Annotated in this window: 108 protein-coding genes (1 of these 108 running past the window's edge); 52 read left to right on the top strand and 56 right to left on the bottom strand. The window is 64.2% G+C overall.

Annotation, left to right across the window (positions count from 1 at the left end):
• Positions 1-113: 113 nt before the first annotated feature.
• The 10 genes from KZO25_RS11010 (at position 114) to KZO25_RS11055 (ending at position 8,971) form a co-directional block, all read left to right on the top strand.
• A complete protein-coding gene (locus tag KZO25_RS11010) occupies positions 114-632 on the top strand; it encodes an Hcp family type VI secretion system effector (RefSeq protein ID WP_066448323.1) in 519 nt (172 codons plus the stop codon).
• A 244-nt stretch (positions 633-876) separates the two neighbouring features.
• Complete coding sequence (locus KZO25_RS11015; protein WP_223137005.1) at positions 877-3,036, top strand: type VI secretion system Vgr family protein; 2,160 nt, start codon at positions 877-879, stop codon at positions 3,034-3,036.
• Positions 3,033-3,956 (top strand): DUF4123 domain-containing protein, encoded by a 924-nt coding sequence (locus tag KZO25_RS11020; RefSeq protein ID WP_223137006.1) that lies wholly within the window; start codon positions 3,033-3,035, stop codon positions 3,954-3,956. Before KZO25_RS11015 ends, KZO25_RS11020 begins: the two co-directional genes overlap by 4 nt.
• Positions 3,953-4,765: a hypothetical protein gene (locus tag KZO25_RS11025; protein WP_223137007.1), complete on the top strand. Its 813-nt coding sequence runs from the start codon at positions 3,953-3,955 to the stop codon at positions 4,763-4,765. Before KZO25_RS11020 ends, KZO25_RS11025 begins: the two co-directional genes overlap by 4 nt.
• A gap of 21 nt (positions 4,766-4,786) precedes the next feature.
• On the top strand, positions 4,787-5,761 hold the full coding sequence (locus tag KZO25_RS11030; RefSeq protein WP_223137008.1) for a type VI immunity family protein: 975 nt from the start codon (positions 4,787-4,789) through the stop codon (positions 5,759-5,761).
• The gene (locus tag KZO25_RS11035) at positions 5,758-6,165 is read left to right on the top strand and encodes a hypothetical protein (RefSeq protein ID WP_223137009.1); all 408 of its coding nucleotides are present in this window, start codon (positions 5,758-5,760) and stop codon (positions 6,163-6,165) included. Before KZO25_RS11030 ends, KZO25_RS11035 begins: the two co-directional genes overlap by 4 nt.
• Positions 6,166-6,180: 15 nt before the next feature.
• On the top strand, positions 6,181-7,158 hold the full coding sequence (locus tag KZO25_RS11040; protein WP_223137010.1) for a type VI immunity family protein: 978 nt from the start codon (positions 6,181-6,183) through the stop codon (positions 7,156-7,158).
• On the top strand, positions 7,155-7,562 hold the full coding sequence (locus KZO25_RS11045; RefSeq protein WP_223137011.1) for a hypothetical protein: 408 nt from the start codon (positions 7,155-7,157) through the stop codon (positions 7,560-7,562). The genes KZO25_RS11040 and KZO25_RS11045 overlap by 4 nt, the downstream gene beginning before the upstream one ends.
• A gap of 15 nt (positions 7,563-7,577) precedes the next feature.
• Entirely contained in the window at positions 7,578-8,567 is a 990-nt protein-coding gene (locus KZO25_RS11050) for a type VI immunity family protein (protein ID WP_223137012.1), read from the top strand.
• A complete protein-coding gene (locus tag KZO25_RS11055; RefSeq protein ID WP_223137013.1) occupies positions 8,564-8,971 on the top strand; it encodes a hypothetical protein in 408 nt (135 codons plus the stop codon). The genes KZO25_RS11050 and KZO25_RS11055 overlap by 4 nt, the downstream gene beginning before the upstream one ends.
• A gap of 266 nt (positions 8,972-9,237) precedes the next feature.
• Here KZO25_RS11055 and KZO25_RS11060 read toward each other — a convergent pair whose 3' ends face one another.
• The gene (locus KZO25_RS11060; protein WP_223137014.1) at positions 9,238-9,537 is read right to left on the bottom strand and encodes a hypothetical protein; all 300 of its coding nucleotides are present in this window, start codon (positions 9,535-9,537) and stop codon (positions 9,238-9,240) included.
• 154 nt (positions 9,538-9,691) lie between these two features.
• Here KZO25_RS11060 and KZO25_RS11065 point away from each other — a divergent pair, with 154 nt between their 5' ends.
• From KZO25_RS11065 to KZO25_RS11080, 4 genes are all read left to right on the top strand, one after another.
• On the top strand, positions 9,692-10,099 hold the full coding sequence (locus tag KZO25_RS11065; protein ID WP_223137015.1) for a regulatory protein GemA: 408 nt from the start codon (positions 9,692-9,694) through the stop codon (positions 10,097-10,099).
• Positions 10,100-10,782: 683 nt separating this feature from the next.
• Complete coding sequence (locus tag KZO25_RS11070) at positions 10,783-11,928, top strand: hypothetical protein (protein ID WP_223137016.1); 1,146 nt, start codon at positions 10,783-10,785, stop codon at positions 11,926-11,928.
• Between the two features lie 53 nt (positions 11,929-11,981).
• The gene (locus tag KZO25_RS11075; protein ID WP_223137017.1) at positions 11,982-12,329 is read left to right on the top strand and encodes a Mor transcription activator family protein; all 348 of its coding nucleotides are present in this window, start codon (positions 11,982-11,984) and stop codon (positions 12,327-12,329) included.
• A gap of 486 nt (positions 12,330-12,815) precedes the next feature.
• Positions 12,816-14,036, top strand: a complete 1,221-nt coding sequence (locus KZO25_RS11080) for a hypothetical protein (RefSeq protein ID WP_223137018.1) — start codon at positions 12,816-12,818, stop codon at positions 14,034-14,036.
• Between the two features lie 679 nt (positions 14,037-14,715).
• On the opposite strand, the gene KZO25_RS11085 is transcribed toward KZO25_RS11080, so the two are convergent.
• From KZO25_RS11085 to KZO25_RS11100, 4 genes are read right to left on the bottom strand one after another with little or no spacing between them, the layout of a single operon-like run.
• A complete protein-coding gene (locus KZO25_RS11085; protein WP_223137019.1) occupies positions 14,716-15,522 on the bottom strand; it encodes an ABC transporter ATP-binding protein in 807 nt (268 codons plus the stop codon).
• A complete protein-coding gene (locus KZO25_RS11090; protein WP_223137098.1) occupies positions 15,519-16,640 on the bottom strand; it encodes a FecCD family ABC transporter permease in 1,122 nt (373 codons plus the stop codon). Before KZO25_RS11090 ends, KZO25_RS11085 begins: the two co-directional genes overlap by 4 nt.
• Positions 16,641-16,682: 42 nt before the next feature.
• Complete coding sequence (locus tag KZO25_RS11095) at positions 16,683-17,651, bottom strand: FecCD family ABC transporter permease (protein ID WP_223137099.1); 969 nt, start codon at positions 17,649-17,651, stop codon at positions 16,683-16,685.
• Between the two features lie 53 nt (positions 17,652-17,704).
• A complete protein-coding gene (locus KZO25_RS11100) occupies positions 17,705-18,640 on the bottom strand; it encodes an ABC transporter substrate-binding protein (RefSeq protein WP_410505402.1) in 936 nt (311 codons plus the stop codon).
• 216 nt (positions 18,641-18,856) lie between these two features.
• Here KZO25_RS11100 and KZO25_RS11105 point away from each other — a divergent pair, with 216 nt between their 5' ends.
• Together KZO25_RS11105 and KZO25_RS11110 are read left to right on the top strand one after the other, a co-directional pair.
• On the top strand, positions 18,857-19,849 hold the full coding sequence (locus KZO25_RS11105; protein WP_223137020.1) for a LysR family transcriptional regulator: 993 nt from the start codon (positions 18,857-18,859) through the stop codon (positions 19,847-19,849).
• A 79-nt stretch (positions 19,850-19,928) separates the two neighbouring features.
• Positions 19,929-22,121 carry a TonB-dependent receptor domain-containing protein gene (locus KZO25_RS11110; RefSeq protein WP_223137021.1) on the top strand — a complete coding sequence of 731 codons (2,193 nt, stop codon included), beginning with the start codon at positions 19,929-19,931 and terminating at the stop codon, positions 22,119-22,121.
• A 101-nt stretch (positions 22,122-22,222) separates the two neighbouring features.
• Here KZO25_RS11110 and KZO25_RS11115 read toward each other — a convergent pair whose 3' ends face one another.
• The 6 genes from KZO25_RS11115 to KZO25_RS11140 all read right to left on the bottom strand — a co-directional run bounded on the left by KZO25_RS11115 (position 22,223) and on the right by KZO25_RS11140 (position 28,729).
• Positions 22,223-22,981 (bottom strand): sulfite exporter TauE/SafE family protein, encoded by a 759-nt coding sequence (locus tag KZO25_RS11115; protein WP_083517506.1) that lies wholly within the window; start codon positions 22,979-22,981, stop codon positions 22,223-22,225.
• Positions 22,982-22,994: 13 nt separating this feature from the next.
• Positions 22,995-24,044 carry an ABC transporter ATP-binding protein gene (locus KZO25_RS11120; protein WP_066447744.1) on the bottom strand — a complete coding sequence of 350 codons (1,050 nt, stop codon included), beginning with the start codon at positions 24,042-24,044 and terminating at the stop codon, positions 22,995-22,997.
• Complete coding sequence (locus tag KZO25_RS11125) at positions 24,034-25,164, bottom strand: ABC transporter ATP-binding protein (protein WP_316935692.1); 1,131 nt, start codon at positions 25,162-25,164, stop codon at positions 24,034-24,036. The genes KZO25_RS11120 and KZO25_RS11125 overlap by 11 nt, the downstream gene beginning before the upstream one ends.
• Positions 25,136-26,101, bottom strand: coding sequence for an ABC transporter permease (locus KZO25_RS11130; protein WP_223137022.1), 966 nt, complete (start codon positions 26,099-26,101; stop codon positions 25,136-25,138). The genes KZO25_RS11125 and KZO25_RS11130 overlap by 29 nt, the downstream gene beginning before the upstream one ends.
• Positions 26,098-27,078 carry an ABC transporter permease gene (locus tag KZO25_RS11135; protein WP_066447734.1) on the bottom strand — a complete coding sequence of 327 codons (981 nt, stop codon included), beginning with the start codon at positions 27,076-27,078 and terminating at the stop codon, positions 26,098-26,100. The genes KZO25_RS11130 and KZO25_RS11135 overlap by 4 nt, the downstream gene beginning before the upstream one ends.
• Positions 27,079-27,145: 67 nt before the next feature.
• Positions 27,146-28,729 carry an ABC transporter substrate-binding protein gene (locus KZO25_RS11140; protein ID WP_066447728.1) on the bottom strand — a complete coding sequence of 528 codons (1,584 nt, stop codon included), beginning with the start codon at positions 28,727-28,729 and terminating at the stop codon, positions 27,146-27,148.
• Positions 28,730-28,956: 227 nt separating this feature from the next.
• On the opposite strand from KZO25_RS11140, the gene KZO25_RS11145 reads away from it, so the two are divergent.
• The 3 genes from KZO25_RS11145 (at position 28,957) to KZO25_RS11155 (ending at position 32,313) form a co-directional block, all read left to right on the top strand.
• On the top strand, positions 28,957-29,415 hold the full coding sequence (locus KZO25_RS11145; protein ID WP_066447721.1) for a thioesterase family protein: 459 nt from the start codon (positions 28,957-28,959) through the stop codon (positions 29,413-29,415).
• A gap of 133 nt (positions 29,416-29,548) precedes the next feature.
• Complete coding sequence (locus KZO25_RS11150; RefSeq protein ID WP_223137023.1) at positions 29,549-31,600, top strand: NADH:flavin oxidoreductase; 2,052 nt, start codon at positions 29,549-29,551, stop codon at positions 31,598-31,600.
• Between the two features lie 71 nt (positions 31,601-31,671).
• Complete coding sequence (locus KZO25_RS11155; protein WP_223137024.1) at positions 31,672-32,313, top strand: TetR/AcrR family transcriptional regulator; 642 nt, start codon at positions 31,672-31,674, stop codon at positions 32,311-32,313.
• Here KZO25_RS11155 and KZO25_RS11160 read toward each other — a convergent pair.
• From KZO25_RS11160 to KZO25_RS11215, 12 genes are all read right to left on the bottom strand, one after another.
• Positions 32,310-34,373, bottom strand: a complete 2,064-nt coding sequence (locus KZO25_RS11160; RefSeq protein WP_223137025.1) for a prolyl oligopeptidase family serine peptidase — start codon at positions 34,371-34,373, stop codon at positions 32,310-32,312. The genes KZO25_RS11155 and KZO25_RS11160 overlap by 4 nt on opposite strands.
• A gap of 73 nt (positions 34,374-34,446) precedes the next feature.
• Positions 34,447-35,436, bottom strand: a complete 990-nt coding sequence (gene moaA, locus KZO25_RS11165) for a GTP 3',8-cyclase MoaA (protein WP_223137026.1) — start codon at positions 35,434-35,436, stop codon at positions 34,447-34,449.
• Complete coding sequence (locus KZO25_RS11170) at positions 35,433-35,864, bottom strand: putative zinc-binding protein (protein ID WP_066447705.1); 432 nt, start codon at positions 35,862-35,864, stop codon at positions 35,433-35,435. The genes moaA and KZO25_RS11170 overlap by 4 nt, the downstream gene beginning before the upstream one ends.
• 85 nt (positions 35,865-35,949) lie before the next feature.
• Positions 35,950-36,693, bottom strand: a complete 744-nt coding sequence (locus KZO25_RS11175; RefSeq protein ID WP_223137027.1) for a Crp/Fnr family transcriptional regulator — start codon at positions 36,691-36,693, stop codon at positions 35,950-35,952.
• The gene (gene glp / locus KZO25_RS11180) at positions 36,653-37,894 is read right to left on the bottom strand and encodes a gephyrin-like molybdotransferase Glp (RefSeq protein ID WP_223137028.1); all 1,242 of its coding nucleotides are present in this window, start codon (positions 37,892-37,894) and stop codon (positions 36,653-36,655) included. Before glp ends, KZO25_RS11175 begins: the two co-directional genes overlap by 41 nt.
• Positions 37,891-38,475 (bottom strand): molybdenum cofactor biosynthesis protein B, encoded by a 585-nt coding sequence (moaB, locus tag KZO25_RS11185; protein WP_223137029.1) that lies wholly within the window; start codon positions 38,473-38,475, stop codon positions 37,891-37,893. Before moaB ends, glp begins: the two co-directional genes overlap by 4 nt.
• A gap of 11 nt (positions 38,476-38,486) precedes the next feature.
• Complete coding sequence (locus tag KZO25_RS11190) at positions 38,487-39,308, bottom strand: peptidylprolyl isomerase (RefSeq protein ID WP_066447693.1); 822 nt, start codon at positions 39,306-39,308, stop codon at positions 38,487-38,489.
• 179 nt (positions 39,309-39,487) lie between these two features.
• Entirely contained in the window at positions 39,488-40,180 is a 693-nt protein-coding gene (gene narI / locus KZO25_RS11195) for a respiratory nitrate reductase subunit gamma (protein WP_223137030.1), read from the bottom strand.
• A gap of 13 nt (positions 40,181-40,193) precedes the next feature.
• Positions 40,194-40,976 carry a nitrate reductase molybdenum cofactor assembly chaperone gene (gene narJ, locus KZO25_RS11200; protein WP_223137031.1) on the bottom strand — a complete coding sequence of 261 codons (783 nt, stop codon included), beginning with the start codon at positions 40,974-40,976 and terminating at the stop codon, positions 40,194-40,196.
• Positions 40,969-42,546: a nitrate reductase subunit beta gene (gene narH, locus KZO25_RS11205; protein WP_223137032.1), complete on the bottom strand. Its 1,578-nt coding sequence runs from the start codon at positions 42,544-42,546 to the stop codon at positions 40,969-40,971. Before narH ends, narJ begins: the two co-directional genes overlap by 8 nt.
• On the bottom strand, positions 42,543-46,307 hold the full coding sequence (locus tag KZO25_RS11210) for a nitrate reductase subunit alpha (RefSeq protein WP_223137033.1): 3,765 nt from the start codon (positions 46,305-46,307) through the stop codon (positions 42,543-42,545). The genes narH and KZO25_RS11210 overlap by 4 nt, the downstream gene beginning before the upstream one ends.
• Positions 46,308-46,515: 208 nt before the next feature.
• Complete coding sequence (locus KZO25_RS11215; protein WP_223137034.1) at positions 46,516-47,799, bottom strand: MFS transporter; 1,284 nt, start codon at positions 47,797-47,799, stop codon at positions 46,516-46,518.
• A gap of 185 nt (positions 47,800-47,984) precedes the next feature.
• Between KZO25_RS11215 and KZO25_RS11220 the strand changes: the two genes are divergently transcribed.
• The 10 genes from KZO25_RS11220 (at position 47,985) to KZO25_RS11265 (ending at position 58,021) form a co-directional block, all read left to right on the top strand.
• Positions 47,985-49,871, top strand: coding sequence for a histidine kinase (locus KZO25_RS11220; RefSeq protein ID WP_223137035.1), 1,887 nt, complete (start codon positions 47,985-47,987; stop codon positions 49,869-49,871).
• A 6-nt stretch (positions 49,872-49,877) separates the two neighbouring features.
• The gene (gene narL / locus KZO25_RS11225) at positions 49,878-50,543 is read left to right on the top strand and encodes a two-component system response regulator NarL (RefSeq protein ID WP_066447669.1); all 666 of its coding nucleotides are present in this window, start codon (positions 49,878-49,880) and stop codon (positions 50,541-50,543) included.
• 280 nt (positions 50,544-50,823) lie between these two features.
• Positions 50,824-52,458, top strand: coding sequence for an antiporter (locus tag KZO25_RS11230; protein WP_223137036.1), 1,635 nt, complete (start codon positions 50,824-50,826; stop codon positions 52,456-52,458).
• 68 nt (positions 52,459-52,526) lie between these two features.
• On the top strand, positions 52,527-52,985 hold the full coding sequence (locus tag KZO25_RS11235) for a universal stress protein (RefSeq protein ID WP_066447665.1): 459 nt from the start codon (positions 52,527-52,529) through the stop codon (positions 52,983-52,985).
• A gap of 73 nt (positions 52,986-53,058) precedes the next feature.
• Positions 53,059-54,567: an MFS transporter gene (locus KZO25_RS11240; RefSeq protein ID WP_066447663.1), complete on the top strand. Its 1,509-nt coding sequence runs from the start codon at positions 53,059-53,061 to the stop codon at positions 54,565-54,567.
• 106 nt (positions 54,568-54,673) lie between these two features.
• Entirely contained in the window at positions 54,674-55,957 is a 1,284-nt protein-coding gene (locus KZO25_RS11245) for an MFS transporter (protein ID WP_066447661.1), read from the top strand.
• Between the two features lie 124 nt (positions 55,958-56,081).
• On the top strand, positions 56,082-56,531 hold the full coding sequence (locus KZO25_RS11250; protein WP_223137037.1) for a hypothetical protein: 450 nt from the start codon (positions 56,082-56,084) through the stop codon (positions 56,529-56,531).
• Between the two features lie 18 nt (positions 56,532-56,549).
• A complete protein-coding gene (locus KZO25_RS11255; RefSeq protein ID WP_066447656.1) occupies positions 56,550-57,116 on the top strand; it encodes a hypothetical protein in 567 nt (188 codons plus the stop codon).
• A complete protein-coding gene (locus KZO25_RS11260) occupies positions 57,117-57,707 on the top strand; it encodes a cytochrome c oxidase subunit 3 family protein (protein ID WP_066447653.1) in 591 nt (196 codons plus the stop codon).
• A gap of 2 nt (positions 57,708-57,709) precedes the next feature.
• Entirely contained in the window at positions 57,710-58,021 is a 312-nt protein-coding gene (locus tag KZO25_RS11265) for a cytochrome C oxidase subunit IV family protein (RefSeq protein WP_066447651.1), read from the top strand.
• A gap of 117 nt (positions 58,022-58,138) precedes the next feature.
• Here KZO25_RS11265 and KZO25_RS11270 read toward each other — a convergent pair whose 3' ends face one another.
• From KZO25_RS11270 to KZO25_RS11340, 15 genes are all read right to left on the bottom strand, one after another.
• Complete coding sequence (locus KZO25_RS11270; protein WP_235588977.1) at positions 58,139-58,354, bottom strand: hypothetical protein; 216 nt, start codon at positions 58,352-58,354, stop codon at positions 58,139-58,141.
• 13 nt (positions 58,355-58,367) lie between these two features.
• The gene (locus KZO25_RS11275) at positions 58,368-60,311 is read right to left on the bottom strand and encodes a nitric oxide reductase activation protein NorD (protein WP_066447647.1); all 1,944 of its coding nucleotides are present in this window, start codon (positions 60,309-60,311) and stop codon (positions 58,368-58,370) included.
• Between the two features lie 161 nt (positions 60,312-60,472).
• Positions 60,473-61,294 carry a CbbQ/NirQ/NorQ/GpvN family protein gene (locus tag KZO25_RS11280; protein ID WP_066447643.1) on the bottom strand — a complete coding sequence of 274 codons (822 nt, stop codon included), beginning with the start codon at positions 61,292-61,294 and terminating at the stop codon, positions 60,473-60,475.
• 58 nt (positions 61,295-61,352) lie between these two features.
• Positions 61,353-62,699, bottom strand: a complete 1,347-nt coding sequence (locus KZO25_RS11285) for a cbb3-type cytochrome c oxidase subunit I (RefSeq protein ID WP_066447641.1) — start codon at positions 62,697-62,699, stop codon at positions 61,353-61,355.
• Positions 62,700-62,732: 33 nt separating this feature from the next.
• Positions 62,733-63,179 (bottom strand): c-type cytochrome, encoded by a 447-nt coding sequence (locus KZO25_RS11290; protein WP_066447638.1) that lies wholly within the window; start codon positions 63,177-63,179, stop codon positions 62,733-62,735.
• A 358-nt stretch (positions 63,180-63,537) separates the two neighbouring features.
• The gene (locus KZO25_RS11295) at positions 63,538-63,861 is read right to left on the bottom strand and encodes a carboxymuconolactone decarboxylase family protein (protein ID WP_066447635.1); all 324 of its coding nucleotides are present in this window, start codon (positions 63,859-63,861) and stop codon (positions 63,538-63,540) included.
• Between the two features lie 61 nt (positions 63,862-63,922).
• Complete coding sequence (locus KZO25_RS11300) at positions 63,923-64,318, bottom strand: SirB2 family protein (protein WP_066452289.1); 396 nt, start codon at positions 64,316-64,318, stop codon at positions 63,923-63,925.
• Between the two features lie 15 nt (positions 64,319-64,333).
• Positions 64,334-65,548, bottom strand: a complete 1,215-nt coding sequence (locus KZO25_RS11305; protein WP_223137038.1) for an NnrS family protein — start codon at positions 65,546-65,548, stop codon at positions 64,334-64,336.
• A gap of 264 nt (positions 65,549-65,812) precedes the next feature.
• Positions 65,813-67,339, bottom strand: coding sequence for a cytochrome D1 domain-containing protein (locus tag KZO25_RS11310; protein ID WP_316935693.1), 1,527 nt, complete (start codon positions 67,337-67,339; stop codon positions 65,813-65,815).
• The gene (cobA, locus tag KZO25_RS11315) at positions 67,336-68,223 is read right to left on the bottom strand and encodes a uroporphyrinogen-III C-methyltransferase (protein WP_223137039.1); all 888 of its coding nucleotides are present in this window, start codon (positions 68,221-68,223) and stop codon (positions 67,336-67,338) included. Before cobA ends, KZO25_RS11310 begins: the two co-directional genes overlap by 4 nt.
• Positions 68,224-68,277: 54 nt before the next feature.
• Complete coding sequence (gene nirJ, locus KZO25_RS11320) at positions 68,278-69,477, bottom strand: heme d1 biosynthesis radical SAM protein NirJ (protein WP_223137040.1); 1,200 nt, start codon at positions 69,475-69,477, stop codon at positions 68,278-68,280.
• Between the two features lie 34 nt (positions 69,478-69,511).
• Positions 69,512-70,060, bottom strand: a complete 549-nt coding sequence (locus tag KZO25_RS11325; protein ID WP_223137041.1) for an Lrp/AsnC family transcriptional regulator — start codon at positions 70,058-70,060, stop codon at positions 69,512-69,514.
• Positions 70,035-70,517, bottom strand: coding sequence for an Lrp/AsnC family transcriptional regulator (locus KZO25_RS11330; RefSeq protein WP_066447624.1), 483 nt, complete (start codon positions 70,515-70,517; stop codon positions 70,035-70,037). Before KZO25_RS11330 ends, KZO25_RS11325 begins: the two co-directional genes overlap by 26 nt.
• Positions 70,489-71,031 (bottom strand): Lrp/AsnC family transcriptional regulator, encoded by a 543-nt coding sequence (locus KZO25_RS11335; protein ID WP_223137042.1) that lies wholly within the window; start codon positions 71,029-71,031, stop codon positions 70,489-70,491. The genes KZO25_RS11330 and KZO25_RS11335 overlap by 29 nt, the downstream gene beginning before the upstream one ends.
• Positions 71,028-71,501 carry an AsnC family transcriptional regulator gene (locus KZO25_RS11340; protein ID WP_066447619.1) on the bottom strand — a complete coding sequence of 158 codons (474 nt, stop codon included), beginning with the start codon at positions 71,499-71,501 and terminating at the stop codon, positions 71,028-71,030. The genes KZO25_RS11335 and KZO25_RS11340 overlap by 4 nt, the downstream gene beginning before the upstream one ends.
• Positions 71,502-71,733: 232 nt before the next feature.
• Here KZO25_RS11340 and KZO25_RS11345 point away from each other — a divergent pair, with 232 nt between their 5' ends.
• The 9 genes from KZO25_RS11345 (at position 71,734) to KZO25_RS11385 (ending at position 80,186) form a co-directional block, all read left to right on the top strand.
• On the top strand, positions 71,734-72,087 hold the full coding sequence (locus tag KZO25_RS11345; RefSeq protein ID WP_144439640.1) for a c-type cytochrome: 354 nt from the start codon (positions 71,734-71,736) through the stop codon (positions 72,085-72,087).
• A gap of 13 nt (positions 72,088-72,100) precedes the next feature.
• Positions 72,101-73,321 (top strand): cytochrome D1 domain-containing protein, encoded by a 1,221-nt coding sequence (locus KZO25_RS11350; protein WP_223137043.1) that lies wholly within the window; start codon positions 72,101-72,103, stop codon positions 73,319-73,321.
• A gap of 147 nt (positions 73,322-73,468) precedes the next feature.
• On the top strand, positions 73,469-74,641 hold the full coding sequence (gene hmpA / locus KZO25_RS11355) for an NO-inducible flavohemoprotein (RefSeq protein WP_223137044.1): 1,173 nt from the start codon (positions 73,469-73,471) through the stop codon (positions 74,639-74,641).
• 150 nt (positions 74,642-74,791) lie between these two features.
• Complete coding sequence (locus KZO25_RS11360; RefSeq protein WP_223137045.1) at positions 74,792-75,787, top strand: peptidase U32 family protein; 996 nt, start codon at positions 74,792-74,794, stop codon at positions 75,785-75,787.
• Positions 75,788-75,800: 13 nt separating this feature from the next.
• Positions 75,801-76,718 carry a U32 family peptidase gene (locus KZO25_RS11365; protein WP_223137046.1) on the top strand — a complete coding sequence of 306 codons (918 nt, stop codon included), beginning with the start codon at positions 75,801-75,803 and terminating at the stop codon, positions 76,716-76,718.
• Between the two features lie 383 nt (positions 76,719-77,101).
• The gene (locus tag KZO25_RS11370) at positions 77,102-78,832 is read left to right on the top strand and encodes a ribonucleoside triphosphate reductase (RefSeq protein WP_223137047.1); all 1,731 of its coding nucleotides are present in this window, start codon (positions 77,102-77,104) and stop codon (positions 78,830-78,832) included.
• Between the two features lie 48 nt (positions 78,833-78,880).
• Complete coding sequence (gene nrdD / locus KZO25_RS11375; protein WP_066447604.1) at positions 78,881-79,045, top strand: anaerobic ribonucleoside-triphosphate reductase; 165 nt, start codon at positions 78,881-78,883, stop codon at positions 79,043-79,045.
• Positions 79,046-79,123: 78 nt separating this feature from the next.
• A complete protein-coding gene (locus KZO25_RS11380; RefSeq protein ID WP_223137048.1) occupies positions 79,124-79,873 on the top strand; it encodes an anaerobic ribonucleoside-triphosphate reductase activating protein in 750 nt (249 codons plus the stop codon).
• A gap of 58 nt (positions 79,874-79,931) precedes the next feature.
• Positions 79,932-80,186 carry a hypothetical protein gene (locus tag KZO25_RS11385; RefSeq protein ID WP_066447597.1) on the top strand — a complete coding sequence of 85 codons (255 nt, stop codon included), beginning with the start codon at positions 79,932-79,934 and terminating at the stop codon, positions 80,184-80,186.
• Between the two features lie 58 nt (positions 80,187-80,244).
• Here KZO25_RS11385 and cdd read toward each other — a convergent pair whose 3' ends face one another.
• From cdd to KZO25_RS11415, 6 genes are all read right to left on the bottom strand, one after another.
• Entirely contained in the window at positions 80,245-80,661 is a 417-nt protein-coding gene (gene cdd / locus KZO25_RS11390; RefSeq protein WP_066447594.1) for a cytidine deaminase, read from the bottom strand.
• Complete coding sequence (gene deoD, locus KZO25_RS11395; RefSeq protein ID WP_223137049.1) at positions 80,658-81,386, bottom strand: purine-nucleoside phosphorylase; 729 nt, start codon at positions 81,384-81,386, stop codon at positions 80,658-80,660. Before deoD ends, cdd begins: the two co-directional genes overlap by 4 nt.
• Positions 81,387-81,396: 10 nt before the next feature.
• Positions 81,397-82,722 (bottom strand): phosphopentomutase, encoded by a 1,326-nt coding sequence (locus KZO25_RS11400; RefSeq protein WP_223137050.1) that lies wholly within the window; start codon positions 82,720-82,722, stop codon positions 81,397-81,399.
• A complete protein-coding gene (gene deoA, locus KZO25_RS11405; protein ID WP_223137051.1) occupies positions 82,719-84,104 on the bottom strand; it encodes a thymidine phosphorylase in 1,386 nt (461 codons plus the stop codon). Before deoA ends, KZO25_RS11400 begins: the two co-directional genes overlap by 4 nt.
• The gene (gene deoC / locus KZO25_RS11410; protein WP_223137052.1) at positions 84,104-84,877 is read right to left on the bottom strand and encodes a deoxyribose-phosphate aldolase; all 774 of its coding nucleotides are present in this window, start codon (positions 84,875-84,877) and stop codon (positions 84,104-84,106) included. Before deoC ends, deoA begins: the two co-directional genes overlap by 1 nt.
• 62 nt (positions 84,878-84,939) lie before the next feature.
• Entirely contained in the window at positions 84,940-86,214 is a 1,275-nt protein-coding gene (locus KZO25_RS11415; RefSeq protein WP_066447574.1) for a NupC/NupG family nucleoside CNT transporter, read from the bottom strand.
• A gap of 276 nt (positions 86,215-86,490) precedes the next feature.
• Between KZO25_RS11415 and KZO25_RS11420 the strand changes: the two genes are divergently transcribed.
• Positions 86,491-87,246, top strand: a complete 756-nt coding sequence (locus KZO25_RS11420) for a DeoR/GlpR family DNA-binding transcription regulator (protein ID WP_223137053.1) — start codon at positions 86,491-86,493, stop codon at positions 87,244-87,246.
• A gap of 302 nt (positions 87,247-87,548) precedes the next feature.
• Here KZO25_RS11420 and KZO25_RS11425 read toward each other — a convergent pair whose 3' ends face one another.
• From KZO25_RS11425 to norR, 4 genes are all read right to left on the bottom strand, one after another.
• Positions 87,549-88,304: a ribonucleoside-diphosphate reductase gene (locus tag KZO25_RS11425; protein ID WP_066447562.1), complete on the bottom strand. Its 756-nt coding sequence runs from the start codon at positions 88,302-88,304 to the stop codon at positions 87,549-87,551.
• Between the two features lie 189 nt (positions 88,305-88,493).
• Positions 88,494-90,605, bottom strand: coding sequence for an adenosylcobalamin-dependent ribonucleoside-diphosphate reductase (locus KZO25_RS11430; RefSeq protein WP_223137054.1), 2,112 nt, complete (start codon positions 90,603-90,605; stop codon positions 88,494-88,496).
• A 49-nt stretch (positions 90,606-90,654) separates the two neighbouring features.
• The gene (locus KZO25_RS11435; RefSeq protein WP_066447558.1) at positions 90,655-91,137 is read right to left on the bottom strand and encodes an SCP2 domain-containing protein; all 483 of its coding nucleotides are present in this window, start codon (positions 91,135-91,137) and stop codon (positions 90,655-90,657) included.
• Between the two features lie 236 nt (positions 91,138-91,373).
• On the bottom strand, positions 91,374-92,903 hold the full coding sequence (gene norR, locus KZO25_RS11440; RefSeq protein ID WP_223137055.1) for a nitric oxide reductase transcriptional regulator NorR: 1,530 nt from the start codon (positions 92,901-92,903) through the stop codon (positions 91,374-91,376).
• A 168-nt stretch (positions 92,904-93,071) separates the two neighbouring features.
• On the opposite strand from norR, the gene ytfE reads away from it, so the two are divergent.
• Positions 93,072-93,728, top strand: coding sequence for an iron-sulfur cluster repair protein YtfE (gene ytfE, locus KZO25_RS11445; RefSeq protein ID WP_223137056.1), 657 nt, complete (start codon positions 93,072-93,074; stop codon positions 93,726-93,728).
• A 62-nt stretch (positions 93,729-93,790) separates the two neighbouring features.
• Here ytfE and hemN read toward each other — a convergent pair whose 3' ends face one another.
• Both hemN and KZO25_RS11455 read right to left on the bottom strand, forming a co-directional pair.
• Positions 93,791-95,176, bottom strand: a complete 1,386-nt coding sequence (hemN, locus tag KZO25_RS11450) for an oxygen-independent coproporphyrinogen III oxidase (RefSeq protein WP_066447548.1) — start codon at positions 95,174-95,176, stop codon at positions 93,791-93,793.
• Positions 95,177-95,292: 116 nt separating this feature from the next.
• Positions 95,293-96,489, bottom strand: coding sequence for an NnrS family protein (locus KZO25_RS11455; RefSeq protein ID WP_223137057.1), 1,197 nt, complete (start codon positions 96,487-96,489; stop codon positions 95,293-95,295).
• A gap of 49 nt (positions 96,490-96,538) precedes the next feature.
• Here KZO25_RS11455 and KZO25_RS11460 point away from each other — a divergent pair, with 49 nt between their 5' ends.
• From KZO25_RS11460 to KZO25_RS11515, 12 genes are all read left to right on the top strand, one after another.
• Positions 96,539-96,955 carry a YbaN family protein gene (locus KZO25_RS11460; protein ID WP_223137058.1) on the top strand — a complete coding sequence of 139 codons (417 nt, stop codon included), beginning with the start codon at positions 96,539-96,541 and terminating at the stop codon, positions 96,953-96,955.
• Between the two features lie 52 nt (positions 96,956-97,007).
• A complete protein-coding gene (locus KZO25_RS11465; protein ID WP_223137059.1) occupies positions 97,008-97,454 on the top strand; it encodes an Rrf2 family transcriptional regulator in 447 nt (148 codons plus the stop codon).
• 137 nt (positions 97,455-97,591) lie between these two features.
• A complete protein-coding gene (locus tag KZO25_RS11470; RefSeq protein ID WP_066447540.1) occupies positions 97,592-97,903 on the top strand; it encodes a c-type cytochrome in 312 nt (103 codons plus the stop codon).
• Between the two features lie 371 nt (positions 97,904-98,274).
• On the top strand, positions 98,275-100,416 hold the full coding sequence (nosR, locus tag KZO25_RS11475; RefSeq protein ID WP_223137060.1) for a transcriptional regulator NosR: 2,142 nt from the start codon (positions 98,275-98,277) through the stop codon (positions 100,414-100,416).
• Between the two features lie 3 nt (positions 100,417-100,419).
• Entirely contained in the window at positions 100,420-102,309 is a 1,890-nt protein-coding gene (gene nosZ / locus KZO25_RS11480) for a TAT-dependent nitrous-oxide reductase (RefSeq protein WP_223137061.1), read from the top strand.
• 56 nt (positions 102,310-102,365) lie between these two features.
• Positions 102,366-103,673, top strand: coding sequence for a nitrous oxide reductase family maturation protein NosD (locus KZO25_RS11485; protein ID WP_223137062.1), 1,308 nt, complete (start codon positions 102,366-102,368; stop codon positions 103,671-103,673).
• Complete coding sequence (locus KZO25_RS11490) at positions 103,670-104,617, top strand: ABC transporter ATP-binding protein (protein ID WP_066447531.1); 948 nt, start codon at positions 103,670-103,672, stop codon at positions 104,615-104,617. The genes KZO25_RS11485 and KZO25_RS11490 overlap by 4 nt, the downstream gene beginning before the upstream one ends.
• Positions 104,614-105,438 (top strand): ABC transporter permease, encoded by an 825-nt coding sequence (locus tag KZO25_RS11495; RefSeq protein WP_066447529.1) that lies wholly within the window; start codon positions 104,614-104,616, stop codon positions 105,436-105,438. The genes KZO25_RS11490 and KZO25_RS11495 overlap by 4 nt, the downstream gene beginning before the upstream one ends.
• A gap of 25 nt (positions 105,439-105,463) precedes the next feature.
• A complete protein-coding gene (locus tag KZO25_RS11500) occupies positions 105,464-106,048 on the top strand; it encodes a nitrous oxide reductase accessory protein NosL (protein WP_066447526.1) in 585 nt (194 codons plus the stop codon).
• Positions 106,049-106,075: 27 nt separating this feature from the next.
• Entirely contained in the window at positions 106,076-106,447 is a 372-nt protein-coding gene (locus tag KZO25_RS11505; protein WP_223137063.1) for a c-type cytochrome, read from the top strand.
• 95 nt (positions 106,448-106,542) lie between these two features.
• Positions 106,543-107,109: a hypothetical protein gene (locus KZO25_RS11510; RefSeq protein WP_262488960.1), complete on the top strand. Its 567-nt coding sequence runs from the start codon at positions 106,543-106,545 to the stop codon at positions 107,107-107,109.
• Positions 107,109-107,471, top strand: a complete 363-nt coding sequence (locus KZO25_RS11515) for a DUF6164 family protein (protein WP_066452284.1) — start codon at positions 107,109-107,111, stop codon at positions 107,469-107,471. The genes KZO25_RS11510 and KZO25_RS11515 overlap by 1 nt, the downstream gene beginning before the upstream one ends.
• 17 nt (positions 107,472-107,488) lie before the next feature.
• On the opposite strand, the gene KZO25_RS11520 is transcribed toward KZO25_RS11515, so the two are convergent.
• The 6 genes from KZO25_RS11520 to KZO25_RS11545 all read right to left on the bottom strand — a co-directional run.
• Positions 107,489-107,890, bottom strand: a complete 402-nt coding sequence (locus KZO25_RS11520; RefSeq protein ID WP_223137064.1) for a copper-binding protein — start codon at positions 107,888-107,890, stop codon at positions 107,489-107,491.
• Between the two features lie 79 nt (positions 107,891-107,969).
• Positions 107,970-108,524, bottom strand: coding sequence for a hypothetical protein (locus KZO25_RS11525; RefSeq protein ID WP_066447511.1), 555 nt, complete (start codon positions 108,522-108,524; stop codon positions 107,970-107,972).
• A 72-nt stretch (positions 108,525-108,596) separates the two neighbouring features.
• Positions 108,597-108,983 carry a plastocyanin/azurin family copper-binding protein gene (locus tag KZO25_RS11530; protein ID WP_262488961.1) on the bottom strand — a complete coding sequence of 129 codons (387 nt, stop codon included), beginning with the start codon at positions 108,981-108,983 and terminating at the stop codon, positions 108,597-108,599.
• A 26-nt stretch (positions 108,984-109,009) separates the two neighbouring features.
• Positions 109,010-110,683, bottom strand: coding sequence for a NapC/NirT family cytochrome c (locus KZO25_RS11535; protein ID WP_235588974.1), 1,674 nt, complete (start codon positions 110,681-110,683; stop codon positions 109,010-109,012).
• Between the two features lie 171 nt (positions 110,684-110,854).
• Complete coding sequence (locus KZO25_RS11540) at positions 110,855-112,471, bottom strand: cytochrome D1 domain-containing protein (protein ID WP_223137065.1); 1,617 nt, start codon at positions 112,469-112,471, stop codon at positions 110,855-110,857.
• Positions 112,472-112,740: 269 nt separating this feature from the next.
• Positions 112,741-112,954, bottom strand: the final stretch of a protein-coding gene (locus KZO25_RS11545) for a Crp/Fnr family transcriptional regulator (RefSeq protein ID WP_223137066.1). It continues 554 nt past the right edge of the window; the window shows 214 of its 768 coding nt (coding positions 555-768); the start codon falls outside the window, past its right edge — the gene reads right to left on this strand; the stop codon is at positions 112,741-112,743.

Below are 112,954 nucleotides of genomic sequence, written 5' to 3' on the forward strand. Positions count from 1 at the left end.
GTCGGATTCATGGCAACATTTTGTTTTTATTCTATTTATCCAATATCGGCACGTTTTCTGCTCCTACAGTACCGTCCATCGGACATTCATTCACATCGTCAAGGAGCAGACTCATGCCGACACCTTGTTATATCAGCATCGAAGGCCAGACCCAGGGCAACATCACCGCTGGCGCCTTCACCCCGGATTCCGTGGGCAACATCTACGTGGAAGGCCACGAAGACGAAATGCTGGTTCAGGAATTCAAGCACGTCGTAACCGTGCCCACCGACCCGCAGTCCGGCCAGCCTTCCGGTCAGCGCGCGCACAAGCCGTTCATCTTCACCGTGGCCCTGAACAAGGCCGTGCCGCTGATGTACAACGCCCTGGCCTCCGGCGAAATGCTGCCCAACGTCGAGCTGAAGTGGTACCGCACCTCGGTGGAAGGCAAGCAGGAGCACTTCTTCACCACCAGCCTGACCGACGCCACCATCGTCGACATCAACCTGCGCATGCCGCACGCCCAGGACATGAACACAGCTGAATTCACTCAGCTGATGGACGTCTCCCTGGCCTATCGCAAGATCGATTGGGAACACACCGTTGCCGGCACCTCCGGTTCCGACGACTGGCGCGCCCCGATCGAAGGCTAAGTCCTTCGTCAGTGCTTCGCTAGCGCCAACGTCCCGCCCGCCTGGGCGGGCGTTGCGCCGCCGGCGTCGTGATGCCAGCGCTTGTTATCGAGCGCTGGCATCACGGCGTGTACGACATCGCTGACACGTCCTGTCAGCCATTGCCCTCAGCGACCGATTCGCCCTTGCCATACCAAGGGCCTCGCGTAATCTGCTGATGCAATGGATTACCGCGCATTCGTCTTCCAGGAGGGGAGCCATCACCATGGCCAATCAGACCGGCCTCCAGTACACACTTGCCCTCGCCGGGGCCGACGATCTCGACCTGGCCGTGGTCGACTTCACGCTGACCGAGGCGCTCTCCCAGCCCTTCCATCTGGCGATCAACCTCGCCAGCCGCGACCCGGTCCTCGCCCCCGAGGCCTTTCTCGACCGCGAGCTGAGCCTGACGGTCTGGCAGGACGGCGAGGTCCTGCGCCGGGTCCACGGCATCGCCACCGCCTTTGGCCGCGGCGACCGCGGGCATCGCCGCACCTTCTATTCGCTGACCATCCAGCCGGCCCTGTGGCGCCTCTCACTGCGCCACAACTCGCGCATCTTCCAGAACGTCTCGCCGCTGACCATCATCAACACCCTGTGCGACGAGCGCGGCATCACCGACGTGGCCTTCGCCGCCACCCGCGAGCCCGCGGAGCGCGAATACTGTGTGCAGTACCGCGAGACCGACCTGGCCTTTATCCAGCGCCTGGCCGCCGAGGAGGGGCTGTTTTACTTTCATGAATTCGAAGACAGTCCTGGCGGCGCCCACCGCCTGGTCTTCGCCGACGACCCCCAGGTGCTGGCCAGCCTGGGCGAGCGCACCTATCACGGCCGCGCCGGCGGCACGCCGCCGCTGCGCCACCTGCGCAAGCTCAAGCAGGTCTCCCGGGTCCGCCCCGCCTCGGTGATGCTCAAGGACTACTCCTTCAAGCAGCCGGCGTATGCCCAGCTGCATGAAGATATGGCTGAAGGGCTGGAGGAACATGCGCAACGAGACGACTATGAGCATTACGACTACCCCGGCCGCTACAAGGCCGACGCCTCCGGCGAGGCCTTCACCCGCATCCGCCTGGAACACCTGCGCCACGATGCGCTGACCGCTGAGGCCGAGAGCGACCTGCCCGAGCTCGCCCCCGGCCACCGCTTCACCCTCACCGACCACGATGCCGAGCGCCTCAACCGCGACTGGCAGGTGGTCTCAGTGGTGCATCACGGCAGGCAGCCCCAGGCGCTGCAGGAAGACGCCGTGGGCGTCACCGCCAGCGACCGCCAGGGCATCGGCGGCAACGACAGCACCCGCTACCACAACGAGCTGCTGCTCACCCCCGCCGACACCGCCTGGCGCCCCGAGCCCAACCCCAAGCCCAGGGTTGACGGCCCCCAGGTCGCCTTCGTGGTCGGCCCCGAGGGTGAGGAGATCCACTGCGACGAGCACGGCCGGGTCAAGGTGCAGTTCCCCTGGGATCGTTATGCCGAGCCTGATACCGCCGGGGCTGGCGGCGAAGCCGCTGTAAACGGAGCGAGTGCCTGGCTGAGAGTGTCCCAGGGCTGGGCCGGCGGCGGCTACGGCAGCATCGCCATTCCGCGGATCGGTCATGAGGTCGTCGTCTCCTTTCTCGAGGGCGACCCCGACCAGCCGCTGATCACCGGGCGCACCTACCACGCCGTCAACACCCCGCCCTACGCACTGCCGGCGCACAAGACGCGTACCGTGATCCGCACCCAGAGCCACAAGGGCGAAGGCTTCAACGAACTGCGCTTCGAAGACGAAGCCGGCGACGAGCAGATCTGGCTGCACGCCCAGAAGGACCTGGAGCTGCTCACCAACAACGACCGCACCGAGGAGATCGGCAACGACAGCTTCCTCACCGTGCATCACGACCGTATCGGTGAGATCGACGGCGACGAGCACCACACCGTGCGCGGCAACCGCCATGAGCAGAGCGTCGCCAACCAGCACCTCACGGTACAGGGCACGCTGCACATCAAGGCCGGCCAGGCCTGGCTCAGCGAATGCGGCCGCGAACTGCACATCAAGGCCGGCCACAAGGTGGTGCTGGAAGCCGGCAGCGAAATGACGCTGAACGCCGGCGGCAGCTTCCTCAAGCTCGACGGCGGCGGCGTCACCCTGGTCGGGCCCAAGGTGAAGATCAACGCCGGAGGCAGCCCCGGCTCGGGCAGTGGCCAGGCCGTCGAGACGCCGCTGCTGCCGGGCCGGGCAGTGCCGGAGGTGCATGAGGATGTAACCCTCAAGCCCAACCGACAGCCCACCGCGTTTGCCGAAACGGAAGGCCAGGTACTGGCGCTTCAGCGAGCTGCCAGCAGCGGCAAGGCGCTGTGCGTTATCTGCGCCGATACGCTCAAGTCCTCAGGGGGAAGCCAGTGAGTACGCTGCCTACCTGCACGCATATTCTGCTGGATACGGCACTTCCCGAGATGCGCCAGCAGTGGTACCGACGCTCGCCTCACAGCACCAACAGCGTACCGCTCTACCTGGGCACGCCCTTTGCCCACCTGCTGGAAGTTTCGCCCATCGTGGCCAGCACCTCGCCTCAAGATCCGTTCCTGCACTGGCTGATGACAGAACGGCCGAGCCTGAACTGGGGGCTGCTACTGGAAAGCCCGGCGACACCAGAGGAACTGGCAGCACACTACCGCCGCTGGCTGACGCTCCTGAACCCGCAAGGCGATGAAGTCCTGTTCCGCTTTTACGACCCGGACGTACTGCCCTACTTCCTCGACGCCTTCGACGGCCACGAATACCGCCAATGGTTCGGCCCCTCAAGGGCCGTTCATTACCGCTCCGCTGGTGGCTTCACCGTGCGACATGCTGCCGAACGCCCAGCGGAGGAGCGCGCTCAGGCCCCGTTACCGGCAGCGCCGTGGTGGAAAATCCAACCACGCCACCAACGGGCATTACGACCGCTTTACCGCCAGGAGCTGATTGGCGATACCCAGCAGCGGCTGCTGCTCGAGGCCGGTGCCTGGTTGATGCACCTGGACAGCCCCAGCATCAAGGCGCGAGTGGCCGATGCCGTGGATCGCCTGACGGCGCTCAACGCCGATACCCTGCCCAGCCGTGACGAAGCCGCGCATTTCTGTCTGCTGGCGGTGACCAGCTGTTCGCACCCGGAACGGCGTGACGACTTCCGGCAGGACCTGGCGCGGCACGGCCTGACGGCAACCCTCGCCAACTGGCAAGCCCATGCCTACGGCAAGCTGCCCGACCGCCACCACCATGATCCCGTTTGGCTGCCCGAAGGCCCCCAGATGGGCCCAGCATCACGAGAAGGAACGCATTCATGAGCGACACCGGCGCCCAGCAGTGCCCGCTGGACAACGACATCGAAAGCCGCCTGGGTATCGTCTGCAGTTTCGTCTGTACCTGCAACGTGGTGCCCAACAAGGGCCAGGGTGGCATCAACCTCAAGCAGAGCTGTGTCGATTTAGGCCTCATGAGCCTCAACGAGACCTGCGACACTGGCCTGCGCGTGCAGGTACCCTACTACATGGGGAGTTCGCCACCCTCACCGCTGCTGCTGAAAGATGCCGAGGGCCTGGAGACGATAGAGCCGATCCGCAACTTCGGCCATGCCATCAACCGCGTCAAAGGCTTGAATATCGCCGCGGGAGTCGCGGCAGGCATGGTGAAAGAGGAAGTCGAAAGCTATACCCGCGGCGATATGCGCATTCCCGATGCGGTGGCGCTACGCGACCCCAACGGCAAGCCCACCCAGGACAATCTGCTGGGGGTCATCGAGGTCAAGTTTCCGCCGGATGATTGGGGGGAAGGGCAAGAAGATGCTTATCGAGAGATAGCAGGAGAACAAGATAAGCTGAGATTGCTAACTCCAGAGCGTTGTGGTTGCGATGGCCCGCGTCAGACTGAGTATGCCCCAGAGACCCAGCCCGCCATGGAGGTCTATCAGGACCGGCTTGAACAGAGAGGTATTCCTTGGGGCAGGGTGGCCGCGGGAGTCGGATTGATAGCCGTGGGGGCCGCAGCGGCTTATTTTACCGGTGGCTTGGGGGCTGCCGCCGGGGGCCAGGCTGCGCGCCAGGGCGCACGCATGGTATGGGGGGGCGTGAGAGTTGGTGCTGCCACGGCTTGGTAAACACTTTAAGGGAAACATCCAATGCAAGAACCTCAAGACCTCGACCAGCTGCTTACCGTCGAAACGGATAACGGCGTGCTGTTCAAGATTTGCCTGGGCGTGGCGTTTTTCTTTACCGGCTCCCAGCAGGAAGAGAAGCGTCAGGCGGTGCTGGATATTCTGGCCGACTACCGCGATCTGGTCGGCGACCAGCTCACCTGGACCACCAACCCCACTACCGGCAAGTGGAAAAAACTCAAGGGCTTCGATAGCTATATCACCCCTTTCGACTGGTTGCCCACCTATGGACGTGGCGAATGGGAGTTCGTCTACCATGGTGGCAAGCGGCGTAGCGATGCTGATGAGCATAGCTTCGTTGTACTTGGAAAGCGGCCAAGTGCCGATGAAAATGGCCAACTTAGCCGTTTATATTGCCAGTTTCCTATCGATTTCTTTATCGAGAGGGAGGAAAAGCTACCCGCCTTGGTACAGCGCTGGTGTGACAGACTAAAGCCCGAGCATGGCTATGCCGGCTTTTGGCTAGGCCGCTCTTTTGGGTCTGAAAAAAGTGACGAGGCAGTGATTCTCGAATACAGATTTGGACAGCGTTTCCCAGGATTACAAATAAACCAGTTCAGTGAACACTCTTTTAACTTAGGTCGCGGCCTGAAAGGCGTCGACTGGCTGACCCTTCTCTCCGATTCCTGGTTGGAACGCCTGGGCGGCCTTGAGCAGGTCAAGGCCGAGATGGATGACCTGCCGGTGCTGGACTATGACGGCGGTGCCATCCTACGCGCCGGCCCCATGCCGCAGCTCGGCGATAACGACAACCCTGACCTCGATGCCGCCCTGGCCGACTACCGCCGCGTCGCCGCCATTATCGAGCCCATTCGTATCAAGGATCACCAAGGAATTCATCCAACTCTTTCTCCTAGTTATCGGCACGAAAAACGCTTCGATGCCCAGGAGTACCAGGCCTGGCTGGCGCGCTTTAGCCCTCAGGGAGGTCAGCCATGAGCGAGCCAACAGCGAGCGGTGCACCGTTTGCCCTGGAGTGGTTTCCCAAGCAGCTGTTCCCCGATATCGAGCTGGAGCGGGTGGAGATAGCGGACACGGCCATTCGGGTGATCTGCCGCGACGGCGACTGGTCGCTGCAATCGGATATCACGCCCTTCTGGGGCCCCGGTACCATGGTGTTTCATACCCAGGGCGAGGTCGAGGTGCGCATCCAGGAGGGAGAGAGCTGGCCACTGGTGGCGCGTGAGCTGGCCCAGGAGAAACTGCTGCCTCATTTCCACACGCTGGAACTGGTCGAACGCGGGGAGCCCTGGCGCCTACGCGGTCGGGCCGGCGAGCAGCATGCCGTAGTAGAGCTGCGCGCCGACATCACCGCCATCAGCTGGCATGCCGACGAGGCCTGACACATGGAGACTGCCATGGCAGGGATGCCTGACGTAATCAACGCACCTCGCGACCAGCTGCTCACCGTCGAAACGGATAACGGCGTGTTGTTCAAGATCTGCCTGGGTGTGGCACTGTTCTTCAAAGGCGACCAGCAGGAAGAGAAGCGCCAGGCGGTACTGGACATTCTGGCCGACTACCGCGATCTGGTCGGCAACCAGCTCACCTGGACCACCAACCCCAGCACCGGCAAGTGGAAAAAGCTCAAGGGCTTCGATAGCTATATCACCCCCTTCGGCTGGCTGCCCACCTATGGGCGCGGCGAGTGGGAGTTTGCCTACCATGGCGGCAAGCTGCGTAGTGATGCCGATAACCATAGTTTCGTCGTGCTGGGGACAGGTCATAACGACAACATCAGCTATCTATACTGCCAGTTCCCTATCGATTTCTTTATCGAGCGGGAGGAAAAGCTACCCGCCTTGGTGCAGCGCTGGTGCGAAAAGCTAAAGCCTGAGCATGGCTATGCCGGCTTTTGGCTTGGCCGTTCTTTTGGCTACGCAAAAAGCGATGAGGCGGTGATTCTCGAATACAGGTTTGGCCAGCGGTTTCCTGGGTTGCAAATTAATAAATTTACCACGCACTCGTTAAACCTTCATCGCGGCCCCAAGGGGGTCGACTGGCTGACCCTTCTCTCCGATTCGTGGCTGGAACGCCTGGGCGGCGTAGAAGACGTCAAGGAGACTATGGGGGACCTGCCGGTGTTGGAATACGATGGCGGCGCCATCCTGCGCGCCGGTCCCATGCCCCAGCTCGGCGATAACGAAAACCCTGACCTCGATGCCGCCCTGGCCGACTACCGCCGTGTCGCCGCCATTATCGAGCCCATACGTATCAAGGACCACCCGGCCATACACCCCCAACTCTTTGGAAGCGTACGGCACGAAAAGAACTTTGATGATGCGGAATACCAGGCCTGGCTGGCGCGCTTTAGCCCTCAGGGAGGTCAGCCATGAACGAGCCAACAGCAAGCGGCGAAACGTTTGCCCTGGAGTGGTTCCCCAAGCAGCTGTTCCCCGATATCGAACTCGAGCGGGTGGAGATCGCGGACACGGCCATTCGGGTGATCTGTCGCGACGGCGACTGGTCGCTGCAATCGGATATCACGCCCTTCTGGGGGCCGGGCACCATGGTGTTTCATACCCAGGGCGAGATCGAGGTGCGCATTCAGGAGGGAGAGAGCTGGCCACTGGTGGCGCGCGAGCTGGCCGAGGACAAGCTATTACCCCATTTCCACACCCTGGAACTGATCGAGCGCGGCGAGCCCTGGCGCCTGCGCGGTCGGGCCGGCGAGCAGCATGCCGTAGTAGAGCTGCGCGCCGACATCACCGCCATCAGCTGGCATGCCGACGAGGCCTGACACATGGAGACCGCCATGGCAGGGATGCCTGACGTAATCAACGCACCTCGCGACCAGCTACTCACCGTCGAAACGGATAACGGCGTGCTGTTCAAGATTTGCCTGGGCGTGGCGCTTTTCTTTACCGGCTCCCAGCAGGAAGAGAAGCGTCAGGCGGTGCTGGATATTCTGGCCGACTACCGCGATTTGGTCGGCGACCAGCTCACCTGGACCACCAACCCCACTACCGGCAAGTGGAAAAAGCTCAAGGGCTTCGACAGCTATATCACCCCTTTCGACTGGCTGCCCACCTATGGGCGCGGCGAATGGGAGTTCGTCTATCATGGCGGCAAGCGGCGTAGTGATGCTGACAACCATGCCTTTATTGTACTTGGCAAGCGGCCAAGTGCCGATGAACGAGGAGACGTCAGCTACTTATACTGCCAGTTCCCTATCGATTTCTTTATCGAGCGCGAACAGAAACTACCCGCCTTGGTGCAGCAGTGGTGCGACAAGCTAAAGCCCGAGCATGGCTATGCCGGCTTTTGGTTGGGCCAGTCCTATGGTTATAGAGATAGTGATGAAGCCGTCATTCTCGAACACAAGTTCGGTCAGCGCTTTCCCGGCCTTCAAATCAATGGATTCTCAACGCACTCGTTAAACCTGCATCGCGGCCCCAAGGGCGCCGACTGGCTGACCATTCTCTCCGATTCGTGGTTGGCACGACTGGGCGGCCTTGAGCAGGTCAAGGCCGAGATGGATGACCTGCCGGTGCTGGACTATGACGGCGGTGCCATCCTGCGCGCCGGCCCCATGCCGCAGCTTGGCGATAACGACAACCCTGACCTCGATGCCGCCTTGGCCGACTATCGCCGTGTCGCCGCCATTATCGAGCCCATTCGTATCAAGGATCATCAGGGTATTCATCCGCGCTTGTTCGGCGATGCTCGCCATGAGAAACGCTTCGATGCCCAGGAATACCAGGCCTGGCTGGCGCGCTTCAGCCCTCAAGGAGGTCAGCCATGAGCAAGCCAACAGCGAGCGGCGAAACGTTTGCCCTGGAGTGGTTTCCCGGCCAACTCTTCCCCGATATCGCGCTGGAGCGGGTGGAGATCGCTGACGCAGCCATTCGGGTGGTCTGCCGCGACGGCGACTGGTCGCTGCAATCGGATATCACGCCCTTCTGGGGGCCGGGCACCATGGTGTTTCATACCCAGGGCGAGGTCGAGGTGCGCATTCAGGAGGGAGAGAGCTGGCCGCTGGTGGCGCGCGAGCTGGCCGAGGACAAGCTACTGCCGCATTTTCATACGCTGGAAGTGATCGAGCACGGCGACCCCTGGCGCCTGCGCGGCCGAGCCGGCGAGCAGCATGCCGTAGTAGAGCTGCGCGCCGACATTACCACCATCAGCTGGCATGCCGACGAGGCCTGACGAATGGAGACTGCCATGGCAGGGATGCCTGCATCATTATCCACCGCTGCCCCACCCTCCCAACTTATTACGACAGCCGTTTGGAAAATGCTTCATAGAGACAAGAAAAGGTAAAAAATGTGTCCCCTCTTAAGATAATCACCAGCCCTTCCGTAAGATAAATGCGGGTCTACGTGGGTTTTCCCGTGCTGATGCGAATCCGAAAATGAAACGGCGAGTTCAATTCAGCAGGTGGGACGAGCGGTCGTGATGGGCTGATCAGGAGGTCAGCCCTCTCCATCTTTCCAGCGCCGCTTGAGCGCTTGCCACCTCACCGAGCACCAGGCTCGGACACAGCACCAACCTGCCCAAGCCGCCACCGCTGTGAAACCACAAAAAGCCAAGGCATCCAGGAAGTCGAGCGAAGTGCGGCTGCTAGTAGCCACTGCTGCCATGACAACAGCACCGGCAGCGATGATGCAGCCCGGGAAGCGCTGGAGGTTAGTATCGAGCGCGATGCGCAGCCATTGCCACCCCATGAGGTCAAGCAGCGTGTTGCCTACCTTATGGAACTGATTGACGAGCAAGTCGAGTCTTTTTGCCCAACAAAGTAACGTAGCCGTAAACGCCCACAGGAGGCCCTCAGTGCTGTTTGAAGCGTATGGGGGCCGACGATGCGGGCGAAAATAGTTGAACGATTCTGCGCGATTTTAAACGGGTTTTAATCAAGGGGTCGTGGCCATGCTCTACCCAGGCAAGCTGGGACTGCTCCATGTGGCCAAGAAACAGCTTGGTCTCGATGATGGAGACTGGCGTGACCTGCTCGAGGAAGTGGCGGGCTGTCGTAGCTCTAGCGAGCTGGATCTCGAAGGCTTCGAGGCAATGATGCGATGTTTGAAGCAGTTGGGTTTCGAGTCCACTTACGCCGCCGGCCCCTATGGTCGTCGTGAGGGGATGGCGACGCCCGACCAGGTGCGTCTGATCCACCGGCTGTGGCGTGAATACACCGGCGCCGATGACATAAAGGCGCTGGATCATTGGCTGGAGAACAGCTTCGGCATCACCAGCCTGCGTTTCGCCAACACCGATACCACCAGCAAGGCCATTACTGCGCTGAAAGCAATGGTGGCGCGCAAACAGACATCCTGAGGTGCCATAAGGGGCTGTGAGGCGTTCTAAGGATGGGGCGCCACCCTTGCCTAGAACAATACCGATCACGCCGCCTGCGTGATTTTGAAGGGTGTTTAAAGGGGGTATGGGCTTCCTGAGGTGCGTGCGGCTAAATCGCTATATCATGGTGTCGGATGACGTACCCATGAAGCCGGCCATCGTATCCGGCTGCGCCATATCGCCCTGATCTACAAAAAGCTGGCAAACTTGGGTGGTCCAAGGGCCGTGCCCGGAGCATTGCCGGTGCCGTGGCGATGCTGCGTGCACTGATCGATGGTGTTGTTTCCAAGCCGAGCGATTCGGCCCAGTGGCCCGTTCTCGCTGGCGACCGCCATCTTCCCTCCCGCCGTGCCTATCTCCTATACTGCCAGATGAAGCCTATCGCGCCGGCAGTCCCTGCCCGGACCACCACTCCCAGGCGCGAGGCGGCCACTGCAGGGCAGCGTAGTGGCTTTTTTATAGAACCCGCGTATCCGCTCCCCCCTGCCATATTGGTGCCCGTCGGGGGCCTCCCCGCTTGATCAACTGAAGCCTTCAACCTTTCGTAATCGGCTTTATATCTAAAGCCCTTTGCACATCTGCTGTAATGCGCTTTCAGAGATCTCGGCAATGCCCCTGATTGGGGCGCTGCTGCCACCTGAACTCGTGAGAGGACATCGGCCGTGCCCACCACCAACACCGCCACTCCCAAGCCGAAGCGAACCCTGGGCGAGACCCTCGCCGGCCTGGTGCCGACTTCTGGCAAAAAGAACCCCCAGCAGAAGAACCTGGGACTCCAAGATCGCCTGGCCGCCCGTGACAAGTTGCATAAACAGCTGGAGAGCGCCGAGCACGAGGCTGGGCGTCTGCGTGATCATGTAAACCGGCTTCGCATCAAACAACAGCAGGCCCGCGATGCCGTGGGCAGTTGGAAAGCGACTGTCACGCGGGGGAGCGGCGCCGATCGGGAGCCCCGGTCTGCCCACCGGCTGAAGGCGGCTGAAGCCGAGCTACAAGATATCAGTCAGCGATTGGCTGCCGACGAACACCAGTTGCTGGCCTTGCAGAACCAGGCCAAATCTATGCGTGAGCAAATCGACGCAATGAGCCAGGGGGCTACGCTCGACGAGGTCAAGCAGCACTTGGAGACGCTGAACAGCGCCGAAGCCGAGGTGGAGCGTTTCGAGGCGCTGATACGTACCGCCGAGGCAGAGGCAGAGCCTGCCACCGGTAATGATGAGGCGCTGGATGCCCTCCAGCAGGCCCGTGAAGACCTGCTAGCCGATATCGCCGCCGGCGATGCCAAGCCCAAGGAACTCGAAGCCCTGGATGCCGAAATCCGGGAGATCCTCGAGGACGGTGATGGTAGCCAGGCCAGCGCCCTCGGTCAGGAACGCGACAACGCCCAGACCCTGGCCGGCCTGAAGCGCCGACTGTCGGCAGCCCAGGCGCACCGCGATGCGCTGGCCGCGCAGACCCCCGAAGTGGTCGAGCAGATGCTGATCGCCCGTGCTGAGGCGATTTCCAAGGATTATGTGAAGCACGCCCAGGCGCTTCAACTGAGCTACCGACAGCTCCAGGGCGTCGTGGAATTGCTGACGTCGGCGGTTTCTGGCACGCAGGTGCGGCTGCTCTCCGACCAGTGGCCCAACCTGCTCATTCCCTCCCTGCCTCTTCGGGCCTTCGACACAGTTAGCCAGTGTGATGCTGGTCGCGGTGTCCTCTTCACCGGCCGGCAGGTGCGCGGAGCCGACGAGGTAGCACAGGCACGCACCGATGAGCTGCAACAGTTGGATGCTCTCGGCGTGGGTAGGCTGTTCCAGCGGTAACAGCCAGAAAGTTGAGCGAGCAGTTTGCCATACGTCAGAGGAGAGCCTGGGAAGTGACTGAACCGGATCGCAGGGTATGGCCCAAGGGGCTGGTGTTGCTGGCAGATGTCGTAGAGAACGCCTTCGCCAACAAGGGGTGCGGTGAGGGCGAGTCTCGCGAGCTGGCCGAAACGGCGGTTGAGGCGTTGGCATTCTATGCAGGTGGGCGTAGCTTCTACCTGCCGAAGGGAGCGGCCTTGAAGGTAGCCTTGAAGCACCGTCAGATCTACAAGGACTTCACCGGAGACAATGTCTCCGAGCTTGCCCAGCGGCATTGCCTGACCGTGCAGCAGGTCTATGCCGTGATCAAGCAGCAGCGAGAGGTTCACCGAGGTGATGATCACGCGACACCCCATCGGTAGCCAGAGTTATGGGGGCGCCGGCAGCGTGTTGGTAGCGATGCAAGGCAAGAAGGCCTCGAGCCGCGGTTCACGGGCCTTCATCGCCGGGGAGTGGGTGCCGGCATTGCCCCCCCACCTTTTTCATTGGAGTGACAGATGCTTTGCAGCGCCACCAAGCAGACAGCGGAAACGGAGAGATGCGGTGAGCAGGCGCGGTGCAAGGCTGGCTCGCCATCCCCAGATGCCCATCTGCTCATGCAGGGCACACCAGGCGAATGTTGGTCTCTTGCGCCGCTCGCCCAGTATAGGATGAAGTGGCATTTCTTCCCCATCGACTGATCCAAGTCTATGAAGCCGAGCGCCAGGCGACGCTACTTCACCGCCGAGCTTGCTGCCCACCCGGTGAGCCTCAATGGCAGTGCAGGCCATGGCCTGGTTTGCCACTCGCTGTTCAGCGCCCTTACATGCCGATAAGATCAAGCCACATACTCAGCGGGGTGAAGCGCTATGGGCTTGATCACTACGATTAAGAACTGGCTCGGGGCGGGCAACACCTCCCGATCCGGGCAGCTGGCACCAGGCGAGGCACTTGTTGCCACCATCAGCAATGGCGAGGAACAAACAAGACTTGCCATTCCTGATGACAATGAATTTCGTAAACGTGGCTGGATCATCGGTGACTGGTTCAACCAGCGCACCCTGGCGACGGCGTTAGCTGTCCAGCCCGGGGTGGATGCATCACGCGAGACGCTGCAGAAGGTTGCCTACGAAATCACCAGGCCCAGTCACCCTGAGGAGCAACAGCAGTGGTTCCGCGAGTGCATGACGCAGTTTGTCCGGCTGGACCCCATGTATCAGAAAACCATCGGACGCGTACGCGATATGGTTCGCCAGCGGCCCGGCGTGGTGCAGAGCGAAATCTACAAGGAGCGCACCGAGCCTGAGATGGAAGTCGCCCGCTACGTGCTCTACTTTGCCCATGAGCTAGGCGACATCCGTAGGGAGAAGGCCGGGCGCTCGTATAAGCTGTACCTGCCGGATGAAATGGAGAGGCATGATACAGCCCAGCAAGTGGGTGAAACTCGATACCTCGCCGGGGGAGCCGTTTCCGCCAAGGTGACAGTGAGGACGCCAACGGAGCAAGAGCAGCAGATCAATAGCCTGCACAAGCAGGCTACTGCCGCTGCTGGCGACAAGGACTTCGCCAGCGCCGTAACGCACCTTGAAGAAGCGCAACAGCTCATGGCAACGGCATCCGTTGACTACGAGGTGGAGCGCTACCTGCGTCTACCCAACTACCTTCAGCAGGCGGGTCGCATGGCCGATGCCGAAGCCATTTTCGAAGAGCTGTTGGCAACACGGCAGCAAGGCCATGAGCAAGCCGCTATTCACAACCAGATGCGTATCGCCTACAACCGTGAAAAGCGCTATGACCTCGCTTTTCTCCACGGCATGCAACACATCCTCTGGCGGTGCGTGGATTATGCTGAGCAGGATGGAGCCCCAGAGGGTTGGCAGTCCCGCGAGTATTGGGCTCCAGAGCTCGAAAAACTGCTGAAGCGTGCCAAGCGCCCAGACTTACGGGAGGCAGCGCTGGAGGCACTTACGCCGTTTCTGGTTGAGCCAGGTCGAGAGACATTGGCCAGCACTATGCGTGCCATGCAAGAGCTCTTCGATACCCAGCATGGTGCCAATGACATGCAAAGGCCCCAGAGGCAAGACACTTAGCGACCTAAGGAAAAGAAGCCTGCCACGCGGGAAGCGCCGCGCTAGCCCTCACCAACGCCAGGATCAGCGAAGGGGGCATCAGCCATGCCGAGGGCAGGCTTGACCAGAGTAATGCAGAGGTGATGAAGCCGAGGGGATTGGTGGCAGCGATCTACCCATCACTGCCTCCGCCATGCAGAGTGGGTCACCTGGGTAGAGGCCCCCTGCATGGTCGGAACCTTCAGTATAGGGTAGAGCGCATCCACTGGCATAAAGCGTGGGTGAGGCAAACTGCCTTCGGCAGTGTCTGGAATTGAAGTAGCCATCCCACTGAGTGGAAAATACCGATTCCCCATTATCGTGCGTCAGAGGCCGGAATTATCGCGCGCCCCTACAAAAATGAGCAAAGAAATTATCGATATCCTAGTAGAGATACGAGACAACCAGCGATATGCCATCCGCATGCAAGAAGAGGCAATTCATGCGAACAAAATCGGCTTGGAAGAACTCGAGAGGCAGTCGAAGGAAGCAACAGACTTACAAAAGAGAGCCGAGAAAAGGGGGAGATATTTTTTATTTTCTTTCGGCATGCTCCTTATGGTTTTAGGCGCCACTCTCATAGCACTAGAGTTGATATAACCGTTCTTACTCCGGCTCAGTAAACCTAAGTGTCTTTAGTGACAAGCAATACCCCATGAAGCTACCCCTTCGCCCCACACCGCCCCGCCCGCGTTACATTGGCCAGCAGCAGGCTGCCGGTGGCGGGATCGGGAATCAGCGTGCAGTCGATATCGTAGAGCCGGCGTACCAGGCCGGTAGTGACGACCTCGCTCGGTGGACCTGAGGCCACCAGTTGGCCGTTGTGCAGCGCCAGCAGGTGGTCGGCGTAGCGGCAGGCGCTGGCCAGGTCGTGGAGTACCATCACCACGGTACGCCCGCCGGCGGCGAGCCTTCGCACCAGTTCGAAGACTTCGATCTGGTGGCCCAGGTCTAGCGCCGAGGTCGGTTCGTCGAGCAGCAACAGTGGCGTTTGCTGGGCGATGGTCATGGCGATCCAGGCGCGCTGGCGCTGGCCGCCGGAGAGCGTGTCCAGGGTACGTTCTGATAGTTCCATCACGTCCGCCGCCACAAGGGCCTCGCGCACCACCTCCTGATCCTCGGCCGACCATTGCCGCAGCCAGCCCTGGTGAGGCTGGCGACCGAAGCGCACCAGTTCGGCGACGGTGGGCCCCTCCGGGGCGACCGCCTCCTGTGGCAGCAGGGCCAGGCGGCGCGCCAGTTCGCGTACCGGGAGCTGCTGGATGTCCTTGCCATCGAGCAGTATCGCCCCCTGGCTGGGGGCATGCAGCCTGGCCAGGCCGGCCAACAGGGTGGACTTGCCGCAGCCGTTGGGCCCGACGATGGCGGTGACCTGCCCCGCCGGTAGCGCCAGCGCCAGGTCGTCGATGATCGTCGCGCGGCCGTAACACAGCCGCAGGTTGCGGGTGGCGAGTTCGTGTCGGGTCATGCCAGGTTCCTCGAGGCCGGTCTCAGCAGTATCCACAGCAGCCATGGGCCTCCCACCACAGCGGTGACGATGCCCACCGGGATCTCGATGGGAGCGAGCAGCACTCTGCCTGCCAGGTCGGCCAGCACCATCACCAGCGCCCCGGCCAGCGCCGAGGCAACCACCGGCACGCCCCGCGGCGAGGAGAGCGAGCGGGCGATCTCGGGGCCGATCAGGCCGACCAGCCCCACCGGGCCGGCCACCGCGACCGCCAGGCCGGTGAGCAGTACCGAGACCACCAGCACCTGCCAGCGCCGCCGCGCGACATGGATGCCGAGCGTGATGGCCACGGCATCGGAAAAGCGCAGCAGCGAAAGCGAGCGGGTCAGCCCTAGCGCGGCGGCAAGGCCGAACGTCAGCCCCATGGCGAGCAGTGTGACGGCAACGGCCGGCCGGGCATTGAGCGAGCCGACGGTCCAGGGGTAGGCGGCATTGGCGGTGTCGATGGCGACCTTGGCCAGCAGCAGTTGGGTGATAGCGCCAAACACGGCGCCGACGCCTATGCCGGCGATGATGAAGCGATAGCCGCGGGTACCGCCGCCTGCCGCCAGGCCGAAGGTGATTGCCGCGGCGGTAGCCGCCCCCGCCAGGGCCATGGCGGGGGGCGCCAGGGAAACACCAAGGCCGACCACGGAAGCCACGGCAAAGGCGGTGGCGCCGTTGTCGATACCGATGATACCCGGCGTGGCCAGGCGGTTGCGTGCCAGGGTCTGCATCAAGCAGCCCGCCACACCAAAGGCGGCTCCGGTCAGGCAGGCGGCGGCAAGCCGCGGCAGGCGCAGCTCCTGCACCAGGAACACGGCCATCATCTCGCCGCGCCCGACGAGGGCCGGCAGCACCGCCCGAGGCGCCAGGCCGCTGCTACCCATGGCGAGATAGGCAAGTGACGCCGCTACCAGCGCTGCCAGCAGAAGCAGGCAGGCCGTGAAGGCGCGCCGGTCGATCAACAGGCTGCAGGGCACGGCATCGCCCGGGGACAGCCACGCCAGGCGCCAATGCCCCTCAGCCGCGGTTACGGTAGTGGCGTCGTCGCACTGCGTGTCAGCGGACCGCTGCCGGAACTCGCTCTCGACTGGCATATCACAGCCCATGGTGGCTCTTCCTTCTCTCATGGCTTCGTCCTAGAGGGTCGGCATACGGCGCGCCCGCACCACGGCGACCAGCACCGGCGCGCCGCACAGTGCAGTGAGAACGCCCAGCGGCAGCTCCGAGGGCGCGACCAGCAAACGCGAGATAATATCTGCCGTGATCACCATCAGCGGCCCCAGCGGCAGGCACAGCCATAGCGTACGGCGGATATCGGGGCCGGCCAGGGCGCGGGCCGCAAACGGCACCACCAAACCCACGAAGGCGATGGGGCCGGCCGTGGCGGTGGCGGCGCCCACCAGCAGTGCCACGACCACGATGACCAGCAGCCGAATCAAGCCGGGGCGATGCCCCAGGCCACTGGCGACCCGCTCGCCCAGCGACAGCGCGGCCAGCGGGCGCGCCACGGCAAGAATCAGCGCAACCGCCACCAGCAGGCTGGGCATGAGGGCGACAAGATGCTCGAGCCGACGCCCCGCCAGGCTGCCCACGATCCAGAAACGGATCTCGTCGGCGGCGCGCTGGTCGAACAGCAGCAGCAGCGAGGTGAGCGAAAGCAGCAGTCCCGTGAGGGCGGCACCGGCCAGCACCAGCCGGACCGGGTCGTTGCCGGCACCGCTTACCCGAGCCACACCGAGTACGCAGAGACAGCCCGCCATGGCGCCGAGCTGCGCCACACCGATCCGCATCGTCGTTGCCGTGGCGCCAAGCACCAGCGCCAGCGCCACGGCAAAGGCGGCGCCAGCGCTGACACCGAGCAGCCCCGGTTCGGCCAGGGGGTTGCGGGTCACCGCCTGCAGCAGGGCGCCAGCCACGCCAAGCGCCATGCCGACCACCAGGCCAACCAGGGTGCGCGGCAGGCGCAGCGATTCCAGCACGAACCTGGCTTCCGGGTCGCCCTGTCCCATGAGTACGGCCCTCGCCCTAGCCGGACCGACATCGCCGGCCCCCAGCAGCAGGCTCGCCAGGCAGACCAGCGCCAACAAGACCGACAGACTCGCCATCGCTCTATAGAGCCGGCGGTCCGGGAGCAGGCCCGAGTGCTGCATTGCCAACATCAGGGTGACAGCGCGGCGTCTAGCTGGTCGAGGATGGCCTGGGCCGCCAGCGGGCCGGTGGCGCTCGTCCAAAGCTGGCCGTCAACCGGCACGACCCGGTCGCGGGCGACCACATCGAGCCGCGCAAAGGCCGGCGACGCCTTGGCGGCCTCCAGCGCCTCGCGCCCCTCTTCATTGAGGGTTGCCAGGAACAGCCAGTCGGCATCGACGCGGGAAAGGTTCTCGAAGCTGAGCGGGTCACTGTGCGGCACGCCCTCACGCACCAGGCCGGCATCGTGAATCGCCACACCGGCGGCGCGCAGCAGCCCGGCGGTGAATAGCGCTTCGGACATGACCATGGGTCCTTGCGGCATCCAGCGCACCAGCACGGCGCTGGGCCGCTCGTCGGTCGCTATGCGCTCGGCAAGTTCTGCCGCGCGGGCGTCGACGTCATCCAGCGCCGCTTCGCCTTCCGCCTCGCGTCCCAGGGCCTGGGCAAACAGGCGCGTCTCGCTGCGCCAGGCTTCGGGATCAAGCCCTTCGTTCCGGGGTACGACGGTAGGCGCCATGCGCGAAAGCAGCCGATACTGCGCCTCTGCCAGCTGTGGCGGGGCCAGGATCAGGTCCGGCTCGAGGGCGAGCACGGCCTCGAGGTTGATCTCGCGCACTACCCCGACGATGGCGATATCGTCGAAGTGCGGCGCCAGGTAGCGCGCCACGTTGTCACCACCACGGGTGGTGACGGCACCCAGCGGCTTTACCCCGGTCGCCACCGCCACGTCCAGGGCTCCCTCATGGAGGGTGACCACACGCTGCGGGGCTTCCGGCACCGTCACCGCGCCATAGGCGGTTTCCACGCTGCGCTCGGCCCAGGCCGACAGCGGCATCAGCGCGAGCAGGGCCGCGGTCAGCAGGGTGCCAGCCATCGCCTTGTCGCAGAATCGCCCAGTTCCCATTCGAGCCTCCTCGTGACAGATTGATATTTAATAAGAATCATTATCACAAACTGCCCAACCACACCGCCATGCAACGATACGTTGCCGAAGATGCAACGCCCCACAAGGAGGAATAATGTTAACAAGAATCGTTTTCATTAGGCATGCCGCCGGATACACTGCTGCTCGTGCTGCAACTCTCACCTACTTTTCACGCGCACCTACGCGGGGATTGCCATGTACGCTCTCGACGAGCTGCTCGCCTTCGATCATGTCATGCGCTCCGGCAGCCTGACCCGCAGCGCTCGTACCCTTGACCTGGCCAAGTCGACGCTGAGCCGACGTATCTCCCAGCTCGAGCGCCAGTTGGGGCAGCCACTGCTGCGTCGCCAATCGAATCGGCTCCTGCCCACCGAGGCGGGACAGCTCTTTCATGCCTACTGCCGCCAGATTCTCGAACTCGCCGAACAGGGCCGACAGGCGCTGGACGAGCTGAGCGAGGAAGTCAGCGGTGAGTTGCGTGTGGCCACGCACAACGCCCTGGCGCGCAGCTGGCTGTCCAAGTCGCTGGCAGCGTTCATGGATTGCCATCCCGGAATACGTCTCACGCTGCAGACCTCTACCACGCCCCCCCTGTCCGCAGATACCCAGGCAGTGACCGTATGGCTGGGAGAGGTCCCCGGCTGCGAACTGCGCCAGGAAACCCTCGGCTGGCTCGGCCGCGGCCTGTACGGCCACCCCGACTATTTCGCTCGCTGCGGCGAGCCACGACACCCCAGTGAGCTGCCCCGACACGCCTGGATCGACCTGCTCGGCGAAACCGAACAGGGGCTCACGCTCACCCACCCGGCCCGGGGGGAGTTTCACTTCCAGCCACCGGATTCGCGCTTTCGTGTCGACCAGCACACGCTGCAAGGCGATGCGATCGCCCGAGGCCATGGCCTCGGCATGATGCCTCACTGGCTGGCGACCATGCGTGAGCGCGCTCACCCCGGATCGCTGGTCCACTGCCTGCCGGAGTGGAGCGCCACGCCTGTTCCCGTGACGCTGCTTTACGCCTTCGGCCCTCGACCACGCCGCGTCACCGCACTGCTCGATTGCCTGCACCAGTCCGTGCCATCCGAGTGGCGCCCTGCCGGACCCAGCCAAGTTCGCGGCGCCTCACCGGCCGAATCCTGCCAGTTGGGCGTTGCGGATACCGCAACGAATCGTTGTGGCTTCTCTCCCTGAGCAAAGGAAACATTCCGCAATAGAATTACCTGCGTTTGATAATCAATCTCATTAAATTCCGTATCAAGCAGGTGACCCCATGCCCTCCATCCGCCGCACCGCACTGGCTATCGCGATCGCCAGTACGCCTTTCCCATTTTTCGCCCAGGCGCAGGACACTGCCCCCCTCGACAGCATCGTCGTCACCGCCGCCGGCTTCGAGCAGGCGCTCAACGACGCTCCTGCCAGCATTTCCGTCGTCACCCGGGAAGCGCTGGAGCGCCAGCGCTATGCGAACATCGCCGAAGCGATCAAGGATGTGCCCGGCGTGGACGTGCGCTCGGGAACCGGCAAGACCGGCGGGTTGAACGTCGGCATTCGCGGAATGCCGAGCGACTACACATTGATACTCATCGACGGCCGCCGCCAGAACACCTCGGGCAGCGTGACGCCCAACGGCTTCGGCGAGACCTCGACCAGCTTCATGCCACCGCTGTCGGCCATCGAACGCATCGAGGTGATCCGCGGCCCCATGTCGACCCTGTATGGCTCCGACGCCATGGGCGGCGTGATCAACATCATCACCCGCCCCGTCAGCGATACCTGGACAGGCAGTGTCTCCGTGGATACGACCTTCCAGCAGCACCGGGACGCGGGCAATTCACAGGGCATCAATCTCTATACCTCCGGCCCGCTGGTCGATGACCGCCTCGGCCTGCAGCTGCGTGGCCGGCTGTTCGATCGTGACGCCTCCGAACGCATGATTCCCGAAAGCGCCGGACGCGATCCGCGCCCCTCCGAGGCGCGCATCTACTCGCTTGGCGGTCGCTTGACGCTGCGTGCCGACGACAGCAACTCGGTCTGGCTGGATGCGGAGCGCGCCCGCCAGACCTACGCCAACGACGATTGCCGCCTGGGCACACTGGACGGCACCAACCGGGCGACCTGTGCTCCCGAGCCGGGTCAGTTCTGGGGCTATGAGGATGAGTTGCGCTTCAATCGCGACCAGGTGGCCATCGGCCATACCGGGCGCTTCGAGGCAGGGACACTGGAGAGCAGCGTTACCCACAACACCACCGAAACCCTGGGGCGCACCCTGCCGGCCGGCAGTGCACCGGCCTACGGCTACGAAGCCCAGGGAGGCGAGCCGCGGCTACTGGAGAACCGCGATATCGTCGTCGATACCAAGCTCACCCTGCCGATCGATGCCCACATGGTGACCCTGGGCGGCCAGTACATCGATGCGCGGCTGGAGGATGGCGCAGCCGGCAATCAGGCCTTCGAACAGCAGAGCTGGGCGCTGTTCGCCGAGGACGAGTGGTGGCTGCGCGATGACCTGGCGCTGACCCTGGGCGGCCGCTATGAGCACCACGACGCCTTCGGCGGCCACTTCAGCCCCCGCGGCTACCTGGTGTGGAACACCAACGACCGCTGGACGCTCAAGGGTGGCGTGAGCCGCGGCTACAAGACGCCGACGCTCAACCAGCTGCATGACGGCATCACCGGCTTCACCAACCAAGGGGAGACGATCACCATCGGCTCGCCCGAGCTCGAACCCGAGAAGAGCACCAACTACGAACTCGGCGCCATCTACGACAACCTGGATGGCTTGAGGGTCAGCGGCACCGCCTTCTACAACCGCTTTACCGATCGCATCGCCGATGGGGCGGAAATTGCCAACTGCCTGCATCCGGACGGCAACGTCCCCGGCTGTATCAGCGTGGGCAACTTCTCCCAGCAGACCGGCTTTTCTCAGTTGATCAACATCGACGAAGCGGAAACCCGGGGCATCGAGCTGGAGGCGCGCTATCGCATCGCTCCCGCCTGGGAAGTGCGCGGCGGCTATACCTACACCGATACCGAGATCACCTCCGGCGAGGAGGAGGGCCTGCTGCTCACCAACACGCCCAGGCACAAGCTCACCGCCAGCCTGGGCTGGGACGTGACCAACAGGCTCAACGCCACCCTCGAAGGCGAGTACTACTCCTCACGGGAGCGCTTCACCGACGGCATACCGGAGAGCGGACAGAACCTGGCGATGTACGAGCAGGTGGGCAACACGCTGGATGGCTACGAGCTGTTTCACCTGCGCACCACCTATCGGTTCACCGATCAGGTCCGCCTGACCGGCACGATCTACAACCTGCTCGACAAGGACTTCGGCGCGGCCGACAGCTACGAGTGGCAGGGCGATACCTACCAGGCCTATCGCTTTACCCAGACCGGCCGCGCCACCGATGGCGTCGCCCTGGACGGCCGCAGCTTCTGGCTCTCCGCCACCTACGAGTTCTGACAGCAACGACTAGTGCTGCTTACCTCAACCACTTGCCCCGGCCCAGCCGGGGCTTTTGTTGCCAACACCTTCCTTGCGGGCACTGCATTGCGCTGACGCGTTCAAGTCCCCAGCAGGCGTTCGCCCCCCAGCCAGATCAGCCGCAGGGCGAGCAGGGTCAGGGTCCACTTGAAGAGGACATCGAAGCGATGATCGGTGACGCGATGCAGTAGCCGCAGCCCCGCCCAGGTGCCCACCACACCGGCCGCCACCATGGCCAGGATCAGCCAGAGCCAGTCGCGGAAGACGAAGCCGGCGAAGCCGAAAACGAAGGCCTTGGTGAGGTGCTGCAGCGTCATGCAGGTGGCGAAGGTGGCCACCCGCGGCAGCCGCTCGGCGATGCCCTGCTTGATGAAGGAGGCCACCAGTGGGCCGCTGGCCCCCACCAGGCTGGAGAGCAGCGTCGTCACCGCACCGGCGATCACGGTACCCGTGCGCCCCACCGCCCGCTGGGGCAGGCCCGGCCCCCAGCAGGAGTAGAGCACGAAGGCGGCGATACAGAGTTCCAGCACGCCTGGTGGCAGGCGAACCAGGAGCCAGGCCGCTACCAGCGCACCCACGACCACGCCGGGCAGGAAGGCGGCGATCACGGGCATCCGGATATGACGCCGGGTCATCACCGCCCTGCCACCGTTGGAGCCGAGCTGAACCATGCCGTGTACCGGAATCAGCGCCGTGGCCGGCATCACCTGGGCCATGACGATGATCAACAGCGTACCGCCACCGATGCCGGCTGCGGCGGAGAGCGCCGAGGTCAGTGCCGACAGCGCCACCAGCCCCAGGTTGAGCCCGCCCGACAGCGGCGAGAGCAGCTCCAGCATCAGTCGCGGCGTCTCACTCGATACGCCCCTCCTCGACGCCGTGGCAGGCCACTTCGCTGCCGTCGTCGCGGGCGATCAGCAGCGGCACCTCGGCCTTGCAGCGCGCATTGGCATGGGGGCAGCGCGGATGGAAGGCACAGCCCGAGGGCGGATGCACCGGGTTGGGCACCTCGCCCTGGATCGTGGTGCGCTCCTTGCCGCCTCCTTCCAGCGACGGCACCGCAGCCAGCAGCATCTTCGAGTAGGGGTGATGCGGGTTGGCGAAGAGCTGGTCGGAGGGAGCGATCTCGGCGATGCGTCCCAGGTACATCACCGCGATACGGTCCGACATGTGCTTGACCACCGCCATGTCGTGGCTGATGAACAGGTAGGTCAGGCCGTACTCGTCCTGCAGGTCGCGCATCAGGTTGAGGATCTGCGCCTGCACCGAGACATCCAGTGCCGAGGTGGGTTCGTCGCAGATCATGAACTCCGGCTCGTTGGAGAGCGCCCGGGCGATGGAGATGCGCTGGCGCTGGCCGCCGGAGAACTCGTGGGGGTAACGCAGCGCATCCATGGGGGACATGCCCACCTGTTCGAGCAGCTCGCCCACGCGGCGGCGGCGGTCGGCACTGCTCATCTCGGGGCGAAAGAAGCGCAGCGGCTCGCCGATGATAGTGCCAACGCGCCAGAGCGGGTTGAGGCTGGCGTAGGGGTCCTGGAAGATCATCTGGAAACGCTTGCGCAGGCTGGCCGCCTGGCGGCCGGTACGGTTCGCCAGGTCGCTGATGTCCTCGCCGTCGAAGACGAGGCTGCCCCGGGTCAGGCCGTACAGCCCCACCACCAGCCGGGCCACCGTTGACTTGCCGCAGCCGGACTCACCGACCAGGGCCACGGTCTCGCCGCGCCGGATGGAGAAGCTCACGCCATCCACCGCCTTGAGCGACAGCTTCTCGCTGCGCTCCAGCACCCGGTTGAGCCAGGGCTTGGAAACGTCGAAGTGGCGCGCCAGGTCCCGAGCCTCCAGAAGAACGTCGCCGCTCGCCGGTGACGGCGGCTGCTTGATCGCCGTGTCAGCGCACATGGGCATGCTCCTGTGTATCGTTCTCGTCGAGACGGGGAAGCGGATCGACGGGGTCGTGCAGCCAGCAGGCGGCCCGGCCGGCGCCTGCCGGCATCAGGTCGGGCCGTTCGCTGCGGCAGCGCTCCTGGGCGTGGGGACAGCGCGGGTTGAAGGCGCAGCCGGGGGGAATGGCCGCCAGCCGTGGCATGGAACCCTCGATCTGATAGAGCCGATGGAGGCTCTTCTCGATACCCGGGATCGAGGCCATCAAGCCCCTGGTGTAGGGGTGCTGGGGGCTGCGGATCACCTCCTCCACGGGGCCGATCTCGATCAGCCGGCCGGCATACATCACCGCCACGCGATCGGCGGTCTCGGCGATGACCCCCATATCATGGGTGACCAGCATCACTGCGGTGCCGTGGTCGGCGCAGAGCCGCTTGAGCAGGGCGAGTATCTGCGCCTGCACCGAAACGTCCAGCGCCGTGGTGGGTTCGTCGGCAATGATGAACTCGGGCCGCGCCGCCAGCGCCAGGGCGATCACCACCCGCTGACGCATGCCACCGGAGAACTGGTGCGGGTAGCTGTTCAGCCGCTCTTCCGCCGCCGGGATTCCCACCTCCCGCAGCAGCTTCAAGGCCTCCTCGCGGGCCTGCTTCTCGTTCATCGGCAGGTGGGTGCGGATGGTCTCGATCAACTGGTCGCCAATGGAGAACAGCGGATTGAGGCTGGTCAGCGGGTCCTGGAAGATCATGCCGATATGGCGGCCGCGCAACGGCACGAAGTCCTCCTCCGCCAGGTTGTCGATACGCTTGCCGGAGAGGTAGACCTCGCCCTCGGCGATACGGCCCGGGGGTTCCAGCAGCTGGATCACGGCGTTGCCGGTCATCGACTTGCCGGCACCGGATTCACCCACCACGCCCAGCACCTCGCCGGGGGCGATATCGAAGGAGACGTCGTCCAACGCCACCAGGGTGCCGTGGCGGGTGGGAAACTCCACCCGCATATGGCGCACGCTGAGTACCGGTTCTTGCTGAAGCGTCGCATCGTCGAACTTGTGGCTCGGCGACTGGCCGCTCTGTTCACCTGGGCCGGCATGGGTAACGGCGCCTTTCTTATCGGAGCTTGGGGTTGAGGATGTCACGCAACCAATCTCCCAGCAGGTTGACGGAGAGCGCCAGCATCAGCAGCGCCACCCCGGGGAAGAGCAGGATCCACCACTCTCCCGAGAACATGTAATCCTGGCCAACCCGGATCAGGGTCCCCAGGCTCGGCTGGGTGGCCGGCATGCCGACCCCCAGGAAGGACAGCGTGGCCTCGGCGATGATCGCCAGCGCCAGGCCGATGGTGCCGATGACCAGCACCGGTCGCATCACGTTGGGCAGGATGTGCTGGAACAGCAGCTTGCGCGCCGGCAGGCCGATCACCCGGGCCGCCTGAACGTATTCCTTGTTCTTCTCCACCATGGTCGCCCCGCGCACCGCCCTGGCGTACTGCACCCAGTCGGAGAGCCCGATGGCGATGATCAGCACGATGATCGCCACCTCGGCGTGCATCGAACGCGGCAGGAAACCGCGGATCACGCCGAAGATCAGCAATGCCATGAGGATCGACGGGAAAGTCAGCTGCACATCGGCGATGCGCATGATCAGGGCATCGCGCCAGCCGCCGCGGAAACCCGCCATCAGCCCCAGGGCGGTACCCAGCGCCAGGGCGAAGATCACCGCCGCGAAGCCCACCAGCAATGAAATGCGCGAGCCGTAGAGTATCGCCGAGAAGACGTCCCGCCCCTGGCTGTCGCTGCCCAGCAGGTAGAAGTTGCCGGTGAAGTCCGACGTCGTCAGCGGCGGCGTGAAGGCATCGATCAGCTCCAGCTGGCGCGGATCGAAGGGGTTCTGCGGCGCGATCCAGGGCGCAAACAGGGCCGCAGCGAACATGATCAGCGTCACCAGGGTAGCCACAATGACAACCGGCTGGTTCTTCCAGGAATGGACGATGTCGCTGTCGAGGAAAGTGCGCAGCTTGCCCGGCGGCTTGGGCGCGACCGGGGTCGCCTCGGCGCGTTGAAGTTCCTGGCTCATTTGCCACCTCCCTGCGCGCGCAGGCGCGGATCGACGGCGTAGTAGAGCAGGTCCACCACCAGGTTGATGACCACGAACACCAGCGCGATCATCATCAGGTAGGCGGCCATGACCGGCACGTCGACGAAGCGCACGGCGGTGATGAACAGCGCACCGACACCGGGCCACTGGAACACCGTCTCGGTGATGATGGCGAAGGCGATAATGGTGCCGAGCTGCAGGCCGATGATGGTAATCACCGGGATCAGCGTGTTCTTCAGCGCGTGGCGCAGGTTGACCACCCGATCCGACAGCCCCCGGGCCCGGGCGAACTTGATGTAGTCGGTGCTGAGCACCTCGAGCATTTCGGCACGCACCAGACGCATGATCAGGGTCAGCTGGAACAGCCCCAGGGTGATCGCCGGCAGGATCAGCGAACGCAGCCCGCTCGAAGTCAATAACCCGGTGGTCCACCAGTCGCCGATACGCACCGTTTGCCCACGGCCGAAGGCAGGCAGCCAGCCCAGCTCCACGGCGAACAGATAGATCAGCAGCACCCCGATGAGGAAGGTGGGCAGCGATACGCCGATCAGCGAGGCGGTCATGATGAAGCGCGACAGCCAGCTGCGACGGCGCAGGGCCGTGTAGATACCCAGGCCGATGCCCATGACCACGGCGAAGATCGCCGAGATGATGGCCAGCTCCAGGGTCGCCGGCAGGCGCTCAATGATCAGATCGGTGACCGGTCGCGCCGAGCGGTAGGAAATGCCGAACTCGAACTGGGCGGCATTGACGATGAAATGATAGAACTGCACCACTACCGGCTGATCGAGACCCAGGCGTGCCCGCAACGCGGCACGATCGGCCTCGGTGGCCTCCTGCCCCAGCATGTTGAGCACCGGGTCGCCCACGTAGTGGAACAACGAGAACGAGATGAGCGCGACCACAAACATCACGAAGATGGCCTGCAGTACACGCTGTATTAGAAATGCAAGCATGGGATTACCACATTAGTTAGCCCCCCGGGCGCTTGTGGCGGCCGGGGGGCTGGTTTGCATCGTTGACTTAGTTGTTGAAACGCAGGTACTTGAAGTGCGGCGTATTCTCGCTCTGCACCTGGAAGTCGATATCGTCACGCATCGACCAGGTCAGCATCTGGTGGTGGATCGGGATATAGACGATCTCGTCATGCACGATCTGCCACGCTTCCGCGATCATCTCGTTGCGCGCTTCCTCGTCGGTCTCCTGGCCCATGGCCACGGTCAGCTCATCGACACGCTCATCGGAGTAACCGGTGAAGTTCCAGGTGCCGAGGTCGTCCTGCTTGGTGTGGTAGAGATAGTTGAAGACGTATTCCGAATCCATGGTGGGCACACCCCAGCCCAGCATGTAGAAGTCATACTCGCCACGGGCCAGCTCCGCGAAGTGCAGCGAGCGGGTCTGGGCCGCCAGGTCCACGGTAATCCCGATGCGCGCCAGCATGCTGACCACGGCCTGGCAGATCTGCTCGTCATTGACGTAGCGGTCGTTGGGGCACTGCAAGGTGACGCGGAAGCCGTCACCATAGCCTGCTTCCGCCATCAGCTCGTTGGCACGGTCGAGGTCGGCGGGCAGCACTTCGTCCATCTCTTCGGTGTAGCCGTTGACGAAGGGCGGGGCGATCATGCCGGCGGGCTCGGAGTTACCGCGCATCACCGCCGTCTGGATGGTGGTGGCGTCCACCGCCAGGTTGATGGCCTCGCGCACACGACGGTCGGCAAAGGGGTTGTCGTCGGTATCGGCGGTTTCCAGGGTTGCCGCCCCCATCTGCATGCCGAGGAAGATCGTGCGGTTTTCCGCGCCCTGCTCGTTCTTGAGACCGTCGGCACTGCCCAGGCGTTCGATGTCCTGAACCGGCGTCTCCTGCAGGAAGTCGACTTCGCCGGAGAGCAGCGCCGCCACACGGGTTGAGGCCGACTCGATGGGCGTGAATACCAGGCGGGAAATTTCCAGCGGGTAGTGGTCGATGCCCCAGTAGTCGTCGTTGCGCACGAATACGGTACGCACATCGGGTTCACGGCTCTCGACACGGAAGGGTCCGGTGCCGTTGGCGTTGCGCACGGCATGGGTCTCTTCCCCTGCCGCATAGTTCTGCGGTTCCTCGACGCCGTGCTCCTCGGCCCATTCACGGCTCATGATGAACAGGTTGGTCAGGTTGTTGGGTAGCAGCGGATTCGGCTCGTGGGTAACCACCTCGACGGTGAAATCGTCGGTTGCACGGACCTCGGAAATGGAGGTCAGCAGGCCACGCATGTCGGCGTGCTCATGGCGGGCGCGGTTGAGCGAGAACACCACGTCATCGGCGGTCAGCGACTGCCCCTCGTGGAAAGTCACGCCTTCACGGATCTTGAACACCCAGACGGTGGGCTCATCTTCCTTGACGTGCCATTCGGTGGCCAGGCCAGGCTGGTACTCCACGTCCATGTCCTGATAGAGCAGGGTGTCGAAAATCTGATGATTGACCGAGTGGGTCGGCCCCTCGTTCTGGGAGTGGGGATCCATGGTCAGACTGTCCGCGGAGCGGGTCCAACGCAGGGTCTCTGCATGGGCGGCAGTCGCCAGCATTGCACCGATCACGGCGCTAGCCAGTAAGGTCTTCTTGAGCAGCATCTTGTTATTCCTCAATCGAGCGTTTGATGGGCGAAAGCCCTGGTAGTGTTCTCCCATACCTTAGCCAATAATGCCAGTCTCGCACGGCGAGAGGCTTTCAGCGTTATTTCGACTATCAATAGTTGCTTTTTTTCCAAAGCGCCCTTTACCTGGGTGGAATGCCTCGATGGGCACAGAAAAAACCGACCATCGTCGATACCGAACAGGGAAATGCCGGAGGAAAAACAATGAAACTACTGGAGGTTCGCGTACCCCCCGAATGGGTCGACTACAACGGCCATATGAACGATGCCGAATATGCCAGGGCCTTCTCTCTGGCAGTGGATACGCTAATGGAGCAGCTCGGCCTCGATGCCGAGGGACGTGAGCGACTGGCGTACACCCTCTACACCCTGGAGACGCATCTCTGCTACCACCGAGAGGTCCTTCAAAATCAAGCCTTGAGCGTAGAAGCCCTGCGTCTCGACCACGATGCCAAGCGGCTGCATGCGTTCTTCTCCATGCGCGATGACCAGGGCGAGCTGCTGGCCACCAGCGAGCAGATGCTGATGGGCATCGATACCCGGAGCCGCCGCCCCGCACCCTTTCCGCCCGAGGTAGCCGAAGCGATCGCCGCCCTGCCGCAGGCCGAAGCCGACGCCTGGCCGTCGGCGGCCGGACGACGCATCGGCATACCGCAAAAGTAAGGGAAACCGCGTCGAAACTCACCGCATAAGCAGTTGCATCCCCAAGATAAACACTCATGAACATTAAATTGACACCAATGTACATTGGTATCTATTGTTGTTGAATAGACAACAAGAAGATGGAGGCCGGGGCATGGCCAACGATCCGCTGCTGCAGCCCTTCCAGCTCAAGCACCTCACGCTTAAGAATCGGCTGATGATGACGTCCCACGAGCCTGCCTATCCCGAGGATGGGATGCCCAAGGCGCTTTATCGTGAATATCATGTCGAGCGAGCCCGGGCCGGGCTGGGCCTGACCATGACTGCAGGATCAGCAGCGGTAGCCAAGGACAGCCCCCCGGTGTTCAACAACATCCTGGCCTACAAGGACGAAGTTGTGCCCTGGATGCGTGAGCTTACCGATGCCTGCCACGAACACGGCACCGCGGTAATGATCCAGTTGACCCACCTGGGCCGGCGCACCCGCTGGGACAAGGGCGACTGGCTGCCGGCGGTATCGGCCTCGCATCGCCGTGAAGCCTCCCACCGCGCCTTTCCCAAGCAGGTGGAGGAGTGGGACATCGAGCGTCTGATCCGCGACTACGCCGATGCCGCCGAGCGCATGTACGCCGCCGGCCTCGACGGCATCGAGCTGCAAGCCTACGGCCACCTGATGGATCAGTTCTGGTCGCCGCTGACCAATACCCTCGAGGGGCCTTACGGGGGCGACCTCGACAACCGGCTGCGCTTCACCTTCGACGTGCTGCGTGCCATTCGTCAGCGGGTCGGCGAAGCGTTCATCGTCGGGGTGCGCTATACCGGCGACGAGATGCTGCCGGGTGGGCTCACGGCAAGCGACGGGATGGCGATCTCGCGGCGCCTGAAGGAGAGCGGCCTGGTCGACTTCCTCAACGTGGTGCGCGGGCATATCGACACCGACGCCGGGCTCACCGACGTGATCCCCATCCAGGGCATGCCGAGCGCCCCGCACCTCGACTTCGCCGGGGAAATCAAACGCCAGGTAGACTTCCCTACCTTTCATGGCGCCAAGATCCAGGACGTCGCCACCGCCCGCCATGCCATCGCCTCGGGCAAGGTTGACATGATCGGCATGACCCGCGCCCACATGGCCGACCCGCACATCGTGCGCAAGATCATGGAAGGCCGCGAGGAAGAGATCCGCCCCTGCGTCGGCGCCAACTACTGCCTCGACCGCATCTACCAGGGCGGCGCCGCCTACTGCATTCACAACGCCGCCACCGGGCGCGAGACCACCATGCCCCACACCATCCCCAAGGCCGCGCAGCAGCGCCGGGTGGTGATCGTCGGCGCCGGCCCCGCGGGGCTGGAGGCCGCCCGGGTCGCCGGCGAACGGGGCCATTCAGTGGTGGTGCTGGAAGCCGCCAGCGATGCCGGCGGACAGGTGCGTCTCACGGCGCAGAGCGAGCGTCGCCGCGAGATGATGGGCATCATCGACTGGCGCCTGGCCCGCTGCGAGGCGCTCGGTGTCGAGATCCGCTACAACGTCTGGGCCGAGGTGGAGGACGTGCTCGCCGAGAAGCCGGACGTGGCGATCGTGGCCACCGGCGGCTATCCCATGGAGGACCAGCCTGAGGTCGGCCGCGAGCTGGTGATCAACACCTGGGATATCCTTTCCGGGCACGTGGCGCCGGGAAGCCGGGTATTGCTGTTCGACGATGCCGGCGATCATGCCGCCATGCAGGCGGCGGAGATCATCGCCGCCAGCGGGGCCGAACTCGAGATCATGACGCCGGACCGCACCTTCTCGGCGGAAATCATGGCCATGAACCTGGTGCCCTACATGCGCGCACTGCAACGCCCCAACGTCACCTTCACCCCCACCTACCGACTGAAGTCCGTGCAGCGGGAAGGCGGCGAGCTGCTGGCCAGGATCACCAGCGACTATGCGGTGCAGGATCAGCTGGACCTGGACCAGGCGCGGCGCGTCGACCAGGTGGTGGTCAACTATGGCATCACGCCGATGGCCGACATCTACTTCGAGCTCAAGCCGCATTCCAGCAACGGCGGCGAAGTGAACTACGACAATTTGATCGCCGGCCAGCCCCAGGCGGTTGTGCGTAACCCGGACGGCAGCTTCCAACTGTTTCGCATCGGCGATGCCGTCGAGTCACGCAACACCCATGCAGCAATCTACGATGCTTTGCGGCTGGTGAAGGATATCTAGAGGCGCTTGACGAAAAGTGCCTGCGCTCGAAGACTTTTCGTACAAGGCCTAGTGAACGGAGACATCAGCTGATGCCGAGTGGCACCGACCGCGACACCAAATGGAAAGGCTCCCGCGATGCCTGGCTCGACGCCGCCTTCGAACTGCTGCTCGATTCCGGCGTGGATAGCGTACGCATCCTGCCGCTGGCGAAGCGGCTCGACGTCTCGCGAACCAGCTTCTACTGGTTCTTCAAGGATCGCGATGCGCTGCTGGACGCCCTGATCGAGCGCTGGCGGGAGAAGAACACCCAGGGCCTGGTGCAGCAGACCGAGGCCTACGCCGAGAGCATCACCGAAGCGATCCTCAACGTCTTCGACTGCTGGCTGGACCACGCCCTCTTCGACTCCCAGCTGGAGTTCGCGATGCGCAGCTGGGCGCTGCAGTCGGACCAGGTGGCGAGGGCAGTCGATGCCGCGGACGAGGCGCGCATCAACGCGCTGACACATATGTTCGAGCGCTTCGGCTACGCGCCGCTGGCCGCCAACGTGCGCGGCCGCACCATCTACCTGACCCAGATCGGCTATATCTCGATGAAGACCCAGGAAGCGCTCGAGGTGCGCATGCAGCGCATCCCCGCCTACGTCGAGATCTTCACCGGGCAGGTGCCGCAGACCCGCGAGCTGCAGCGCTTCCAGGCTAGGCATGTTCATGCGTCGGAAGCCATCTCCTAGTTACACCCCCCGCCCATCAATTGCTGCCCAAGAAAGCTGAACGCCAGCGCTTGCATGTGGGCGCGCTGACGGTTGTCCGCCGCACCGCCGTGGCCGCCCTCGATATTCTCGTAATAGAGCACTTGGTGCCCCTGCTCGTGCATGCGCGCCATCATCTTGCGTGCATGGCCCGGGTGGACGCGGTCGTCGCGGGTGCTGGTCAGCAGCAGCAGCGGCGGGTAATCGGCGCCCGAGTCGAGGTTGTGGTAGGGCGAGACATCGCGCAGGAAGGCGTCCCAGTCGTCGCCGTCGGGGGCGCCGTACTCCGCCATCCACGAGGCACCGGCCAGCAACAGGTGATAGCGGCGCATGTCGAGCAGCGGCACCTGGCACACCACGGCGCCCAGCAGCTGCGGGTAGCGCGTCAGCATGTTACCCACCAGCAGGCCGCCATTGGAGCCGCCCTGGATGCCCAGCCGCTGCGGCGAGGTGACGCCGCGCTCGATCAGATCTTCTGCCACGGCAGCGAAGTCCTCGAAGGCCTTGTGGCGCTTCTCGCGCAGCGCCGCCTGGTGCCAGCGCGGGCCGTACTCGCCGCCGCCGCGGATGTTGGCCACCACATAGACGCCGCCCCGGCTGAGCCAGGCGCGCCCCACGCCGGGGCTGTAGCCGGGCAGCAGCGGCACCTCGAAACCGCCGTAGCCGTAGAGCAGGGTCGGATGATCGCCACTCGGCTCGAGATCACGCCGCGCCACCTGGAAATAGGGCACCGGCGTGCCGTCCTGGCTGGTGGCGAAGTGCTGGGTCACCTCGAGGCCCTCGGCATCGAACAGCGCCGGGGCCTGCTTGAGCGTCTCGAGCTCCTCGCCGACCCGGCCGTGCAGCAGCGTGGTCGGGGTCAGGTAGTCGCTGACGATGAGAAAGACATCGTCGCTCTCCTCGTCGTCCACCGCGCTCACGCTGACGCTACCCAGCGCCGGCGCGCCCGTCAGCGGCTCGGGCTGCCACTGCCCCGCTTCCGGTGTCATGACGTAGAGCCGGTGCTTGACGTCGTCGAGCACGTTGAGGATCAGGTGATGGCGGGTCCAGGTGGCGTCGGACAGCGAGGTGCGCTCGGTGGGGGTGAACAGCACGCGGAAGTCGCGCGCGCCTGCCATGAAGGCATCGAAGTTCGTGATCAGCAGGGCACCGGCGGGATGGGTGATGTCGCCGAGCGCCCAGGGCTCGCGGAGCTCCACCAGCAGCCACTCCCGGTGCACCTGCTTGTGGGCCGAGTTGGGCACCTCGATACGGCGCAGGGTGCCGTCGGCCTCGCGCAGGAAGAGCTCGCTGTCGTAGAAGGCCCGGGCGCGGCTGACGAAGTCGCGCTCGAAGCCCGGCGTGGAATCGTGGGCGGCCCCCACCGCCATGTCGTCGAGCTCGGCCTCGAAGACCGTCTCGGCCTCGGCCAGCGGCGTGCCGCGACGCCACTGCTTGACGATGCGCGGGTAGCCGGAGCGGGTAATCGAGCCTTCGCCGAAGTCGGTCTGGGCATAGACCGTATCGCGGTCGATCCAGCCCAGGCTGCCCTTGGCCTCGGGGCGATAAAAGCCATTCTGGACCCAGCGCTTCTCCACCAGGTCGAACTCGCGGGTGACATCGGCGTCGGCGCCGCCGCGGGAGAGCGACACCAGGCAATGCCGCCAGGGTTCGCCGGGCGAAGCAGGGCGCAGACAGTGGGCACCGTGCCACACCCAGTTCTCGCCCTCCTCGGCGTTGAGCGCGTCGAGGTCGATCAGCACCTCCCACTCGGGCCGCGCCTTGCGGTACTCCTCGGGAGTGGTGCGACGCCACAGCCCGCGGGGGTGATCGCGGTCCTGCCAGAAGTTGTAGAAGTGCTCGCCGCGTTTGACCACGAAGGGGATGCGGTCGTCGGCCTCGAGGATCGCCTGGAGGTCGGCGCGCAGCTCAGCGAAGCCGGGCGAATCGGCAAGCCTTGCCTGGCTCTCGGTGTTGCGTGCCTCCACCCAGGCCAAGGCGCGCTCGCCCTCGACTTCCTCGAGCCACAGGTGGGGATCGTGCTCGTCGTGCGGGTCAGCCATGGGAGTCTCCTGGTGGGCGTGGTTTGCCCACCAAGCTAGCCTGCCCAGGCCGAGGGCTCAATGGCGGAGACGCTCAGCCCCCGGTCATGTTCATGAAGCGAACCACCTGCACGTCACCGTCGGTGGTGAAATGGTGGCGCTCGGGTTTCTTCTGCATGGCCGCGACGATGGCGGCCTTGAGGCGTTCGAGGTCGCCGGGGTGACGGCGCATTACCGCGCGCAGATCGACGGAGTGCTCGTTGCCCAGACACAACAGCAGTCGGCCTTCGGCGGTGACTCGCACGCGGTTGCAGGCATCACAGAAGTTATGGCTGTGGGGCGAGATGAAGCCGATGCGCGAGTCGCTGTCGGCCATGCGGAAGTAGCGCGAAGGCCCCAGGGTGTTCTCGGTGGTGGGCACCAACGCATGGCGCGACTCAATACGTGCGCGCACCTCGTCGCTTGAGCAGAAGGTCTCGGCACGGTCGTGGCCGATGCTCTGGCCAAGAGGCATCTCCTCGATGAAGCTGATGTCCACGCCTTCGGCACGGGCAAACGCGACCAGATCGAGCACTTCGTCGTCGTTGCGCCCCTTGAGGATCACGGCATTGAGCTTGATGCGTTCGAAACCGACATCGCGGGCGGCACGAATGCCATCGATGACCTTGTCCAGGCTGCCGGTGCGGGTCAGCTCGCGGAAGCGGCCGGAATCCAGGGTGTCGAGGCTGATATTGAGACGCTTAAGGCCGCCAGCGCGCAGCGCCGGAGCGTACTTGACCAGGCCGGCACCGTTGGTGGTCATGGCGAAGTCCCGCAGTCCGTCGAGGGCACCGATCTCGGCCACCAGTCCCTCTATGCCACGACGCACCAGCGGTTCGCCGCCAGTCAGGCGGATCTTCTCCACGCCGAGTTCGACGAAGGCCCTGGACAGGGTAGCCATCTCCTCCAGGGTCAGCACCTGGGCGCGCGGAAGGAAGGTCATCTCCTCGGCCATGCAGTAGACGCAGCGAAAGTCGCAGCGGTCGGTGACCGACAGGCGAACGTAGCGGACGGTGCGGCCGAAGCCGTCGACCAGAGCGTTCATGGGGATTCCTCGGTTTTTTTCTCGGCGCTTGTTTCGATATGGGCTACCGCATCCACCGGCAGCCGGGCAATCAGGCTGCCGACCCGCTCAGCCACCGCTGTGACTTCTTCCTCGCTGTATGTCTGGCCGCGCCGCTTGCGAAAGCCTTGCTCGTAGAGCTTGACGTGCTCGGTGGCGCTGACCCCGGCATTGGCCAGGCAGTGGGTCACACAGTGCATCTGGCAGCCATCGATGGCGATGATGGGGCGACCGGAACGGGCGGTCTTTACCAGTCCGGGCACCCCACCGCCCACGCCGGCGATGCAGGACATCTCCGCCACCCCGGTATGGTCGAGTGCCAGGGCCACGTCGTTGGCCAACTGGGCCACGTCGGAGCAGCCGGAGCAAGAGTAGACCAGGGTGCGGGGTTTATTGGCGGTTCGGGACATAAGGCCTCCCTAGGCTGTGTACGTCATTCAAACTTCCGAACACAACCGGTGTTATAGCGCCGACGCCACCCTGCCAGACGACCAGCTAGTCATTCGCCAGCATGGCGTCGCGCAGCTTCTGTTCATCGAGCACCACAAGGCGCTGACGGTCGATGCTGATGACACCGCTGTCGCGCAGCTTGGCCAGCAGCCGCGACAGAGTCTCCGGCGTCATGGCAAGCTGGGCGGCCAACCATCGCTTGGGTATGGAAAGCCGCACCACCCGAGGCGACTTCGAGCGACCGGAGGGCAACTGGCGCAGGATGTAGCTGACCAGCCGCGACATGGCATCGGCCTGGGTCAACAGGGCCAGGTCCTCGAGGCGTTCGGTCAGCTCCAGCGCCAGACGGCTCATGAATTCGGCGCGGCAGGCGGGCTGGCGATCCATGATGTCGCGACAGCGCTGGGCAGGAATGGCCAGCACATGGGTACGGCGCAGCGCTTCTGCCGAATAGAGGTAGACGCCGGCGCTGGAAACCATGCTCAGCTCGCCCAGGGTGCCGCCGCGCTCCACGCAGCGGATGGTAGCCAGCCGACCATCCCCGGCAGAGCGCGCCAGACGCACGGCACCGTTGATGACGATGTAGAGCCAATGGGCCGGGGCATCCTGCCGGAACAGCCACTCGCGATTCTTCAGCGCGCGCAGCTCGGAGTCTTCCAGCAGTGAGTTGGCCTCGTCATCGTTGAGCTCGCCCAGCCAGGGCACACCATGCACCAGCTCGCGTAGCTGCTTGGGCTTGAACAGCAGGTCAGTCGACGAACTGTCCGGCGGGCAGATAGGGGTATTCATGACCTTCCTCCACGTCGGTATCGGCAGCCATCATCAGATAGCCGTGTGCCTGGCTGGCTGCCCGCAGCATGTGCGACCCCTGCCCACCAGCAAGAAAGGCTACCGGAAGGCCACCTTGCCAGTCGAGCACTACGCGCAACAGCTCACGCCGGCCCAGGTTGCCGCGCCGCGAAAAGCCGGCACGGACATTGAATTGTTGTAATGGTCCGACGGTACGCCCCTGACACCCCTGGACGAAGGGCCTGGCCAGGAGCTGCCATCCCACCAGCGACGCCACCGGATTTCCCGGCAGGCCGATGAGAGGCACCCCTTCCGGCGATCCATCGTCCAGGTAGCCGAAGGCGAAGGGCTTGCCCGGTTTCATCGCCACGCCGTGGAATACCAGCCCGCCCAGCGCATCGAGCACCGGTCGGACATGGTCCTCCTCCCCCACCGATACGCCGCCGGTACAGATCACCAGGTCGGCACTGTCGCGACTGACCACGAAGGCTTCGTGCAGTGCCTCCGCCGTATCGGCGATGATGCCCAGGTCGATCACATTGCAGCCCTGCTGCTCGAGCAACGCCTGGAGCATCACCCGGTTACTATTGTAAACCTGCCCCGGCGAGGCAGGCTCACCGGGTTCGATCAGTTCGTCACCGGTGGAAATCAAGGCCACCTTCAGCTGTGGCAATACCGGTACCTCAGCAAAACCCTGGCTCGCCAGCATCGCCAGCGCCGCGGCGTTGAGGGTAGCGCCCGCCGGCAGCAGCGCATCGCCGGCACGGTACTCCTCGCCCCGGCGGCGGATATTGGCCCCCGGTTTCGCCTCGCCGCTGACGTGCATGCGCCCTTCGCCGTCCAGCGTGACCCGCTCCTGGGGGATCACGCAGTCGGCCCCCTCGGGGACCGGTGCGCCGGTAAAGATACGCGCGCAGCCCCCTTCGGGCAGTGCCGAGACCGCGGCTCCTGCCGGCACCCGCAGGACGACGGGCAGGCCCTGCTCTCCCAGTTCCGATAGCCGCAGGGCATAGCCATCCATCGCGCTGTTGTCGATGCCAGGCATGTCCAGCCGAGCAGCCAGGTCACACGCCAGCACCCTGCCAAAAGCCTGCTCCAGCGCTACCAGCGCTTCGCCCTGGACTGGCTCGGCGGCGGCGATCATTCGCGCCCTGGCAACGTCCAGGTCGAGCAGACCTTTGGCAAGATTGGCACAGCTCATGCGCGCGCTCCTTGACCATGGTCAGGCACTTTCGGTAACTCCCGAGAGCCACACGCCTGCTGCTCGGGCATGACCATGGCGACGAAATTGCACGGCCGGGTACGCGCATCGAGCTGGCTTTCGAGAATGCCATCCCAGGCGGTGGCACAGGCCTTGGGCGAGCCGGGCATGGCAAAGATCAGTGTCGCATTGGCGACCCCCGCCACGGCACGGGACTGAATCGTGGAGGTACCAATCGTTTCGAAAGAGAGCTGGCGGAACAATTCACCGTAGCCATCAACCGAGCGGTCGAAGAGGGGTGTCAGCGCCTCCGGCGTGGTGTCACGGGTGGTGAAACCAGTACCCCCGTTGACCAGGATCACCTGGATATCATCGCGTACCACCCACTTCGAGACGACCGCGCGGATACGGTAGATATCGTCGGGAACGATGCGACGCTCCACCAGCGCATGGCCGGCCTCGGACAGACGCTCGCTGAGCAGGTCGCCGCTGCCATCCTGGTCGAAGCCACGCGTATCGGATACGGTCAGTACAGCGATGCCGAGCGGTGCGAAGGGGGTATCGGCATGAACATGGGCCATGAAAATCTCTCCTATTGCATCAGGCTTCCGGCAGCATCGTCATCGAGCGCGACTCCTTCGACACCGATCTCGGTTTCCAGTGACAGCAGGTAGTGGCGCAGGGCGCGTCGAGTCGCCTGCTCACGCAGGTTGTGACGCACACGGTCGATGACCTGCTCGAAGGCCTGCGGCTGGCCCTCGGCGCGCTCGTCGATCAGGATCACGTGCCACCCATAGCGCGAGGCCAACGGCCGCTCGTGGAGCCCCTCGGGGAGGTGCTGCAGGGCACGGTCCAGTTCACCGACGGTCTGACCCGGTGCCAGCCAGCCCAGCTCGCCGCCTTCCTCCTTCGATGGACACGCCGAGTGGCGCATGGCGAACTCGGTGAAACGCTCGGGAATGGTCTCCAGCTCCGCGATCAGCGACTCGCCGAGACGGTACTGGGCATCGCGGGCCGGCGCATCGTCCGGCGCCGCCGCCAGCAGGATGTGGCGAACGGCCAGCCGGGTCGGTTCGCTGAAACGCTCCGGCGCGGCATCGAAGAAGCGCCGACAGTCGGCCTCCGAGGGCTCCGGCACCTCCAGCTCCTGCTCCAGCAGGCTGGCGATGGCGGCGTCGTTATCGCCTTCCTCGGCTTCATCGGCCGCCACCAGGCCCAACTCGATGGCTCGCTGGAGCAGCAGCTCGCGTACCACCAGGGCACGGGCGGCCTGGAGCTGCGCCTCGCCGGCGGTTGCCGCGGGGTGGTACTGCATCTCCCGGGCAATGCTCTCCTCGTCGATGGCCTTGCCGCCGACCCTGATGGGCGGCGGGGTGACGCGGCCCGGCAGCTGTTCGATCTCGATCATTTGCATGTCATTCACCTCAATAATCTTGCCGGAGCAGGCCCGGGGACCAGGTTTCCGAGGAGGCGCTGTGAATCCTTCCCTGGACGCTACTTTTTCCATCCCTGGAAAAAGACCTCCTCGTCCACCTGTCCCCGGCCCTCTCGGTGTTGCCATTACTCGCGAAGCCGAGCGCAGCCAGCTTGTGCTTAGCCCCGGCGGCGGACCAGCTGGTAGCGCCGCGTGATATACCCGAACGGTACGCTCCAGACATGCACCAGTCGCGAGAACGGGAACAGCAGGATGATGGTCAGGCCGACGAAGATATGCAGCTTGTAGATCCAGGAGACCTCTTCCATGTAGTAGGCCGCTCCGCCGCCGAAGAAGACGATCGCCTGGGCCCAGCTGGCCAGGGTCACCATCATCTCGCCGTCCATGTGGCCCAGGGAGAAGAGGATGGTGACCATCCCCAGCGCCGCCTGGAACACGATCAGGCCGAGGATGGCGGTATCCATGGTGCTCGAGGAAGCCCGCACCCGGACGTTGGTCAGGCGGCGATGCAGCAGCATGGCGCCGCCCACCACGCACATGGCCCCGGCGATGCCGCCCACCACGATGGCGAGAAGCTGCTTGGTGCCGGGGTCCAGGAAGCGGTCGTACATCCAGTGCGGCGTCAGCATGCCGAACAGGTGGCCGAAGAAGATCACGATGATGCCGACATGGAACAGGTTGCTGGCCAGGCGCATGTTCTTCGACGACAGCATCTGGCTGGAGCCGGTCTTCCAGGTGAACTGGCCATGGTCGTAGCGCATCAGGCTGCCGATCAGGAAGACGGTGCCGACGAGGTACGGGTAGTAGCCGTAGATCAGGTGATTGAAATAAGTGGAAATGGCGTCAAACATGACAGTTCTCCTGTTAACGACCGCTCACGCGAGGCGCTTCCGCCCCGGGTGACATGATCCGTACCGGCTGGCTCTGGGTCTCGCGCTTGCGCTCGGCCAGACGACGCCCCTCGGCGGACTGCAGCGCGCAGTCCTCATCGGACTTGGCGGAAAAGCGCACCGCCTCCTCCTCCCACACCGCATCCAGCGCCTCGGGAGTGTCATCGCGACTCTCCCCCACCACGACCTCGCGCTGGGCTTCCACTTCCTCTTCGGCACCGATCATCGCCAGCAGGGCGCGCATCACCAGGGCGTGGTCGGTGCCACGCTCCTCCAGACGCGCTGCCAGCAGCGCCAGGATGTGGCGGATCTCGCCCAGCCAGCGACCGATTTCCTCATCGCTGCGGGTGGAGAGATACTCCAGGAACAGCGGCAGATAGTCCGGCAGCTCCCGGGCATCCAGCTCGAAGCCGGCTTCCTGGTACTCGTTCATCAGGTCGACCATGGCCTGGCCGCGGTCGCGGGACTCGCCGTGGACATGTTCGAACAGCAGCAGCGAGTGGGCGCGGCCCTTGTCGAACAGCGCCACGTACTCGGACTGGAGCTCGAGCAGGTCGGCCTCACTGATGCGCTGGCACCAGCTCATCAGGTCGGCCTTCAGCGCCGCCGTCAGGCGGCGCTCGACGTAGAGCGCCTCGATCAGCTCATCCACCGCGCCCTGCAGCGCCTCGGTGGGGTAGTCCAGCAGACGGGCCAGCACGCGCAGGCTGCGCATGCCAGGCTCGGCCTGGGGTAACTGGAGTGCGGCATCAGCCATGGTGCTTCTCCTTGGCAGCCGTCTTCCCGGCCGCGGCCTTGGGATCGAAGACGTCCACCGGCTTGACAAGTGTGCTGGTCTGGGGACGACCGTTGAACAGGCTCGGCTTGCTCTCGCCGTGGCAGCCGTCGCCGAAGCTGAAGCCGCAGCCGCCGCGCTCGGGGAAGGCTTCGGTGGCCATCTCGCGATGACTGGTGGGGATCACGAAGCGATCCTCGTAGTTGGCGATGGCGAGATACCGGTACATCTCCTCCACCTGCGCCTCGGAGAGGCCCACGGCGTCGAGCACCTCGGTGTCATGCTTGCCTTCCACATGCCGGTTGCGCATGAAGACGCGCATCGCCATCAGCCGCTTGAGCGCCAGCACTACGGGCTCTTCTTCGCCGGCGGTGAGCATGTTGGCGAGATAGCGCACCGGGATACGCAACGATTCGATCTTGGGCAGCACGCCGTCGTACTCGATCTTGCCGGCCTCGGCGGCGGACTGGATCGGCGACAGGGGCGGCACGTACCAGACCATCGGCAGGGTGCGGTATTCCGGGTGCAACGGCAGTGCCAGCCCCCAGTCCATGGCCATCTTGTAGACCGGCGACGCCTGGGCGGCCTTGATCACGTTGTCGGTGATGCCGTCCTTTTTGGCCTGGGCAATCACTTCCGGGTCGTTGGGGTCCAGGAAGATCTCGCGCTGACGGTGGTAGAGGTCGCGCTCGTCCGGCGAGCTCGCCACTTCCTCGATACGGTCGGCGTCATAGAGCAGCACGCCGAGGTAGCGGATGCGGCCCACGCAGGTCTCGGAGCAGATGGTCGGCATGCCCGCCTCGATGCGCGGGTAGCAGAAGATGCACTTCTCGGACTTGCCGGTCTTCCAGTTGTAGTAGATCTTCTTGTACGGGCAGCCGGAGATGCACATCCGCCAGCCGCGGCACTTGTCCTGGTCGATCAGGACGATGCCGTCCTCTTCCCGCTTGTAGATCGCGCCGCTGGGGCACGAGGCCACGCAGGTGGGATTCAGGCAGTGCTCGCACAGGCGCGGCAGGTACATCATGAAGGTGTTTTCGAACTGGCCGTAGATATCGGCCTGGATCTTCTCGAAATTGGTATCCTTGCGCCGCTTGGCGAACTCGGTGCCGAGGATTTCCTCCCAGTTGGGACCCCATTCGATCTTCTTCATGCGCTCGCCGGAGACCAGCGAGCGCGGACGCGCCACGGGCTGATGATCGGCCTGCTTGGCGGTATGCAGGTGCTCGTAGTCGAAGTCGAACGGCTCGTAGTAGTCGTCGAGTTCGGGCAGGTCGGGGTTGGCGAAGATGTTCGCCAGCACCCGCCACTTGCCGCCGATGCGCGGCTCGATCTTGCCGTCGGCGCGACGCATCCAGCCGCCCTTCCATTTCTTCTGGTTCTCCCACTCCTTCGGATAGCCGATGCCGGGCTTGGTCTCGACGTTGTTGAACCAGGCGTACTCCATGCCTTCGCGACTGGTCCAGACGTTCTTGCAGGTGATCGAGCAGGTGTGGCAGCCGATGCACTTGTCGAGGTTGAGGACCATGCCTACCTGGGAACGAATCTTCATTTCACGGCCTCCTGAACGCTGTCGTTGCCTTCGCCGTCGAGCCAGTCGATTCTCTTCATCTTGCGTATCAGGACGAATTCATCGCGGTTGGAGCCAACGGTTCCGTAGTAGTTGAAGCTGTAAGAGAGCTGCGCATAGCCGCCGATCATGTGGGTCGGCTTGGGGCACACCCGGGTCACGGAGTTGTGCATGCCGCCGCGGGTCTTGGTGACCTCGGAGCCCGGCACGTTCACGTTGCGCTCCTGGGCGTGGTACATCATCACCATGCCCGCCTTGACCCGCTGACTGACGATGGCGCGAGCGGTGATGGCGCCGTTGGCGTTGTAGAGCTCGATCCAGTCGTTGTCCTCGATTCCGATCTCCTGGGCATCGGTCTCGGACATCCAGACCACCGGGCCGCCGCGGTTGAGCGTCAGCATCAGCAGGTTGTCGCTGTAGGTGGAGTGGATGCCCCACTTCTGGTGCGGGGTGATCCAGTTCAGCGCCTTGGTCGGGTAGCCGTTGTCCTCGGGCAGGTCGAACCCGGTCACCGTCTTGGTGTTGATCGGCGGACGGTAGACCAGCAGGCTCTCGCCGAAGGCGCGCATCCAGGGGTGATCCTGGTAGAACTGCTGGCGGCCGCTCACGGTGCGCCACGGAATCATCTCGTGGACGTTGGTGTAGCCGGCGTTGTAGGAGACGTGCTCGTCCTCCAGGCCGGACCAGGTCGGGCTCGAGATGATCTTGCGCGGCTGGGCGACCACGTCGCGGAAGCGGATCTTCTCCTCCTGCTTGGGGCGTGCCAGGTGGGTGTGGTCGCGCCCGGTGATCTTGGACAGTGCGTCCCAAGCCTTGACCGCCACCTGGCCGTTGGTCTCCGGCGCCAGGGTCAGGATCATCTCGGCGGCGTCGATGGCCGTCTCGATCAGCGGACGCCCCTTGTGCGGTCCGTCCAGCTTGCAGTGGTTGAGCTTGCCGAGCAGCTCGACCTCGCTATCGGTGTTCCAGGCGATGCCCTTGCCGCCGTTGCCGATGCTCTCCAGCAGCGGCCCCACGGAGGTGAAGCGCTCATAGGTCTCGGGATAGTTGCGCTTGACCTCGATCAGCGCCGGCATGGTCTTGCCGGGGATCAGATCGCACTCGCCCTTCTTCCAGTCCTTCACCTCAACCTGGGCCAGCTCGGCGGGGGAGTCGTGCTGGTGCGGCAGAGTGACCAGGTCGGTCTCCTCGCCCAGGTGACCCACGCAGACCTTGGAGAAGGCCTTGGCGATGCCCTTGTAGATGTCCCAGTCGCTGCGCGACTCCCACGCCGGGTCGGTGGCCGCGGTCAGCGGGTGGATGAACGGGTGCATATCCGAGGTATTGAGGTCGTCTTTCTCGTACCAGGTGGCCGTGGGCAGCACGATGTCCGAATAGAGACAGGTGGAGGACATGCGGAAGTCCAGCGTGACCACCAGGTCGAGCTTGCCTTCCGGCGCCTCGTCGTGCCACTTCACTTCCTGCGGTTTCTGGCCGCCGAAGTCGCCCAGGTCCTTGCCCTGTATGCCGTGGCGGGTGCCCAGCAGGTACTTGAGCATGTACTCGTGACCCTTGCCCGAGCTGCCCAGCAGGTTGGAGCGCCAGATGAACATGTTGCGCGGGAAGTTCTGGGCGTTGTCCGGGTCTTCCGCGGCGAAGGCCAGCTCGCCGCTCTTGAGCTGTTGGACAGCGTAGTCCTTGGTGGACATGCCAGCGGCTTCCGCTGCCTTGGCCAGGCGCAGCGGGTTGGTGCCGAGCTGCGGCGCGGAGGGCAGCCAGCCCATGCGCTCGGAGCGCACGTTGAAGTCGATCAGGCTGCCGGGGTAGTCCTCGGCCTTGGCCAGCGGCGACAGGATCTCCTTGATCTCGAGCTTCTCGTAGCGCCACTGGGAGGAGTGGTTGTAGAAGAAGGAGGTGGAGTTCATGTGGCGCGGCGGGCGCTGCCAGTCGAGGCCGAAGGCCAGCGGGGTCCAGCCGGTCTGCGGACGCAGCTTCTCCTGTCCCACGTAGTGGGCCCAGCCGCCACCGCTCTGACCGATACAGCCGCACATGACCAGCATGTTGATCAGGCCGCGGTAGTTCATGTCCATGTGGTACCAGTGGTTCATCGCCGCACCGACGATGATCATGGAGCGACCCTGGGTCTTGTTGGCGTTGTCGGCGAACTCGCGGGCGATACGGGCGACCTGCTCGGCGGGCACGCCGGTGATCTTCTCCTGCCAGGCCGGGGTGTAGGGGCGGATCTGGTCGTAGGAGGTGGCGCCGTCGTCCTCGCCCTCTTTGCCGAAGCCACGGTCGATGCCGTAGTTGGCGCACATCAGGTCGAATACGGTGACGGCCAGGATCTCAGTGCCGTCGGCTTTCTTCAGGCGCTTGGCGGGCAGGCTGTGGAACAGCAGTTCGTTGCCGGCCACGTGGTCGAAGTGCTCGTGGGCAATGCCACCGAAGTAGGGGAAAGCCACCCGAGCCACGTCGTCATGGTGCTCGGCCAGGGACAGCAGCGGCTTGATCTCGGTGCCTTCGGCATCGAGCGATTCGAGGTTCCACTTGCCCACCTCATCGCCGGTCTCGCCCCAGCGGAAGCCGATGGAGCCGCGCGGCACCACCAACTGGTCGCGAGTCTCGTCCCAGGCGACGGTTTTCCACTCCGGATTGTTGTCCTGGCCCAGGCTCGCCTCGAAGTCGCTGGCGCGCATCTGGCGACCGGGGGCATAGCTGCCATCCTCGCGCGCTTCCAGCTCGACCAGGAAGGGCATGTCGGAATACTTGCGCACGTACTCGGTGAAGTAGGCGCTGGGGTTGTCGAGGTGGAACTCCTTGAGGATCACGTGGCCCATGGCCATGCCCAGCGCGGCATCGGTGCCCTGCTTGACCGACAGCCATTCGTCGGTGAGCTTGGAGACCTCTGCGTAGTCCGGGGTAATGGAGACGGTCTTGGTGCCCTTGTAACGCACTTCGGTGAAGAAGTGGGCGTCCGGGGTACGGGTCTGGGGCACGTTGGAACCCCAGGCGATGATGTAGCCGGAGTTGTACCAGTCGGCCGATTCCGGCACGTCGGTCTGCTCGCCCCAGGTCTGAGGGCTGGCCGGCGGCAGGTCGCAGTACCAGTCGTAGAAGCTCATGCAGACGCCACCGATCAGCGACAGATAGCGGCTGCCCGCGGCGTAGCTGACCATGGACATGGCCGGGATCGGCGAGAAGCCGATGATGCGGTCGGGGCCGTACTGCTTGGCAGTGTAGACGTTGGAGGCGGCGATCAGCTCGTTGAGCTCGTCCCAGTTGGCCCGCACGAAGCCGCCCATGCCGCGGGCACGCTTGTACAGCTTGGTCTTGGCCGGGTCCTCGACGATGGAGGCCCAGGCGTCGACCGGGTCCGGTTTCTCCTTGAGGGCATCGCGCCACAGCTTGAGCAGCGGCTTGCGAACCAGCGGGTACTTGAGTCGGTTGGCGCTATACATGTACCAGGAGTAGCTGGCGCCACGCGGGCAGCCCCGCGGCTCATGGTTGGGGAGGTCCGGGCGAGTACGCGGGTAATCGGTCTGCTGGGTCTCCCAGGTGACCAGGCCGTTCTTGACGTAGATCTTCCAGCTGCAGGAGCCGGTGCAGTTCACGCCGTGGGTGGAACGCACGACCTTGTCATGCTGCCAGCGCTGCCGATAGCTGTCTTCCCAGCCGCGGGACTCGTCGCGGGACTCGCCATGGTCGTTGGCGAAGGGCTCGCGAGCCTTGCGGAAGAAATTCAGCCGATCTAAGAAGTGACTCATGGTCGATCTCCAGGCTTCTTGAAATGTTGCGTGGCACCCGGGCCACCCCGCCTGCCGTGTCGTGCGCCGTGTTCCACACGACCGCCGGGGCAGGTTCTTGGAGAGGATTCTGGAGGATCGAAACGCGGATTACTGCCCGGTTACCTCCATATACACCTCAACTACCCACAAGGTGATAGACGCGCCGCGCGAAAGGGGATAAGCCCCATCAGGAAGGGGTGCCGGTACGGGCCGTGGAGTCCCAGAGCATGACCAGCATGCAGACCGCAAGCGCGGCGTAGAGGAACATGAAGCCGGCGGTGCGTATGCCGATCCACTCGTTGCCGAGCACGAACATCAGCGGCAGGACCGCGGCAAAGAGCCCACCCAGGGCCAGCGCCAGCCCACCCGAACGGGCCATGTCATCGCCATGATCACGGTGCATCAGGCACATCAGGCTACCCTTGCCGATACCCATGGCCAGCCCCATCACCGCCAGCAGACCAATGAATCCCCACAGGGGCATGGAAAACCTAAGGGCCAGGTCCCCATGCACGCCATGGATCTGCATGGTGAAGTCGGGGTAGGAGAGCAGGAACAGACAGACCATTACGCAGGCACTGACCCACCAGCGCAGGTCACGGAAGTCGCGTCGGTCGGCCAGGGCGCCGCCCAGGATCTGTCCCAGCCCTCCCGGCAGGGTGAACAGCAGCGCCCAGAGCGCCGCACTCTTCAGCGGCAGCTGATACTGGGCCGCCAGGTAAGCGGGCAACCATAGCGCCAGCGCCACGAAGGCGCCGTAGAAGAAGCTGTAGTAGAGGGCCAGGCGCCAGACGGCCGGCCCGGGCAGCCCACCTCTCCGCTTCCCGGCAGGCGGGGGCGGGTCGTCGTCAAGGCTATCCGGCTCGGGCTCCTCGGTGTACGGCTCGTCCTCGGCGAAGAGCCACAGCAGCACCGCCACCAGCAGTATCGGCAGCAGAAAGAGCTTGGGTGCCATGGGCCAGCCATAGGCCTGGCTGATCAGGGGTAGCAGAAAATAGGTAAGCCCCGCTCCCAGCATACCGGCACCGTAGAGCCCCAGCGCCAGGCCGGCATGCCGGCGCGGGCAGAGGGCGGAGACGTAGACCAGGCCGGCGGCCAGTGAACCGGCGCCCAGGCCCAACCCGGCCCCTGCCAGCAGGAAGTCGCCGTACTCCCGGGAGTGGGCGATACCCCAAAGAAAGGGGCAGATCAGCAGCAGGCAGCCAATCATGACCCGCCGGCCGCCGATGCGATTTGCCAGGATGGCCAGAGGCAGGGCCGACAGCGCACCGGTGAGCATCGGCATGGCCAGCAGCACGGCGAACTGCACCGCGCCGAAGCCCAGGACACGCTTCAGCTCGACGCCCAGTACGGCGAAGATGGTCCAGCTGGCGAAGACCAGCGCGAAGGCAAGCGGTGACAGCAGCACGACCACCAGCGAACGATAGTCGCCCTGCACGCCCGCTGCGGGGGCTTTTCCGGCAGACTTCATGAACGGTGGGTCCGAGGGAGTGGTCCAACGAATTCTCGGCACCCTGGCCCATAGCGTCAAAAGGGCAAGCGAGGTACCTCTTTATGAGGAGCAGCCGCTACCTAATCGGGTAAGGTGCAGCGGCTACCCACTGGGGTATAGTGGCTATCCATTCCCCCGCAACACACCGGAGTCCCCATCTGGCGATGAAACTGCTGCAACGCTCCCTGGTGGCCCGTATCGTGGCCTCGCTGCTGGCGATCAGTGCCATGGCCTTGATCAGTATCGTGGTAACCATGGCGGTAGCCGGGGGTAGCCGAGGCGACGCCGCGGCCATCAACGTGGCGGGCTCGCTGCGCATGAATACCTATCAGATCGTTGCTGCCCTGCAGCGCTACGAGCGGGTTCCCTCGATGGATCATCAGGCCGCCGTGTACGTGCTCAAGCGTCGCTTCGAGGAGCGGCTGGCCAGCGACGAGCTGACCGGTGCGATCCCCGTCTCCGAGGCTCATGAGCTGCGTCGCCAGTATCGCCTGGTGCTGTCTCGCTGGCACAACGAGCTGGCACCCGAGGTGAGCGAGGCCGTTGCCAGCCAGACCGTGCGTATCGACCCGCTCAATCAGGCTCTTGACGGCCTGGTGGGCGAGATCGACACCATGGTCAGCCAGCTCGAACAGAACACCGAAGCAAAGATTCGCCTGCTCAGCGCACTGCAGATCCTGTTCCTGGGCCTGACCGCCGTGGTACTGATCATTGCCCTCTATGATATTCGCCACAACCTGGTGGCGCCGCTGCGCCAGCTGATGGTGCTGGCCCGGGAAGCCGCACGGCGCAATTTTTCCCAGCGCACCCGGCTCAGCGGCAGCGACGAGCTGGCCATGCTCGGTCGCACCTTCAACAACATGTCGGAACAACTGGCTTCCAGCTATGCCGCGCTGGAAGAGCGGGTGGCCCACAAGACCCAGGAGCTTGAGCGCAGCAGCGAGGTGATGCAGGTGCTGCACGATGGCAGCCGCTGGCTCTACGGCGGCGGCAATGACCTCTGCACCAGCGCCGCCCCCATGCTGCGCCAGGTCGAGCAGCTGCTGGAGATCGGTCCCATCCGGCTGTCGCTCAACGACCCCCATGACAACAGCCAGATCCCCATCCTCGCCACTCGCTCCGCCCGGCGCCCCGAATATTGCCGCGACCATGACTGTCACGCCTGCCTGATCGACCCGAACCCCATGCGACTCGCGAATACCGAAGAAGGAGAGTGCCTGCTGCTGCCGGTGAGCGTGGGTGAGGAGATGCTGGGTACCCTGGAGATCTGGTACCCCAAGGGTGAGCGCCTCTCGCACAGCGTGCGCCGCCTGCTCAATGCCCTGGCCGACCAGCTGGCCACGGCAGTGTATCTTCAGCGCCGTATAGAGGAGGAGCAGCAGGTCTCATTGATGAACGAACGCACCATCATCGCCCGTGAGCTGCACGATTCGCTGGCCCAGTCGCTCTCCTACCTCAAGATGCAGGTGGCCCGGCTGGAGCGCATGCAAAGCAAGAACGCCCCCCGGGAAACCCAGGCGGCGGTATTCGACGAGTTGCGTACCGGACTCAACAGCGCCTATCGTCAACTGCGCGAACTACTTACCACCTTCCGCCTCAAGTTGGAGGGCCCCGGCCTGCAGTCGGCCCTGCACCAGACAACGGTGGAATTCTCCGATCGGATGGGTGCCATGGTGGAACTGCACTACGACGTACCGCCCCACCTGCTCAACCCCAATGAGGAGATCCATGTCCTGCAGATCGCCAGGGAAGCCTTGAGCAATATCCACAAGCACGCCCAGGCTCACTGGGCCAGCGTCACGGTGCGCTTTCAGGAAGCCCGCATCGAGCTGCGGATCGAGGACGACGGCGTAGGCCTGGCGAACGATGAGTCACCGCCCATGCACTATGGGCTCGTCATCATGCGCGACCGGGCCCACACGCTAGGCGGCGAACTCACGCTGACCAACCGCGCCGAAGGCGGCACGCGGGTCGAGCTGACCTTCACCCCGCAGACCGCGCGCCTGATCACCCGACAGCCAGCCACCATCACTCAAGAGAACGGAAACTGAATCGCTATGGGCCAGCCAATCAACGAGACCCCCGCCAGTATCCTGATCATCGATGACCACCCGCTGTTGCGCCGCGGCGTGGCGCAACTACTGGAGCTGGAGGATGACCTGCTGCTGATCGGCGACACCGGCGTACCCCAGGAAGGCGTGCGCCTGGCCATCGAACTTGACCCGGACATGGTGCTTCTCGACCTCAACATGCCAGAGATGGACGGCATCCAGACCCTCAAGCGGCTGCGGGACGAGGGGTTCGCCGGACGTGTGGTGATGTTTACCGTTTCCGACCATGAAGAGGACCTGGTCGCCGCGCTGCGCGGCGGTGCCGACGGTTACCTGCTCAAGGACATGGAGCCCGAAGAAATGGTGCGCCAGCTGCGCCAGGTGGCGCTGGGCCGAATGGTGGTGAGTGAAAGCCTCACCGCACTTCTCGCCGAGGCGCTGCGCAACCAGCGCTCGGCGCCGGCCACCCCGGATATCCACAGCCTGACCCAGCGCGAGCGCGAGATCCTGCGCGAGCTGGCCGCCGGCCTTTCCAACAAGCTGATCGCACGCAAGCTCGATATCACCGAGGGCACCGTCAAGGTCCACGTCAAGCACCTGCTGAAGAAGCTCAACCTGCGCTCGCGAGTCGAAGCGGCGGTGTGGGCGGTGCAGGAAGGCATCGACCGGTAGGGGGGACAAGACCGGTTCTGTGTGGATACCTCCAAAGACTTCAAGGCGCCGAAACGGCGCCTTTTTCTTTTCTCGATAATTTATTTATTCTTTTAAAACAGCAATTTATTAAAATACCCCCGCTACCCCTCAAGTGGTATTCCCCTGATTTTCCAGCATTTTCAGCCTGTTTCGCCCCCCTTATGCGCGGCGTATCTTTGCGCCATACGAACCTGAATTGATCCCGGTCAGGCCAGAGGTCTCAAGCCGGGTTCAGCAGAGCCACCTAGGGGGAATCAACATGGCCAAGACAGATGCCGATATCGGGGGTCCTGTCGTGAAGTCGGGCAAGACGAACAGCGATATCGAACATTGGGATATCGAGAACGATGAATTCTGGCAACGCAGCGGCAAGAAGATCGCCAACCGCAACCTGTGGATCTCCATCCCCAGCCTGCTGATGGGGTTCGCCGTCTGGATGATGTGGGGCATGATCACCACCCAGATGCAGAACCTCGGCTTCCCCTTCACCGTGGGGGAGCTGTTCACCCTGACCGCCCTGGCCGGCCTCTCCGGTGCAACGCTGCGCATTCCCGCCTCGTTCATGATCCGCATCGCCGGCGGGCGCAACACCGTCTTCCTGACCACCGCGCTGTTGATGATCCCCGCCTTCGGCACCGGGGTCGCGCTGATGAACCCCGACACGCCGCTGTGGGTCTTCCAGGCCCTGGCGCTGCTCTCGGGTATCGGCGGCGGTAACTTCGCCGCCTCGATGAGCAACATCTCGACCTTCTACCCCAAGAAGCAGCAGGGCTACGCCCTGGGCATGAATGCGGGCCTGGGCAACTTCGGCGTCACCACCATGCAGATTCTGATTCCGCTGGTGATGACCGTGGGTATCTTCGGCGCCCTCGCCGGCGGCTCCATGGAGCTGCAGAGTTCCAGCGGCACCCTGATCGGGCGCATCGAGGCGGGTACCGAAACCTGGATCCAGAACGCCGGCTTCGTCTGGCTGCTGTTCCTGATTCCGCTGGCCTTTGCCGGCTGGTTCGGCATGAACAATCTGCGCCCCATTACCCCGAATCCCGGCACGCCGATGCAGGCCTTCGGCAAGATCCTCGGCCTCTACGCCGTGGGCGCCGTCGCAGCTATCATCGGCATGTTTGCCCTCAACCTGCTGGGCATGTGGCTCGCCCTGCCGCTGACCATCGTGCTGACTCTGGTGCTGATGCGCCTGATCCCGGGTGAAATCAAGCCCAATATCCAGAAGCAGTTCGCGATCTTCTCGAACAAGCACACCTGGTCGATGACCATTCTCTATATCCTGACCTTCGGCTCCTTCATCGGCTTCTCAGCCGCGCTGCCGCTCTCGATCAACGTCATCTTCGGCAACATGATGGAAGTGGCCGCCGACGGCAGCGTGACCCGCGTAGCCAACCCCGACGGCCCCAGCGCCCTGACCTGGGCCTGGATCGGCCCCTTCGTCGGCGCCCTGATTCGCCCCATCGGCGGCTGGGTCTCCGACAAGGTGGGTGGCTCCATTGTCACCCAGGTGATCTCGGTGGTCATGGTCGTGGCTTCCGCCGTCACCGGCTACGTGATGATGCTGGCCTACAACTCCACCGACCCGAACAGCTACTTCGCCGTGTTCATGCTGCTGTTCGTGATCCTGTTCGCCGCCAGCGGCATCGGCAACGGCTCCACCTTCCGCACCATCGGCGTGATCTTCGATCAGCACCAGAAGGGGCCGGTGCTGGGCTGGACCTCCGCCGTGGCCGCCTACGGCGCCTTCATCGCCCCGCGGGTGATGGGCGAGCAGATCCAGGCCGGCACCCCCGAGCTCGCCATGTACGGCTTCGCGATCTTCTACGCGGTGTGCCTGGTGATCAACTGGTGGTTCTACCTGCGCCCCAACGCCTACGTGAAGAATCCCTGATTCGAGCATCCGTGCTCCGGTGTCACGCCGGAGCACACCCCCTACCTTGCCTTCTCCGGAGGGATGTCATGAAAGTCATGATCGCCTATGACGGCTCGCGAAACGCCAAGCTGGCCCTGGCCCAGACCGTCAGCCTGTTTCGCTGCAACGCTCCCACCCTGGTGCTGGTGGGCGTGGCGGAGAACCCCCGCGACGCCACCGATGCCAACGAGGACCTGTTTCAGGAGGAGTACGAGGAGCTGAAGGCCGCCCTCAAGGAGGGCGCCGATTTCGCCACCCGCGAGGAATTCGATGTCGACTGGATCCTGGCCGAAGGCGACCCACGCAAGATGATCCTGCGCGCCACCCAGAAGCATCAGCCCGACGTGCTGGTCATCGCCCGTCACAGCAACAAGCCCGACGGCGGCATCATCGCCCAGTCGCTGAGCTACTTCGTGGACGAGCTCGACTACATGACCTTCGGCAGCGTCAGCTCCTTCCTGGCCCGGCGCGTCGAGTGTCCGCTGTTGATACTGCCCAGCCCATGAGCCGGGTATCGCCATCACTCATCACTGCCGTCACTCATCGCTGTCACTTTTACTCTTTCGGGATGATACGACCATGAAAGTATCCGCCGTCTTCAAGGTTCGCAGTCCTGAGATCAGGGCCCTTCACCTGACCTGGATCGCTTTCTTCATCACCTTCTACGTCTGGTTCAACATGGCGCCCCTGGCGTCGAGCATGCTGAAAAGCGTCGACTGGTTGACCCGGGACGATATCCGCCTGTTCGCCATCGCCAACGTGGCCCTGACCATTCCCGCCCGCATCATCGTCGGCATGGCCCTGGACCGCTTCGGCCCGCGCCGAGTGTTCTCGGTACTGATGGTCAGCATGTCGATCCCGGCACTGGTATTTGCCTTCGGCAACACCATGTCCCAGCTGCTGGTCTCACGCCTGGTACTGAGCTCCATCGGCGCCAGCTTCGTGGTCGGCATCCACATGACCGCCCTTTGGTTCAAACCCAAGGACATCGGCTTCGCCGAGGGCTTCTACGCCGGCTGGGGCAATTTCGGCTCCGCCGCCGCCGCCATGACCCTGCCCACCATCGCCATCACCATGTTCGGCGGCGAGGACGGCTGGCGCTGGGCCATCGCCCAGAGCGCCATCGTGATGGCCGCCTACGGGGTCTACTACTGGTTCGCCATCACCGATGGTCCCGATGCTCGCGCACACCGCAAGCCGCGCAAAGCCATGGCCATGGAAGTCAGCACCTGGGGCGACATGATCAAGCTGATCATCTGGACCATCCCGCTGGTGGGCTGCCTGGGCATCCTGGTATGGCGCATCCAGAACATGGGCTACATGTCGGTGACCGCCGCCGTGATCTGCTACCTGATCATCGTCGCCGTCATCATCTATCAGGTCGTGCAGATCCTGCGGGTCAACGTGCCGATCCTGAAGAAGGGGGTGCCGGAAGACGACAAGTATCCATTCAGCAGCGTGGCCGCCCTCAACAGCACCTACTTCGCCAACTTCGGCGCCGAACTGGCGGTGGTCTCCATGCTACCGATGTTCTTCGAGGAAACCTGGGGACTGAATGCCGCCACGGCGGGCATGATCGCCGCCTCCTTCGCCTTCGTGAACCTGGTGGCACGCCCCATGGGCGGACTGGTATCGGATCGCATGGGCAACCGTCGCTTCGTGATGCTCAGTTACATGTTCGGCATCGGTATCGGCTTCGTGATGATGGGCCTGCTCAACTCCAGCTGGCCGCTGGTCATCGCCATCGCCATCACCATTTTCACCTCCTTCTTCGTCCAGGGGGCGGAGGGCGCCACCTTCGGCATCATTCCCTCGATCAAGCGCCGTATCACTGGCCAGATCTCGGGCATGGCCGGTGCCTACGGCAACGTGGGGGCGGTGGTCTACCTGACGATCTTCACCTTCGTCACACCCACCCAGTTCTTCTACATCATCGCCGGCGGCGCCTTCCTCAGCTGGCTGATCTGCCTGATCTGGCTGAAGGAGCCGGAGGGGGCTTTCGATGAGGAGTACTACGTCTCCTCCGTCGACCGCATGATCGAGGAGCAGGAGCTGGCCAAGACACAGGCCAAGCCGCAGCAGGGTTGATCCGACTGCAGCCGGGCAGCGGTCGCCAAGGCGATCGCTGCCCTTTTGGCTTTCCAGCTTCTGGCTGAAGGCAAAAACCGAACCGCCCCTTTCATCGGGAGATTCCATGGCTTCGCCGCGTTTCAAGCAGTACTCGGTACTGACCGCCAACACCTTCGCCTTCACCATGTGCTTCATGGTGTGGACCATGTTCGGCGAGATCGGCGTGCCCATTGCCGAGGAGCTGGGGCTGAGCGACACCCAGTTCGGCATCCTGGCCGCCGTTCCCATCCTGACCGGCTCGCTGGTGCGGCTACCGCTGGGCGCCATGACCGACCGCATGGGCGGCCGCCCCGTCTTCATGGCGCTGATGCTGACCACGGTGCCGGCGATCTGGGCGGTGCAGTTCGCCACCCAGTACTGGCAACTGCTGATGCTGGGCGCCGTGATCGGCCTGGCCGGTGGCGGTTTCTCGGTGGGTATCACCTATACCGCCAAGTGGTTCGAACGCGACCGCCAGGGGCTGGCCATGGGGATCTTCGGCGCCGGCAACGCCGGTGCCGCCGTGACCAAGTTCGTGGCCCCCACGGTGATCATCGTGCTCGGCTGGCAGGCGGTGCCCAACCTGTACGCGGCCATCATGCTGATCACCGCCCTGATCTTCTGGTTCTTCACCTTCTCGGACCCGAGCCACCGTAATGCCAACCGCCCCACCCTGCGCGAGCAGGTCGCCGTGCTGAACGACCCCAAGGTGTGGAAGTACTGCCAGTACTACTCGGTGGTCTTCGGCGGCTATGTGGGCGTCTCGCTGTGGCTCACCCGCTACTACATGAACGAATATGGCATGGGCATACAGCTCGCCGCCCTGATCGCCACCATCTTCGTGCTGCCGTCGGGTGTCATCCGCGCCTTCGGCGGCTGGCTCTCCGATCGCTTCGGCGCCCACTCCGTCACCTGGTCCTGCATGTGGGCCAGCCTGGTCGCCCTGTTCATCATGTCCTACCCCCATACCCAGTACGCCGTGCAACAGGTCGACGGCTCCCGTCTGGAGTTCAGCTTCGGCATTCCCATCTGGCTGTTCACACTTGCCCTGTTCGTGGTGGGCATCGCCTGGGGTATCGGCAAGGCCTCGGTGTTCAAGTACCTGTCGGACGAGTACGACCGCAACCTCGGCCTCGTTTCCGGCATTGTCGGGCTGGCCGGCGGCGTGGGTGGCTTTCTGCTGCCGATCCTGTTCGGTCTGCTGGTGGACTTTACCGGCGTGGCCACCTCGGTGTGGATGCTCTGCTTCGGCGTGACCCTGGTCTCCATCGTCTGGATGTGGTGGACCGAGCGGCGGGCTCCGGTCTTCACCCGCGATGAGCACCACCAGGCCACGGTCATCCGCAAGCCGGCAGCAGAGGCCGATTGATTCGCTCGATACCGGTGCAAGGCGGTGGGAGTTTTGATCCACGACAAGGACGAAGCCGGCACCAGAGGGCATAGTGGTATCCTGCATATTTGTTCAAACACATGGCTTAACCAGGAGGTAGCCGATGTCCTCCACGTCGTCCCTCGATACCCGAACAACCGTCGAACAAGCCCCCACGGCCGACACGCGTGGCAAGGGCGTAGCGGCCACTGTCTACGTGCTCTACCTGGGCAGCGTGATGACCGTGGTGACTGGGCCGATCGGCATGCTGGTCGCACACCTTTTTCGTCGCAACAACGCCGACTGGATCAATAGCCACCTGCTGTTCCAGACCCGCACCTTCTGGCTGGGCGCCCTGGGCGGCGCCGCTGCGCTGGCGGCCTGGAACCTGCTTGGGGTGATCGGCGCGCCCTCCTGGGTCTCCTGGACCCTGGGCTACGGCTTCTTTACCGCCTGCCTGGGCTGGACCATGGGCCGCTGTGGGGTCGGCATCAACAGGCTGATGAACAACCGCGCCATCGATGCGCCCCGTAGTCTGCTGTTCGGTGGCGCCACCGTCACATTGGACGATTGATTCGTCATGGAGCTGCAAATGCATACGGCTACGTACTATTCTCGCTCGGCGCCCCCTCGCTCCCTCGCCGTTACCGGTATTGCCTTGGGCTTTATCGCCTTCTCGCTGCTGGTACTGGCGCTGATGACCCTGCCCCTGCTGCCCGGTGACGCCATCGTGGCCTCGCTGGGCGTCGAGGCCGGTAGCGGCGGGCTGACCGGCGGCGTGGCCTGGCTGATCGAGCGCAGCGGTGGGCTTGCCGTGCTGATGATGATCGGTTCACTGGCCACACTGGTGCTGGCCGTAGCACTGCTGCTACGCCGACCCTGGGCCCGCCCCGCCTTTGTCGGCCTGATGTCGGCCGGCTTCGTCGGCGTGTTCGGCGCCGCCGCATTGACGCCAATGACCTTCGGCTTTCTGCCGGACGCTGCCATCACCGATGCCGTGAATCCCGGCAACCCGGTGGCTGGACTGGTCGGCGCGCTCAGCCTGCTGATCATGGTCGCGACCGTGCTGGTGGCGCTGTTCGCCTGGGCGGGCTGGAAGCTGACCACTCCGGCCGTGCGCGCCGAGTTCGACCGAACGCCCATCGCCCCGGAGGGCTGAGTGGCACAGCAGCACGAGACCACCCAGCAGCGGCCGCTGCCCAATCCGGGCTGGGGGCCGCTTTCGGCACTTCCCGGCAACCCGCTGATGTGGGTGTTGATCCTGAGCGAGATGGTGGTCTTCGCCGCTTTCTTCGGGCTCTTCGCCTGGCTCAGGATCGGCGAACGGGAGGTGTTCGATGCCTCCCAGCAGATGCTCGACCCGGTGGCCGGTGGCATCAACACCCTGGTACTGCTGACCAGCGGGCTGTTCGCCGCCCTGGCTGTTCAGGCCATTGGACAAGGCGACAGGCGCCGCTGCCGTCAGTGGCTGGCCGGGGCCTTCGCCCTCGGCGTGGTGTTCTGCGTGGTCAAGGTGATGGAGTACGCCGACAAGCTCGGCCAGGGCCTGATGCCCGAGACCAACACCTTCTTTACCTTCTACTACCTGCTGACCGGCTTTCACTTCGCCCACGTGCTTTTCGGCCTGGGGCTGATCGCCCTGGTGGCGTGGCGCATCTCCCACGACAACGTGGAGACCGCCGCCGCCTTCTGGCACATGGTCGACCTGATCTGGATCCTGCTCTATCCCATCATCTACCTGCTGAGGTGACCATGCCGACGCGCCTTGCCACCCTGCCCCCCGCTACCCGTAGGCTGCTGATCACCTGGGCGGTATTGATGGGACTGACGCTGATCACCATGTTCTCGGCCCAGCTCGGCGGCGATGCCCGCCTGCAGGCGCTACCGATGTGGTCCGCAGGCCTGCTGTTGCTCAGCACCGCCTTCAAGGCCCACCAGGTGCTGATGACCTATCTCGGCCTGCGCGATGCCAGTGCCGCCTGGCGGGGCGCCTTTATCGGCCTGGTGCTGTTCACGCTGCTGCTGGTGGCATCAGGCTACCTGCTGGCACAGCTGGGCGACTGAAGCCGGGCAGCCAATTCCCCCGAGCTTCTGCGAGCTCAACTACGCACGACTCCCGATGAACGCAATGACGCCGGCCCTGGGGGCCGGCGTCGGTCTTATGCTGTCTTGAACGACGTTTCACTCATCGTCGGGTGGCGGCGGGGGCGGATCGGCCCACTCCGCCAGCCGGCGACCGGCGTGGATCAGGCCATAGATCACGAAGGGCGCCAGCAGCATCAGGAAGATACCCCAGTCACGGGTGTTGATCAGCCAGACCAGCGGCGTCAGCACGACGAAGGCCGCGATCACGCCGAACAGCGTTGCCATGACGGGACGGCTCATTGTCAGGGTCATGTGGAGTCCTCTCTCAGCTACCGATGATCTGACGATAGATGCCCGGCAGCGCCTGGGCCAGGTGTTCGGGACGGTTGACGATGGCGTAGCTGCCGCGGCCGAACAGGCGCGAGACATACTGATGGGCCTCGCTGTCGACGGTCACACCGAAGACCCGCACCTCCTGCTGGCGCGCCTCGAGCACCGCCTTGCGGGTGTCCTCGATACCGTAGCGACCCTCGTAGTAGTCAGTGTCGTTGGGCTTGCCGTCAGTGATCACCAGCAGCAGCCGGTGACGGTTGGGACGCTTGGCCAGCTCCTGTGCCACGTGGCGGATCGCCGGCCCCATGCGGGTGTAGTGCCCCGGCTTCAACGCCGAGATTCGCCGCGCCACTCGTTCGCTCATGGTCTCCTCGAAGGTTTTCAGGGTGTTGACCCAGACCTTCTGGCGGCGATGCGAGGTGAAGCAGTGGATGGAATAGTCGTCGCCGCAGCCGGCCAGGCCGTGGCCCAGCACCAGCAGCGCCTCTTTCTCCACATCGAGCACCCGGCGGTCCTCCAGCCAGGCATCGGTGGAAAGCGAGACGTCGACCAGGATCGAGACAGCCAGGTCACGGGCCTGCTGCCGGGTCGCCTGATAGAGTCGGTCGCTGGACTCGCCGGTGGCAGCCAGGTCACAGCGCGAGCGGATCACCGCATCCATGTCCAGTTCGCTGCCGTCGAGCTGCCCGCGAAGCATCTCGCGCCGCGGACGCAGGGCCTCGAACTCACGACGCACCCGGCGGATACGCCGATGGGTGGCGGCATCGGGCTCCCACTGCTCGCCCTCCTCGCTCTGCAGTTCGGTATGCACCAGGCAGTGGTCGGGCAGGTAGATCTGCTTGCGGTAGTTCCACTCGGCGTAGGCGTGCTTGCCGCGCAGCCGATCGCCCAGCACCTCGTCCGGCGGCAGGTCGAGGTCGACCTTGATGCGCGTAGCCGCCCGCTGCTTGTGCGGGCTCAGGATGATCTCCTCCATCTGCTCGGCGGCGCGCTTGGCTTCCTCGTCCTCGTTGTCCTCGACCAGTCGATTGAGGTTGACCATCTCGGTCCAGGAGAGCATTTTCTCGAAGCGGTTGGCGACCAGCGGGTCGTCGCGCTCGGTCTGGTCCTGGGTCTTGCGTTCGGCCTTGCGCTTGCCGTCGCTCACCGTCTGGGGGCTGTTGGTGGTGCCCTCCTCGTGGGGGTCGCTCTCCTCGTCGGCGCGGGTTGAACCGGTGCCCAGTTCCACCACCTGGCCCCACAGGGGCACCGGCAGCGGTGGACGGTAGCCCCGCGGCGCGCGGAAGTCTTTCAGGGAAGCGGCTGGATCGCAGACTGCCCGATGCATGGCGGCGGCCCAGCCTTCCAGCTCGAGCTCTTCTCCCAGCAATACGCGCAGGGTCGATTCCAGCGCCTGTTCCATCGGCGGCAACCGCTTGCGCTCCGGTCGCACGATGAGCAGCCCCAGGCAGAGCCGGCGATAGCGTTCGGCAAGCCCCGGGAAGCGGGCCAGTGCCGCATCGCGGGCACGCACGGACTCCCTCAACCGGGAGAGATCGTCACGCAGCGGGTCGTGCTTGGCCACCGGGCGCTGCGCCACGGCCAGATAGGCGACCAGCCAGAAGTAGAGATCCCGGTTGAGCGCTGCATCCGGGAAGACATCCAGCGTGGGGGGCAGCAGCAGGTTCTCTTCGTCGCGACGCGCCTGGTCGATGGCCTCGTCGTCGAAGCCCAGGCGCTGGCGTAGCGACAGGCGGTGCTGGGAGCTGCGCGCGACGATGGCGGCGACCTCGACACCGGCCTCGCCGCCGCTGGCACGAAAGAAGACGCCCAGTACATGGCGCAGGTCTTCCAGGCTCACGGCCGCTTCCGGATAGCGCTGATAACTGGCCGCACTGGACGCCCAGCGGTGCCAATGGCGGCCGACGAATTCCTCGACTTCGAGAAAGTGCAGCATGGCAAATCTCCATTATAGGAAGCGCTGGGCCAGTCGTCCGGCCCCGGGCCGCTGGGCCATCGAGGAGGCGCTGTGAATACATCCCTGTACGCTACCGACGCCAATCCCTGGCGTAGGACCTCCTCTCAGGCCAGCACCCCGGGGCCTCTTGTGCGGAGGGCCTAGCCGAATGTGGCCTGTATTGCTTCCATCAACCCTTCCTGAACGTCCAGGTCGTCGGAAAGCGGCTCGACCAGGGTGGCACGGGTCGCCTCCAGGATCGGCATGCCGGCGTTGATCAGCGTGGCGCAGTAGACCAGCAGACGGGTGGAAACGCCCTCTTCCAGGTCCTGGCCCTTGAGTTCGCGCAGCCGGGCCGCCAGATTCACCAGGGCGGCGCACCGCTCATGGGACAGGCCGCTCTCGCGGGAAACGATGTCACACTCCACCCGGGGGGGCGGGAAGTCGAAGGACATCGCCACGAAGCGCTGGCGGGTACTCGGCTTGAGTGACTTGAGAATGTGCTGATAGCCCGGGTTGTAGGAGACCACCAGCATGAAATCCTTGGGTGCCTCGAGCAGCTCGCCGGTACGCTCCAGCGGCAGCATGCGTCGATCATCGGTCAAGGGGTGAAGCACCACGGTGACATCCTTGCGCGCTTCCACCACCTCGTCGAGATAGCAGATGCCGCCTTCGCGCACGGCCCGGGTCAGGGGGCCGTCGACCCAGCGGGTCTCGCCACCCTGCAGCAGGTAGCGGCCGGTGAGGTCAGCAGCGGTGAGATCATCGTGACAGGAAACGGTGAACAGCGGGCGGCCCAGCTTGGCCGCCATGTGGCTGACGAAGCGGGTCTTGCCACAGCCGGTCGGTCCCTTGAGCAGCAGCGGCAGCCGCTGTTCGTACGCCTGCTCGAAAAGCGCGCATTCGTTGCCGACCGGTTCGTAGTAGGGCAGGTCCCGCTCGAGGTCATGAACGGCTGCCGGGGCGGTAGCGGTATGAGACATGGCGTTAACTCCAGGGGAAGTCTCGGTGGAGCGCGAGGCGCACCCCACCGAGGATCTATCACTCGTTGGCGGTCAGCGGGCGGCTGGTGGCAGGCACCTGCTCACGCGCCGGGGCGAACACAGCGTAGATGAACATCAGGGCAGCGATACCCACGAAGATACCGGTACCGAAGCGCATGATGTAGAACAGCTCGAGCTGCTCCTGGATCTGCATGAAGTTCATGCCGAGCACCCGCTGCAGGTGAGTCTGGACGACGCCTGCGAAGGTCAGGGTGAAGGTCATGAACCACATGGCCGAGGTCATGATCCAGAACGCCCACATGTTCAGCACCTGGTTATAGGGCTGCACACGACGCAGCTGCGGCATGGCGTAGGTGATGACACCCAGTACCAGCATCACGTAGGCGCCGTAGAAGGCCAGGTGGCCGTGGGCCGCGGTGATCTGAGTGCCGTGGGTGTAGTAGTTGATCCACGACAGGGTGTGCATGAAGCCCCACACGCCTGCGCCGAAGAAGGCCACGGCGGCACTGCCCAGGGTCCAGAGCATGGCGGCCTTGTTCGGGTGATTGCGGCTGCCCTTCCAGAACATGTAGAAGGCGAACACCACCATGGCGAAGAACGGAATCACCTCGAGGGTGGAGAAGATACTGCCGATCGGCTGCCAGTAGGCCGGTGTGCCGATCCAGTAGTAGTGGTGGCCGGTGCCCAGTAGCCCGGAGAACAGCGCCAGGCCGACGATGACGTAGAGCCACTTCTCGATCACTTCGCGGTCGACGCCGGTCATCTTGATCAGCAGATAGCCAAGCAGTGCGGCCATGATCAGTTCCCACACGCCTTCCACCCAGATGTGGACGATCCACCACCACCACAGCTTGTCCAACGCCAGGTTGTCGGGATTGTAGAAGGCAAACAGCCAGAATACCGCCGCCAGCCACAGGCCGAGCATCAGCACCATATTGATAGCGGTTCTGCGCCCCTTGAGCATGGTCAAGCTGGTATTGAACAGGAACATCAGGAAGGAGACCGTTATCACCACCTTCGCCCATAGCGGCTGCTCGAGGTAGTGACGACCTTCATGAATGCCGAACTGATAGCTGATCAGCGCGCCGGCACCGGCGATGGCGAACAGCGCCAGCTGGAAATAGGCCAGGTTGGGGCTGTAGATCTCGTTCTCGGCCTCTTCCGGCATCAAATAGTAGGTACAACCCATGAAGCCGATCAGCAACCAGACGATCAGCAGGTTGGTATGACTCGTACGGGTAATGTGGAACGGCATGGCTTCGGACATGAAGTGCGGCCAGACGTAAGCCGCCGCCGCCGCCAGCCCGAAGACGATCTGTAGCGCGAATAGCGCCATGGCCACCATGAAGAAGGGTAAGGCCACCTTCTGCGTTTCGTATTTCATCGGTTCGACTCTCCTTGGTTCCTGGAATCCGGATCAGCCGGCCGGATGCGGCGGCCAGCCCTGGGTGTCGATGGAATCGGTCCACTCCAGGAAGTCGATCAGGGCCTGCATTTCTTCATCGTTGATGTCGAAGGCGGGCATCTGGCGACGACCAGGTGCGCCGGTCGGCTGGGCGTTCATCCAGGCTTCGAGAGCCATGCGAGCTCCCTCGGGGTTGTCGTGGCCACCGAAGCGCGTCCAGACATTACCCACTTCAGGCGCGAAGTAAGAGCCTTCGCCGAGAATGGTGTGACAGTTGATGCAGTTGTGCTCTTCCCAGACATGCTTCCCCATCCTGACGGAGTCCGTCATGGGCTGGGTCGACGTGTTGACGATATAGAAGTGACTGTGAGCCGTCAGCGCGGCAAACAGCAGGAAGAAGAATAGCGAGCCGCCGTAAAATATATTACGCGCCGCCGCCTTGGTGAGGCCTTCGGTCATGGGCCTTTCCCCCCTCGCTCGTGTGGCTTTTCAAGGGACCTGCGATCATGATCGATCAGTCCCACCCCTTTAAACATGCATTTTTGGTGCATCTTTAGGTTACAGCCCGGTGTCGGGACCGGCATTGACCTTCGTCAAATGCTGAGCAAAGAGGCGAGGAAGAAGCGGTATAACGGGAGGGAAAAGCTTGCGGTCAGATGTCGCATGGCGGGCCGAGAGCCAGAGTATATAGGTAGGGTAGAGAAACGAACGAGCGGAATGAAGGGCTAGGCGCACGGCGCGCAGGAACCGGAGCCTATGGGGTATAGGTGAGGATTCCGAGCACCGTGCAACAACGGTCCTTCGTCCGCGCAGTCGTTTATTCTCTGCCGTCGGTGATGTCCTCGATCCAGGTCAATGCCGCCACGCCACCGGGAAGCCCCAGGGTCGGAATCGCCAGCATCGCGACCTGCTTGAGCGCCTCAGGCTCGATACCCTCATCCATGGCTCGCCGCATGTGGGAATGAACGGCACCTTCGGAACCGCTACCTACCGCCAGTGCCAGCTTCACCAGCCGCCGGGTACGGGCATCCAGCGGGCCAGCTTCGGCACACGCCTTGCCCAACGAGGCAAAGGCCTGCCATACCTCGGGATAGTCATCCGCAACCTTGCCGGCACCGGAGGGAAGATCTTGATTGGCCATGCGGTTTTTCCTCGTCTTGTCGTGTGTGTCAGGCTCATTGTATAGAAGCCTGGCGCGTTGATCATGACCACATCATGACAAACCAGAGGGGATCCTTGAATACGGCCGTACCCAGCATGTAGAGAAAAATCGCTACCGCCGCCACGGCCGCCACGCCCCGAGCCAGCGGCGTGCGCCCGCGCTTGATTGCTACCGTTCCCAGCACGATATAACCCAACAGCGCGAGGATCTTTGCGGCAAGCCAGGGGTGGTGCTGCGGCCACATCGACAGCATCACCATCAGCAGGATGCCTAGCGTGAGCAGCAGGGTGTCGTTGACGTGGGGCACGACCTTCACCCAGCGCCGCTGCAGGATCGGCGCTTCGCGCACCGACCACCAGGCCCGCAGGATGAAGAAGGCGAGACTCAGTCCCGCCGTTGTCATGTGCAGGTGCTTAATCAGGAAATAGTGCTCGATCACTGCCCAGCTCCCTCAGCCATCCTTCCCGTCCACCCTGGCACTCAGCAACGGCAGGGTGTAATGGATCAGGAAGATCAGATAGGCGATACACCAGAACAGGATACTGAGGTTATAGGTCCAGTGGGTGATCTGCGGGAACATCGCCAGTACCGGCGAGCGCAGCAACGCACCGGCGAACATCAGACCCAGACCCACACCGATGCCCGGCAGGGTACGAATCGTGCGCCCGGTGTGACCCAGCGAAACCCGCGACATCATGGCCAGCATCATGGCGGCAATACCGCCAATGGCCAGGGCGTGCAGCGCCAGCTCGACGCGGAAGGCCCCCATCAGCGCCATCGCCCACATCAACAGCCCCACGGAAACGAAGGCATAGCTGATGTGCAGGCCCCAGAGCAGCGGTTCGTGAAGGGTGCGATACCCCTCCCAGCGTGCCAGCCGCACGAGATTGGCCGCCGCCGCCACCAGCATGACCAGCGCCAGCAACTCCGCCGGCATCGGCACACCGAACAGGACCAGCAGCTGCAACAACACCACGCCGAGCGTCGACCCCACGGCAAGCGCCTCCAGCCAGGCCATCGCTGTTGCCTTGGGCCGGCCCAGCTTGAGCGAGGTAAAGAAGGGGATGACGCGGCCGCCGAGCAGGACCATCAGCATGGCAATCAGCAGCACGCCCAGGTAGCCGCCCTCGCGAATCAGGTGCAGCTTGCCCTGGGTGACACCGAGATGCATGGCCAGGTTGGCCAGGGCAAGCAGCAGCAAGACCGGCACGAACATCAGGTTGCGCCACAGCCGGGCCGCCACCACCAGCCGCCCCATCACCAGGGCCGCCAGCGGCAGGAAGGCCACGTCGAGCAGCATCAGCAGCCAGGCCGGCAGGCCCATCGGGTAGGCCAGCAGCACGCGTGCCGCCAGCCAGAGGCCCACCAGGCCCAGCAACGGAGCGCCCCTCACGCTGGGCCGGCCGGTCCAGTTCTGTACCGCCGTCAGCAGGAAGCCCACCACCACCGCGGCGCCGAAGCCGAAGATCATCTCGTGCTGGTGCCACCACATCAGCCCACCATGGGGCCGCAGCAGGATATCCCCATGCCAGAAGGCGAACCACACGATCAGTGACAGCACGCTGAACAGCGATGCCAACAGGAAGAAGGGGCGAAAGGCGAGACGCGCCACGGGGAGACGCGTCAGGCCGGATGCAGCTTGCGGTGCTGAAGAAGCAGATTTCATGGTGGCATACCCGACTCAAACGCTTGGATAACGCCATTGTCTGCGCTTGAACCGGGCAGCACCATGACCGGTATCAAGAATGCTTCTTTCTACCTGATTACTCACCTTGATCAGCCATCGGGCCAATCTTTCAGCCTCCGCCGAGGCGCCTATCGGCGCCAGTCGCGATGGGGACTCGGAGCGCCGAACCGAGCGCTCCAACAGCTGCTTTCTCCACCAGGCGCCTGCTGAGTTTTATGCGTAATCAGGTTTTTTTAATGGTTCCTAATGGCTCGTGCCTTCCTCGTACTGTGTCTTGTTCCACACATTGTACTTGCCCGAGGGGCGCTTCATCGGCATGCGGCCCAGTTCCTCCAGGGTGTTGGCGTCGAGCCACAGCAGGTAGCCGTCGTCGTCCCAGATGCTCAATAGCAGGGTTTCGCCGCGGCGGTCGAACTCCACGTGGGCGGCGGTCTTGCCCGGCTCGGGGATCAGTGTCTCGACGATCTCCAGGCTCTGCTTGTCGATCACGTGGATGCGGTCGTGGTTGGGGCCGAAGAAGACGTCCACCCAGGCGTAGGGCGAGTTTTCGTGGCTGCGCATGAAGAAGCCGGGGCCGTCGGTCTCGATATGGGTGATCAGCGACCAGTCGGTCATGTCGAAGACCGAGACCTGCCCCTTGTCGATGTGCGGAATCGCCATGACGCGTCGCCCGTCCAGCTCCCAGGTGATGCCGGCGCCCAGGTGCGGCATGCCTTCCAGCGGCAGGTCGGCGACCTTGACCTCCTCGTCCATGTCGAACACCTGGCCGCCCTGGCCACCGCGAGCCGCACCCACGATATAGCGGTACTCCATGTCGAAGAAGAAGTCGTCCAGGTAGTCCGGCGCCTCCATGCGGTGCAGGGCGAAGTCGCCGACGATGGTCTCGTCGCCGTCTGCCCGCTCCTCGGGCCAGCGGATCTCCCACACCTCGGGAATATCGCGCAGGGCGGCGACGAAACTGTTGCGCGGCGGCGCGGTATAGACGGCGCTGACCCGTGACGTGTCGCCGTTGAGGCCCTCCACCGGGATGGTGGCGATCAGGTCGAGGTCACGGGCATCCAGCAGCACCAGCGAGTGGGGCAGGTAGTTGCCGGCCAGCACATAATTGCCGTCGGCGGAGACGGCGATGTTGCGCATATTGATGCCGGCACGCACCTCGGCGGTTACCTCGAGATTGTAGATGTCGTACTTGGTCACCCAGCCATCCCGGGAGCCGAAGTAGACGTAGCGGCCGTCCGGCGTGTACTTGGGTCCGCCGTGCAGCGCATAGCGGCTGGGGAAGCGAGTGATGCGCTCGAACTTGTCGCCGTCGAGCAGGCTGACGTGGTGATCACCGATCTCCACCACGATGAACAGGTTCTTGAGATCCTCGACCTCGAACACCGGCTCGTCGGGCAGGGTGCCATAGGCGTGGCGAACGTCATGGCTGGCCAGGATGTCTTCCTCTGTCCAACTCGGCTCCACCTCCGGCGCCTCGAAGATCCACTCTGCCAGGGCAGCGATCTCGGCCTCGTCCAGCAGTTCGCCGTAGGCGGGCATCTGGGTGGCAATGCGCCCATCGTGGATCACCTCGAAGGCCTCGTCCTGCTTTAGCCGCGAGAGGTTGTCGGGTAGCAGCGCGGGGCCAATGCCCCCCAACCGGCTGACACCATGACAGATCGCACAGTGGTGGTTGTAGAGCATGCTGGGGTCGGGCTCATCGGCGACGGCTGGCAGGACCGGAATGGCCACGCCCAGCAGGGCACCGAACAGCAGCGAGGGTCGTATCACAGCGCCATCCTCCCCATTTCCGCCGGGGCATCAGCGCTGTCGCTATTCGCGCCGGTGACCGCCTCGGCGTCGCGTCGCGTCATCCGTGTCATGGCCGGCGCCAGGGTGTCGGCCAGGCGCACCACCTCGCCAACGACGATCAGGGTAGGCGGCTGGAAGTTTTCCTGCTCGATGACCTCGACCACGTCACCCAGCGTGGCCAGCACATGGCGCTGCTGGGGCGTGGTGCCGCGCTCGACCAGGGCGACTGGATGCGAAGCCGGCAGGCCATTGCGCTGTAGCTCGCGGCTGATCAATCCGGCATTGGCCAGGCCCATGTAGAAAACAGCGGTGTGGTTGGGCACCGCCAGGGCGGCCCAGTTGAGGTCCAGTGCATTATCCGCCTTGCAGTGGCCGGTGACGAAGGTGACGCTCTGGGCAAAGTCCCGGTGGGTGAGCGGAAAGCCGGAGTAGGTGGAGCAGCCAGACGCCGAGGTGATGCCCGGCACCACGCGAAAGCCGACCCCGTGCTCGATCAGGTACTCGGCCTCCTCGCCGCCACGGCCGAAGATGTAGGGGTCGCCGCCCTTGAGGCGCAGGACCCGCTTGCCCTCACCCGCCAGGCGCACGAGCAAGGCGTTGGTCTCATCCTGGGTCAGGGCGTGGCAGCGCGAGGCCTTGCCGACGTAATAGCGACGCGCAGAGGCCGACGCCAGGGCCAGCACTTCCTGGGATACCAGCCGGTCGAAGACCAGGCAGTCGGCCTGCTGCAGCAGCGACAGGGCGCGCAGGGTCAACAGGCCGGGGTCGCCGGGGCCGGCTCCCACGATGGCAACCTCGCCGGACGCCAAGGGCGCCTCATCGAGGTCGAAGCTCAGGTTTCGCGAATGGCGATGTGTGATCATGGTCGGCCTCTCCCCGAAGCGTCAACGGTCATCTTTCTGATTCTGTGTGAAGGCCTACAGCTCGATGCTCTGGATGGCATCGTAGGGTGCTGCGACACGGCGCTGGCGACTGTCCTCGACGCCAATCTCCTCGTTGCTGAGGTAGCAGCCGGGATCCTCTTCCCAGGGGTCGCCGGTAACCTTCCATGCCCGCACACGGGTGTTGCCGTTGCAGATCGGAAGATAGCGGCATTCTGCGCAGCGCCCCTTGAGCGGCCGTGGCCGCTGACGAAAGCCCTGCATCAGAGGGTCCTGCGTGTCACGCCAGATCTCGGAGAACGGCCGCTCGCGGACGTTGCCGAGGGTGTGATCCCACCAGAAGGTGTCCGGGTGGACATTGCCGAGGTTGTCGATATTGGCGATGTGTTCACCGGAGGCGTTGCCCCCCCAGTTGGTCAGCCGCTGCTCCAGGGCCTCGGCCTGCTCCGGGAAGTGCTCGCGTGCCCACATCAACAGGAAGGGGCCGTCGGCATCGTTGTTGCCGGTGACGTACTCGCGCTCGACGCCGCGTGCCAGCTCCGCCCGGCAGTGGTCGAACAGCTGGGTCATGGCGTCGCGGGTCATCTGGTGCCAGGCATCGTGCTTGCCATGGCGGTGGCCGCGCCCGCCGTAGTTGAGGTGCGAGAGGTAGAACTTGTCGACGTCGTGTTCGTCGATCAGCGCCAGGATGTCACCGAGCTGCTCATAGTTCTGCTGGGTCAGGGTGAAGCGCAGCCCCACCTTGATGCCGCGCTCCTTGCACAGCTTCACCGCGTGCATCGACTCGCGGAAGGCGCCCTTGCGCTGGCGGATCACGTCGTGGGTCTCCTCCAGGCCATCGATGCTGATGCCGACGTAGTCGTAGCCGATGTCGGCGATCTCGTCGATGTTGGACTCATCGATCAGGGTGCCGTTGGTGGATAGCCCGGTATAGATGCCCAGCTCCCGCGCCCGACGCGACAGCTCGAAGATATCGGGTCGCATCAACGGCTCGCCCCCGGAGAGGATCAGCGCCGGTACCCGGAAGCGCTGCAGGTCATCGAGCACCGCATGCGCCTCGGCGTTGGAGAGCTCACCGGCAAAATCAATGTCCGCCGACGTGGTGTAGCAGTGCTTGCAGGTCAGGTTGCAGCGACGGATCAGGTTCCAGATCACCACCGGCCCCGGCGGCTTGCGCGCCGGCGGCACCGGAGTGGGCTCTACCAGGGACTTGATGTAGCGGGTAACTCTGAACATGGGAAACTCCTCTAGCGGCGCGCCTTGGCTCTACCTAGGCCTGCCTGTCGGACCGGCCGGCCAGTCGCAGGCCGGTCTTCTTGAGAATGCGTGAGCTGTAGAGAATGCGATGATCCCGGCAGGCGTCACCGAGCAGGGAGCGAAGCTCATCGGCCTGGCGCTCGACATCGGCGTGGGTCTGGCCATGCAGCATGGCGAACAGGTTGTAGGGCCATTCCGGCAGGTGGCGAGGCCGACGATAGCAGTGGCTGACTCCCGGCAACGTCCCCACTACGCGGCCCAGGCGGTCGATATGGGCGTCATCCACATCCCATACGGTCATGCCGTTGGCCAGGTAACCCAGCCGGTAGTGGTTGGGCACTGCGGCAATGCGACGGATGATCCCGGATGCCTGCATGCGCTGCATGCGCTGGCGCACCTCTTCCCCGTCGATACCCAGCGGCTTGCCCACGGCGCTCCAGGGATCGGGTACCAGCGGCAGGCCGGCCTGGGTGGCCAGTACGATGGCGCGGTCGACGGCGTCCAGGCCACCCGGCGCTGGCGTGGCGGCATTGGCTTCAGACGGGCAGGTGGAGACGGACATGGAATTCCTCCTGCTTGGGCATGTTGAAGACCGGCAGGCCGGTGGCCGCCTCGATTGCCTCGATCGCCTCGGCGATGCCTTCCGGCGTTTCGGTTGCCAGCACGAACCACATGTTGAGACGGTGCTCGCGACGGTAGTTGTGGGCCACCTCCGGGAAAGCGTTGACCGCCGCGGTGACGCGCTCGAAGTCGGCCTCCGGCACTTCCAGCGCCGCCAGAGTGAGGCCGCCTCCCAGTCGCTCGGCGTGGTACATGGGGCCGAAGCGGCTGAGCACGCCGCTGTCCCGCAGTCGTTCGAGCCGATAGAGCAGTTCACCCTCGCTCAGGTCGATTTCCGCCGCCACGGCGGCAAAGGGCGCCTCGACCAGCGGCAGGCCATCCTGCAGGCGATTGATGATGCGCCGGTCGGCGGCGTCCAGCTCCGCCGGCTCAGGCCGGCTGAGGCGTTCTGCGATCATGACTATCGTCCTCTCGGGTGTAGCGTCCCCCGCGCTGCTTGTAGGCCTTGAGGCTGAACAGCACGCGGTGGGGAATGGCCTGCAACGCCTGGCGCTCGACGATCTCGTCCAGCGCGGCCAGAACCCGGTCGCGACGAGTGCCATGAATCATGCAGAACAGGTTGTAGGGCCAGTCGGGCAACCGGCGCGGACGGCGATAGCAGAGCGTCACCGCGGGCTCGGCTGCCAGGCGCCTTCCCAGCTCACCCACCGCCTCGTCGGGTACGTTCCAGACCACCATGGCATTGGCAGAGATACCCAAGGCATGATGCTTGACCACCAGGCCCATGCGCTTGATCAGTCCCTCTGCCTGCCAGCGGTACACACAGGCCATGACCTCGCTCTCGCTCATCCCGCACTGCTCGCCAAGCGCGAGCCAGGGGCGCGGGTTGATCGGCAGGCCTCGCTCGAGCAGGGCACGCAGGCGACGCTCAGCGTCGGTGCAGGGAACTGGTTCGTGCGATACGTGACTCATGCGCCCTCCAGCTCGGCCCAGGGAATGGGAAACCCCAGGTCGATATGGAAGCCCTCGAGCATCGGCAGGCGCAGCAGCGGCTGGCCCAACTCGGCTTCCAGTGCATCGAGCCGCGCTTCCAGTTGCCCTTCGTCGGCAGCGGTCATCACGAACCAGAGGTTATAGCGATGCTCACGGGCATAGTTGTGATTGACGCCGGCAGAGCGATTGATCACCTCGGCCGCCTCGTCACGCTGCGTTTCCGGCACCGCCACCGCCGCCAGCAGGCTGGCGCCGGCCCGGGCGTGATCGAAGACCGGGCCTACCCGGCTCAGTACCTGCTCGTCCTGCAGGGCCTGCAGTCGCGCAACCACCTCGGCTTCGCTCACACCAAGCTGCTCTGCCATGGCGGCGTAGGGCCGCTCACAGATCGGCAGGCCGCGCTGATAGCTGTCGATGAGGCGACGGTCGAGAAGGTCAAGTGCAGCCATGGGCAGGTACCGAGCCGGTCGATGGGAAGCATGATGTTAAGTCGCATCTTACATGCCTCATCAAGTCTGAAAGCGGTCATTGACGCTGCGGTTGACACAGGTCAAAAGAGGAATTTTTACTCGCCCGACCTTGATATCCGTCAAAGCAGCAAAACCGCAACGAGGGGACACTTCGCTGACGGCCACTCTCTTTCACGGCCCTTCCTGTTCCGTCGTCCTGCGAGGCTTACCCATGTACCAGCCGGCTCTCTTCCTGCTCATCGGCTTACTGTTCTCGGCTACTGCCATGGCGGAGAGCCACGAGGATGCCCTCGATCCACAGCGCCAGGCAGAACTCGAGACCCTGCTCTATCAGGACTGCGGTTCCTGTCACGGCATGACGCTGCGCGGCGGGCTGGGGCCGGCGCTGCCCCGCGACCGCATGGAGGGTTTCACCGTCGAAGCGCTCGCCCATATCATCCTGCACGGCATACCCGGCAGCGCCATGCCGGGCTGGAAGGCACTGATCAGCGAGGAAGACGCGCGCTGGATCGCCGACCACCTGAGAAAAGACAATCCCCTCGAAACACTGAATACGCCAGACTGACCAGGAGTCGCCCATGCCCCTTTTCACCCCGATCAAGACGCTGCTCACCGCCAGCGCCGTTGCCCTGCTGCTGAGCAGCCCGGCAGCTGCCGAGCCCGACACCACGGCGCATGTCGAGCTACGCGGCACCGGCGACCTTGGCGTAGTCATCGAGCGCGCTACCGGCAGCGTGGCCCTGGTCGACACGACCGAAAAGACGGTGCTGCGCCATATCGAAGGCTTCGGCGATCTGTCTCATGCTTCGGTGAAGTTCACCCGTGACGCCCGCCACGCCTTCGTCTTCGGCCGTGACGGTGGGCTGACCCGGCTCGACCTGCTCACCGGCGAGATCGACGGGCGCATCATCCAGGGCGGTAACAGCATCGGCGGCGCCATCTCCCAGGACGGCCGCTTCGTGGCGGTTGGCAACTACGAGCCCGGCGGCGTGAAGGTCTTCGACGTCGAGACCATGGAACTGGTGATCGACGTGCCGGCGACCTACGAAAAGCCGGATGGCACCACCGACCAGGCCAAGGTGGTGGGCGTGGTGGACGTCCCGGGGAATATCTTCGTCTTCAGCCTGTTCGAGGCGGGCGAGATCTGGACCCTGGACATGTCCACGGACGAGCCCGAGCTGACCAAGTACCGTGACGTCGGCAGCATGCCCTACGACGCGCTGATCACGCCCAACGGTCGCTACTATATCGCCGGCCTGTTCGGCGAGGACGGCATGGCCCTGCTCGACCTGTGGCACCCGGAAAACGGCGTGCAGCGTATCCTGCCCGACTACGGCCGCGGCGAGGAGCGCCTGCCGGTGTACAAGATGCCCCATCTGGAGGGCTGGGCCATGGCCGGCGACCAGGCCTTCTTCCCCGCCGTGGGTCGCAACGAGGTGCTGGTAGCCAATACCCGCGACTGGTCGCTGACCGAGCGCATCGAGGTACATGGCCAGCCGATCTTCGTCATGAGCCGTCCCGACGAGCAGCAGGTCTGGGTCACCTTCGCCCATCCCCTCAATGACAAGGTGCAGGTAATCGATACCCGTACGCTAGAGGTGATCGAGACCCTGTCGCCCGGCGAGTCGATCCTGCACAAGGAGTTCACGCCCCGGGGCGAGCATATCTGGATCTCGGCTCGCGACAGCAACCAGATCACCGTCTACGACACCCGTACCTTCGAGGTGCTGGCGACCCTGCCTGCCGAGTCGCCCAGCGGCATTTTCTTTACCCACCGAGCTCATCGCATCGGCCTTTAGGGAAGCACAGCGGAAAAACGAAAGCCGGGGATATCCTCCCCGGCTTTTTTGGTCCTGCCCGCGACATTCGGTCTCACGCCACCGCTTCCTTAAAGATGTATTTTACATACTTCTTTATAAAGTCATCCCTGACGAAGGAGACGCCCCATGCTCACCCACGAGCAAGAAAGGTTGATTGAAGCCACCGCCCCGGTGGTCGCGGAGCACCTCGATGCCATCGCCCAGCGCTTCTACCCGCTGATGTTTGCCCGCTATCCCGGCGTGGCCTCGTTGTTCAATGCCGCTCACCAGCAGAGCGGTGCTCAGCAGCGCGCCTTGGCCGGCGCCGTGCTGGCCTATGTGCATCTGCGCCAGGACCCCGCCAGGGCCAGGTCCGTGCTGGGCACCGTGGTCGAGAAACACGTATCCCTGGGCATCCAGCCGGATCAGTACCCCATCGTCGGCGAATGCCTGATGGCGGCCATCGGCGAGGAGCTGGGCGATGCCCTGACACCGGACATTGCGGACGCCTGGGGCGCCCTCTACGAGGAACTGGCCGGCCTGCTGATCGAGCTCGAGGAGCGGCGCTACCACGCCTTCGCCCAGCAGCCCGGTGGCTGGCGTGGCCTGAGGCGTTTTCGTATCGCGGCCACCCGCCAGGAGAGCGCGGTGATCCGCTCCTTCGTGCTGGAGCCCGAGGATGGCGGCGTCGTCGCCGGACACCAGCCCGGCCAGTACATCGGCGTTCGCCTCAGCATCCAGGGCGAGCCGGTCTATCGCCACTACAGTATCTCGGCTACAGCCAACGGCCGTGGCTACCGGATCTCCATCAAGCGTGAGCCCGACGGCCGAGTCAGCCGATACTTCCATGATGTGCTGACGGTGGGCGACAGCCTGGACCTGCTGCCTCCCGCCGGCGACCTGACGCTCCATCCAGGCGACGAGCCGGTGGTCCTGGTCAGCGGTGGCGTGGGCCAGACCCCCATGCTGTCGCTAGCACGCCAGGCGCTGGAGCAGCAGCGCCAGGTGGTCTACCTGCACGCCGCCCTGGATGCCGAGCATCACGCCTTCCGCGACGAAATCGCCCTGCTGCAGACGGAACACGCCAACCGGCTCAAGGCGGTGACCATTCACGAGCAAGGCGAGGAGGCCGACCACATCGGGCGCATCGATCGGGCGCTCCTCGAGCACTACCTGCCGACGGGCAAGCCTCGCTGCTACTTCGTCGGCCCGCAGGGCTTCATGAGCGCAGTGAACCAGGCCCTGGCGGACCTTGGCATCGACGAGAGCCGCCGCCATTTCGAGCACTTCGGCCCTTCGCGCCCCCTCGACGCTGCCTGAACGCGAGCCGCCAGCAAGCGCGCCCTGGCTCACCAGGGCGCCAAGGCCTTCCTTCCTCGACAATTCCGCCTCGCCATGACCCGTATCAAAAGCGTGACCTCGATAGTCGACTAGCATGGTCGGATTTACCCAGACTGCGAGGAGAGCGACATGGAGCTTGTCTGCCCGGCCGGCAACCTGCCGGCCCTGAAGCGAGCCGTGGATGAAGGAGCCGATGCCGTCTACTTCGGTTTCCAGAATTCCACCAATGCCCGGCAGTTCGCCGGCCTCAACTTCACCGACAAGCGTGCCCGCGAAGGCATCGACTACGCCCACGCCCGCGACAAGCGGGTATTCTGTGCCATCAACACCTATCCGCAGCCCGACGGCTGGGCTCAGTGGACCCGCGCCGTGGACCAGGCTGCAGACCTCGGCGTCGACGCCCTGATCATGGCCGACATGGGCCTGCTCGACTACGCGGCACGGCGCCACCCCGACCTCGCCCGCCACCTTTCGGTACAGGGCTCGGCCACCAGCCATGAGGCCCTGCGCTTCTACCACGACCATTTCGGCATCAAGCGCGCCGTGCTGCCGCGGGTGCTTTCCATCACCCAGGTGCGCGACCTGGCCAAGCAAAGCCCGGTGGAGCTCGAGGTATTCGCCTTCGGCAGCCTGTGCATCATGGCCGAGGGGCGCTGCTACCTCTCCTCCTACCTCACCGGCGAGTCGCCCAACACCCGCGGCGTCTGCTCTCCGGCGGCCCACGTGCGCTGGGAGGAGACCCCCGAGGGGCTGGAGTCACGCCTCAACAACGTGCTGATCGACCGCTACGGCGAGGGTGAGCGGGCCGGCTATCCCACCCTGTGCAAGGGGCGCTTCGAGGTGGGCGGCGAGACCTATCACGCCATCGAGGAGCCCACCAGCCTCAACACCCTGGAGCTGCTCCCTGAGCTGCGCGAACTCGGCATCAGCGCGGTGAAGATCGAGGGCCGCCAGCGCAGCCCGGCCTACGTATCCAAGGTGGCAGGTATCTGGCGCCAGGCGCTGGACCGCCTCGAACGCACACCCGAGCGCTTCCACCCCGACCCCGCCTGGATGGCCGGCCTCGGCGAAGTCTCCGAAGGCGCCACCACCACCCTGGGCGCCTACGAACGCCGCTGGAAATAGGAGCAGAAACGTCATGTCGACTTCCCCTACCCTGCAGCTGTCGCTGGGCCCGGTGCTGTTCTACTGGACCCGCGAGCGCTATGCCGACTTCTACCGCGAGGCCGCCGACTGGCCGGTGGAAATCGTCTATCTCGGCGAGTCCGTCTGCTCGCGCCGCCGCGACATGAAGCTCGACGACTGGCTCGGCATCGGCCGCGAGCTGGCCGAAAGCGGCAAGCAGGTAGTGATCGCCAGCCAGACCCTGATCGAGTCCGAGGCCGACCTGCGCGACCTGCGCAAGCTGTGCGACAACGGCGAGTTCACCGTCGAGGCCAATGACCAGAGCGCGCTGCAGCGCCTCTCTGCCGCCGGCCTGCCCTTCGTCGCCGGCGCTGCGCTGAATCTCTACAACCCGGCCTCCATCGGCGTGATGGCCCGTGCCGGCATGCAGCGCTGGCAGGCGCCGGTGGAGATGTCGCGCAGCGATCTCGCCCGACTGCTCACCGATTGCGCCACTGAGGGGCTGGACCAGCCCTGCGAGGTATTCGCCTACGGCCATCTTCCGCTGGCCTGGTCGTCGCGCTGCTTCACCGCCCGGCGTCACCAGAAGCCCAAGGATCGCTGCCAGTTCGTCTGCCAGAAGTACCCCGAAGGCCTGCCGCTGCGCTCCCAGGAGTCCAAGGAGGTGTTTACCCTCAACGGCATCCAGACGCTTTCCGGCGCCTGCCAGGACCTGCGCCACGAGGTGAGCGACATGGCCGCGATGGGCGTGGCCGTAGCGCGCCTGAGCCCCCGTGCAGAGGGCATGGCCGAAGTCGTCGCCGCCTTCGACGCCGCCCGCCGCGGCGAGCTGCCCGCCGCCGACCCGCTGGCCCTGGTCGAGGCCGAGGTCTGCGACGGCTACTGGCACGGCCGCCCGGGCATGGATAACACCCGGCTGCCGGCCGGCTGAAACCAACAGCACCACAGCTCACTCTTCTATGGAGCCTCGACGAAGCAGAGTGAGGCGCCGGGGCAGGTCGAAGAGGAGGTCATTTGCCATGGGTGAGGAGCATTGCTCCGAACGGGCTGGCCATGGATGGCCAGCCCCGGTCCTGCAAGCGGAGCAGGATGCGAGAGCGAAGCAGGGCAAATGTAGCGCCCATGGATGGGTTCACAGCGCCTCCTCGTAGACCTGGCGACGGCGCGGTACAGCCAATGGCAAGCACTACCGTTTATCTCGATAGACCTTTTTCTGATCTGGGTCATGTTCTCCCGCTGCCGAAGGCACTAGCCTTCACACACCATATGTTGTGTATCGACACACCAAACGGCAGCACATATAGGGAGATTACGGTGAACGCCCCCATCCGCCAGGCCGGCCCGCGCCGCATCGACGTCGCATCGACCGTCAACGAATACCTCGAACGCGCCGACTGGCGCGTGCACGCCAACGCCAACCAGGGCTACTCCCTGGGCGGGTTGATCCTCAACGTCTCGGGCAAGCTGATCGCCAACTACTGGCTCGACGAGGTCTACCCGGTCGAGGTTGGCGCCGCCCACCGCGAGGGCGACCTGCATATCCACGACCTCGACATGCTGTGCGGCTACTGCGCCGGCTGGTCGCTGCGCCAGCTGCTTATCGAGGGGTTCAACGGCGTGCCCGGGCGCGCCGAGAGCGATCCGCCGCGCCATCTCTCCAGCGCCTTGGGGCAGATGGTCAACTTCCTCGGCACCCTGCAGAACGAGTGGGCCGGCGCCCAGGCCTTCAGCTCCTTCGATACGTATCTCGCGCCCTACGTGCGCAAGGATGGGCTGGACTATCAAGCAGTGAAGCAGGCGGTCCAGGAGTTCATCTACAACCTCAACGTGCCGTCGCGCTGGGGCAGCCAGACGCCCTTCACCAACCTCACCTTCGACTGGGTATGCCCGGCGGACCTGCGCGATCAGGTGCCGATCATCGGCGGCGAGGAGCAGCCCTTCACCTACGGCGAGCTGCAGGCGGAGATGGACCTGATCAACCGCGCCTACCTGGAAGTGATGGAGGCCGGCGACCGCCAGGGGCGGGTGTTCACCTTCCCCATCCCCACCTACAACATCACCACCGACTTCGACTGGGAGAGCGACAACGCCGAGCGGCTGTTCGCGCTGACCGCCAAGTACGGCCTGCCCTACTTCCAGAACTTCCTCAACTCGGACCTGGAGCCGCACATGGTGCGCTCCATGTGCTGCCGCCTGCAGCTCGATCTCTCGGAGCTGCTCAAGCGCGGCAACGGCCTGTTCGGCAGCGCCGAGCAGACCGGCTCGCTGGGGGTGGTGACGCTCAACTGCGCGCGGCTGGGCTACCGCTTCGCCGGTGATCGGGCGGGCCTGCTCGAAGAGCTCGACCGCCTGCTGGCACTGGGCCGCGACAGCCTGGAGCTCAAACGTGGGTGCATCCAGCAGTGGATGGATAAAGGGCTCTACCCCTACACCCAGCGCTACCTGGGCACCCTGCGCAACCACTTTTCCACGCTGGGTGTGAACGGTCTCAACGAGATGGTGCGAAACTTCTCGGAAGACCGCTACGACATCACCACCCCGGAGGGGCGCCAGCTTGCCCTGGAGGTGCTCGACCACGTACGCGGGCGAATGCAGGAGTTCCAGGCCGAGACCGGGCATCTCTACAACCTGGAGGCGACACCGGCGGAGGGCACCACTTACCGCTTCGCCCGCGCCGACGCCGAGCGCTTTCCTGCCATTCTGCAGGCCGGCACGCCCGAGGCGCCCTACTACACCAATTCCAGCCAGCTGCCGGTGGGGCACACCGACGACCCCTTCGAGGCACTGATTCACCAGGATCCGCTGCAGACGCGCTATACCGGTGGCACCGTGCTGCACCTCTATATGCGCGAGAAGCTCTCCAGTCCCGACGCCTGCCGCAAGCTGGTGCGTACCGCCCTGTCGCGCTTCCGCCTGCCCTACATCACCGTGACGCCGACCTTCTCGATCTGCCCGGTGCACGGCTACCTGGCCGGCGAACACGAATTCTGCCCGAAGTGCGACGAGGCACTGCTGGCAAGACGCGCCGCGGCCATACCGGCCTGAGCGTTTTTTACCCCACTATTTTATCCACCACTGGAAGGAACCAAGAAGATGACGAACATCGACACCCTGCCCACCGAACAACGCCAGCGCTGCGAGGTCTGGACCCGCGTGATGGGCTACCACCGCCCGGTCAGCCAGTTCAACGTCGGCAAGCGTTCCGAGCATCGCGAGCGCCGCCACTTCACCGAACGGGCCGCCGCCCTCACACCCTGATACCAAGCGCTGACGCATCCACTACACTGCCGGGCTTCGTGCCCGGCAAGAGCCTTCCGCTTGGCAAAGGAGCCCTCGATGATCGCCACCGACCTCGACTCGCCCTCACCTGTGCCTCTTGATGGCATTCGGCTCCCCATCGCCGGCCTGACCCAGATGACCACGCTGGACTATCCCGATCACCTGGCCTGCGTGGTGTTCCTTCAGGGTTGCCCGCTGCGCTGCGGCTACTGCCACAACGGCCATATGATGGCGCCACGCCGCGGCGACGAACAGGAGTGGCAGGCGGTGCGGGAGTTTCTGGAGAGCCGCCGGGGGCTGCTCGAGGCGGTGGTGTTCAGCGGCGGGGAACCCACCCTGCACCACGCCCTGCCGGCCGCCGTCAGCGAAGTAAAGGCGATGGGCTTCAAGGTGGGGCTGCATACCGCGGGCCCCTATCCGGGCCGGCTCTCGCGCCTGCTGCCGAATCTCGACTGGGTGGGGCTCGACGTGAAGGGCCGCGGAAGGGACTTCGACCTTATCTGCGGCCGACCCGGCATCTGGCAGCGTCACAGCCAGAGCCTGATGACGCTGCTCGACAGCGGCGTGTCCTTCGAGTGCCGCACCACCGTGCATTGGCGCGACTTCGACCTGGCCGGGGTGGAGCGCCTTGCACTCACCTTGGCCGACTGCGGTGTGCGCCGCTACGCCATTCAGGTGGCGCGCACCAACCAGTGCCTCGACCCGGCCTACTGCCAGCCGGTGGAAAACGCCCCGCCGCGGGCGATGCTCGCCGGGCTGGTCAAGCGCCTCGCCCCCCATTTCGCGCACATCGAGCTGCGTGAGTGAGCCCAACCGACATGGTCTAAGCTGAGTGTGAATCCTTGAGCAACTTGAGGAGAGGGATATGCTGAACAAGCTGGGTATTGCCTTGTACTTCCTGTTCTGGGCAGCGGCCATCGTCGTGATATTCGCGCTGGTGGCCGGGCTGTTCTATCTGATCGCTATCGACCAGATGCCCATCAGCTGGAACCTTGTCTCGGGTAGCCTGTTCTTTGTCATCCTTGCCGTTATCTTCTGGGTCTGCGCCCAGGCATCGAGGCACTACCTGACAAATGGTGAAGCATCGACACCTGACAGAAACGCATCATCTGAGACCTAGCTTTGGAGACATAGCTTTGAAGATATAGCTTTGAAGACATAGCTTTGAAGACATAGCTTCAGTGGCTGAGATTCTCCGGCCCGAAGGCGTCTGGCAGTAGTGCCTCGATGGTGTAGCCCTTGAGCAGCCTGCCCTCGGCATCGACCACATAAATGCGGGTCTCGGCGTCGGCGAACTCGCGAATGCGCTGGCGACAGTCACCACAGGGGGAGCAGAGGTGCTCGCCGGGGCCGATGACGTAGACACTGCGCAGGCGCCGCTCCCCGGCGCTGACCATGGCGGCGATGGCCGAGGCCTCGGCGCACAGCCCCTTGTAGTGAGCCACCTCGACGTTGGCGCCGAAGTAGCGCGCCCCGCTCTCGCTCTCCACCATGGCACCCACCGGGTGCTGAGAGTAGGGTGCGTAGGCATTGCCGCGCGCCACGATCAGCGCGGCGACAGTCGCCGGATCGATGGTCCGATCGATATCGCTCATGCCGCCCCTACCGCATCGTCACGGAGCACCGCTTCCAGCGCCACCTCGACCATCTCGTTGAAGCTGCGCTCGCGGTCTTCGCTGGGCAGCGACTCGCCCTTGAGAATATGGTCCGACACCGTGCAGATGGTCATCGCCCTGGCGCCAAACTCCGCCGCCACACCGTAGAGCCCCGCCGCCTCCATCTCCACACCGACGATGCCGTAGCGCCTCATCAGTTCGAACAGCTCGCCCTGGGGGTTGTAGAACAGGTCCGCCGAGAACAGGTTGCCCACCTTCACCGCCACGCCCTGGGCCGCGGCGGCGTCGACAGCATGGCGGGTCAGCTCGAAATCGGCGATGGCGGCGAAATCGTGGCCCATGAAGCGGGTGCGGTTGACCGCCGAATCGGTGCTCGCGCCGAGCCCGATCACCACGTCGCGTACCGCCACGTCGTCGCGTACCGCACCGCAGGAGCCAACCCGGATCAGCCGCTTCACGCCATAGTCGGTGATCAGCTCCTTGGCGTAGATGGAGACCGAGGGGATGCCCATGCCGTGGCCCATCACCGAGACCTCGCGATTCTGGTAGCGCCCGGTGTAGCCGAGCATGTTGCGCACGCTGTTCACCTCACGCGCGTCCTCGAGAAAGGTTTCGGCGATGTACTTGGCGCGCAGCGGATCGCCGGGCATCAGCACGGTGTCGGCGAAGATGCCGCGTTCGCCCTGGATATGGGGAGTCGCCATGTCGAGGCTCCTATGCAGCGAGTGGGTCGGTAGGGAGTGGCTTGGAAAGAAAGCTTGTGCCGTCGGCCATGGGCGCCAGTCCCAGGTGAGCCGCCAGGCTCTGGCCGATATCGGCGAAGGTGTCGCGCGCACCGAGGGAACCGGCAGGAAGCCCCGCGCCCAGGGCCAGCACCGGCACCCGTTCGCGGGTGTGATCCGTGCCGTGCCAGGTGGGGTCGCAGCCATGGTCAGCGGTAAGGACCAGCAGGTCGTCGTCGCGCAGCTTGGCCAACAGTTCGGGCAGCCTTGCGTCGAAGGCTTCCAGCGCAGCGGCGTAGCCGGTCACGTCGCGGCGGTGGCCGTAGAGGGTGTCGAAGTCGACGAAGTTGGTCATGACAAGCGAGCGGTCGCCGGCCTCATCCAGGGCGGCCAGGGTGGCGTCCATCAGCGCATCATGACCGCTGGCCTTGACCGTGCGGGTGATACCGCAGTGAGCGTATATATCAGCGATCTTGCCGATGGCGATCACCTCGCCGCCGTCGTCGGCGAGCTTCTGCAGCACCGTGGCCGCGGGCGGCTCGACGCTGTAGTCGCGGCGGTTGGCGGTACGGGCGAAGTCCGCCGCCTGTGTGCCGACGAAGGGCCGGGCGATCACTCGCCCGATGTTGTAGGGCTCGAGAAGGTGCCGGGCGGTCTCGCACAGGGCGTGGAGCCGCTCCAGGCCGAAGGCTTCCTCGTGAGCGGCAATCTGGAACACCGAATCCGCCGAGGTGTAGACAATGGGCTTACCGCTGGCCATGTGTTCCTCGCCGAGCCAGGCGATGATCTCGGTGCCCGAGGCGTGGCAGTTGCCCAGCACGCCGGGCAGCTCGCCCTCACGGATCAGCGCCTCGAGCAGCTCGGGCGGAAAGCTCTCCTCGCGGTCAAGAAAGTAGCCCCAGTCAAAGCGCACCGGTACACCCGCGATCTCCCAGTGGCCCGACGGGGTGTCCTTGCCCGAGGAGATCTCCCGGGCGTTGCCATAGGCGCCGCTCACTTCGGTTGGCACCTCGACGCCCTTGGCCCAGGCGCCGGTGCTTTCGCGGTGGGCGTGAAACAGCCCCAGCCGCGCCAGGTTGGGCAGCGCCAGCGGGCCTTGCCGCGCCGCCGGGCCGGGTTCGGGGCCCTGTCGCGAGCCGGGTTCGGGGCCCTGTCGCGGGCCGGGTTCGGGGCCCTGTAAAAAGCCGTCGCACTCCCCGCGAGCACAGGCAGCGGCGATATGGCCCAGGGTGTCGGCACCGGCATCATGGAAGCGGTCGGCATCCGGTGCGCCGCCGATGCCGAAGGAGTCGAGTACCAGTACGATGGCACGAGTCATGGCGCCTCCCGACGGATCACGTGCTGAATGAGTGTAGGCAGTGTGACGTCGCCGAGCCCGACGTCGTTCACTTCGATGGCCGCCTTGAGCTGGGCAGCGGCACGCTCGGCGTCGGCTTCGCTTCGTGCATGCACCCAGGCCAGGGGGCGCTCGCCGTCGACCGCCTCGCCGAGGGCGGCGATGCCGGTCAGCCCGACGGCATGGTCGATGGCGTCGCCCGGCGCGCGGCGTCCGCCGCCCAGTGCCACCACGGCGAGCCCCACGGCGCGGGTGTCCATGCGCGTGATGCGGCCACAGCGCTCGGCATGCACGGGGCGTACGATGGGCGCCTGGGGCAGGTAGCGGTCGCGGCGTTCGAGCAGGTCCGCGGGGCCGCCCAGGCCCGCTACCATGCGCCCGAAGCGCTCGGCGGCGGCACCGCTGGCTAGCCGGTCATCCAGCAGGGCCACTGCCGCTGAGCGACTCTCGGCCAGCTTGCCGGCCAACAGCAGCTCGGCGGCCAGCGTGCGGGTCAACTCCATCAGTCGACCGTCTGTTTTTTCGCCGCTCTCCTCCCCCCTCTTCTCACCGGTCAGTAGCGCAATCGCCTGGCGCACCTCGACGGCGTTGCCGGCGCAGGGCGCCAGCGGCTGGCTCATGTCGGTAAGCAGTGCCGTGGTCGGCGTGCCGGCACGGCTCGCCACCTCAGCGATGGCCTCCGCCAGCTCACGTGATTTTTCAGGCGTTGGCATAAAGGCGCCGCTGCCGCTCTTGACGTCCATTACCAGGGCGTCGAGTCCGCAGGCGAGCTTCTTGCCTAGTATCGAGCTGACGATCAGCGGCAGCGACTCCACCGTGGCGGTGACGTCCCGCACCGCATAGAGCCGCTTGTCGGCGGGTGCCAGCTCGGCAGTCTGGCCGACGATGGCCACACCCGCCTCTCGCACCAGACGGCGAAAACGCGCCCGCGAAGGGGCGATATCGTAGCCGGGGATCGATTCGAGCTTGTCCAGGGTGCCGCCGGTGTGGCCCAGGCCACGCCCGGAAACCATCGGCACGAAGCCGCCACAGGCGGCAACCCACGGCCCCAGCACCAGCGAGACGAGATCGCCCACGCCGCCGGTGGAGTGCTTGTCGAGTACCGGTCCTGGCAGGTCCTGATTCGCACCCAAACCACGCCACGCGAGCAGCTCGCCTGAGTCGCGCACGGCTTCGGTCAGCGCCACCGTCTCGCTGGCGCTCATGCCATTGAGGAAAATCGCCATGGCCAGCGCCCCGACCTGGGCGTCGGAGAGGCTACCGTCGCTGATGCCGCCCACCAGCTCGCGGATCGCCTCGGGCGAAAGCGCCTCGCCGTCGCGCTTGGCGCGGATCAGTTCCTGGGGCAGCGCTAGAGAACGCATCAGTAACCCTCCATCGAGCCCTTGTCTTCCTCGGTACCGAGGGTAGCGAGCAGGCTTCCCAGCAGGCCCGAGGCACCGAAGCGGAAATGCGCCGGGGTGATCCAATCCGCTCCCATGACCCTCTCGGCGAGCTGCAGGTAAGCAGCAGCGTCCTCCGCGGTACGCACGCCGCCGGCGGCCTTGAAGCCCACGTCGCGCCCACTCGCCTTGATGGTGGTGAGCAGGAGATCGGCTGCTTCCAGCGTGGCGTTGACCGCCACCTTTCCGGTGGAGGTCTTGAGGAAGTCGGCGCCGCCGTCGATGGCAAGCATGCCGGCACGGCTGATCAGTCCCGCCTCCTTCAGCTCGCCGGTTTCCAGGATCACTTTCAGCACCGCGTCGCCACACTCGCGCTTGCAGGCGGCGACCAGCTCGCGACCGACCTCGGCATCACCCGCCATCAGCGCACGGTAAGGAAAGACAACGTCGACCTCATCAGCCCCCGCGGCGATGGCCGCGAGGGTCTCGGCCGCGGCGCGCTCGACGTCGGCCTCGCCGTGGGGAAAGTTGGTCACAGTTGCCACCTTCACCTTGCCAGTCAGGCCCTGCTCAGCCAGCGCCTCACGGGCGGTGGCAATGAAACGGGGATAGACGCACACCGCCGCCGGGTGCCCCGCTGGCGTATTGGCGCGGGCGCACAGTTCGCGAATGATCGCGTCGCTGTCGTCGTCGTTGAGACTGGTGAGGTCCATCAGCACCAGGGCCTGGCGCGCGGCCTGTTCGAATTCTGTCATATCGCTACCTGTAGGATCGGGTCATCAAGTACGAGTGAATCGGCAAAGGTATACGCCCGACATCAGGTCATCGCTGCCAGCGAGAGGAAGAAACCGGCAATGGCGGCTGACATCAGATTGGACAGTGTACCCGCCAGCACCGCCTTGAGACCGAAGCGAGCGATGTCATGGCGCCGGCTCGGCGCGATGCTGCCCAGCCCACCCAGCAGGATCGCGATGGAGGAGAGGTTGGCGAAACCACACAGGGCGAAGGAGAGCACCGCCATGGTGTAAGGGGTCATTGCCTGCCCGGTGGCGGCCACCACCTGCTCGCCGTCCAGGTAGGGGGCCAGGTTGATATAGGCCACGAACTCGTTGACCACCAGTTTCTGACCGATGAAGGAGCCGGCCAGGGTGGCTTCCTCCCAGGGCACCCCGAGCAGGAAGGCGAGCGGGGCAAACAGCCAGCCAAGGATCAGTTCCAGGCTCAATCCTTCCATGCCGACCCAACCACCCACACCCCCCAGCATGCCGTTGATCAGTGCAATCAGGCCGATGAAGGCCACCAGCATGGCCCCCACATTGGCGGCAAGCTTGAGGCCCGAGGTGGCGCCGGCGGCCGCTGCGTCGAGCACGTTGGTGGGGTGGTCCTCCTCCTCTTCCAGGCGCGCCTCGGCCTTGGAGATGCTGTCTTCGGGCTCCTCGGTCTCGGGCATGATCAGCTTGGCGAACAGCAGCCCGCCCGGCGCGGCCATGAAGGAGGCCGCCACCAGGTACTCCATGGGAATGCCCAGTGCCGCATAGCCTGCCAGCACGGCACCGGCCACCGAAGCCAGGCCACCGCACATTACCGCGAACAGCTGCGAGGGTGTCATGCGGGCAATGAAGGGGCGCACCACCAGCGGCGCCTCGGTCTGGCCCACGAAGATGTTGGCGGTGGCCGAGAGCGACTCGGTGCGCGAAGTGCCCAGTGCCTTCTGCAGAGCGCCGCCGATAATGCGGATCACCCACTGCATGATGCCGATATAGTAGAGCACGGCGATCAACGACGAGAAGAAGACGATCACCGGCAGCACCTTGATGGCGAAGACGAAGCCGACGTTGTCGGTATCGGCCAGGCCACCGAAGAGAAAATCGATGCCATCGTTGGCGTAGAGCACCACCTGACTGACTCCGGCGGAGATCGTCGCCAGCACCGCCTGACCGAAGGGCACGTAGAGCACGAAGGCGCCAATGCCCGCCTGGATGGCGAAGGCGCCACCCACGGTTCGCAGGCGAATGTGCCGCCGGTTGGTAGAGAAAAGCAGGGCAATGGCGATCAGCGTCACCATACCGACCAGGCTCATGATGGGTGTCATGGGAAGTCCTTCCAGCCACGCTGGGAGTGGGCTCGCCTGAGCAAGTCGAGGGTCGAGGCGTTGTTGTTGGTTTCGGCAATAGGCGATCAGGTCAGCCGATCTGAGAAACTTATAACACCAAATGTTATTTTTCCAACATTTCTTGCATCGACATTGGATCAGCCGGGGCTGACCATGGGCCTGCCCCGGCGCGCTAGAGTGGAAAAACCGCACCGCCTGGCTCAGCATAGGCCCCATCAGGGAAGCGGAGGGTTCGATGAAGAAGGTAATGGCTCGATGAACGGCCGAAGCGCAATGCGCCTGGCCCGACTGCAGGAAACCCTTGCCAGAGGGGGGACGATCCACCTCAGCGAGGCGGCACGCCTCTGCGGTGTCTCCGAGATGACGATCCGCCGCGATGTCGCCGCCAGCGATGGCGCCATGGTTTTCCTGGGTGGTCGCCTGGTGATGGCGGACAACCCTCAGTATGCCCCGGTCTACAGCGTCGATGAGCAGAAGGACAGCCATTTTCAGGCCAAGCACCGCCTATGCGAGCAAGCTGCCGGTTTCATCGAGGAAGGGGATACACTGTTCATCGACTGCGGCACGACCCTTCTGCCGCTGATCGGCCTGCTGTCCGGTCGCAAGCAGCTGACAGTGGTGACCTACGCGCTCAATGTCGCCAATGCGGTGAGCGCGCTGCCCGATGTTCGCCTGGTACTGCTCGGCGGAGTCTATTACCCGGCCTCGCAATCCTTCGGCAGCGACGACATGAACCACTCAATCCGTCGCCTGGGGATCAACCGCGCCTTTTTCTCCGCCGCCGGTGTGCATGAGCAGAAGGGCGTGAGCTGCTTCCACTTCCACGAGGTCGCGCCCAAGCAGGCCGCCATCGCCTGCGCGGCCCAGCGCCTGCTGGTGGCCGATGAGAGCAAGATCGGCGTGATTCGCCCGGCCTACTTCGCCCGGCTCGGCGATTTCGACGTGGTGATCACCGACGGTGACATGGCGCCGTCGCCGGAGAGTGGCGGGCCGAGAATCGTCGCCGCCTGAGGGCGCCAGTTGCGATGGGAACTCGGAGCGCCGAACCGAGCGCTCCAACAGCTGCCCTCTCCTCCAACGGTGCCACGCCGTTGTTGGAGTATCTTTAGATCACGACTGGAGGCCGAAGGCCTCCCGGCGGTGTTGCCAAGCCTGGCGATACCGCCAACGTCCGCGCCTCCGCCAAGGCGCCCGACGGCGCCAGTCGCGATGGGAACCAGCGCTCCAACAGCTGCTTTCACCACGGAGGGTGCCACACAGCTGTCAGCGCCTCCGCCAGTCGCCTGCAGAGTCTTACGCGAATCAGGTGAGTTTTAGCCGCACTTGGACCAGCCGCAGCCCGCATAGCAGGTGGGGCAGCCATCCATCATGATCAGCTCGCCGCGGCACTCGGGGCAGTGGCCCACTACCGTGGGTCCATCGCCCTTCTCTCCGGCAGCGAGTGCCTTGGCTTGCTGCTCGGCTTTCGCTTCCTCCTCCGGCGTGGGTGGCTGCCAGGGGTGGCCATGGGTCAGGCGATGGGCATAGCGGCTGACCAGTTCCTCCACCGGCACCTGGTTGCCGTCCTGGTCGAGGAAGCCGCGGCGATAGAGAATCTGCTGGATCGACCAGGCGATGGCGGCGACTTCGGAGTCGTGGAACATGGGCTTTCCCCAGCGGTTCATGCCGCAGCGCACCAGGCCCTTGTCCCAGGCCACCTTGCGCAGGTCGGCCACCGCCTGGGTGACGTAGCCGCCACGGGCGGCCAGCGACAGGCTGCGCATGGTGGCAGTGATCCACTGATGCTCGCTGGAGAGCTGGCCGGAGGGGAAGAAGAACTCCACCGGACGCTCGATCACCACTCGCTTGCCGTCGAGCACGCCTTCCACCGGCATGAAGGAGACCAGCAGGTAGACCTTCTTGCGCCCTTCGGCGCCAACGTAGGAGATCTTCTCCGAAACTGCCTCGAGGGTGCCCTCGGGACGCGACGGAATGCGCACCGTCAGCGGATTCTCATCCGCGAGCGGTACCTCCTCCACGGCCTTCTTGACGCTGTAGGAGACGATCTTGGACTTGATTTCGACGGCCATCAGTGGGCTCCTGCGGAAAAGGATTCAAGGGCGCGCAGCTTCACTCGCTCGGGGCTGCACCGGCGACACGTCTGCAAGGAGGCGCTGTGAATACATCCCTGTACGCTACCTACGCCACCCATGGCGTAGGACCTCCTCTTCGACGTGCCCCCGGCGCACCTCACTACCGGCAGCTGGAAGTACAAGTGCTTACCACTTTCCATAGGTGCCTTCCTTCAGCGCATCATAGAGGTTCGCCGCGTTGTGCTCCTCGCCGTCGTAGACAACCTTCTCGTCGCCCGCCAGTTCCACCGTCTCGCCATTTTCCAGCTCGAAGACATAGGTGGTGTTCTTCAGATCATCCTCGCGTACCAGCACGCCCTGGAAAGCTTCCGGGTTGAAGCGGAAGGTGGTACAGCCCTTGAGCTTGCTCTCGTAGGCGTCCAGGTAGATATCCTGGAACTGCTCGAAGGGGAAGTCGGTGGGCACGTTGACCGTCTTGGAGATCGCCGAGTCGACCCAGGCCTGGGCCGCCGCCTGGACCGCCACGTGCTGCTTCGGAGTCACCGCATCGGCGGTGATGAAGTAGTCGGGCAGGTCGCTCTCCACCGCGTCGGCGGCGATGAAGTGGCGGTAGGCGGCCAGCTCGAAGGAGCACACTTCCACCTGCTCCTTGGTCTTCTTGCCCGACTGGATGACGTTACGGAAGTAGCGGTGCGAGAACGACGGCTCGATACCGTTGGAGGCATTGTTACCCAGGGAGAGGCTGATGGTGCCGGTGGGCGCGATGGACGAATGGTGGGTGAAACGCGCGCCGTGTTCGGACAGCGCCGCCACCAGCTCCGGCTCGAGTTCGGCGATCTTCTGCATGTAGCGGCTGTAGCGCGCATGCAGGATGCGGCCGGGCACCTTATCGCCCACTTCGTAGCCGTCCTTGGCCAGTTCCGGCCGCTCGCGCAGCATCTTGGGGGTAATTTCGAAGTCCTCGGCCAGTATCGGCGCCATGCCCTTCTCGCGAGAGAGCTCCAGCGCCTGCTTCCAGCCCTCGAGGGCCAGGTTGCGGCTCACCTCCTCGGTGAAGGCCAGCGACTCCGCCGAACCGTAGGGAATCTTGAGCATGGTCAGTGTCGAGCCCAGGCCGAGGAACCCCATGCCGTGACGGCGCTTGGCCTCGATCTCCTTGCGCTGGCCTTCAAGCGGCAGGCCGCTGATTTCCACCACGTTGTCGAGCATGCGGGTGAAGATCGCCACCACCTTGCGGTAGCGGTCCCAGTCGAAGCGCGGCTTCTTGCCGAAGGGGTCGATGACGAAGCGGGTCAGGTTGACCGAGCCCAGCAGGCAGGCACCCTCCGGCGGCAGGGGCTGTTCACCGCAGGGGTTGGTCGCCCGGATCTCCTCGCAGAACCAGTTGTTGTTCATGCGGTTGACCTGGTCGATCAGGATGAAGCCCGGCTCGGCGAAGTCGTAGGTCGACTTCATGATGGTGTCCCACAGCTCGCGGGCCTTGATCACCTCGACGATACGACAGGCCACGCGGCCCTCGTCGTCGGTGGTGTAGGCGTCCTCGACCACCGGCCAGTCGCGATAGATCAGGTCCTCGGGCTTCACATCCTCCTTTTCACCGGAATGCAGCGGGAAGGCCAGCGGCCAGTCGGTATCCTGCTTCACCGCCTCGATGAACTCGTCGGTAATCAGCAGCGAAAGGTTGAACTGACGCAGGCGGCCGGCCTCGCGCTTGGCCTCGATGAACTGGCGCACGTCCGGGTGGCCGACGTCAAAGGTGCCCATCTGGGCGCCGCGGCGCCCACCGGCGGAGGCCACCGTGAAGCACATCTTGTCGTAGATATCCATGAACGCCAGCGGGCCGTTGGTACCGGCACCGGCGCCAAAAACGAAGGCGCCCTTGTGGCGCAGGGTCGAGAACTCGTAGCCGATGCCACAGCCCGCCTTGAGGGTCATGCCGGCATCCACCACGCTGTCGAGGATGTCGTGCATGGAATCGCGGATGGTGCGCGACACGGTGCAGTTGATCAGGCTCACCGCCGGCTTGTAGTCCTCGGCGCCGGCGTTGGACATGATGCGTCCGGCAGGGATGGCGCCGTTTTCCAGGGCCCAGCGAAACTTCGGCAGCCAGACGTCCGCCTGGTCTCCTTCCACCACCGCCAGGGCACGCGCCACGCGATCCCAGGTCTCTGTCACGTCCTTGTCGACCGCCCGGCCATGGCGATCCTTGAGGCGGTACTTGGCGTCCCAGATATCACGGGAGGGTACCTGCAACGGAACCTCATTGGATGTCTTGACGGCCTTGGTGGAAGTGCTCATGTCGGCTTATCTCCGCCTGCGTAGGCTGTTTTCGTTAACAAGAAGAAACTCAATCGTCGCGGCGCGCCACTCGCTCCAGGCGCACCAGCCAGTCACCCAGCCGCCCCTGGGCCAGCCCCTCTTCACGGCTGTCCAGCAGGTTCTTGACCATCAGGCCGAGCTCGGTATCGCCCTCGATCAACAGCCTGCGCTGAAAGAACAGGGCATCGGGATCCTCGCGGCGCGTGGCGAGACAGAGGAACTCGCGCCAGCCGCCCCGGATGGTCGCCTCACCGGCCTCGCGGCTCAGCACCAGCCGCTGATTCTCTAGGGTCAAGGTCAGCAGAACGCCCAGGTCATCCACGTGCAGCGTGATACGCCGACCTTCCAGAGCGTCAAACTCACCCTCTTCCAGGGGCTCGGCAAAGGTGCGATTGAGCACCGGCTCGATCACGTGGCGCTTGAATGTCAGGGGCACCCGTGGGTCGATGGCGCGAATCAAGCGGGTCGGGGCGGGAGGGCGCGGCAGAAGTGACAGGGGCAACGGAAGCATTGCTACTCTCCAGTGGGGTCGAACCCGCCAGTGGGATCGAACCGATGAATCGGGCTGCGGCCATGGCGGCCGACGAACCGTCCATCCTAGGCACGATGCCGCACGTCTGCACTGATGTGTGTCAAGCTCGTGCCACTACCCTAACCGAGGGCTTGAGTACCATATATAGCTCACCGGGTGTTATCAAGCACCAGATGTAGCGTTTATTTTCAACGCTACCTCTTGCATTGCACTAACTATTTGATCCCTAAACGGCGCGCAAGTTTATGCAGATTGCTGGGATCGACTCCCAGCCGTCGCGCGGCCGTGGCCCAGTTGTCGTCGCTGACCGACAGGGCATGACGGATGACGCGTCGCTGGGTCGCGGCAACCTGAGCTTTCAACGATTCACCTGTCGCCAAGGCTTCCGGTTCGACCTGACGCCCCTGCGATACATCGACGGCCGCACCGCTAGCGAGATCGAGCCACTCCGGCACCAGGGTGATGATCTCGTCGCGTCGCGCACCCTGTCCCAGCGCCTTGATTGCCGCCCGACTGATGACATGCTCGAGTTCCCGTACGTTTCCCGGCCAGGCATAGCTGCACAGCGCCCGCTCGGCCTCCGGCGAGAGGCGCAGGCTGCGCACCCCGAGCCGCGTGCGGTTGATCTCGAGAAAGTGGCCGGCCAGCACCAGCACATCCCCTTCGCGTTCGCGCAGCGGCGGAATGGCCACCGGATAGACCGAGAGGCGATGGTAGAGATCGGCGCGAAAGTGTCCGTCACGAACCCCATCAGCCAGATGCCGATTGGTGGCGGCCAGGATACGCACATCGACCTGACGAGGCGTATCCTCTCCCAGCCGCTGCACCTCGCCATTCTGCAGTGCCCGCAGCAGCTTGGCCTGAACGCTCAGCGGCAGCTCGCCCACCTCGTCGAGAAACAGGGTGCCTTCATGGGCCGCCTCGAAGCGCCCCGCCCGGTCGCTGACGGCGCCCGAGAAGGCGCCCTTCACGTGTCCGAACAACTCGCTCTCGGCCAGCGACTCGGGCAATGCCGCGCAGTTGACCTGCACCAGTGGCTGCTGGCGCCGTGACGAGCGCTGGTGCAGGCGCCGGGCGAACAGCTCCTTGCCTACGCCGGTTTCTCCGCTGAGCAAGACCGGCAGTCCCGACTCGGCCACCACGTCGAGCTCCTGCAGCAGGCGCCGAAGCGCGGCACTATGGCCAAGAATCTCCCCACCGACGCTGGGCTCGATCGGAACCGCCCCATCGCCATGATGTGCCATGTGCAGGGCCCGAAGCTCCTGCTCCAGGCGCGTTACGCGCACCGCGGCCTCCGCAAGCAGCGCATAGCGAGCCAGTGCTGCTCGCGCCCTGGCATCGAAGGTGCCGGCCACCAGGGCATCCAGGGTCAACACGCCCCAGGGCTGGCCCTCGACGTGCAGGCTGATGCCCATGCAATCATGCACGTGCAGCGGTTCACCGGGCCGCTGCTCCACCAGGCCATCGTAGGGATCGGGCAGGGTGGAGTCGGGAGGGAAGCAGGTGGTGCTGCGACTGGACAGTATCGTCGCCAGCCGGGGATGACGGGCCACCTCGAAGCGGCGGCCCAGGGCCTCGCGCACCAGTCCATCGACTGCCACGGGGGCGAGGATTCCCTGCTGCAGTTGCAGCAGGCACACCGCGCCGCAGCGAAACTCCTCGCGAAGGGTACGTACCAGGCGCTGCAGCCGCACGGCGCTAGGAAGATCGGCGGCCATATCGGCCAGCAGGCTATCGTCCAACATGGTGAATTTTACCGTGACAGGGTTATTTATACCTTATTCTTTCAGGGTCTTTTTTACCACACAAAATACAGACCCTTGTTATTAAACGAATAATAGTCTGGCACAGGGTTTGCAACGCCAGTACAGGTAAGCAAGACCAGACACCCCCACCCTGCTTGAGGATATGCCATGAGCCTGCTCGAACAACCCGTCGGTCGCCTGGCCCTGGACCTGCCCGGTGCCACCCGGGTCTTTCATCAGAATCGCATCGATTTCTGCTGTGGCGGACGCCTGAGCCTGCAATCCGCCGCCGAGCAGGCCGGAGCCAATATCGCCGCCCTGGTCGCGGCGCTGGAAGCCCTGCCGGCCGGCAACCCGGACCAGCGCGACTGGCAATCGGCCAGCAATGATGAGCTGATTGACCACATCCTGACCCGCTATCACGATGTGCATCGCCAGCAGCTGCCGGAACTGATCCGCATGGCGCGTCGCGTGGAGCTCGTTCACGGCGAGCGTGACACCTGCCCCAACGGCCTGGCCGACCTGCTGTCGGTGATCTTCCAGGAGATGGAGAGCCACATGCAGAAGGAGGAGCAGATCCTGTTTCCGATGCTGCGAAGCGGCATGGCCGCCCAGGCCCAGGGGCCGATCGCGGTCATGCGCCAGGAACATGACGATCACGGCGAGAATCTCGACGAAGTCATGGCGCTGACCGACAACATCACCCCACCCAAGGGCGCCTGTACCACCTGGCGCGCGCTATACACCGGTCTCAACGAGTTCCGCGAAGACCTGATGCAGCACATCCATCTGGAGAACAACCTGCTGTTCGAACGTACCGCCTGAACCGCTACTGGCTCATGAAAAACGGCGCCCCGCGGGGCGCCGTTGTCATGACATAGAGCGTGTTAGACGGTACGCGAGAAGCGTCCCTCATTGGGCTTCAGATAAGCGTCGAAGGCCATGGCCACGTTGCGCATCATCAATCGCCCGGTCGGCAGCACCTCGATCGCCTCATCACGGATGTCGATCAGCTCGTCGCGCTGCATTTCGGCCAGCTCCGCCAGGGCATCGGCGAAGTAGTCGCGGAAGACGATGTCGTGCTTCGCCTCGATATCGGCGAAGTCGATCCGGCCGTGGCACATCAGGGCATTGATCACATCGCGACGCAGCCGGTCGTCGTCGTTGAGACGATAGCCGCGCATCACCGGCAGCCTTCCCGCCTCGAGCCGATGCTGATACTGGGCGGTCTCCTTGACGTTCTGGCTGTAGCTGTCGCCCACCTTGCCGATGGAGGTGATACCCAGGCCGATCATGTCGCAGTCCGCATGGGTGGAGTAGCCCTGGAAGTTACGCTGCAGGGTGCCATTCTCCCTGGCCAGGGAGAGTTCGTCCTCGGGCAGGGCGAAGTGATCCATGCCGATATAGACGTAGCCGGCCCCGGTCAGGCGCCGAATGGTCAATTCCAGCAACTCCATCTTGCGCTCCGGCGGCGGCATGTCCTCGGGGCGGATCAGCCGCTGGGCCTTGAACAGCTCCGGCAGGTGCGCATAGCTGTAGGCGGCAATGCGGTCCGGACGCAGCGCGATGATCTTGTCCAGGGTGGTGTCGAAGCTCGCCACCGTCTGCAGCGGCAGGCCGTAGATCAGGTCGACGCTGATCGATTCGAAGCCGGCATCGCGGGCCGCCTGGACCAGCGACACCACCTGCTCCTCGCTCTGCACGCGATTGACGGCCTGCTGGACATCCGGATCGAAGTCCTGGACGCCGAAGCTGAGACGATTGAAGCCCAGGTCATGGAGCTCATGGATCTGCTCCGGGGTCACCGTGCGCGGGTCCACCTCCAGGGAGAACTCGCGCTCCTCCACCGGCGCGAAGTGGAAAGCCTCGTCCAGCGACCTCATCAGCTCCCCCAGCTGGGTATTGCTCAGGTAGGTGGGTGTGCCACCGCCAAGATGCAGCTGGGTCATGCGACGTGTCTCGTCGAACAGCGCCCCCTGGGTCTGGACCTCGTGCTTCAGCCAGGCCAGGTATTCCGCCGCCCGGTCGGTATTGTGGGTGATGATCTTGTTGCACGCACAGTAGTAGCAGAGGCTCTTGCAGAAGGGGATATGCACATAGACCGAGAGCGGCTTGGGGGCGGCGACCCGGTTGCTGCGCTCGGCAGCGGCCCGATAGTCATCCTCGGCGAAGGCCGCATGGAACTGGGGCGCCGTGGGATAGGAGGTATAGCGCGGCCCCGGACGGTCGTACTTCTCCACCAGGGGGCGATTGAATAGCAGATCGTCTTGCATGATCGAAAACAGCCTCTTGAGAAGGGGGCATGGGCTGGCCATTGCCTATGCCGCCAGTATGACATTGGCGATACGTGTCGTCTGCGTGCGCCCGCACAACTCTTGTCCGTGATCAATTACCGGGGAGGAGTTGGCCCTGACCTACCGGAGGGGATCCGTGCCAGCCAGTAACACAGTCGCCAAGCCACCAGCAGCCAGGCCAGGCTCCAGAGCAGTGACGATACCCATAGAATGACCAGCCAGGCGCTACCTGCATCGAGTGCCCAAAGCCGCAGGATGGCGGCGGTGGCAAAAAGTCCGGCCAGCGGCACCAGCGCCCATTCGCTCTCGGGACGGTATCTGGCACGCAGGATCACATGGCGCAGCATGATGGTGCTGGACAGCGTTCCCAGCGCAGCGATGGTAAAAACGTGCAGCGCCGTGCTGGCATGTACCGGCACCCACCAGGTGCGCGCCAGCAGCAGCAGTCCGATGCCAAGCCAGGTATAGCCCAGCATCAACACCAGCAGGTCGGGGCGCTCATGACAGCGGCCAGGCCCCCAGCGCATCACACGCCACAGCACCAGCAGACCGGCCGCCAGCACCAGTCCCGCCGCCAGCGGTCGCAGGGCCGACCACAGCATCAAGAAGGGCGCGCTTCCCAGCAGCACGATCAGTGCCGACTCGACCTGCGGTTGCACGCCGGCACCCGCCATGCGATAGCGGCTCACCAGGTAGCCATTGACGGCAGGGGAGATGATCCGTCCACCCATGAAAGTCATCAGCAATACCAGCCACAGCACGCTCTGGTGCATCAGCGGTGCAGTGGTCGGCATGTCATCCAGGTAGCGCCAGGTCAGGGTCACCACCGCCAGCAGGCAGATGAGCCCCAGCAACGGCGAGAGCACCCGGTTGCGCCACTTTTTCGCGGCGAGAAACCGGGGCACCAGCAAGCCGGCCAGCCACAGGGCAAAGAGCGCATCGGCCAGGGTTGCCACCGCACCTCCCGGCCAATCGAGAATACCCAGCCGCCCCACCAGCCACAGACCCACCAGCCACCCCTGCAACCGCCGTGGCAGCGGCCCGAGAAGGTAGCCAGCGATGACTGCCAGGGCGAAGCCAAATAGCAGTTCACGTGCATGGGCGGCCGGCGAAGCCAGCTGCGACAAGATGTCCCACCCATGGTAGAGAGCGAGCAACGTCAGCGGCACCATCAGCGCTGCGTGCAGTGCCGCCAAGGGAAAGAACCAGCGCCAGGCCGGTTGTCGCAGCGCTGTCGAGACAGGCTTTTGCCCAGCCGCCACCGCGAAGAATTTTGCATTGCTCTTAAACATGCATATAAAATACTCCTTAGTTTACCCACTGCCAATCCGCGAGGTCGACATGACCAACATGGTTTCGCGTTTTGCCTGGCGTTCCCTGGCCTATGGCTGCATTGGCCTGGGGGCTGCGGGTATCGTGGTGCCGCTGCTGCCCACTACCCCTTTCCTGCTGGTGGCCGCCTGGGCTGCGCCCAAGGGATCGCCGCGCCTGGCACGCTGGCTATGGCAGCACCCGCGTATCGGCCCCACCCTGACAGCCTGGCAGGAGCAGCGTGCCATTCCACGCAGGGCGAAGCGGCTGGCGGTGGTACTGTTGGCATTCAGCTGGCTGGTGCTGTGGCTGGGAAGTGCGCCACCCATGGTCCTGGCGCTGACGGCGCTGATGTTCTGCTGTGTGGCCACCTTCGTGCTGACGCGACCCGATGCCGCACCCTCCCACCCTGCAGGGTTACCCGCGCTCAATACCAGAGTACGATGACGTTAGCGCATTTTATTTGATTCTTATCAAGCCTCTGACAACGGGATAATCCATGCACCTGACCCGGTATACCGATTACGCGCTTCGTGTACTCATCTACCTCGCCGTCAAGGGCGAGGAGAGGGCCACCATTCATGAGATCGCCGAAAGCTTCGGCGTATCGCGCAACCATCTGATGAAAGTGGTCCAGGATCTCAGCCACCGCGGCTACATCATCACCATTCGTGGCAAGAACGGGGGTATGCTGCTTAACCGCGCCCCCGAATCCATTTCGCTGGGCGGCCTGATTCGCGATACCGAGCATGAGCTCGGGCTGGTGGAGTGCTTCCGCGATTCCAATGAGTGTGTCATCACGCCGGCCTGCCGGCTCAAGCCGATACTCAACGAAGCAATGGCCGCCTTCATGGCCGTGCTGGATAGCTACACTCTTGCTGACATACTGGGCAGGCGTCAGCCGCATCTGGCGCGGCTGATGCAGATACCGACAACACCACCTTAGACTTGCCGATGCTTGCTTTTTGCATAGCATTGGTGGCAATAGCATGGAAGACAGTCAAGAGATAGGCTTGGCTCAACAAACGACTGGCTTCACTGTCAATCCGTACTAACCGTGACCTCGCTATATCAGGAGAACCCATGAAAAAAGTGACTGCCGCCTTGTTGGCCGGCGCTGCCGCCCTCGCCTTCACTGCCTCTGCCCAGGCCGAGCCCGACGGCGAAGCCATCTATAACCAGGCCTGCATGGCCTGCCACATGACCGGCGCTGCCGGCGCACCGATTCGCGGCGACGAGGCCGCGTGGGCGCCCAGGCTGGAAAAGGGCATGGATACGCTGTATGCCAACTCCATTGATGGTTTCCAGGCCATGCCACCCCGTGGTGGGCACATGAACCTGAGCGACGAAGAAGTGAAGGCATCGGTGGATTACCTGCTCGAGCCGGTGCTCTGAGGCCCCCCCTTCCGTAGACCCCGTGGGCTTGCCCACCTGACCGGCGGGGCGCCAGGCCGAATGGCCTTGTGCGCCTCGCCAACCCGCTCCCGCTTCGCCTTCTCTTCTTCCGCGCCCTCTTGCTTCCCGACTGTTTCTTCACCGGATCCGCGACCCCGCCGCGGCCACATGGCTGTGCCCAAACCATCACCTACCTCCTTGTGGTTACTCCCTCAAGGTTGATGGCGCGGCACTGCACACATGATCCATGTCAATTCGAGACCTGAGGTCTACTGGCATGATGAGCAACAACAGATAAGTAACATTTTAGATGCCTGTTCGATTCACCGGCTTCTCACATGCTCCGGACAGGCACACGGTAAGGAATGCATATGTCCATCCGGCGCAGCCCGCTACTATCACTGCTTTCCATCTGGCTCTTCGGCCTGTTGATGCTGCTCGGCCCGACCGTACAGGCCTTCGAGCTTTCCCAGGTAAAGGCAGGCTTTCCCGATGCCACTCGCCTGGCTGATGTCGAAGGCGAGCATCCCGCCAAGGCGGTCTATGCCGGCGATACGCTGCTCGGATACGCCTTCGAGACTGACGACATTGCACCGATCCCTGCCTATTCCGGCCGGCCGATCAGCATGCTGGTGGGCATCGACCTGGAGGCGCACATCACCCAGGCCACCATCCTCGGCCACGAAGAGCCGATCATGCTGGTAGGCATCCCCGAGCAGCGCCTTGTCGACTATGCCGATGCTCACGCACCCCACCACGTCAACGAACGGCTACGCGTCGGCGAAAACCTCGATGCCATTTCCGGCGCCACGGTCACCGTGATTGTTCTCACCGAGACGGTGATGCGCTCCGCCCGCCGAGTGGCTGCCGAGCAGGGTTTAATCGACGATCCCCTGGCCACCCCGCCCGCCGAGGTGCGTTACGACGTCTTCGAACCGGCCGACTGGGAAACCCTGGTGGGCGACGGCACCATTCGCCGTCTGCATCTGACCCACGGCGAGATCGACGAGGCCTTCGTCGGCACCCCTGCCGAAGGCTACGCCAGCGGCCAGGATGCCGATAGCACCTTCATCGATCTCTACGTCACCTACCTCAACGCGCCGACAGCCGGTCGCAACCTGCTCGGTGACATCGTCTACGAGCAGTTGATGGAGCGTCTCGACGAAGGCGAGCACGCCATCGGCGTCATGGCCCAGGGCGACTACTCCTTCAAGGGCTCGGGCTACGTTCGCGGCGGTATCTTCGACCGCATCGAGGCCTCTCAAGGCAACACCAATATCGCCTTTCAGGACAGTGACCACCGCCGCATAGTGCGCATGGCCGTCGACGGCGCCCCCAGGCTGACCGAGCGCGATATCTTCATCATTCGCGACGACGTCGAATTCGACCCCGGCGAGCCTTGGGAACTGGGCCTGCTGGTGCGCCGCGCCGCCGGGCCGCTGGAGACCGAGTTCGTACGCTTCAACGCCCACTACAGCATCCCCGAACGCTTCATCGAGCGCTTCGAGCCCCCGGTGGAAGAGGCGCTGTGGGTGCAGGTGTGGCGTGACCGCACCTTCCAGATTGCCGTGCTCGGTGCGGGCCTGGCCGTACTCACCGCCATCATGCTGTTCCAGGATGTGCTGGTGCGCTACCCGCGCGTGTTCGCCCCGCTGCGCGTCGGCTTCCTGGTCTATACCGTGGTGTTCATCGGCTGGTACTCCCTGGCCCAGCTCTCGGTGGTCAATATATTGACCTTCATCCACTCCCTGATGGGCGGCTTCAGTTGGGAGTCGTTCCTCATCGATCCGATGATGTTCATCCTCTGGTCATTCGTGGCGGTGACGCTGCTGATGTGGGGCCGCGGCGTGTTCTGCGGCTGGCTTTGCCCCTTCGGCGCCATGCAGGAACTGATCAACAAGGTCGCCCGCAAGATCCGGGTGCCCCAGTACGAATTGCCCTTTGCCGTACACGAGCGTCTCTGGGCCCTCAAGTACATCATCCTGCTGGCGCTGTTCGCAGTCTCGCTGCACTCACTGGGCCAGGCCGAGCGCTACGCCGAAGTGGAGCCGTTCAAGACCGCCGTGACCATGCGCTTCCAGCGCGAGTGGGCCTTCCTGCTCTATGCGCTTGGCCTGCTTGCCATCTCGGCGTTCACCCACAAGGCCTACTGCCGCTATATCTGCCCGCTGGGCGCAGGGCTTGCGATACCCGCCCGCCTGCGCCTGTTCGACTGGCTCAAGCGCCATCGCGGCAGCTGCGGCACCCCTTGCCAGATCTGCGCCAAAGAATGCGAAGTGGCCGCCATCCATCCCGACGGCCGCATCAATGCCAACGAGTGCCACTACTGCCTGGATTGCCAGGTGACCTACCACGACGACCGGCGCTGTCCGCCGATGGTCAAGCGCCGCAAACGCTATGAGAAGGCTGCTCGCGCCTCCTCCAAGGGCGGTGCCGTTGAAACCTTCCCGGCCGACGCTGCGCAGGGCAGCCAGGCCAAACTGCAGCGCATTCCCACTCTTCAGGAGGAGTGAACCATGAGTGACAATGAAAACATCAAAGATCCGAGCCGCCGTAAATTCCTGCGCAACAGCGCAGTAACCGGCGTTGCCGGAGCGGGTCTGGCCGGCGGCTTCGGCGCCGGTGCCCTGGTACGCAGTAAGCCGGCCGAAGCAGCCCCCGGCAACGAGCATCATGTCGAGCCCGGTGAGCTGGACGAGTACTACGGCTTCTGGAGCGGCGGCCACTCCGGCGAAGTGCGCATCCTCGGCGTACCTTCCATGCGCGAACTGCTCCGTATCCCGGTCTTCAACGTCGACAGCGCCACCGGCTGGGGGATCACCAACGAGTCCAAGCGCGTGCTGGGCGAGAACGCGCCGCTCAACGGCGACACCCACCACCCCAAGGTGAGCTACACCGACGCCAGCTATGACGGCCGCTACTGCTTCATCAACGACAAGCTGAACACCCGGGTTGCGCGTATCCGCCTGGATATCATGCGTGCCGACAAGATCATCACCATTCCCAACGTCCAGTCGATTCACGGTCTCACGCTCCAGCGCGTGCCCAGCACCGAGCGGGTCTTCGCGGCGGGTGAAATGATCGTGCCGCTGAACAACAACGGTGACTACCTGGACGACCCGTCCCAGTACTGGACCATGATGTCCTGTCTCGATGCCGAGACCATGGAGATCAAGTGGCAGGCCATCGTCGACGGCAACCTCGACAACTGCGACACCGACTATACCGGCCGCTTCGTCGCTGCTTCCTGTTACAACTCCAGCCGCGGCATGACCCTGCCGGAGATGATGGGACCGGAGCGCGACTGGACGGTGTTCTTCGACGTTCCCGCCATCGAAGCGGCCGTTGCCGCCGGCGACTACACCACCATCGGCGATTCCCAGGTGCCGGTGGTCGACGCCCGCGAGCAGGCCCATGAAGGCCGCAACACCTTCGCTCTCTATGTGCCGACCCCCCGCAGCCCGCACGGCGTCAACACCATGCCTCCGGAAGGCAAGTACTGCGTGGTCAGCGGCAAACTCTCCCCGACCTGTACCGTGATCGAGTGGTCCCGTGTCGGTGAGTGGTTCGACGGTGGCCTCGACGACCCGCGCGACACCGTGGTGGCAGAGCCGGAAGTGGGCCTGGGGCCGCTGCACACCACCTATGACAACCGCGGCAACGCCTACACCTCGCTGTTCCTGGACAGCCAGGTGGTGAAGTGGAACGTGGAGGACGCGATTCGCTCCTACAACGGCGAGGAAGTGAACTACATCCGCGACCGTATCGACGTGCACTACAACATCGGCCACATCAAGGCATCGCTCGCCTGTAGCCGCGACGTCGACGGCAAGTACCTCACCGCGCTGTGCAAGTTCTCCAAGGACCGCTTCCTGCCGGTGGGCCCGATGCATGCCGAGAACGATCAGTTGATCGACATCACCGGCGAGCAGATGAAGCTGGTGCATGACGGCCCGACCTACGCCGAGCCCCACGATGCGCTGATGATCCGTGCCGACCAGCTCAACCCGTCACAGATCTACACCAGGGACGACCCCTACTTCGCCGAAACCGTGGCCATGGCCGAGGCCGATGGCGTCACGCTGGAGACGGACAACAAGGTCATTCGCGACGGCAACAAGGTGCGCGTCTACATGACCTCCGTGGCGCCGAACTTCGGCACTACAGAGTTCCGCGTGAAGAGGGGCGATGAGGTCACCATCGTGGTCACCAACATGGATACCATCGAAGATGTCAGCCACGGCTTCGCCCTGGTCAACCACGGCATCAACTTCGAGATCCATCCGCAGCAGACCTCTTCGGTGACCTTCGTGGCCGACAAGCCCGGCGTCCACTGGTACTACTGCAGCTGGTTCTGCCATGCCCTGCACATGGAAATGTCAGGTAGGATGCTGGTAGAAGCGTGATGTAACCCGGCCGGCCCTGCGGGGCCGGCCATCGTAATACCCCCGAGGTGACCGTGGTGAAACAGACTCTTTTCTCTCTTCTGGGTGGCTGCGCGCTGCTGCTGACGGCGACCTTCGCCTTCGGCGAGCTGCGTATCGAACCCGACGACGGTCCTCTACAGTCTCATATTGATGCTGCCTCGCCCGGCAGCGAGCTGACGCTCGCGGAAGGGATTCATATCGGCGGCATCCTGATCGACAAGCCCTTGACCCTGCGCGGCGAACCCGGCGCCGTCCTCGACGGCGAAGGCCGTGGCGACGTCATTCGTGTCATGGCACCCGATGTGCGCATCGAAGGCCTGACCCTGCGCAATTCAGGCTTCAACCTGACCGACATGAACGCGGGCATCCATGCCGAGCGCGACTCACATCGCCTGCATGTCGAAGATACCGTGATGGATAACGTGGCCTTCGGCGTCTGGCTGTGGCATGCGGAGGCACCGACCCTGGTCGGCAACCGCATCACCGGCAATACCGAGGTTCGCTCCCAGGATCGTGGCGATGCCATCCGGCTCTACAATATCGATGGCGGCCTGATCGCCGATAACGTCGTGACCGGCTCCCGCGATGCCATCTATGTGGATACCAGCCGCGACCTGGAGTTTCGCGGTAACCGGCTGAGTGACTCCCGTTTCGGTATCCACTACATGTTCACCCACGGCAGCCGCATCATCGACAACCATACCAGCGGTACAAGGGCGGGCTATGCGCTGATGATGTCCCGGGATCTCGAGGTGCTGAACAACCGCTCCGAGAACGACAAGAATTACGGCATCCTGATGAACTACGTCAACTACAGCACCATCGCCGGCAACGACATCCGCGGCATCACCGCCTGGCAGGGTGCCGGCGGCGCCGAGCACGGCGTGACGCTGGGAGCCGAGGGCAAGGCGCTGTTCATCTACAACTCCCAGGCCAACGAGATCCACAACAATCGTGTGGCCGACAGCGAGCTGGGCATTCATCTCACCGCCGGGTCCGAGAACAATCGCCTCTACCACAATGCCTTCATCAATAACCGCCAGCAGGTGATGTACGTCTCCACCCGCACCCAGGAGTGGTCGGTGGACGGCAAGGGCAACTACTGGAGCGACTACCTGGGGTGGGACCTCGCCGGTGACGGCATCGGCGACACCGCCTACGAACCCAACGACGCCGTGGATCGCCTGCTGTGGCGCTACCCCAGCGCACGCCTGCTGATGCACAGCCCCGCAGTGGTGGCACTACGCTGGGTGCAGCGGCAATTCCCGATATTCCGCGCCCAGGGCGTCCGCGACAGCGTCCCCCTGATGCGTGAACCCCAAATTGGAGGCATCCGCCCATGAATCCGGTGATCGAATGCCACGGACTCACCCTGCGACATGGCACCCTGACCCGCCTCGACGCCCTGGACCTGGCAGTCAATGAGGGCGAGGTACTTGCCCTGCTTGGCCATAACGGTGCCGGCAAGACCACGACCATGAAGCTGATCCTGGGGCTGCTCTCTCCCAGTGCCGGCGAATTGAAGGTGCTTGGCGGGGCGCCCGACGGCCCCCATGCCGAGACGCTGCGTCGTCGCCTGGGCTACCTGCCCGAGAATGTGAGCTTCTATGAGCAGCTCAGCGGACGCGAAGTGCTGACCTACTTCGCCCGTCTCAAGCGTGTCGACAGGCGTCAGGTCGATAGCCTGCTAGAGCGTGTCGGCCTCATCGAGGCCAGCAGCCGGCGCGTCAAGACCTACTCCAAGGGCATGCGTCAGCGCCTCGGCCTGGCCCAGGCCCTGCTCGGCGACCCCCAGCTGCTGCTGCTTGACGAACCCACCACCGGGCTTGACCCGGCGGCCACTCGCGACTTCTACGAGACAGTCAGGGAGCTTCGCGAGCGGGGCTGTACGGTACTGCTCTCCTCCCACGTGTTGCCCGGGGTGGAACCCTATATCGATCGTGCACTGATCCTCGGCGCCGGCCGCCAGCTGGCACTGGGCAGCCTCGAGGAGCTGCGTGCGGAAGCCGCCCTGCCGCTGACCGTTCGGGCCCGCGGAAGCTGGCCCGGTACCGACTGGTCCAACGGCTGGGACGAGACCCGGGTGACGGCTCGCCACCTCAATGGCCATACCCTGGAGCTCGGCGTTCACCCCTCGGCCAAGATGGCGGTGCTACGGCGCCTGGCCGATTCGCCGGGGGTCGAGGACATCGACGTCATGCCGCCGACGCTGGAACATCTTTACGCCCACTTCTCGGCGCCGGTGGCATCATCGCCGCCGCTCCATGCTTCGCGAGGTGTGTCATGAACACTACCCTGATCGTCGCCCAGAAAGAGTTCCGGGATGGCCTGCGCAACCGCTGGGTGCTGGCAATCGCCCTGATCCTGGCCGCCCTGGCGGTGGGTATTGCCTGGTTCGGCGCTGCCGCCAGCGGTGGCATGGGCTTTACGACCCTTTCCACCACCGTGGTCAGCCTGTCGACCCTGGCGGTGTTCCTGATTCCGTTGATCGCCCTGCTGCTGGCCTACGATGCCGTCGTCGGCGAACAGGAGTCGGGTACCTTGCTGTTGCTGCTCACCTATCCGCTCAGCCGCACGTCACTCCTGCTCGGCAAGTTCCTCGGTCACGGCCTTATTCTTGGCGCCGCCACGGCACTGGGCTTCGGGATTGCCGGCGTGGTAATCGCCTTCGGCGCCGAAGGTGTGGATATTGCACAGCTCGCTGCCAGCATGGGACTGCTGATTCTCAGCAGCGTCCTGCTGGGCTGGGTCTTCATCGCCTTCGCCTACCTGATCAGCGTCTGGGTCACCGAGAAGGCCCGCGCTGCCGGGCTGGCGCTGGGCGTCTGGTTTCTCTTCGTGCTGGTCTTCGACCTGGGGCTGCTGGCGCTGCTGGTCAGCGTACAGGGCGGCGGCGACTGGCTTCCCTGGCTGTTGCTGCTCAACCCCACCGACGGCTTCCGCCTGATCAACATGGTCGGCTTCGACACCTCCCAGGCCTACACCGGTGTGACTGCCATCGCCCAGGACAGTGCCTTCCGCCTCGGCTGGCTGGTCCTGGTCCTGCTTGCCTGGATCATTGCACCGCTGGGCCTCGCGATACTGCGGTTCCGCCGCCACGCGGCCTGACGGCATTGCCTACCGGAGACACGACATGATTCGCTCCTCCCTGGCCACTCGCACCCTTGCCTTCGCTGCCATCCTGCTACTGGCAGGGTGCGGCAATGACGATGAGCGGCCCTTGGCCCCGGCCCAGCCGATCACCGACGGTGACAGCTGTCACGTCTGCGGTATGCTGATCAACGACCTTCCCGGCCCCAAGGGGCAGGTCTACCTGAACCGGGATGAGGCCGTTCGCAAGTTCTGCTCCACCACCGACATGTTCGCCTTCCTGCTTCAGCCGGAGAACGAGACGCAGCTGAGCCACGCCTGGGTCCACGACGTGGCGGTCACCCCCTGGGGTAGCCCTGCCGACGACGCCTTCATCCTGGCGAGCGAGGCATGGTACGTTGCAGGCCACACTCAACGTGGCGCCATGGGCCATACCCTGGCATCGTTCAAGGAGCGCCACCATGCCGACGCCTTCCGCGACACCCATGGCGGCGAGGTGCTGGCCTTCAGCGACATCGACCTGGAACTGCTGACCGAGCTCGCCCGGGCAGATGCCAGCATGCAGATGAATGGTGGCATGCCGGGGCACTCAGGCAACGAGCATGGAGGCGCCATGCACGGCCACTGATGTTTCCTACTCGGAGGGGAGGGTTCCATGACTCAGAAGTACGCCGTGATGATCGTCGCCACCCTGGTGGCCTTGCTGAGCCAGGCCGCCTGGTCTGGAGACCCGCCCCCCCAGGCCCTTGCAGGCGACCCCGAGCGCGGCGCCGAGATGGCCAAGCTGTGTACCAGCTGCCATGGCCACCAGGGGCGCAGCGTGACCTCCCGCTACCCCAGCATCGCCGGCATGGAAGAGGGGCGTTTCATTGACGGCATGAAAGCACTGCGTGCCGGCGACAAGGGGCACCTGATGGCCAACATGACCCGGGGTCTGAACGATCAGGACATCGCCGACCTGGCGGCCCATTACGCCCAGTTGGAGCCGACCCCCTGGGACCAGTCCAATGCTGAAAGCGACCCATGACGCCACGCTGACCGCTTTTCCCTGATACCCTCCGGGGTCGGCGCAACGCCCTTCGGATGCTACTATCCCATGCCTGTCGATCAGGATAAGCGACCATGACTCAAGCCCATCGCCCACGCTCCACTTTATGGCGGCCCGTGCTCGGCCTGTTGGCAACGCTTACCATTGCCTCCACGGCCCTGGCCACCAACTACAATACCAGCGCGGTCGAGCCGCACGGCAACTGGCTCTCACTGACCCTTTCGCTGGGCGACGAGCGCCATTTCCGCGCCCTGGAGCAACACAGCTACAGCGACTCCATCCTCAGCCTGAACTACACCCCCGGGGTTTGCGACCTGCCCTGGCTCGAAGTGCGCGTCGAGCTCGAGGAGCATCAGGCTGAAAGCCGTGTGGCCAATCTTGTGCCCGGCGACCTGCGAGTCGATCACGAGACGATTCACAGCGGCATGGCGGAGTTCGTCACCCAGCGGGGAGACAGCGGTTTCTATGTCAATTTCTACCTCGACGAACAGGCGCTGCTGGTAGAAGAGATGCGCGCGGGCGAGACACTCAGGCTGCGTCTCGATCGTGGAGAGGAAGATTACTGGTTCATGAGCTTCGACCTGAACGGCGCCGACGCCGCCATCGAGCGTGCCGCACGGCTGTGCGAGGCGGCCAGCTGATGGCGACGCTACTGTTTCGCCTTGCCAATGTTTCCGAAGAGGAGGCATGGGAGGTGCGCCGCCTGTTCGATCAACACGGCTTTGATACCTACGAGACCCACGCCGGCTTCTGGCGACTGGGCGTCGATGCCATCTGGCTGCGTGATGCCTCTCAGCTGGAAGCGGCACGGGAAGTACTCGACCGCTACCAGGCTGAACGCCAGGCGCGAGTGCAGCAGGAGCATGCAGACCAGCTCAAGCACGGCCAGGCGCCCACCCTCTGGCATCGCCTTCGCCAGCAACCCATTCAGGTACTGCTGGTGGGCCTGGCCGTCGTGGCCATCCTGGCGCTGACGCTGGTGCCCTTCCTGGGTCTGATCTGACCCCTCGCGTATGCGTGTCAGTGACCGATCGCCTCGCGCAGTTCATCCGGCAGGGTCAGCTCGGTGCCTGCAGGAAGCGGCTCGAGATCCTTGGCGTACCAACGCTGGCCAGCCTCGACGCGACTGAACAGCTGGAAAGCGACCTTGTCGCCAGGCGCAAGGTCGGGCAGTGCCTCTCCTTCCGGCAGGTGCAGATACATGCGCATGGCCATCATCACGCCGGGAACAGCCTCGTGCGCCATGGTAATGCGTCCTTGATCCTCATCGAAGCCCAGGAAGATCCCGCGCACCTCATGGTAACCTGCCCCCTCCTGAGACCCATCGCCATGATGTCCGTGGTCGTGATGTCCCTGATCGGCCTGGACCGACACACTCAATATCGCGGTTACCAGCAGCGCCAAGATCGCCTTGCTCTTCATGATTCTTCTTCCTCAAACAGGAAAGCCGCCCTTCGAGAGCGGCTGTTGAACGATTGAGTCGCGACTCACCTGGGACTGCTCAGCGAAACATCTGGGTATCGAGATACTCCACCGAGAGGTAGTCCTCGAAGGACCAGAGTCGCACGAAGCGTCCCCTTTCCCGGTCCTCGTTACCATCGCCCCCCCAGACGGTCAGGCTGCCGGGCTCTTCCGGCATGCCTTCCTTGAGCTGCTCGAACCACCACTCGGCCATCTCCTCTTCCCAGGGCTTGCCGTAGCGCGCTTCGAGATCCGCCTTGACGCTGGCGTAGTCTTCCACATGGGGATGGAAAGCCACCACCAGGGCGAGCTGGTCGCGTCCCGCCGGGAAGACATAGCGCAGATCCGTTACCGGCTGATCCTCGGCCTGAAGCTCGCCGTCGATGATGACGTCATTGTCTTCGGTCTCCTGCACCGAGACATTGACGACCCGGTCCTGCTCCAGGCGCTCCAGCACCGCCTCGGAGGACATCCCGAAGTCGGCACTGCCAAAGCCGCTGGGGCTCTCCGATGCTAACGCACTACCGGCCATCGACAGCGCCAGGGTAGTCAGCAGTCCGCCGACCAGGGCGGCGGGTCGAGTGATTGTCGCCATGCGAACTCCTCAATGTTGGGTGCATTACGGCACCGCTTGCTTGCTGCGTGGAACCGGCCCCGCCGCGGCCGGTTACTCGTCGCTCTCTTCGACCACTCTGATCACGCCATGCATGCCGCGATTTTCGTGTGGCTGGCAGTAGTACTCGTAGGTGCCGGCCTCGTCGAAGGTGCGCTCCCAGCTCTCCTCGGGGAAGAGACGGCCCGACTTGATGTCCTCTTCCGGAAAGTAGATGTCGTGGTTGGAGCGCCGCTCGACATTGACCCAGCGCACCGTGGTACCAACGGTGACTTCCAGCTCATCGGGCTTGAAGCGGTTATCAACCATCTCGACCTCGACGACATCGCCTTCGCTTGTGGCCTGGTCCTGGTCCTTATCGTCGCCGGCCAGAGCCGCCCCGCTCAATAACAGGGCGGTGGTCAGGGCGGTGGCGCCAAATGTCAGAAGTCGCTTGTTCATCGAAAGTCCCTCCTCCTGAATGAACATCACCGGGTGATACGCGTCGCATTGATTTCCACCATGTCGTCCTCGAAATCACCGGGAATCTCGGCGTCGAAGGCCAGACCATACTGCCAGGAGACGTGGTGGAAGCGTGATGAGGCATAGTCGTCATGCAAAGCCACGTTGAAGCTGTACTTGCCGTCGGTGGAGAGCGGCTTGTCGCCTTCCACGCCAGTACGCAGGGCGCGGGTCAGATACGCGGTCCACACACCGTCTTCCTCCTGTGCGGACATGACCACGGCTTCGCTCTCGGAAAGGTGGCGCTGCTCGAGGATATAGCCACTCTCGGTCAGCTCGTCACCGCTCTTGAAGCGTGCTACGTCCAGGTAGACCCCACCGCCAAGCAGCTCCTCGATTTCAGCCTGCTCCTTGAGCTTGTCCCAGCCACCGCGAGCGGCACCGCGACGGCCACGAATCTCGATCTCCGTGCGACTCTCGGACAGATATTTGGTCACACCGTTCATCAGGTCGAGTCGCTCGGCCAGCTCGGTCTCAGCCAGCGCCTCATCTTCCGGGGCATCCGGCATATAGGTGGAGTCGTGGTGACAGCTCGCCCAGCAGCCGCCGCGGTCAGCCATGTCCACACGATCGTCGGCGAAGCTCACAGTCAGCTTCATGGGGTTGTCCGGGTCCATGCGCCCACCGTCGACGAAGGGCAGGGGGGCATGCTCGCCGGCTTCCCACTGGAAGCGCATGAACAGGTAGTCATCATCGAAGGAAGCCTGCACGGTCATCGGGATATGGCCGCGCTTGTCGCCGAGATCGAAGGTCTCGATCTTCTCGGCATCGACCGCCATCTGGCCAATCTGCTCCTCTTCACCGGCGTGACACCAGACACAGCGATCGCCGAAGCTGAAGGCGCGACCGCCACCGTGCTCGCTGCCGTCCTGGATCCACTCGATGGAGGCCTGTCCGGGCAGGAACAAGGTCACGTCCAGCGCCGGAACGTCGTCCCAGTCGAGCGTCGCGGCAATGTCACCTTCGGCGGCAACCGCTTCACCCAGGTCCTCGGCCTCGAGCGGCATCGCGGGCTCGCCACGCTCCGCCAGATCGGTTTCGGCCTCGTCGTGTTCGAAGCGGGCGGCCCAGACGGGAGACTCGTCCCAGTCTTCCGGCAGCTCGTGGGCGATGCCCTGGTGGCACTCGATACAGGTCTGGCCCTGCTCGAAGGCGCGAGCATGCTCACGGGCGGCACGCGGCGCCTGCTCCTCGAGATCCATGGCCGACCAGTCATGACAGTTACGACATTCGCGGGAGTCGGTACGCAGCATTGAGCGCCAGACGTTCTCGGCCAGGTGCAGGCGTTTGTCCTCGAACTTCTCCTTGGTATTGATCGTGCCCAGCATCCAGTGCCATACCTCGCGGCTGGCCTCGATCTTGCGGATCATCTTCGGCCCCCAGTCGTCGGGCACGTGACAATCCGAGCAGGTGGCACCTACCCCGGTGGGATTCTTGTAGTGGGGCCGGTCCTTGTACTCCTCGTAGACCCAGGTCATCTCGTGGCAAGCCGAACTACAGAACTTCATGCTGTTGGTGGCTTCCATCACGGTATTGAAGCCGCCCCAGAACAAGATGCCGGCGACAAAGAAAATCATGGCGGCACCAAGCGATGCCCCCATGATGGTAATCCTGCGCCAGTTGCGTAGACGCTCCCCCATGATCAATCTCCCGAAATTATCATGACACGGTTCTTGCTGTAATCAGCCTGCCTTGTCGCCTGGCTGAGTTAGTGTTGTCCGGCCTCTTCTTCAGCCGCTCCGAGGCATTGCCTGGAATGAAACGGCTGAAGAAGGGGCCGGAGCGCCCTGAGGGCGCTCCGGCAGCTCGGCTTAGCCGCGCTCGTACTTCTTCAGACGGTTGTAGACGTTGAACTTGCCGGTCGGCGTGTTCAGGTTCTCGACCCGTCCAATCTCTTCCATGGTCTTGTCGTCATAGATCACGATGGCGCCATCATCCTGATGGCCACGGCCGCGGGCCCAGATGGAGACCCACACTTCGGAACCGGACTTGTCGTATTCGAAGTGCAGTGCCACGGCATCATGCTCGCGCGGACGGTCAGCAACGTGGATCGGAGTCAGCTCGCGGGTCTCCTTGTCCATGACCATGACCCACTGGTTGACGTCGGCCTCCGGGTGCATGGACTGGTCGATCCAGACGTGCGGGGAGTCCGGGTGGCTGCGCAGGAAGAGCCCCGGGCCGTCGGTCTCGACGGTGCCACAGATCTCCCATGCATGATCCGGATTGTTCTCCGGGTCGGTGCCCCAGAAGGTCACGAGGCCTTCACCCAGGTGAGTGGTGCCGGCTACCGGACCACACTCCGGGTCGATCCAGTTGGCGCCCGGCCCCGGGTGCGGGATCTCACCGGTATTCAGCATGCTGACGAGCTTGCGCTCCACGGTGTCGATGAACGCCATCTTGTGGCTGAAGTTGGCCGCGATCATGAAGTAGCGGCCGGTGGAATCGAAGAAGCCGTCGTGCAGGTACTCGGCCGAGGCGATTTGGTCCATACGCAAGTTGTCGATATCGCTGTAATCGACCTGCCAGACCTGCCCGGTCTCCTTGACGTTGACCAGGAAGGTGGGCGCATGGGGCGTGTCGTAGAGCGCCGCCACGCGGGCCTCGTGGACATACTCACCTTCGGTGTTGTAGCCACGGGTAGAAACGACCTTCAACGGCTCCATGGTGTGAGCATCGGCGATCACGAAGTGCGGGGGCCAGTAGCCACCACCGATGACGTACTTGTCCGCCCACTCGCCATAGTGGGAGACGGCCACGTCGCGGGCGTCGATACCGATGAACACCTCGGCGGTCACCTGGGGCGGATCCATCCACAGGTCGATCTTCGACAGGCGGCCGTCGCGACCCTGGACGTACCAGAAGCGGCCGTCGGAGCTCGACTTGGCCACGTGAACGGCATAGCCGGTCTCGGCCTCGGTGACGAGTTCCTTGGTGTCGCCGTCGATGATGCCCATGGCGCCACGGTCACGCAGGATCGTGACCATGAAGTTTTCCCAGTTGCGGTCATGCTGGGGCTCGTCCGGCCACTGGTCCTGCGGCACCACGATTTCCCAGGTGTCGCGGATGTCGGCCAGCGACATTTCAGGCGGCTCTTCCGGCGTCTGCTGGATGTACTTGGAGATCAGGGTGATCTCCTCTTCGTCCAGGATGCCGTCGAAGTTGTTCATCCCGCCTTCGGTACCCAGCGAGATGATGCTTTCCAGACGACGCTGGCCCATCTCCTGGGTGTCCTCGGGCAGCAGACCCGGGCCGGTGGCGCCCTTGCGCAGGGTGCCGTGACAGCCGGCGCAGCGCTGGAAGTAAATGGCGCTAGCCCGGTCCATCTCTTCCGCCGACATTTCCGGGGCCGCGGCGTGGGCGGTGCCCATCATGGCGGCCAGCGGGAAGCTGAGGGCAAAAATCCCCTTGCTCAATGCTCTCTTGTGCATAACGTGCCTCGCTTGGTTTCCCCTTCGGGTAGTACCTGGCGGGTGCCCCAGCCTGACCACTTTGTTGGATTCCAGTCGGTCATGGCCATCAGCCACCCTCCACCTGAACCAAGTAGAGCAGCTTTCACGCCCCCCTCACTTGACCACTGTCAATAGATGCATCCTGGAGTTGACTTATGTCACAAGAGACGCCAAGAAATTTGCCAAAAAGGTGTTGGCCCGAAAGAATCGGGCCGACGAAAGGCAGCGGATGGGGAAGGATTCGGCACTCAGCGACAGGGCTGGATCATGCCGCGAACGGAGGACTTCGCGCCTCCGTTAAGAACCGCCGGAGCCACCGATGGCTGACCGCAGGCATTGGCGAAATTGCGCAGGGCCGCGACATCATCGATCTGCACACAGTTGCGCTCACAGGTGACACCGACCTCCCTGAGGCGCGCCATGGCACGGGAAAAGCTTTCGGGCTTCATGCCCAGGCGTCCG

The organism is Halomonas sp. ANAO-440, assembly GCF_019915905.1.
GTDB classification, from domain to species: Bacteria; Pseudomonadota; Gammaproteobacteria; order Pseudomonadales; family Halomonadaceae; genus Halomonas; species Halomonas chromatireducens.

What these genes read in the sequence shown, in the direction of transcription:
- KZO25_RS11065 (WP_223137015.1), top strand. Translation starts at nt 9,692, where the DNA reads ATGCTCTACCCAGGCAAGCTGGGACTGCTCCATGTGGCCAAGAAACAG.
- KZO25_RS11150 (WP_223137023.1), top strand. Translation starts at nt 29,549, where the DNA reads ATGGCCAACGATCCGCTGCTGCAGCCCTTCCAGCTCAAGCACCTCACG.
- KZO25_RS11265 (WP_066447651.1), top strand. Translation starts at nt 57,710, where the DNA reads ATGCCGACGCGCCTTGCCACCCTGCCCCCCGCTACCCGTAGGCTGCTG.
- KZO25_RS11040 (WP_223137010.1), top strand. Translation starts at nt 6,181, where the DNA reads ATGGCAGGGATGCCTGACGTAATCAACGCACCTCGCGACCAGCTGCTC.
- KZO25_RS11380 (WP_223137048.1), top strand. Translation starts at nt 79,124, where the DNA reads ATGATCGCCACCGACCTCGACTCGCCCTCACCTGTGCCTCTTGATGGC.
- KZO25_RS11030 (WP_223137008.1), top strand. Translation starts at nt 4,787, where the DNA reads ATGCAAGAACCTCAAGACCTCGACCAGCTGCTTACCGTCGAAACGGAT.
- KZO25_RS11425 (WP_066447562.1), bottom strand. Translation starts at nt 88,304, where the DNA reads ATGGCCGTCGAAATCAAGTCCAAGATCGTCTCCTACAGCGTCAAGAAG.
- KZO25_RS11325 (WP_223137041.1), bottom strand. Translation starts at nt 70,060, where the DNA reads ATGTCCGTCTCCACCTGCCCGTCTGAAGCCAATGCCGCCACGCCAGCG.
- KZO25_RS11285 (WP_066447641.1), bottom strand. Translation starts at nt 62,699, where the DNA reads ATGAAATACGAAACGCAGAAGGTGGCCTTACCCTTCTTCATGGTGGCC.
- glp (WP_223137028.1), bottom strand. Translation starts at nt 37,894, where the DNA reads ATGAGCTGTGCCAATCTTGCCAAAGGTCTGCTCGACCTGGACGTTGCC.
- KZO25_RS11335 (WP_223137042.1), bottom strand. Translation starts at nt 71,031, where the DNA reads ATGAGTCACGTATCGCACGAACCAGTTCCCTGCACCGACGCTGAGCGT.
- KZO25_RS11155 (WP_223137024.1), top strand. Translation starts at nt 31,672, where the DNA reads ATGCCGAGTGGCACCGACCGCGACACCAAATGGAAAGGCTCCCGCGAT.
- KZO25_RS11505 (WP_223137063.1), top strand. Translation starts at nt 106,076, where the DNA reads ATGACTCAGAAGTACGCCGTGATGATCGTCGCCACCCTGGTGGCCTTG.
- KZO25_RS11015 (WP_223137005.1), top strand. Translation starts at nt 877, where the DNA reads ATGGCCAATCAGACCGGCCTCCAGTACACACTTGCCCTCGCCGGGGCC.
- KZO25_RS11010 (WP_066448323.1), top strand. Translation starts at nt 114, where the DNA reads ATGCCGACACCTTGTTATATCAGCATCGAAGGCCAGACCCAGGGCAAC.
- nosZ (WP_223137061.1), top strand. Translation starts at nt 100,420, where the DNA reads ATGAGTGACAATGAAAACATCAAAGATCCGAGCCGCCGTAAATTCCTG.
- KZO25_RS11350 (WP_223137043.1), top strand. Translation starts at nt 72,101, where the DNA reads ATGCCCCTTTTCACCCCGATCAAGACGCTGCTCACCGCCAGCGCCGTT.
- moaA (WP_223137026.1), bottom strand. Translation starts at nt 35,436, where the DNA reads ATGAACGCTCTGGTCGACGGCTTCGGCCGCACCGTCCGCTACGTTCGC.
- nosR (WP_223137060.1), top strand. Translation starts at nt 98,275, where the DNA reads ATGTCCATCCGGCGCAGCCCGCTACTATCACTGCTTTCCATCTGGCTC.
- KZO25_RS11365 (WP_223137046.1), top strand. Translation starts at nt 75,801, where the DNA reads ATGTCGACTTCCCCTACCCTGCAGCTGTCGCTGGGCCCGGTGCTGTTC.
- KZO25_RS11115 (WP_083517506.1), bottom strand. Translation starts at nt 22,981, where the DNA reads ATGCTGGAGCTGCTCTCGCCGCTGTCGGGCGGGCTCAACCTGGGGCTG.
- KZO25_RS11305 (WP_223137038.1), bottom strand. Translation starts at nt 65,548, where the DNA reads ATGAAATCTGCTTCTTCAGCACCGCAAGCTGCATCCGGCCTGACGCGT.
- KZO25_RS11240 (WP_066447663.1), top strand. Translation starts at nt 53,059, where the DNA reads ATGAAAGTATCCGCCGTCTTCAAGGTTCGCAGTCCTGAGATCAGGGCC.
- KZO25_RS11330 (WP_066447624.1), bottom strand. Translation starts at nt 70,517, where the DNA reads ATGATCGCAGAACGCCTCAGCCGGCCTGAGCCGGCGGAGCTGGACGCC.
- narJ (WP_223137031.1), bottom strand. Translation starts at nt 40,976, where the DNA reads ATGGCTGATGCCGCACTCCAGTTACCCCAGGCCGAGCCTGGCATGCGC.
- KZO25_RS11280 (WP_066447643.1), bottom strand. Translation starts at nt 61,294, where the DNA reads ATGTCTCATACCGCTACCGCCCCGGCAGCCGTTCATGACCTCGAGCGG.
- KZO25_RS11170 (WP_066447705.1), bottom strand. Translation starts at nt 35,864, where the DNA reads ATGTCCCGAACCGCCAATAAACCCCGCACCCTGGTCTACTCTTGCTCC.
- KZO25_RS11140 (WP_066447728.1), bottom strand. Translation starts at nt 28,729, where the DNA reads ATGCTGCTCAAGAAGACCTTACTGGCTAGCGCCGTGATCGGTGCAATG.
- KZO25_RS11460 (WP_223137058.1), top strand. Translation starts at nt 96,539, where the DNA reads ATGACCAACATGGTTTCGCGTTTTGCCTGGCGTTCCCTGGCCTATGGC.
- KZO25_RS11120 (WP_066447744.1), bottom strand. Translation starts at nt 24,044, where the DNA reads ATGTGCGCTGACACGGCGATCAAGCAGCCGCCGTCACCGGCGAGCGGC.
- deoC (WP_223137052.1), bottom strand. Translation starts at nt 84,877, where the DNA reads ATGACAGAATTCGAACAGGCCGCGCGCCAGGCCCTGGTGCTGATGGAC.
- KZO25_RS11465 (WP_223137059.1), top strand. Translation starts at nt 97,008, where the DNA reads ATGCACCTGACCCGGTATACCGATTACGCGCTTCGTGTACTCATCTAC.
- KZO25_RS11530 (WP_262488961.1), bottom strand. Translation starts at nt 108,983, where the DNA reads ATGAACAAGCGACTTCTGACATTTGGCGCCACCGCCCTGACCACCGCC.
- KZO25_RS11415 (WP_066447574.1), bottom strand. Translation starts at nt 86,214, where the DNA reads ATGACACCCATCATGAGCCTGGTCGGTATGGTGACGCTGATCGCCATT.
- KZO25_RS11135 (WP_066447734.1), bottom strand. Translation starts at nt 27,078, where the DNA reads ATGCTTGCATTTCTAATACAGCGTGTACTGCAGGCCATCTTCGTGATG.
- KZO25_RS11025 (WP_223137007.1), top strand. Translation starts at nt 3,953, where the DNA reads ATGAGCGACACCGGCGCCCAGCAGTGCCCGCTGGACAACGACATCGAA.
- KZO25_RS11510 (WP_262488960.1), top strand. Translation starts at nt 106,543, where the DNA reads ATGACTCAAGCCCATCGCCCACGCTCCACTTTATGGCGGCCCGTGCTC.
- KZO25_RS11055 (WP_223137013.1), top strand. Translation starts at nt 8,564, where the DNA reads ATGAGCAAGCCAACAGCGAGCGGCGAAACGTTTGCCCTGGAGTGGTTT.
- KZO25_RS11495 (WP_066447529.1), top strand. Translation starts at nt 104,614, where the DNA reads ATGAACACTACCCTGATCGTCGCCCAGAAAGAGTTCCGGGATGGCCTG.
- KZO25_RS11400 (WP_223137050.1), bottom strand. Translation starts at nt 82,722, where the DNA reads ATGACTCGTGCCATCGTACTGGTACTCGACTCCTTCGGCATCGGCGGC.
- KZO25_RS11455 (WP_223137057.1), bottom strand. Translation starts at nt 96,489, where the DNA reads ATGTTTAAGAGCAATGCAAAATTCTTCGCGGTGGCGGCTGGGCAAAAG.
- nrdD (WP_066447604.1), top strand. Translation starts at nt 78,881, where the DNA reads ATGACGAACATCGACACCCTGCCCACCGAACAACGCCAGCGCTGCGAG.
- KZO25_RS11500 (WP_066447526.1), top strand. Translation starts at nt 105,464, where the DNA reads ATGATTCGCTCCTCCCTGGCCACTCGCACCCTTGCCTTCGCTGCCATC.
- KZO25_RS11275 (WP_066447647.1), bottom strand. Translation starts at nt 60,311, where the DNA reads ATGCTGCACTTTCTCGAAGTCGAGGAATTCGTCGGCCGCCATTGGCAC.
- KZO25_RS11525 (WP_066447511.1), bottom strand. Translation starts at nt 108,524, where the DNA reads ATGGCGACAATCACTCGACCCGCCGCCCTGGTCGGCGGACTGCTGACT.
- KZO25_RS11235 (WP_066447665.1), top strand. Translation starts at nt 52,527, where the DNA reads ATGAAAGTCATGATCGCCTATGACGGCTCGCGAAACGCCAAGCTGGCC.
- KZO25_RS11430 (WP_223137054.1), bottom strand. Translation starts at nt 90,605, where the DNA reads ATGAGCACTTCCACCAAGGCCGTCAAGACATCCAATGAGGTTCCGTTG.
- KZO25_RS11045 (WP_223137011.1), top strand. Translation starts at nt 7,155, where the DNA reads ATGAACGAGCCAACAGCAAGCGGCGAAACGTTTGCCCTGGAGTGGTTC.
- KZO25_RS11210 (WP_223137033.1), bottom strand. Translation starts at nt 46,307, where the DNA reads ATGAGTCACTTCTTAGATCGGCTGAATTTCTTCCGCAAGGCTCGCGAG.
- KZO25_RS11385 (WP_066447597.1), top strand. Translation starts at nt 79,932, where the DNA reads ATGCTGAACAAGCTGGGTATTGCCTTGTACTTCCTGTTCTGGGCAGCG.
- KZO25_RS11340 (WP_066447619.1), bottom strand. Translation starts at nt 71,501, where the DNA reads ATGGCTGCACTTGACCTTCTCGACCGTCGCCTCATCGACAGCTATCAG.
- KZO25_RS11175 (WP_223137027.1), bottom strand. Translation starts at nt 36,693, where the DNA reads ATGAATACCCCTATCTGCCCGCCGGACAGTTCGTCGACTGACCTGCTG.
- KZO25_RS11145 (WP_066447721.1), top strand. Translation starts at nt 28,957, where the DNA reads ATGAAACTACTGGAGGTTCGCGTACCCCCCGAATGGGTCGACTACAAC.
- deoA (WP_223137051.1), bottom strand. Translation starts at nt 84,104, where the DNA reads ATGCGTTCTCTAGCGCTGCCCCAGGAACTGATCCGCGCCAAGCGCGAC.
- KZO25_RS11295 (WP_066447635.1), bottom strand. Translation starts at nt 63,861, where the DNA reads ATGGCCAATCAAGATCTTCCCTCCGGTGCCGGCAAGGTTGCGGATGAC.
- cobA (WP_223137039.1), bottom strand. Translation starts at nt 68,223, where the DNA reads ATGATCACACATCGCCATTCGCGAAACCTGAGCTTCGACCTCGATGAG.
- KZO25_RS11230 (WP_223137036.1), top strand. Translation starts at nt 50,824, where the DNA reads ATGGCCAAGACAGATGCCGATATCGGGGGTCCTGTCGTGAAGTCGGGC.
- KZO25_RS11520 (WP_223137064.1), bottom strand. Translation starts at nt 107,890, where the DNA reads ATGAAGAGCAAGGCGATCTTGGCGCTGCTGGTAACCGCGATATTGAGT.
- KZO25_RS11130 (WP_223137022.1), bottom strand. Translation starts at nt 26,101, where the DNA reads ATGAGCCAGGAACTTCAACGCGCCGAGGCGACCCCGGTCGCGCCCAAG.
- KZO25_RS11035 (WP_223137009.1), top strand. Translation starts at nt 5,758, where the DNA reads ATGAGCGAGCCAACAGCGAGCGGTGCACCGTTTGCCCTGGAGTGGTTT.
- KZO25_RS11245 (WP_066447661.1), top strand. Translation starts at nt 54,674, where the DNA reads ATGGCTTCGCCGCGTTTCAAGCAGTACTCGGTACTGACCGCCAACACC.
- hemN (WP_066447548.1), bottom strand. Translation starts at nt 95,176, where the DNA reads ATGCAAGACGATCTGCTATTCAATCGCCCCCTGGTGGAGAAGTACGAC.
- ytfE (WP_223137056.1), top strand. Translation starts at nt 93,072, where the DNA reads ATGAGCCTGCTCGAACAACCCGTCGGTCGCCTGGCCCTGGACCTGCCC.
- KZO25_RS11110 (WP_223137021.1), top strand. Translation starts at nt 19,929, where the DNA reads ATGCCCTCCATCCGCCGCACCGCACTGGCTATCGCGATCGCCAGTACG.
- norR (WP_223137055.1), bottom strand. Translation starts at nt 92,903, where the DNA reads ATGTTGGACGATAGCCTGCTGGCCGATATGGCCGCCGATCTTCCTAGC.
- KZO25_RS11250 (WP_223137037.1), top strand. Translation starts at nt 56,082, where the DNA reads ATGTCCTCCACGTCGTCCCTCGATACCCGAACAACCGTCGAACAAGCC.
- narI (WP_223137030.1), bottom strand. Translation starts at nt 40,180, where the DNA reads ATGTTTGACGCCATTTCCACTTATTTCAATCACCTGATCTACGGCTAC.
- deoD (WP_223137049.1), bottom strand. Translation starts at nt 81,386, where the DNA reads ATGGCGACTCCCCATATCCAGGGCGAACGCGGCATCTTCGCCGACACC.
- KZO25_RS11080 (WP_223137018.1), top strand. Translation starts at nt 12,816, where the DNA reads ATGGGCTTGATCACTACGATTAAGAACTGGCTCGGGGCGGGCAACACC.
- KZO25_RS11100 (WP_410505402.1), bottom strand. Translation starts at nt 18,640, where the DNA reads ATGGGAACTGGGCGATTCTGCGACAAGGCGATGGCTGGCACCCTGCTG.
- KZO25_RS11090 (WP_223137098.1), bottom strand. Translation starts at nt 16,640, where the DNA reads ATGCCAGTCGAGAGCGAGTTCCGGCAGCGGTCCGCTGACACGCAGTGC.
- KZO25_RS11270 (WP_235588977.1), bottom strand. Translation starts at nt 58,354, where the DNA reads ATGACCCTGACAATGAGCCGTCCCGTCATGGCAACGCTGTTCGGCGTG.
- narH (WP_223137032.1), bottom strand. Translation starts at nt 42,546, where the DNA reads ATGAAGATTCGTTCCCAGGTAGGCATGGTCCTCAACCTCGACAAGTGC.
- KZO25_RS11105 (WP_223137020.1), top strand. Translation starts at nt 18,857, where the DNA reads ATGTACGCTCTCGACGAGCTGCTCGCCTTCGATCATGTCATGCGCTCC.
- KZO25_RS11085 (WP_223137019.1), bottom strand. Translation starts at nt 15,522, where the DNA reads ATGACCCGACACGAACTCGCCACCCGCAACCTGCGGCTGTGTTACGGC.
- KZO25_RS11490 (WP_066447531.1), top strand. Translation starts at nt 103,670, where the DNA reads ATGAATCCGGTGATCGAATGCCACGGACTCACCCTGCGACATGGCACC.
- hmpA (WP_223137044.1), top strand. Translation starts at nt 73,469, where the DNA reads ATGCTCACCCACGAGCAAGAAAGGTTGATTGAAGCCACCGCCCCGGTG.
- KZO25_RS11540 (WP_223137065.1), bottom strand. Translation starts at nt 112,471, where the DNA reads ATGCACAAGAGAGCATTGAGCAAGGGGATTTTTGCCCTCAGCTTCCCG.
- KZO25_RS11095 (WP_223137099.1), bottom strand. Translation starts at nt 17,651, where the DNA reads ATGGCGAGTCTGTCGGTCTTGTTGGCGCTGGTCTGCCTGGCGAGCCTG.
- nirJ (WP_223137040.1), bottom strand. Translation starts at nt 69,477, where the DNA reads ATGTTCAGAGTTACCCGCTACATCAAGTCCCTGGTAGAGCCCACTCCG.
- KZO25_RS11220 (WP_223137035.1), top strand. Translation starts at nt 47,985, where the DNA reads ATGAAACTGCTGCAACGCTCCCTGGTGGCCCGTATCGTGGCCTCGCTG.
- KZO25_RS11215 (WP_223137034.1), bottom strand. Translation starts at nt 47,799, where the DNA reads ATGAAGTCTGCCGGAAAAGCCCCCGCAGCGGGCGTGCAGGGCGACTAT.
- KZO25_RS11050 (WP_223137012.1), top strand. Translation starts at nt 7,578, where the DNA reads ATGGCAGGGATGCCTGACGTAATCAACGCACCTCGCGACCAGCTACTC.
- KZO25_RS11345 (WP_144439640.1), top strand. Translation starts at nt 71,734, where the DNA reads ATGTACCAGCCGGCTCTCTTCCTGCTCATCGGCTTACTGTTCTCGGCT.
- cdd (WP_066447594.1), bottom strand. Translation starts at nt 80,661, where the DNA reads ATGAGCGATATCGATCGGACCATCGATCCGGCGACTGTCGCCGCGCTG.
- KZO25_RS11515 (WP_066452284.1), top strand. Translation starts at nt 107,109, where the DNA reads ATGGCGACGCTACTGTTTCGCCTTGCCAATGTTTCCGAAGAGGAGGCA.
- KZO25_RS11535 (WP_235588974.1), bottom strand. Translation starts at nt 110,683, where the DNA reads ATGGGGGAGCGTCTACGCAACTGGCGCAGGATTACCATCATGGGGGCA.
- KZO25_RS11360 (WP_223137045.1), top strand. Translation starts at nt 74,792, where the DNA reads ATGGAGCTTGTCTGCCCGGCCGGCAACCTGCCGGCCCTGAAGCGAGCC.
- KZO25_RS11190 (WP_066447693.1), bottom strand. Translation starts at nt 39,308, where the DNA reads ATGCAAATGATCGAGATCGAACAGCTGCCGGGCCGCGTCACCCCGCCG.
- moaB (WP_223137029.1), bottom strand. Translation starts at nt 38,475, where the DNA reads ATGGCCCATGTTCATGCCGATACCCCCTTCGCACCGCTCGGCATCGCT.
- KZO25_RS11255 (WP_066447656.1), top strand. Translation starts at nt 56,550, where the DNA reads ATGCATACGGCTACGTACTATTCTCGCTCGGCGCCCCCTCGCTCCCTC.
- KZO25_RS11470 (WP_066447540.1), top strand. Translation starts at nt 97,592, where the DNA reads ATGAAAAAAGTGACTGCCGCCTTGTTGGCCGGCGCTGCCGCCCTCGCC.
- KZO25_RS11435 (WP_066447558.1), bottom strand. Translation starts at nt 91,137, where the DNA reads ATGCTTCCGTTGCCCCTGTCACTTCTGCCGCGCCCTCCCGCCCCGACC.
- KZO25_RS11290 (WP_066447638.1), bottom strand. Translation starts at nt 63,179, where the DNA reads ATGACCGAAGGCCTCACCAAGGCGGCGGCGCGTAATATATTTTACGGC.
- narL (WP_066447669.1), top strand. Translation starts at nt 49,878, where the DNA reads ATGGGCCAGCCAATCAACGAGACCCCCGCCAGTATCCTGATCATCGAT.
- KZO25_RS11160 (WP_223137025.1), bottom strand. Translation starts at nt 34,373, where the DNA reads ATGGCTGACCCGCACGACGAGCACGATCCCCACCTGTGGCTCGAGGAA.
- KZO25_RS11420 (WP_223137053.1), top strand. Translation starts at nt 86,491, where the DNA reads ATGAACGGCCGAAGCGCAATGCGCCTGGCCCGACTGCAGGAAACCCTT.